This window comes from Pseudofrankia coriaricola (assembly GCF_001854805.1).
Lineage (GTDB): Bacteria > Actinomycetota > Actinomycetes > Frankiales > Frankiaceae > Pseudofrankia.
The window spans coordinates 1-86,725 of sequence record NZ_MBLO01000191.1 but is presented as its reverse complement, the minus strand read 5'-3'; the positions used below and the strand labels follow the sequence as shown (position 1 = coordinate 86,725).

At 72.8% G+C, this 86,725-nt stretch carries 74 protein-coding genes; 38 read left to right on the top strand and 36 right to left on the bottom strand.

The annotated features are described in order from the left end of the window. Positions 1-107: 107 nt before the first annotated feature. Together BCD48_RS21960 and BCD48_RS21955 are read left to right on the top strand one after the other, a co-directional pair. A complete protein-coding gene (locus BCD48_RS21960) occupies positions 108-254 on the top strand; it encodes a DUF1059 domain-containing protein (protein ID WP_071050268.1) in 147 nt (48 codons plus the stop codon). Between the two features lie 6 nt (positions 255-260). After that, positions 261-1,217, top strand: a complete 957-nt coding sequence (locus BCD48_RS21955; RefSeq protein ID WP_071050267.1) for an alpha/beta hydrolase fold domain-containing protein — start codon at positions 261-263, stop codon at positions 1,215-1,217. Between the two features lie 43 nt (positions 1,218-1,260). Here BCD48_RS21955 and BCD48_RS21950 read toward each other — a convergent pair whose 3' ends face one another. Then, on the bottom strand, positions 1,261-3,477 hold the full coding sequence (locus BCD48_RS21950) for a sensor histidine kinase (RefSeq protein WP_071050266.1): 2,217 nt from the start codon (positions 3,475-3,477) through the stop codon (positions 1,261-1,263). Between the two features lie 7 nt (positions 3,478-3,484). After that, a complete protein-coding gene (locus tag BCD48_RS21945) occupies positions 3,485-4,141 on the bottom strand; it encodes a response regulator (protein WP_071050265.1) in 657 nt (218 codons plus the stop codon). Here BCD48_RS21945 and BCD48_RS21940 point away from each other — a divergent pair. Both BCD48_RS21940 and BCD48_RS21935 read left to right on the top strand, forming a co-directional pair. Next, a complete protein-coding gene (locus BCD48_RS21940) occupies positions 4,140-4,706 on the top strand; it encodes a hypothetical protein (protein ID WP_131804082.1) in 567 nt (188 codons plus the stop codon). The genes BCD48_RS21945 and BCD48_RS21940 overlap by 2 nt on opposite strands. 10 nt (positions 4,707-4,716) lie before the next feature. Continuing rightward, positions 4,717-5,169 carry a hypothetical protein gene (locus tag BCD48_RS21935; protein WP_131804081.1) on the top strand — a complete coding sequence of 151 codons (453 nt, stop codon included), beginning with the start codon at positions 4,717-4,719 and terminating at the stop codon, positions 5,167-5,169. 330 nt (positions 5,170-5,499) lie between these two features. Here BCD48_RS21935 and BCD48_RS21930 read toward each other — a convergent pair whose 3' ends face one another. The 8 genes from BCD48_RS21930 to BCD48_RS54970 all read right to left on the bottom strand — a co-directional run bounded on the left by BCD48_RS21930 (position 5,500) and on the right by BCD48_RS54970 (position 15,435). Then, positions 5,500-6,783 (bottom strand): FAD-dependent oxidoreductase, encoded by a 1,284-nt coding sequence (locus tag BCD48_RS21930; RefSeq protein WP_071050262.1) that lies wholly within the window; start codon positions 6,781-6,783, stop codon positions 5,500-5,502. 315 nt (positions 6,784-7,098) lie between these two features. Further along, complete coding sequence (locus tag BCD48_RS21925; protein ID WP_071050261.1) at positions 7,099-7,752, bottom strand: PadR family transcriptional regulator; 654 nt, start codon at positions 7,750-7,752, stop codon at positions 7,099-7,101. A 229-nt stretch (positions 7,753-7,981) separates the two neighbouring features. Next, positions 7,982-8,974 carry an ABC transporter ATP-binding protein gene (locus BCD48_RS21920; protein WP_198543343.1) on the bottom strand — a complete coding sequence of 331 codons (993 nt, stop codon included), beginning with the start codon at positions 8,972-8,974 and terminating at the stop codon, positions 7,982-7,984. Continuing rightward, positions 8,971-9,879, bottom strand: coding sequence for an ABC transporter permease (locus tag BCD48_RS21915; protein WP_083419014.1), 909 nt, complete (start codon positions 9,877-9,879; stop codon positions 8,971-8,973). Before BCD48_RS21915 ends, BCD48_RS21920 begins: the two co-directional genes overlap by 4 nt. Positions 9,880-10,126: 247 nt before the next feature. Further along, complete coding sequence (locus tag BCD48_RS21910) at positions 10,127-11,284, bottom strand: ABC transporter substrate-binding protein (RefSeq protein WP_116271616.1); 1,158 nt, start codon at positions 11,282-11,284, stop codon at positions 10,127-10,129. A gap of 117 nt (positions 11,285-11,401) precedes the next feature. After that, on the bottom strand, positions 11,402-12,595 hold the full coding sequence (locus tag BCD48_RS21905) for an agmatinase family protein (RefSeq protein ID WP_116271615.1): 1,194 nt from the start codon (positions 12,593-12,595) through the stop codon (positions 11,402-11,404). Between the two features lie 301 nt (positions 12,596-12,896). Then, positions 12,897-15,311, bottom strand: a complete 2,415-nt coding sequence (locus tag BCD48_RS21900; protein ID WP_312629529.1) for a sensor histidine kinase — start codon at positions 15,309-15,311, stop codon at positions 12,897-12,899. Further along, positions 15,304-15,435, bottom strand: a complete 132-nt coding sequence (locus tag BCD48_RS54970; protein ID WP_274536563.1) for a hypothetical protein — start codon at positions 15,433-15,435, stop codon at positions 15,304-15,306. Before BCD48_RS54970 ends, BCD48_RS21900 begins: the two co-directional genes overlap by 8 nt. A 667-nt stretch (positions 15,436-16,102) precedes the next feature. On the opposite strand from BCD48_RS54970, the gene BCD48_RS21895 reads away from it, so the two are divergent. Both BCD48_RS21895 and BCD48_RS21890 read left to right on the top strand, forming a co-directional pair. Beyond that, positions 16,103-16,975 carry a DUF5995 family protein gene (locus BCD48_RS21895; RefSeq protein WP_071050260.1) on the top strand — a complete coding sequence of 291 codons (873 nt, stop codon included), beginning with the start codon at positions 16,103-16,105 and terminating at the stop codon, positions 16,973-16,975. A gap of 131 nt (positions 16,976-17,106) precedes the next feature. After that, a complete protein-coding gene (locus tag BCD48_RS21890) occupies positions 17,107-18,132 on the top strand; it encodes a PaaI family thioesterase (protein ID WP_083419012.1) in 1,026 nt (341 codons plus the stop codon). 21 nt (positions 18,133-18,153) lie between these two features. Here the strand turns inward: BCD48_RS21890 and BCD48_RS21885 are convergent, their stop codons facing one another. Further along, on the bottom strand, positions 18,154-19,275 hold the full coding sequence (locus BCD48_RS21885) for a MarR family winged helix-turn-helix transcriptional regulator (RefSeq protein WP_071050259.1): 1,122 nt from the start codon (positions 19,273-19,275) through the stop codon (positions 18,154-18,156). A 237-nt stretch (positions 19,276-19,512) separates the two neighbouring features. Here BCD48_RS21885 and BCD48_RS21880 point away from each other — a divergent pair, with 237 nt between their 5' ends. From BCD48_RS21880 to BCD48_RS21855, 6 genes are all read left to right on the top strand, one after another. Next, a complete protein-coding gene (locus tag BCD48_RS21880) occupies positions 19,513-20,472 on the top strand; it encodes an ATP-binding cassette domain-containing protein (RefSeq protein ID WP_071050258.1) in 960 nt (319 codons plus the stop codon). Positions 20,473-20,505: 33 nt separating this feature from the next. Continuing rightward, positions 20,506-21,270: an ABC transporter permease gene (locus BCD48_RS21875; RefSeq protein ID WP_071050257.1), complete on the top strand. Its 765-nt coding sequence runs from the start codon at positions 20,506-20,508 to the stop codon at positions 21,268-21,270. 104 nt (positions 21,271-21,374) lie between these two features. Beyond that, positions 21,375-21,950, top strand: coding sequence for a redoxin domain-containing protein (locus BCD48_RS21870; RefSeq protein ID WP_198543342.1), 576 nt, complete (start codon positions 21,375-21,377; stop codon positions 21,948-21,950). Positions 21,951-21,996: 46 nt separating this feature from the next. Beyond that, positions 21,997-22,875, top strand: a complete 879-nt coding sequence (locus tag BCD48_RS21865; protein WP_071050256.1) for a cytochrome c biogenesis CcdA family protein — start codon at positions 21,997-21,999, stop codon at positions 22,873-22,875. 394 nt (positions 22,876-23,269) lie between these two features. Beyond that, on the top strand, positions 23,270-24,661 hold the full coding sequence (locus tag BCD48_RS21860; RefSeq protein ID WP_071050255.1) for an FAD-binding oxidoreductase: 1,392 nt from the start codon (positions 23,270-23,272) through the stop codon (positions 24,659-24,661). Between the two features lie 77 nt (positions 24,662-24,738). Next, positions 24,739-25,224, top strand: coding sequence for an SRPBCC family protein (locus tag BCD48_RS21855; RefSeq protein ID WP_071050254.1), 486 nt, complete (start codon positions 24,739-24,741; stop codon positions 25,222-25,224). A gap of 102 nt (positions 25,225-25,326) precedes the next feature. On the opposite strand, the gene BCD48_RS21850 is transcribed toward BCD48_RS21855, so the two are convergent. The 3 genes from BCD48_RS21850 to BCD48_RS21835 all read right to left on the bottom strand — a co-directional run bounded on the left by BCD48_RS21850 (position 25,327) and on the right by BCD48_RS21835 (position 29,287). After that, positions 25,327-26,427, bottom strand: a complete 1,101-nt coding sequence (locus tag BCD48_RS21850) for an aromatic ring-hydroxylating oxygenase subunit alpha (RefSeq protein WP_116271614.1) — start codon at positions 26,425-26,427, stop codon at positions 25,327-25,329. Between the two features lie 1,117 nt (positions 26,428-27,544). Next, positions 27,545-28,411: a PASTA domain-containing protein gene (locus BCD48_RS21840; RefSeq protein ID WP_131804080.1), complete on the bottom strand. Its 867-nt coding sequence runs from the start codon at positions 28,409-28,411 to the stop codon at positions 27,545-27,547. Between the two features lie 477 nt (positions 28,412-28,888). Then, on the bottom strand, positions 28,889-29,287 hold the full coding sequence (locus tag BCD48_RS21835; protein ID WP_071050277.1) for a VOC family protein: 399 nt from the start codon (positions 29,285-29,287) through the stop codon (positions 28,889-28,891). A gap of 231 nt (positions 29,288-29,518) precedes the next feature. Between BCD48_RS21835 and BCD48_RS21830 the strand changes: the two genes are divergently transcribed. The 3 genes from BCD48_RS21830 to BCD48_RS21820 all read left to right on the top strand — a co-directional run bounded on the left by BCD48_RS21830 (position 29,519) and on the right by BCD48_RS21820 (position 33,326). Further along, a complete protein-coding gene (locus BCD48_RS21830; protein ID WP_071050250.1) occupies positions 29,519-30,310 on the top strand; it encodes a CHAP domain-containing protein in 792 nt (263 codons plus the stop codon). A 139-nt stretch (positions 30,311-30,449) separates the two neighbouring features. After that, positions 30,450-32,354, top strand: a complete 1,905-nt coding sequence (locus tag BCD48_RS21825) for a serine/threonine-protein kinase (RefSeq protein ID WP_071050249.1) — start codon at positions 30,450-30,452, stop codon at positions 32,352-32,354. Between the two features lie 180 nt (positions 32,355-32,534). After that, positions 32,535-33,326: a PIG-L deacetylase family protein gene (locus BCD48_RS21820; RefSeq protein ID WP_241841907.1), complete on the top strand. Its 792-nt coding sequence runs from the start codon at positions 32,535-32,537 to the stop codon at positions 33,324-33,326. Between the two features lie 103 nt (positions 33,327-33,429). On the opposite strand, the gene BCD48_RS21815 is transcribed toward BCD48_RS21820, so the two are convergent. Next, positions 33,430-34,434: a helix-turn-helix domain-containing protein gene (locus BCD48_RS21815; protein WP_071050247.1), complete on the bottom strand. Its 1,005-nt coding sequence runs from the start codon at positions 34,432-34,434 to the stop codon at positions 33,430-33,432. Positions 34,435-35,015: 581 nt separating this feature from the next. On the opposite strand from BCD48_RS21815, the gene BCD48_RS21810 reads away from it, so the two are divergent. Together BCD48_RS21810 and BCD48_RS21805 are read left to right on the top strand one after the other, a co-directional pair. Continuing rightward, positions 35,016-35,195, top strand: a complete 180-nt coding sequence (locus tag BCD48_RS21810) for a hypothetical protein (RefSeq protein ID WP_071050246.1) — start codon at positions 35,016-35,018, stop codon at positions 35,193-35,195. Between the two features lie 103 nt (positions 35,196-35,298). Further along, positions 35,299-35,541, top strand: coding sequence for a hypothetical protein (locus tag BCD48_RS21805; RefSeq protein WP_071050245.1), 243 nt, complete (start codon positions 35,299-35,301; stop codon positions 35,539-35,541). A 55-nt stretch (positions 35,542-35,596) separates the two neighbouring features. Here BCD48_RS21805 and BCD48_RS21800 read toward each other — a convergent pair whose 3' ends face one another. Continuing rightward, on the bottom strand, positions 35,597-36,808 hold the full coding sequence (locus tag BCD48_RS21800) for a cytochrome P450 (protein WP_071050244.1): 1,212 nt from the start codon (positions 36,806-36,808) through the stop codon (positions 35,597-35,599). Positions 36,809-37,221: 413 nt separating this feature from the next. Here BCD48_RS21800 and rsgA point away from each other — a divergent pair, with 413 nt between their 5' ends. From rsgA to BCD48_RS21765, 7 genes are all read left to right on the top strand, one after another. Continuing rightward, positions 37,222-38,490: a ribosome small subunit-dependent GTPase A gene (gene rsgA, locus BCD48_RS21795; RefSeq protein WP_198543341.1), complete on the top strand. Its 1,269-nt coding sequence runs from the start codon at positions 37,222-37,224 to the stop codon at positions 38,488-38,490. 243 nt (positions 38,491-38,733) lie between these two features. Continuing rightward, a complete protein-coding gene (locus BCD48_RS21790; RefSeq protein WP_071050243.1) occupies positions 38,734-39,138 on the top strand; it encodes a VOC family protein in 405 nt (134 codons plus the stop codon). A 68-nt stretch (positions 39,139-39,206) separates the two neighbouring features. After that, complete coding sequence (locus BCD48_RS21785; protein WP_071050242.1) at positions 39,207-39,401, top strand: hypothetical protein; 195 nt, start codon at positions 39,207-39,209, stop codon at positions 39,399-39,401. Between the two features lie 168 nt (positions 39,402-39,569). After that, positions 39,570-39,989 carry a YciI family protein gene (locus BCD48_RS21780; protein WP_071050241.1) on the top strand — a complete coding sequence of 140 codons (420 nt, stop codon included), beginning with the start codon at positions 39,570-39,572 and terminating at the stop codon, positions 39,987-39,989. Continuing rightward, positions 39,989-41,290, top strand: coding sequence for an RNA polymerase sigma factor (locus BCD48_RS21775; protein ID WP_198543344.1), 1,302 nt, complete (start codon positions 39,989-39,991; stop codon positions 41,288-41,290). The genes BCD48_RS21780 and BCD48_RS21775 overlap by 1 nt, the downstream gene beginning before the upstream one ends. A gap of 101 nt (positions 41,291-41,391) precedes the next feature. Continuing rightward, on the top strand, positions 41,392-44,535 hold the full coding sequence (locus BCD48_RS21770; RefSeq protein WP_071050239.1) for an ATP-binding protein: 3,144 nt from the start codon (positions 41,392-41,394) through the stop codon (positions 44,533-44,535). A gap of 197 nt (positions 44,536-44,732) precedes the next feature. Beyond that, a complete protein-coding gene (locus BCD48_RS21765) occupies positions 44,733-46,112 on the top strand; it encodes an amidohydrolase family protein (RefSeq protein WP_071050275.1) in 1,380 nt (459 codons plus the stop codon). 42 nt (positions 46,113-46,154) lie between these two features. Here the strand turns inward: BCD48_RS21765 and BCD48_RS21760 are convergent, their stop codons facing one another. The 4 genes from BCD48_RS21760 to BCD48_RS21745 are packed head-to-tail and all read right to left on the bottom strand — an operon-like array spanning position 46,155 to position 49,937. Then, a complete protein-coding gene (locus tag BCD48_RS21760) occupies positions 46,155-47,492 on the bottom strand; it encodes an ABC transporter permease (protein ID WP_083419011.1) in 1,338 nt (445 codons plus the stop codon). Next, the gene (locus tag BCD48_RS21755; protein ID WP_083419010.1) at positions 47,489-48,199 is read right to left on the bottom strand and encodes an ABC transporter ATP-binding protein; all 711 of its coding nucleotides are present in this window, start codon (positions 48,197-48,199) and stop codon (positions 47,489-47,491) included. Before BCD48_RS21755 ends, BCD48_RS21760 begins: the two co-directional genes overlap by 4 nt. Next, entirely contained in the window at positions 48,196-49,446 is a 1,251-nt protein-coding gene (locus tag BCD48_RS21750) for a peptidoglycan-binding protein (protein ID WP_241841908.1), read from the bottom strand. Before BCD48_RS21750 ends, BCD48_RS21755 begins: the two co-directional genes overlap by 4 nt. Before the next feature lie 2 nt (positions 49,447-49,448). Further along, on the bottom strand, positions 49,449-49,937 hold the full coding sequence (locus tag BCD48_RS21745) for a hypothetical protein (RefSeq protein WP_071050237.1): 489 nt from the start codon (positions 49,935-49,937) through the stop codon (positions 49,449-49,451). 190 nt (positions 49,938-50,127) lie between these two features. Between BCD48_RS21745 and BCD48_RS21740 the strand changes: the two genes are divergently transcribed. After that, complete coding sequence (locus BCD48_RS21740) at positions 50,128-50,775, top strand: response regulator transcription factor (RefSeq protein ID WP_116271612.1); 648 nt, start codon at positions 50,128-50,130, stop codon at positions 50,773-50,775. Continuing rightward, positions 50,772-52,016, top strand: a complete 1,245-nt coding sequence (locus BCD48_RS21735; protein ID WP_071050235.1) for a sensor histidine kinase — start codon at positions 50,772-50,774, stop codon at positions 52,014-52,016. The genes BCD48_RS21740 and BCD48_RS21735 overlap by 4 nt, the downstream gene beginning before the upstream one ends. A 250-nt stretch (positions 52,017-52,266) precedes the next feature. Here the strand turns inward: BCD48_RS21735 and BCD48_RS21730 are convergent, their stop codons facing one another. After that, a complete protein-coding gene (locus tag BCD48_RS21730) occupies positions 52,267-53,361 on the bottom strand; it encodes an aldo/keto reductase (protein WP_071050234.1) in 1,095 nt (364 codons plus the stop codon). A 147-nt stretch (positions 53,362-53,508) separates the two neighbouring features. Here BCD48_RS21730 and BCD48_RS21725 point away from each other — a divergent pair, with 147 nt between their 5' ends. Continuing rightward, positions 53,509-54,414 (top strand): AraC family transcriptional regulator, encoded by a 906-nt coding sequence (locus BCD48_RS21725; protein ID WP_198543340.1) that lies wholly within the window; start codon positions 53,509-53,511, stop codon positions 54,412-54,414. A gap of 337 nt (positions 54,415-54,751) precedes the next feature. Here BCD48_RS21725 and BCD48_RS21720 read toward each other — a convergent pair whose 3' ends face one another. From BCD48_RS21720 to BCD48_RS21710, 3 genes are all read right to left on the bottom strand, one after another. After that, entirely contained in the window at positions 54,752-55,573 is an 822-nt protein-coding gene (locus BCD48_RS21720; RefSeq protein WP_131804079.1) for a hypothetical protein, read from the bottom strand. A gap of 288 nt (positions 55,574-55,861) precedes the next feature. Then, positions 55,862-56,143, bottom strand: a complete 282-nt coding sequence (locus tag BCD48_RS21715) for a hypothetical protein (protein WP_071050233.1) — start codon at positions 56,141-56,143, stop codon at positions 55,862-55,864. Continuing rightward, entirely contained in the window at positions 56,143-56,493 is a 351-nt protein-coding gene (locus BCD48_RS21710) for an ArsR/SmtB family transcription factor (protein WP_071050232.1), read from the bottom strand. The genes BCD48_RS21715 and BCD48_RS21710 overlap by 1 nt, the downstream gene beginning before the upstream one ends. A gap of 212 nt (positions 56,494-56,705) precedes the next feature. On the opposite strand from BCD48_RS21710, the gene BCD48_RS21705 reads away from it, so the two are divergent. Further along, positions 56,706-61,622, top strand: a complete 4,917-nt coding sequence (locus BCD48_RS21705; RefSeq protein WP_071050231.1) for a diguanylate cyclase — start codon at positions 56,706-56,708, stop codon at positions 61,620-61,622. A 62-nt stretch (positions 61,623-61,684) separates the two neighbouring features. Here the strand turns inward: BCD48_RS21705 and BCD48_RS47050 are convergent, their stop codons facing one another. The 7 genes from BCD48_RS47050 to BCD48_RS47040 form a co-directional block, all read right to left on the bottom strand. Further along, on the bottom strand, positions 61,685-62,110 hold the full coding sequence (locus BCD48_RS47050; protein WP_083419008.1) for a chaperone modulator CbpM: 426 nt from the start codon (positions 62,108-62,110) through the stop codon (positions 61,685-61,687). Next, the gene (locus tag BCD48_RS21695) at positions 62,107-63,075 is read right to left on the bottom strand and encodes a DnaJ C-terminal domain-containing protein (RefSeq protein WP_071050230.1); all 969 of its coding nucleotides are present in this window, start codon (positions 63,073-63,075) and stop codon (positions 62,107-62,109) included. The genes BCD48_RS47050 and BCD48_RS21695 overlap by 4 nt, the downstream gene beginning before the upstream one ends. A gap of 6 nt (positions 63,076-63,081) precedes the next feature. Further along, positions 63,082-63,693, bottom strand: a complete 612-nt coding sequence (locus tag BCD48_RS21690; RefSeq protein ID WP_083419007.1) for a nucleotide exchange factor GrpE — start codon at positions 63,691-63,693, stop codon at positions 63,082-63,084. Between the two features lie 4 nt (positions 63,694-63,697). Next, on the bottom strand, positions 63,698-65,638 hold the full coding sequence (dnaK, locus tag BCD48_RS21685) for a molecular chaperone DnaK (protein WP_071050229.1): 1,941 nt from the start codon (positions 65,636-65,638) through the stop codon (positions 63,698-63,700). After that, positions 65,638-66,150: a hypothetical protein gene (locus BCD48_RS21680; RefSeq protein WP_071050228.1), complete on the bottom strand. Its 513-nt coding sequence runs from the start codon at positions 66,148-66,150 to the stop codon at positions 65,638-65,640. Before BCD48_RS21680 ends, dnaK begins: the two co-directional genes overlap by 1 nt. A 90-nt stretch (positions 66,151-66,240) precedes the next feature. Further along, positions 66,241-66,801 carry an isochorismatase family protein gene (locus tag BCD48_RS21675; RefSeq protein WP_071050227.1) on the bottom strand — a complete coding sequence of 187 codons (561 nt, stop codon included), beginning with the start codon at positions 66,799-66,801 and terminating at the stop codon, positions 66,241-66,243. Positions 66,802-67,115: 314 nt separating this feature from the next. Then, a complete protein-coding gene (locus tag BCD48_RS47040; RefSeq protein ID WP_083419006.1) occupies positions 67,116-67,319 on the bottom strand; it encodes a thiamine pyrophosphate-binding protein in 204 nt (67 codons plus the stop codon). 154 nt (positions 67,320-67,473) lie between these two features. On the opposite strand from BCD48_RS47040, the gene BCD48_RS21670 reads away from it, so the two are divergent. From BCD48_RS21670 to BCD48_RS21645, 6 genes are all read left to right on the top strand, one after another. Further along, entirely contained in the window at positions 67,474-69,885 is a 2,412-nt protein-coding gene (locus BCD48_RS21670) for a diguanylate cyclase domain-containing protein (protein ID WP_131804078.1), read from the top strand. A 147-nt stretch (positions 69,886-70,032) separates the two neighbouring features. Continuing rightward, positions 70,033-70,557, top strand: coding sequence for a PadR family transcriptional regulator (locus BCD48_RS21665; RefSeq protein WP_071050225.1), 525 nt, complete (start codon positions 70,033-70,035; stop codon positions 70,555-70,557). Then, a complete protein-coding gene (locus BCD48_RS21660; protein ID WP_071050224.1) occupies positions 70,554-71,243 on the top strand; it encodes an ABC transporter ATP-binding protein in 690 nt (229 codons plus the stop codon). The genes BCD48_RS21665 and BCD48_RS21660 overlap by 4 nt, the downstream gene beginning before the upstream one ends. Next, a complete protein-coding gene (locus BCD48_RS21655; RefSeq protein WP_071050223.1) occupies positions 71,240-73,408 on the top strand; it encodes an FtsX-like permease family protein in 2,169 nt (722 codons plus the stop codon). Before BCD48_RS21660 ends, BCD48_RS21655 begins: the two co-directional genes overlap by 4 nt. Before the next feature lie 62 nt (positions 73,409-73,470). Next, entirely contained in the window at positions 73,471-74,601 is a 1,131-nt protein-coding gene (locus BCD48_RS52410; protein WP_198543339.1) for a class I SAM-dependent methyltransferase, read from the top strand. Further along, entirely contained in the window at positions 74,598-75,053 is a 456-nt protein-coding gene (locus BCD48_RS21645; protein ID WP_071050222.1) for a GNAT family N-acetyltransferase, read from the top strand. The genes BCD48_RS52410 and BCD48_RS21645 overlap by 4 nt, the downstream gene beginning before the upstream one ends. On the opposite strand, the gene BCD48_RS21640 is transcribed toward BCD48_RS21645, so the two are convergent. Beyond that, complete coding sequence (locus tag BCD48_RS21640) at positions 75,034-76,191, bottom strand: FtsX-like permease family protein (protein WP_071050221.1); 1,158 nt, start codon at positions 76,189-76,191, stop codon at positions 75,034-75,036. The two genes, BCD48_RS21645 and BCD48_RS21640, sit on opposite strands and share 20 nt — an antisense overlap. 570 nt (positions 76,192-76,761) lie before the next feature. On the opposite strand from BCD48_RS21640, the gene BCD48_RS21635 reads away from it, so the two are divergent. Next, positions 76,762-78,426, top strand: a complete 1,665-nt coding sequence (locus BCD48_RS21635) for a GGDEF domain-containing protein (RefSeq protein WP_071050220.1) — start codon at positions 76,762-76,764, stop codon at positions 78,424-78,426. A 581-nt stretch (positions 78,427-79,007) separates the two neighbouring features. Further along, the gene (locus tag BCD48_RS21630) at positions 79,008-80,552 is read left to right on the top strand and encodes a diguanylate cyclase domain-containing protein (protein ID WP_349308040.1); all 1,545 of its coding nucleotides are present in this window, start codon (positions 79,008-79,010) and stop codon (positions 80,550-80,552) included. Between the two features lie 98 nt (positions 80,553-80,650). Here the strand turns inward: BCD48_RS21630 and BCD48_RS21625 are convergent, their stop codons facing one another. Further along, entirely contained in the window at positions 80,651-81,625 is a 975-nt protein-coding gene (locus BCD48_RS21625) for an intradiol ring-cleavage dioxygenase (protein ID WP_071050218.1), read from the bottom strand. Positions 81,626-82,111: 486 nt separating this feature from the next. Between BCD48_RS21625 and BCD48_RS21620 the strand changes: the two genes are divergently transcribed. Next, positions 82,112-83,029, top strand: a complete 918-nt coding sequence (locus BCD48_RS21620; RefSeq protein ID WP_071050217.1) for an SHOCT domain-containing protein — start codon at positions 82,112-82,114, stop codon at positions 83,027-83,029. 313 nt (positions 83,030-83,342) lie between these two features. Here the strand turns inward: BCD48_RS21620 and BCD48_RS21615 are convergent, their stop codons facing one another. The 3 genes from BCD48_RS21615 to BCD48_RS21605 all read right to left on the bottom strand — a co-directional run bounded on the left by BCD48_RS21615 (position 83,343) and on the right by BCD48_RS21605 (position 85,718). Then, positions 83,343-84,329, bottom strand: coding sequence for an LLM class flavin-dependent oxidoreductase (locus tag BCD48_RS21615; RefSeq protein WP_083419015.1), 987 nt, complete (start codon positions 84,327-84,329; stop codon positions 83,343-83,345). 293 nt (positions 84,330-84,622) lie between these two features. Beyond that, positions 84,623-84,991 (bottom strand): EthD domain-containing protein, encoded by a 369-nt coding sequence (locus BCD48_RS21610; protein ID WP_071050216.1) that lies wholly within the window; start codon positions 84,989-84,991, stop codon positions 84,623-84,625. A gap of 58 nt (positions 84,992-85,049) precedes the next feature. Continuing rightward, complete coding sequence (locus tag BCD48_RS21605; RefSeq protein ID WP_071050215.1) at positions 85,050-85,718, bottom strand: TetR/AcrR family transcriptional regulator; 669 nt, start codon at positions 85,716-85,718, stop codon at positions 85,050-85,052. A gap of 494 nt (positions 85,719-86,212) precedes the next feature. Here BCD48_RS21605 and BCD48_RS55830 point away from each other — a divergent pair. Then, the coding region (locus BCD48_RS55830; RefSeq protein WP_116271617.1) for a DUF222 domain-containing protein at positions 86,213-86,725 on the top strand (513 nt) is incomplete at its 3' end.

Below are 86,725 nucleotides of genomic sequence, written 5' to 3'. Positions count from 1 at the left end.
GGCGGCCGTTGTCCCAAGGATCACTAGAGGGCCAAAGGGTGTGCGAAAATGATCTTCCTTCGCACACCCGGCGGCCGTTGTCCCAAGGATCACTAAAGGAGGCACCGGTGAAGACGACTCTTGACTGCCCCTGCGGCACGCGGATCGTGGGCGAGAACGAGGACGACCTCGTCGAGAAGGCCCAGGCCCACCTGGCCGAGAAGCACCCCCACCTGGAATACGACCGCGACGCCATTCTCTTCATGGCTTTCTGACCGGGCGTGCCGAGCCTCCGGGCGCGGCTCGCCGAGTCGGTCGCGCTGCCGGTCATGGGCGGGGACCGCGCCTGGACGGCCGAGGCCATCCGGGCGCGCATCGCCGCCCAGGCGGCGGCCCCGACCGCCGTCGACGCGCCGCGCTGGCTCGGCCGTCTCACCCGGCACACCGTGGCCGACCGCGCCGGCTGGCCCGTCCACGAGCTCACCTCGAAGGGCCTCCCGGCCCAGGCGGCGGGCGGCGGGCCGGGCGCCGGCGTCACGGTGCTCTACCTGCACGGTGGCGGCTACGTGAACGAGATGCTGTGCTGGCACTGGTACCTGCTCGCGCGGCTCACCCGCGCCGTCCCGGCGCGCTTCGTGATCCCGATGTACCCGGTGGCGCCGCGCGGGGTCGCCGCCGACGTCGTCCCCGCCGTCACCGGCCTGCTGGCCGAGCTGGTGACCGAGGCTCGGGCCGACAAGGCCGGCGCGGCGCGGGTCGTGCTGATGGGCGACTCCGCCGGTGGCGGCCTCGCGCTCGCCGCCGCGCAGGTGGCCCGCGACCGCGGCGCGCCCCAGCCGGACCGGATCGCGCTCGTCTCGCCCTGGCTCGACGTGACGATGACCGACCCCGACCAGCCGGCGCTCGCCGCGAAGGACCGGATGCTCGGTATTCCCGGCCTCGCCGAGGCCGGCCGGTGCTGGGCCGCCGCCCTCGACCCGGCCGACCCGCTCGCCAGCCCGCTACGCGGCGTCCTGACCGGCCTCGCGCCGCTCACCGTCCTGTGCGGCACCCATGACGTGCTGCTTCCCGACAGCCGCCACCTCGCCGCCCGGGCGGCCGCCGCCGGCCTGGAGATCGACTACCACGAGGCCCCTGGCCTCCCGCACTGCTACCCCCTGTTCCCCATCCCCGAGGCCCGGGCCGCCCGCGCGGCCCTCGCGACCACCCTGCGAGGCCCGGGCCGCGACGACCGGTGACCGACCAGGCCAACTCGGCCGCGTCGACGATGGCCGACGACGGTCAGGCGGGGGCGATTGGGAGCTCGGCGTGGATCTCTCCACCCGCGGGGCCGGGGCCCGCGGTCAGGCTGCCGCCGACCTGCTCAGCGCGCTCCCGCATCGACTGGAGCCCGACGCCGGGCCGCCAGTTCGCGGCGGTCACGCGGCCGCCGTCGCGCACGGCCAGCACCAGCCGGTCGGCCCGCGCCTCGACCCTCAGCCAGACATCCGCCGAGCCGGAGTGCCGCGCCGCGTTGGTCACGGCCTCCAGGACGATCCGGTACGCGGCGACCTCGACGGCGGCCGGCAGCGGCGGCAGCTCCCCTGGTGCCTCGACCGCGACGGCCAGCGCGCGGCCGTCCGCGGCGCGCAGCCGGTTGCAGCCCTGCCGGATGGCCGCGACGAGGCCCAGCTCGTCGAGCGCGGGCGGGCGCAGCCCGTAGACGATCCGGCGGATCTCGGTGATCGCCGCGGCGGTGTCGGCCCGCAGGTCCGCGAGCACGGCCTGCGCCCGGTCCGGGTCGACGGGGACGAGGTTGCGCGCGGCGTCGGCGCTGTAGGCGACGCCGGTCATGATCGGGCCGAGTCCGTCGTGCAGGTCACGGCGCAGCCGGCGGCGTTCCTCCTCCAGCGCCTCGACCAGCTGGCCACGCGAGACCCGCAGCTGCTCGGCCAGGGCCGCGGCGCGCAGCGCCTGGGCCAGGGGCGGGGCCACCAGTCGCAGCACGCTGCGGGTCGCGGGCGGCAGCGCGTGGACCTGCGGCGGGAGGCCGACGACCAGCGCGCCGACCCGCTCGTCGCCGACGACGAGCGGCACGGTGGTCGTGGTCATCGCCTCCGGCGGGTGAGCGGCCCCGGACCGGTCCGCCGCCGGAGCCGCGGGCGCCGGCACAGGTGCCGGAACCGGGCTCGGCGGCGCGCCGGCGGTGGCGACCCGCTTGTCCTCGCTCCACAGCTCCACGTAGGGCAACGCCAGCCCGGCGCGCAGCGCCGGCAGCCAGGACGCGGGGTCACCACCCGCGTCGAACCGCTCGCCGAGGCCCGCCAGCGCCTGCACCGGGTCGGCCCGGCCGCCGAACAGCACACTGTCGACGAGGTCCTCGATCGCGCGCATCGCCGGCCGGAACAGCACCGCGATCAGGACGCACAGCACGGTGACGGCGCTGCGCCCCGGCGGGTGGCCGGCGACGAGCTCGAGGGCGGCGTACGTGCCCGCGGTGGTCGCGAACGCGCACTCCAGCGTCACCGTCCACGCCGACGACTTCCTGATCAGCCAGCGGATGTCCAGCAGATCCGGGTCGATGATCCCGATCGCGGCACAGACCGGTGGCGGCAGCGCCGCGAGCGCGAACGTGATCACGTAGAAGGCACGCGGCAGGTCGACCGCGAACGCCTCGCCGATGAACATCGCGTGCAGCACGAGGAGCGTCGTCTCGGTGCAGCTCCAGGCCAGCCACTGCAGCGCCCGACGTTGCTGCCCGGTCGCCGTCATGAACCGTGCCCAGCCGCCGGCCACCAGCAGTACGACGGCGACGGCGCCGAGTGGAATGGTGGTGCGCTCGTCCACCCGCGCCAGGGCGGCGGCCAGGGCGGCGGCGACGATCCCGAACCCGGCGCACCACCGCGTGATCCATCCCGGCAGCCGGCCGTCCGGGTACAGCGCCGCCGCGATCGGGGCGATGACGCCGACGGCGACGAGGTACAGCACCTCGGATACCTGGTCCGCACCGGACAGGCCCCAGCCCGCCAGCGTCTGCGCCGCGGCGCTGGCCAGGATGAGGCCCGCGAGCACGGTCATCGCCAGCCCGCAGCGGTTACGGGGATCCGGGCCGAACGCCAGGACCGCCCACGCTGTAGCCGCGCACGCCGTTCCGAAGATCAGCGCGCCCACCCCGCGCCAGCCCACGCCGCCGGGAGCCCACAGGCCGAGGACGGCCAGCACGACGAGCACGGCCGCCACCCCGACGGGGCCCTTCGGTAACACCCGCCGCGCGCTCGGCCAGACCCACGCCCCGGTCCGACGCGGTGCGGCACCGGGAACGGTGCCGGTCGGCCCGGTACCCGCCACGACGGCGGGCGGCGGGCCGCCAGGACCCGGGAGCGGGGGCTGGGTGTCGGCGGGCGCGGCGTCCGGCGGAGCGGCATCCGGCGGAGCGGGTCCCGCCGGCGCGGTGTCCGCCGGCGCGGAACGGGCGGCGTCGGCACCGGCGGGCTCGGCGAGCGCCGGTTGGCCGGTCATGCTCGGGTCACCGGCCGAGGCCCGCTTCCCGAGCCCGCACGATCGCCTCCGCGCGGGTCGCGAGCCGCAGCTTGGCGAAGATCGCCGAGACGTGGTTGACCACCGTCTTCGTGGCCACGCCGAGCTCGGCGGCGATCACGCCGTTGCTGCGCCCGGCGGCGATCAGGTCGAGGATCTGGCGCTCCCGGGCGGTGAGCTCGGGGAACGGGTCCGGCGCCGGGCCGCGCGGCTCGGCGGCCTGGTCGAGCAGCCGGCGCGCGATTCCCGGGCCGAGCACGACGTGCCCGGCGGCGACCGAACGGATCGCGTGCAGGATGTCGTCCTGGGCCGCGCCCTTGAGCAGGTAGCCGCGAGCGCCGGCGCGCATCGCGGCGAACACGGTCTCGTCGTCGTCGAACATCGTCAGCATCAGCACCGCGCACTCCGGGAGCGCGGCCGCGAGCCCGCGGGTCGCCTCGACGCCGTCCATGTCCGGCATCCGCACGTCCATGACCACCACGTCGGGCCGGGTCAGCTGGGCCTCGCGGATCGCCTCCGCGCCCGTCGCCGCCTCGCCGGCCACCTCGATGCCGCCCACGGACGACAGCAGGGCGGCGATCCCGCGGCGGACCACGGCATGGTCGTCGGCGAGCAGCACCCGCAGCGGCGCGGCGGCAGAGGTCATGCCTGATGATGACGCCCGCGCGCTCCCGTTGTCCCTGGGAACCTTCCCACCCGCCTGGGAGCGTGCTCCCAGGCCGGCCGGGCGGATTCCGGGACCGGTGGGAGCGGACCGGGCTGACACTCGTGCCCGAGCGGTCGACCATGGACCGGTGCTGCCCGCCGAGACCGCGCCCCAGCCGAGAGGCGCGGCACTGTCGCGGCGCAACAGGACCGGTCTCGGCTTCGCGGCCGTGCTCGGCGCCGCCGAGCTCGCCGGCCCCGCGCTGCCCATCCCGAGTTTCTCCAGAAGCGGCCCGGTAGCGGCGACCCTCGCGTTCGGCATGCTGCTGGGTGCCATCACCGTGGTAAGCGTCGTCGTCCTGCTGACCACCAGGTCGCGGACCGCGCTGCGGGTCGTCGCGGCGAGCAGGCTGCTCTCGCTGCTCAGCGCGATCCCGGCGTTCTTCCGTGACGTCGTCCCCCCGGGGCTGGTCGTGGTCTCCTCGCTGTGGGTCCTGCTGAACCTGCTCGCGGTCGAGCTGATGGTGGAGCCACGCCGGGCGCCCGTCCGGCCCTGGCGCGGCTGACGGGCCGGCGATGACACCCGGTGGACCGTCTCGAGGAGGCCAGCCGCGGGCCGGCTCACGTCCCCCTTCCGAGGGAGCCTCGCCCGCGGGCGCCGGGCTCACCGGGAGGACCAGGGCCGGGCTGGTCCTCGCGGCCGTGCTCGGCGTCGGCGACCTGCTGGTCCTCGGCCTGCCAGGCTCGTCGGCGGACGGGGCCAAACCACCGACGAGCGTGCTGGTCTTCGGCGCGCTGATGGGCGTCGTGACACTCGCCTGCGTGGTCGTCGCGCGGGCATCGCGGTCGCCGGCCACCGCGCGGGTCGCCGCGGCCAGCCGGGCCCTGTCGGCGCTCGGTGCCCTTCCCGGCCTGTTCACGGCCGGTGTCCAGCCAATGCTGGTCGCGCTCGCGGCGGCCTGGGTCCTGCTGAACCTGTCGGCGGTCTGCCTGCTGATGGCGCCGCCGGGCCGGTCGCGTACCTCCTGAGCGACACCGGCCCCGTGCGCGCCGCGGCGGCCTTCCGCGGCGCCGGCATGGTCGGAGAGCGAGCCGGCGGTCGCCCGGAGTGTGGAGCCGGCCGCCGCTGGCGATGTCATTTAGGCGACGCCGCCGGCGCGGAACCGGCGGCAGCGGGCGTCCGTTGGGGCTGGTGCGGGCTCATCCTCGACCCTCTGCCCCCGGGTCGGCCGGGGTCCTCCCTCCCGGAGAGCGCGCTCGGCTCGCCGCCCGCGATTCCCCCCACCGCGACGGCGGGCCGAGCGCCCGGAGGGAGCCGGCGCCAGGGCGAGACACCCGAGACGCCGGCTGGTCAGGTGGTCAGGCCGATGAGGAGGCCACGGACACCAGCGGCGCCGCGCCCGGAGCGCCCGCGGGGGTGACCGGGGCGGACCAGTCGATGTGGTGGCGCATCGGCCAGGAGAACGACTCGGGGTTCATGAGCCTCATGGCGATGGGCATCATCAGGTCGCGCAGCACGCGGGCGACCGGGCCGGCCGCCTTGTCGCTGTTGGTGCGCTGGGCCATCTTGATGATCCGCTCCACGCGGTCACGGCGCATTCCCTCGTAGGTGGCGAACGCCTCCGGGTACGGCAGGTCTCGCAGGCAGCGGGCCAGCTGCACGGCGCTCTCGATCGCCAGCGACGCACCCTGGCCGGAGCTGGGAGATGTGGCGTGCGCGGCGTCGCCGATGAGGACCACCCGGCCGCGGTGCCAGGTCGGGACCGTGGGAATGTCCTCCATCCCGCCGACGGTGATGAACTCGGCCGGATCGGTCCGGTTGATGAGGTCGACGGTGCGCAGCCGGTCGTCGGCGAACGCCTCGCGCAGGACCCGCAGCCACTCGTCGGCGCCGACGGCGCGCGCCTCGGACGCCGTCATCGACGTCGCCCGCGGCAGGTTCGCGAACCAGCCACCGGAGCCGTCCGCCGCCAGGACATAGCCGAAGAAGGCGCGCTTGCCGAAGACGAAGTGCATCTCGCTGCCGGTCGGGTCGATCCGGCCCGGGTCCACGGACCCGGCCGACAGCCGGGCGCCGAAACCGAGCAGGCCGACGTAGCGCGGTGACGGCGCCGCCGGGTCGATCAGCGAGCGGACGGCCGAGCGGATCCCGTCCGCGCCGATGAGAATGTCGGCGCTGGCGCGGCTCCCGTCGGCGAACACCGCCGTCACGCCGCCGGCGGTGTCCGCGTCTGGGTCCGCGTCGCGCTGCTCGATGGCCACCAGTCGCTTGCCGTACTCGACCCGCGCGCCGTGGTGGGCCGCCGCGTCGTGCAGCGCGCGGTACAGCTCCGGGCGCCAGACCAGCAACTGGCTCGGCAGGCCAGCCGGTGAGCCGAGCGACGCGAGCCGGCGGCCCTTGCCGTTGCGCATCACCATGGTGGTGATCGGCGTGCCGACGGGTTCGACGATCCCGCCGAGGCCGGCGGCGGCGAGCGCGTCGAGCCCGTTGGGCGCGATGCCCAACGTCCCGCCAACACCGTCCGCCGTGGTCTGGTACGCCTCGTACACGGTCGCCTCGATGCCGGCCTTCCCGAGGGCGACGGCCGCGACCGGGCCCGCGATCCCACCGCCGATGACGATGGCGCTCCGGATTCTGGACATGACAAGTTCCGCCTTTCAGGGCGCAGACGTTTCCGAAGAGAGGTGTTGCGTGGCCGCGGCGGAGGCCGTCACGGCTGTGGGACGGATGTCCCGGAACGCCCAGAGGGCGTGGACGGGCCAGCTCTCTCGCCCGACGGGCGCTTCGCGGGTAGTCAGTCGGACCGGCGTAGGAGCCGGTTACTCATCGCGATCGAACATCCGCTGCTGAGCGCGTTGTGCCGCTGGGCGGCCGAGCCTGGCGGCGGCCAGGCTCGGCCGCGCCGTCCGCCGCCGCGCCGTCGGCGAGCAGGCGGCAGCAGTACCGCGAACGCGGGACTACCTCTGGCTGGACGCGTCCGCGGACGGCACGGGCGGCTCGGGTGCCTTGCCCGCGGCCAGGGCGTCGTGGAACTGGGCCCAGGCGGGAGCCCAGCCGGTTTCCGGGTCGGTGATGCGAGCGACCAGGCGTTCGACGAAGTCCGCCTCAGTGGCCGCCTGAGCGAGGCGGTACTCCTCCTCGATCAGGAACAGCTCCAGCACGCCGGCGGCCAGCGCGTCGTCGACCATCTTCTGGATCTCGGCCCGCCGTTCGGCGAGACGATCCAGCCGCGCCCGAAGCAGGCTCACCGCGTCGTCCGGGTGCAACGCGCCGATCAGCGACAGCGCGGAGACGAAGCTCGGGTACTCGTGCTCGGGCTCCGCTACGAGCTCGCGCAGCCAGTCCCGCAGCTCGGCGCGGCCGGCGTCGGTGAGGCCGTAGACGGTGCGCTCAGGGCGCTGGCCCGCGCGCGTCGTCTCCACCTCGGTGATGAAGCCGGCCTTCGCGAGCTGCTGGACGACCATGTACAGCGAGCCGTGGTTGAACTTGATGCTGCGCGCGTCGCCGTTGTCCCGCAGCGTGCGGGAGAGCTCGTAGGGGTGCATCGGGGCCTGCGTCAGGTAGGCCAGGACGGCCAGCCCCAGCAGATTGCCGACCTTGCGCCGCGCCACCCGGTTCTCCTCCCGCCACTTCCGCCACCTCCATCCTGCCCTGTCCACCGGCGCGCCCTCGGCTGTTCGACTCCGACTATCCAGTATTGACTAGTCGAGGTCAACTATTTGAGAGAGCTGCCGGATGCGACCAGGCAGACGTGGCTGGAGTCGAGGTGGTTGACGTGCACCCGCCGGGCCGCGTCACCCGGGCGCGCCGAGGCCGCGCCTCGGGACCGTCCGCGCGGGGTCAGCCGGCCGCTTCGGCGAGGCGGCGGGCGTGGGCGCGGTGGTGGAGCCGGACCAGGTCCTCGACCTCGGACCGAAGGGCGAGGAAGGCGGAGTCGCGGCGGGTCGCGAGGTCGCGGCCGTCCGGGAGCCGCACGGGTATGTCCGCGACGACCCTGCCCGGGTCGCTGGCCAGGACGACGACCCGCTGGCCGAGGAAGACGGCCTCCTCGACGTCGTGGGTGACCATGAGGACGGTCGTGCCGGTGTCGGCCCAGACGCGGCGCAGGAAAAGCTGCATGTCCTCCTTGGTCTGCACGTCGAGCGCGCCGAACGGCTCGTCGAGCAGCACGACCCGCGGCTCGCAGGCGAGCGCCCGCGCGATGGCGACCCGCTGGCGCTGGCCGCCGGACAGCTGCCCGGGCAGCCGGTCGGCGTAGGGCTCCAGGCCGACCTCCCGCAGGAGCCAGGCGACACGGCGGCTCCGGTCGGCGCGGGAGAGCGGCAGCAACTCCAGGCCGAACGCGACGTTGGCCGCCGCCGTGCGCCAGGGGAACAGCGCGCCGGTCTGGCAGACGAGGCCACGCTCCGGGCCGGGGCCCACAACCGGCCCGCCGTCCAGGGTGACCTCGCCGGCGGTCGGGCGCAGCAGGCCGGCGACCAGGCGCAGCAGCGTCGACTTGCCCGAGCCGCTGGCGCCGACGATGCAGACGAACTCGCCGGGCTCGACGACCAAGTCGATGTCGGCGAGCGTCGGGACCGACGCCTCGCCCGGCGCGCCGCCCCTCCCGCGGCGGGGGCGGCCGCGCCTGCCCGCGCGGAAGTCCATGCCGACGCCGCGCAGCCGCAGCGCGCCGCCCGCCGCGCCGGGGCCGGCCGCGGGCTCGGGCGGCCCCGCGGACTTGCGCATCCCGACGGGTTCGGTCGCCCCGGCGGGGCCGAACTGGACGAAGGGCCCGGGCTGGGTCGTGGGTCCCGCGAAGCCGCCGCCCGCTGGCTGGGATGTGTCGCTCACGGCGCCCACCTTCCGACCTGGTCACGCAGGACGCGCAGCAGGATGTCGATCACGAGGCCGATCACGCCGATGACGACGAGCACCGCGAAGATCTTGTCGGTCTGCAGGAAGCGCTGGGCTCGGGTGATCCGGTAGCCGAGGCCCGAGGTGGCCGCGACGAGCTCGGCGACGACGACGAAGTTCCAGGCGGCGGCGGCGTTCACCCGCATCGCGTCGATCATTCCGGGCAGCGCGTACGGCAGGATGACCTTGCGGGCGATCTCGTGCTGGCGCGCCCCGAGCGTCGCCGACACCTCCAGCAGGTCGCGCGGGATCCGGCGGACGACGTCCGCCGTCATCAGCGTGTTGAAGAAGACGACGCCGATCACCAGCAGCGCGATCTTCGATGACTCACCCAGCCCCAGCCAGATGATCAGCAGGGGGATGAAGGCGCTCGCCGGCATGTAACGCAACAGGCCGATGACCGGCTCCAGCAGCGCCTGCGCCCAGCTCATCGACCCCATCGCGAACCCCAGCGGCACCGAGATCGCCACCGCGATGAGGAACCCGAGGCCGACCCTGCGCACGCTCGAGGCCGTGTCGGAGAACAGCTCGCCTGAGCGGGCCATGTCTGCCCCGGCCCTCGCCACCGCCGCGGGCGATGGCAGGAACGTGTCGTCGACGGCGCCCGAGGCGGACAGCACCACCCACACCACCAGCGGCACGGCGACCGACAGCGCCCGCAGCGCCCACCGCGTCGACGGCGACACGTCGTCACCCAGCTTGGGCAGCCGGCTCGGCCGCGCCGGGCGCCGCCGCGGCGGCGGGCCCCAGTCCCGCCCGCCCGCCGCGGGCCGGGCTGGACCTTCGGCGGGGGCTGTGGCGGGCGCCGGCGCCATCGCCGGCGGCGCCTCGGCGCCGCTCACGAGGCTCGCCCCGGACGGCGGTTCACGTAGCTCACGTCGGACCTGACTTTCTCCCTGGTCGGCTGCCGCCATCCGCCCGCGGGGACAGCACTCGGTCGGGCGCCGAGCGTCGTCCCCGCGGGCTTCCGGCGGTCCCTGACGGGCCTTGAGTGCCCTAGAGGGCCAAAGCGTGCGAAAATGATCTTCCTTCGCACACCGGCGGCCGTTGTCCCCAGGATCACTAAAGGGCTTGAGAGGCCTTGCGGGCCTACTTCACGGCCTTGATGAAGGTGTCGTCGAGCACGCCGTCGAGCGACGGGGCCTCGTCGACCAGCTTGGTGCTGACCAGGAAGTCGGAGATCTTCTTGGCCTGGAAGTCGAGGTTCGCGTCCGTCGAGCCCGGGGTGAACGCCGCGATGTTCTGGTCCAAGGTGAAGATCGTGGTGCCCTTGTCGTACGACTCGTAGTCCGCGACGGAGACGCCCGCGCGCTTGGCCATGATCGCGTAGGCCTCGGTCTTGTTCGCCTTGATCCAGTCGATCGTCTGGAACCAGGTGTTGACGAGGCCCTGCACGCCCTGCGGGTTCTCGGACACGAGTTTCTTCGAGACCACGAGATGGTCGGGAATGGCGCCGGGGAAGTCCGCCGAGGTCGCGATCGCCTTGCTGCCGGCGAGGCCGAGCGCGGTCGTGGTGAACGGCGCGAACACGCCGACCGCGTCGACCTGGCCGGCGACGAACGCCGCGGCGGCGGCATCGGTCAGCAGCGGGCTGAAGGTGATGTCCTTCTCCGTGAGGCCCGCCTTCGCCAGCGCGAGCAGCAGCAGATAGTGGTCGACGGTGCCCTGCTCGGCCGCGACCGTCTTGCCCTTCAGGTCGGCGACGCTGTTGATCCCGGGCTTGGCGATGATCTGGTCGTTTCCGGTGGAGTTGTCGTTCGTGAGGACAATGGTCTCCTCGGCGCCGCCGGCGACCGAGGCGAGCGTGTCGTTGAGTGTCTGGCTGTTCGCGTCGACGTTGCCGGTCGCGAGCGCGTTCAGGCTGTCGGTGTAGCTGTCGAAGTACTTCAGGTCGACCTTGACGCCGTTCTTCTCGAAGAAGCCTTTCTCCTGGGCGACCTGCCAGGGGAACCAGCCGGGCCAGGCGCTGAACGCGAGGGTGATCGGCTTGGCCGAGGAACCGCCGGACGGGGTGTCGGAGCTTTCGTCGGAGCCGCCGCAGGCCGCGGCGACCAGCGCCACCGAAAGAGCCGCCGCGCCGACGCCGAGCGCCCGTCGGCGGCGGGCCCGGCCAGCGGAGAAGGCGGAGATCCCGGAAACGGGCGGAACAGCGGAGCTGGCAGAGTCGGCGGAGGCGGCCAGGCGGCCGGAAGCGGAATGGCTGCGCCTACCCTGACCCAGCAGGCCGCGCAGGACGGTGCGAAACACGGACCGGTGTCCTTTCGAAGCAAGCGGACGTGCGGATACGGATCTGTTGTCGGACCGCGCCGCACAGGGCCGCGCGGCGGTGTCGAGGTCGCGTGCGATCGGAGGTCCGGAGCGGGGTCAGGCGGCCGGGCGGCGCTTGGGCAGGTGGCCGGCGCGCACCAGGCAGCCGAGGGTGTCGCAGATGACGCGGGCCGAGATCAGCGCGGTGATCTCGGCGTTGTCGTAGGGCGGCGAGCACTCGACGACCTCGATGCCGGCGAGCGGCTTCGCGTCCGCGATGAGCTGGATGAACTTCAGGACCTCGCGGGGCAGGAAGCCACCGGGCTCGGGCCAGCCGGTGCCGGGCACGAACGCGGCGTCGAGGCAGTCGACGTCGAACGACAGCCAGACCGCGTCGGTGCCGTCCCACGCCACCTCGAGCGCCCGTTCGGCCGCGGCCTCGATGCCCATCTCCACGCAGTCGGTGACCGTCATGATCGTGGTGCCGCGTTCCCGGCCGACCTTCACGCCGGGCCGGGGCGCCTGCCAGCCGCCGATGCCGATCTGCACCAGGTTCTTCGCCGGCACGTTCGGCAGGTCGGTGGCGTGGAACCAGGGGGTGGTGTGCATCCGCTCGTCGAGGTCGGTCTCCTGGGTGTCGACGTGGCGGTCGAAGTGGATGATGCCTAGCTTGCCGCCGTCCAGGTTCTCGGCGACGCCCTTGGTCGTCGGGTAGCCGATGGAGTGGTCGCCGCCGAGGACGACCGGGAAGGCGCCGGAGGCGTAGACGTGCGAGACGGCCTTCGTGATCTGGTCGAAGGTCTTCTCGATGTTGGCCGGAATGGTGAACACGTCGCCGACGTCGGCGATCGTGATGGACTCGCGCAGGTCGACGCCGAGCTCGAAGCTGTACGGGCCGTAGAGCGCGGAGATCTTCCGGATGCCCTGCGGGCCGAACCGGGTGCCCGGTCGGTAGGTCGTGCCGCCGTCGAACGGCGCGCCGAGCACGACGACGTCGTACTCGCCACACCTGCGCACGTCCTCGACGTACGGCGCCTTCAGGAACGTGTTGATGCCCGCGAAGTGCGGCAGCTCTCCCCGGGAGAACGTCGGGATGCGCCGGTCGACGATCGAGTCGGCGCCAGGCAGGCCGAACTCCAGCCCGCGCGCGATCTCCTCGTCCCATTTCGTCGTCGGCAGCGCCTCCTCGGCGGCGACGGCGTAACGGGCCTCGGGGCCGTAGTTCTCGTGCAACGCGTCGGTGGAAAAGCCCTCCGGGAGGTGGCGGTGCGGATGGCCGTGCCCATGGGAGTGGGACTGTGGATGACCCACGGAGCTCCTTATGGCGGAGCCCGGCTGGAGGCAGCCAGGCCTGGCTGGCCTCCCGGGCTTTTGTCCCGCCGTGGAACGGAGCGACCGCGTCGGCGTACCTTCGTCCGCCCGGACGCCGACCGGTCGCCCCGCCTCGCCTCTCGGTCCAGGCCCGCTCCCGCGACGGAACCCTAGGCGCGCCTCACCTGTGGTGGTGAGTCGAGATCAGCAAAGCCCTCCGGTGTCACCGAATCCGAACACCACTGTTGCGACTACGTGAACATCCCGGCCGCGCGCGGCCTCACGGCGGCCGCGCTGCCCCCTAGGCGTAGGGCGGGCGCAGGTCGAAGATGGTGCGGCGGACCTCGTCGATGGTCTGGTCGAGGTCGGAGATCGCGGCGGACAGCCGGCCGACGCCCGGCTCGGCGACAAGGCGGGTCAGCGACTGCAGCCGCAGGCCCACCGAGAACAACCGCTGGATGACGAGGTCGTGCAGCTCGCAGGCGATCCGGTCACGGTCCTCGAAGACCGCGAGGCGAGCACGGTCCTCCTGCATCTGCGCGAGCTCGACGGCGGCGGCGATGATGTTGGCCACCGACTGGACGAAGTGCGCCTCGTCCTTGGTGAACCACCGGCGGGTGCCACTGTGCGCGGCCAGCACGCCGAATGCCCGGCTGCCGACACCAATCGGCGCGCCGACGCTGGCCACCGCGCCGTCGCCCTGCAGCCAGCGCTCCGTCGCGATGTCGGAGTGGCCGGACAGGTCGTCGATGACGAGCGGCTGGCGGGACGAGAGCACCGTCCAGACGAACGAGCCGGGCGCGGCGGAGACCAGCCCGGCGTTCCAGGAGCCGCCGTGGCGGCCGTAGCAGGCGCGCACATGCGCCTGGACATCACCCGTCGGCCGCGCGCCGCCGCCTCCGACGTCGGCGATCCTGGCGACGCCCACGGCACCGCCGGGGCCGCCAGGGCCATCGGAGGCGGCCGCGGCGTCGTCGTGGGCTTCGCCGAACCCGGCGCGGCTGGCCCGGCCACCGGCCGGGGTGGCGAACTCGATGCACTCGACGAGGTCGCAGCGCTCGACGGCGAGCGTGGAGGCGACCAGCTCGACAGCCTCGATCAGCAGGGCGGGCACGTCGAGCGTGGTCAGCGCACGCTGGCCGAGGTAGGCCAGCGCCGCCTGCTGGCGCTCGGCGCGGCGCAGGTCGGTGATGTCGGAGAACACGACGGCGACCTGGGTATCACCGTCGTCGTGCATCGGGATCACGGTGGCGCGCAGCGAGCGCACCGGGCCCAGGGAGGCCCCCTGGAGCTCCCCCGCGGCGGGCCGCCCGGCGGCGGCGTCCTGGGTGGCGGCCGCGCGGGCCGGCAGCACGTCGAGGTCGCCGATCTGGGCCTGCCGGGTGCGGCGGGCCGTGGCGACAAGGCCCCACTCGCCGCCGAGCGCCGGGCCGCCGAGCGCCGCCGGACGCAGTTGCAGGGACAGCACGTCGACCGTGTCGCCGGACCGGGTCTGGGTGCCGACCAGCCGGTCGACCACGCGGGACGCGCGGCGCACCGTCAGGCCGGGGTCGTAGATCACAACGCCGACCGGTAGATCGTCGATCTTGCCACCGGTAGGCACGAGCTCCAGCAGCGCGCTCTGCTCGCCGGCCATCTCCGCGCCGAAGCGGGCGTCGGTGACGTCGATGATCGTGCCCATGTTGCCGACGACCTCGCCGGCGTCATCGCGCAGCACCCTCGCGCGGATCTGCACCCGGCGGTAGGTCCCGTCGGCGATGCGGTAGCGGGTCTCGTGATGGCAGTGGTCCGCTCCACCGACGACCACCGCCATGAACAGGGCGATGGTGTGCTCGATCTCCTCGGGGTGGACATAGGAGATGAACCGGTTTCCGAGGCTCTCGGCGATGCTGAACCCGGTCAGCCGGGTCCAGGCCGGGTTCAGGTAGGTCCAGCACCCTTCGGCGTCAGTACGGAACACGACCTCGGCGAGGGTGTCGAGCAGGTTCAGGGCGTCGAGCCCGGCCGCCATCGACGTGCGGGCGGCCGGCATGGTCGGGCCGTCCAGGACCGGGTGCCTCGCCGTCGGCGCGGGCGGCCCGGCCGCGGCCGACGGCCTCGGTGGGGGGACCGGCGTCACCGACGCGCCCGGGGCGGCGGGCTCCCGCCCGCGGGCGGGAGCCGGCGGGTATGGCCCGGCCTCTGGCCGTATCTGGGCGGGCGCGGGGGTTGGCTGGCCCGGCCGCGCCGTTCCGGTGCCGGCCAGGCCCGAGGTCGCCTCGGGCGGCGCCGGGGGGCGGATCGGCGAGAGGTGCCTGAGCGGCGCGGGCGTCGTCGAGCCGAACCCGCCGGGCACGACACCCATGCGGCCAGCGCCACCGGGCCGGGCGTCATCGCCGCGCCGGTTGTCCAGGCCCAGCTGGTCGCCGACGTGGCCGGGCTGATAGCCGCGGTCGTACTCGCCACCGCCGGGCCGGGCGCCCTCGGCCTGGCCACGGTAGGGGTCCGCGTCGCCGCCGGGCGGGTCCGCGCCAGGCTGGCCGCTGCCCGGGAGGCCGCCGCCCGCGTCCGCCATGGTGGCCTGCCAAGCGCCGAAACCGACGGCGGCGTTCGGTCCAGTAGCGTCGAGGCCGGCGTCCGGAGCGTGGCCCGCGCCCTCGCCGTAGCCGCGGCTGTCCGAGGACGCGCTTTCGGCGCCCGCGTGGTGGTCGGTTCTCGCGCCGTGGTCGTCATTCATGGGCCGGCACCGAGCCGCGCGCACCCTGCCCGGCGGGTGTCTCCACAGCCGCGCCGACCGTGTCGTCCGGCCAGCCCACGGCCTCGTCCGCCCGTTCGGCCTCGGCGCGCGCCACATCCGTCATGCCCACGCCATCCCCAGACTCCCCCTGGCCCCCGGCAAGGTCTCGGTCAGCACCCAGCGGCTCGTCCCCAGCCAGACGCCCACCCGACAGTGCGCGTCTCGATACCGTTCGACACCGTACGCGCTGACCCCGTTCCCGTCACGACGCGGGTGTGGATCCGTGCGGCACCACACCCGTTTCACACCTTAGGGCCGACGCGGCGGGACTTATCCCGGACTGGCGCGGGCGACGCGCCACCGGAGGCCCCACGGCCGCCGCCGGCTAGCCCAAAAGGGCATGGTACAACCCGGACGATCCTCTCTGTCAGCCGATTTCGCACCCACCTCCCCTCGACAGAACGGTAAGTACCGGACACGCATTCTCTATACAGATTGTTCTTTCTTCCGACACCCACGGACGACCCTTGGACACATTGATGTCACGGACCTGGTGGACATCACCTAGCCAGGTCCGGGGGCAGCCACCCTGCCCCACAACAATGCGTCGAAGAATCGGCGGCGTGATCCGCGAGTGGTCGCGGCCGAGACGCATTCTGGTGAAGGGTTCTCGGCCCTAGGGTGACGCCATGCCGTTCTCGACCAGGCGCGAGCGCCACATTCCAAAACACCGGGCGCCCGCGCGCCGGCCTGGCGCGCGAGCGTCAGCGGCCCTCGCTCTCGGAGTCACCATGGCCGCGACGGCGGCCCTCGGCGGCGGCCCCGCGCGGGCGGACACACCCGTGGAGCTCACCGGTGTCCCCGCGTACCGGCCGTCGCTGTCGGCGTGGTACACCCCGGGCCAGATCGACCACTGCCTGGGCGGAAACCCCGACTGCGTCCCCGTCACGGTCGCGCGGATGGACGCGATACTCAGCCAGCTCGCGGCGAGCTGCGACCACCGGGCGCCGTTCACACTCGCCTACCTGCGCACGACCCAGCAATACCAACAAGCCACCGTCACGCCCGGATTCTTCCAGGACCCGGCGTTCGTCAACGTCGAGGACGTGTTCTTCGCTTCCTATTTCTTCAGCGCTTACGACGACTGGAACGCGGGCAACACGCCCGCCGTGCCGCGGGCCTGGCAGGTGGCATTCTCGGCGGCGCGGAACGGGAGCGTCTCCGGGCTCGGCGACATCCTGCTCGGCATGAACGGCCACATCAACCGGGACCTGCCCTACGTGTTGGCCGGGCTTGGCCTGGTCGCGCCGGACGGGACGAGCCGCCACGAGGACCACGAGCGCGTCAACATCTTCCTCAACCAGGTCGCCGAGTCGATGCTCGACGAGGCCGCCGCGCGGTTCGACCCGACCATCAACGACCTGAAAAGCCCTTACGGCATTACCTACGCGGTGTTCATGCAGATCATCGCCGGCTGGCGGGAGGCCGCCTGGATCAATGCTTGGCGGCTGGTCAGCGCGTCGACTCCGGGGCAGCGCGCCCTGGTCGAGGCGTCCATCGAGCAGACGGCGGCCGTCATCGCCGTCACTCTGCGCACAGCGTTCCTCTACCTGCCGCCACAGACCGCCTTCCGCGACAGCTACTGCGCCAGCCATCACGGCTGAGGTGAGTTGTTGGGCACACGCCCGTCCGGCGGGGCCGGGAGCGGGAGATGATCGCTGGTGGTGACGGATACGCCGTGTACGGCCCGATCTGGAGGTCGCCGGGTGGGCGTGAAGGTGGGAGGAGAGCCGCGGTGAGGGCAGCGGCCCGGGAGTACCCGGAGACCAGGTTGCGGGTCGGGCCGATGGACCGGGGCGACGGCATGCGGGTGCCGATGGCGGTCGGGCCGTGGATGACGGCCCCCGGCGGCGAGCAGACCGTCGCCGCGCTCGGGGTCATCATCGACGACGCCATCGGCATCGAGGTCCACAACCAGCGGCCGGCGGGCACCCACTCGGTCACCACGGAGCTGTCGGTGGACGTCGTGTTCCCGCCGCCGTGGCCGGGCCCGGAGCTCGTGGCCACGTCGCGGCTGGCCGGCGCCGGGCCGGCGGACGGGGTGTCGCGCGGCGAGGTCCGCGACGGCGACGGGCGGGTGGTGGCGATCGCGAGCGGCCGCAGCCGGTTCGTCCCCGCGACCGGGATCCACGCCGGCGTCGCCGAGGTGGAGCGTGAGCCACCGGAGCGGATCGAGCCGGCGGACCACCGCACCATCCTCCAGGTGCTCGACATCGCGGACCTGGGGCGCTCGCTGATCCTGGGCTTCGGCGGCGACGCCGACCCGGGCCTGCGCCGGCCGCCGTCGGTCGGCGGCCCGAGTGCCGAGGCCTTCGTCCCCGCCCCGCGCCCGACCGCCGACGACTGGCCCGCGCAGGTCGCCGCGGCCGTCGCCCACAACGGGAAGGCCGCGGGTGCCGTCCTGGCCGGCGGCCCGGCGCCGTCCGCGACGCCCGCCCCGCCGACGACCGCCCAGCTGATCGTGCCGCCGCTGGAGGCGTTCGGGAACGGGAGCGGGACGATGCACGGCGGCCTGTTGTTCGCCGGCACGGACCTGGCCGCGGCGGGGCTCGCCGGCGCGCTGGGCCCGCGGGCCGCGGCGGACTACACGACCTCGCTGCGGATCAACCTGCTGCGCCCGGCCCTGCTCAGCGAGCCGGTGATCTTCACCGCCAGCGTCGTCAACCGCGGCCGCTCGGTGAGCGTCTACCGGGTCGTCTCCCACGGCTCCGCCGGCCGCCCCTACACCGTCGCCACCGTCACTCGCTCCAGCAGGCCCTGAGCAAGGCCGCCACGGCTCCCGTCAGCTGAGCGGGGCGATCTCGAGGTGCTTGACGCCGCCGGTGACGGCCAGCTCATAGCGGTCCTTCCCGAGGGCACCGGGCTGCGACCAGGTCCCCTGAGGGCCCAGGCGCCTGCCGTCGACGACGACCTGGCTCGCGCCGCCGCGCAGCCGCAGGTCGACGGGCACACCAGCCGGCCGCTCGACGCGCAGCGCCTTGACCCCACCGGTGATCGAGATGCGGGCCGACGGCCGGGGAGAGCCCAGGCGCAGCCGTAGGTTGTTCGCGCCGCCGGTCAGCGAGGCCGAGACGAGGGCGAGCCCGGCGGCGTCGACGACGAGGTGGTCGGCGCCGCCGCCGATGTCGATGGTCCAGGGGACGCGTGGGCTGAGCGTGAGCGTCGACGCCCGCCCGCCGGCCCGCCACAGCGACCGGTTCCGGCCGAACTGGATGCGCACCTCCGTCTCGTCCGGGCGGACCAGGACCTTGCTCGTCGGCCCGCCGCCGGGGAAGGTGCCCTGGTAGAGGCTGTCGCCGGGGAGGTCGTCCCCGCCACCGACGATCACCAGATGGCTGACCCCGCCGGTCAGGCGCAGCCGCGCCCGGGAGGCCACGCCGAGCGGCGCCCCCTGGGTGACAGGCGAGGCCGTGGTGCCCGGGCCGTCGCGCAGGGACTGCGTCTGGTCGCGCAGCATCTCGGTGGTCGCGGCCAGGAAGCGGGCGATGGTGCGCTGGTCGGCGGGGCTGAACGTGGACTGGATCGTCGCGGCGGCGTCGGTCATGGGCCCGAGGAGCACGTCGAGCGCGGCGACCCGTTCGGCGACCGCCGTCACGATGACCCGTCGCCGGTCGCCAGGGTCGGGCGCGCGGGTAAGGAAGCCGCGCCGTTCCAGGCCGTCGAGCACCTTGGTGATCGCGCCGGTCGTGAGCCGGGTGGCCGCCGAGAGCTGCCCGGCCAGGCGCGGGCTGGACCGCAGGATCGTGAGCACGGCGAGCTCGGTCGGCGTGAGGCGGGCGCGCACGCCGGCCGCCGCCTGGAACAGCTGCGCCGCCGACACCAGCTCGCGCAGCAGTGCGTCCAGGTCGCCGTCGCCGTCGACGGCACCGTCGACGGCACGGTCCCGCGCGCGGCCGGCGGTCACCGCCGGCCCCGAAAAAACCTTGACACCTTGGCCGTCACTCTCTCAGTATCGCATTGTCTTACTCACTCAGACAAGTTCTCACGCAGAGGAAACCGTCACCAGCCCCACGGTTCCGTTGGCACGGTCCGGCCGCCTCGCCCCGCTCGTCACGGCCCCGAACCTGTCGGTGGTGGCGGTCACGATGGCGTCGAGATCCTGGAGGGCGGCTGGGTCCCCACCCCGACGAACGGACGTCACATGATCGCCACCCATGCGCTGCGCCGGGAGTTCCGCCGGTCGAAGCGCGCCGAACCCGTCGTCGCCGTCGACGGGATCGACCTGAAGGTCGACCCTGGCGAGGTCTTCGGGCTGCTCGGTCCGAACGGCGCCGGCAAGTCGACCACGATGCGCATGCTCACGACCCTGCTGCCGCCGACCTCCGGTACCGCGATCGTCGCCGGCCACGACGTGGCGCGTGAACGGGCCGCGGTGCGGCGGCGGATCGGGTTCGTCGCCCAGGGCGGCGGCACCGACTCGGCCGAGACCGCGCGCGCCGAGCTCGTCATGCAGGGACGCGTGTTCGGCCTGTCGAAGGCCGACGCGCTCGCCCGGGCGGACGAGCTGCTGGGCCGGTTCAGCCTGACCGACGCGGCCGAGCGGCGCCTCGGCACCTGGTCGGGCGGCATGCGCCGCCGGCTCGACATCGCCATCGGGCTCGTCAACTCCCCCGAGCTGCTGCTGCTCGACGAGCCGACCACCGGGCTGGACCCGGCGAGCCGCGCCGAGGTGTGGGCCGAGATCCGCGCGGTCCGGGACGCGGGCACGACGATCCTGATCACCACCCACTACCTGGAGGAGGCCGACGAGCTCTGCGACCGGGTGGCGATCATCCACAAGGGCAAGGTCGCGCGGACCGGCCGCCCGGACGAGCTGAAGAGCCAGGTCGCCGGGGACGGCATCGTCGTCACCCTCCCCGCGGGCAGGCCCGAGGCGGTCGCCCCGGTGGTCCGCGAGCAGCCGTGGTGCCGCGGCGTAGACGAGGTCGACGCGAAGACGCTGCGCGTCTACGTCGACGACGGCTCCCGCGCCGTCACCGACCTGCTGCGCCTGCTCGACAGCCTGTCGACCCCGGTCATCACGCTGACGCTGACCCGCCCGAGCCTCGACGACGTCTTCCTCACCGCCACCGGCCACCCGCTGGCCACCGCCGGCATTTAGTCGCCGCCCTCGCCCCCGAAAGGGAAGCCGTCCATGCGCTTCTTCTCCGACGTCCAGCTCACCTATGCCCGCGCATGCCGCGCGGTGCTGCGGGAGCCGAGCTGGATCATCATCGGGCTCGCCCAGCCCCTGTTCTACCTCTACCTGTTCGGCCCGATGCTCGACAACAGCGGGGTCACCCGCGGCTGGCCGGCGGGAACCAGCAGCTGGGACGTGTTCATCCCCGGCCTGCTGGTGCAGCTCGTCCTCTTCAACTGCGCGTTCAACGGGTTCGCGCTGCTGTCCGAGATGCGCCAGGGCGTGCTGGAACGGCTCTCGGTGACGCCGATCAGCCGGCTCGCGCTGCTGCTCGGCCGCGCCGGCCGGGATGCGACGCTCGTCATCATCCAGGGCGGGATCCTCGTCGGCCTCGCCATCCCACTCGGGCTGCACATCCACGCCGGAATGATCATCGCCGCCCTGGTGCTGCTGGCGCTCGGCGTCGGCCTGTCCTGCCTCGGCTACGGCCTCGCGCTCATCCTGCGCAGCGAGGACGCCCTCGCCCCGGTGGTCCAGGGCGTGTCGCTGCCGGTACTGCTGCTGTCCGGGGTGCTCCTGCCGCTCACGCTCGCGCCGGGCTGGCTGGACGACACCGCCGAGGCCAACCCGCTGCGGCACACAGTCGATGCCGTCCGCGCCCTGATGCTCGGCTCCGGCAGCGCCTGGCTCGGCATCGTCGTCACCCTCGCCCTCAGCGTCCTGCTCGTGGTCTTCGGCACCCGCCGCTTCAGCAACACCGAGGACATGCGCATCACCTGACCCCGCGGCGGCTGGCACCGGCGCCCGCCACCGCGCCCGCGCCGAGCGTCGGCTGGGCGACAGTCCGGCCCGGAGGCAGGGCGGGGGCGAGCGACGATGGGCGGGTGGACATCTTGGCGCGTGCGCGGGTCACCCGGCGGCCCCGGCTCACGCGGGTGAGGCTCGCGGGGGCGAGGCTGGTGGCTGTCGGGCTGGTGGTAGCCGGGCTGGTGGGAATCGCGGGGTGCGGTGGCGGCTCACCGGCGGCCGTCGGTACCGGCGGGGGCTCGGTGCCCGCGCAGCTGCGGTTCGACGCCGCGACGGTCGATGGAGGGCGGCTCTCGGGGGCGTCGCTCGCCGGGCGGCCGGCGGTGCTGTGGTTCTGGGCGCCGTGGTGCCCGATCTGCCGGGGCGAGGCGCCGGAGATCGCCAGGGCGCAGAAGAAGTTCGGCGACAAGGTCCAGTTCGTCGGCATCGCCGGGCTCGGGACCGTCGCGGAGATGCGGAAGTTCGTCGCCGACACGGGGCTCGGCACATTCCCACACGCGGTCGACGACCACGGCGCGCTGTGGGCCTCGTTCGGCGTCGACGAGCAGCCCGCGCTGTCGTTCATCACCGCCGACGGACAGGTCAAGACTCTTCAGGGCCTGCTGTCGGAGGCCGAGCTGAACATGTACACGGAGCGGCTGGTGACGAGCTGACCGACGCCAGCCGACGACCGTCCGCCAGGCTGACGGGCACGAGCTGATGGCCGGGACGCCGTACGCGCTCGCGTTGACGGCCGGCATGGTCGCCGCGGTGAACCCCTGCGGCTTCGCGCTGCTGCCCGGCTATGTCTCGCTGGTCGTCGTCGACCACACCCGGCCGGCCCGCCTCGGGGCGCTGCGGCGGGCCGCCGGGATGACGATGGCGATGACCGGCGGGTTCGTCCTGGTGTTCGGCCTGTTCGGACTGGTAGTGACGCCGCTGGCGCTGTCGGTCGGACGGTGGCTGCCGTGGGTGACCATCGTCGTCGGGATCGGGCTGGTCGCGCTCGGCGTCGCCATGGCCGCCGGGCGCGAGACGTGGGTGCGGCTACCGAAGCCGCGTTCGGCGCGGGTCGACGGGACCGTCTGGTCGACCGCGCTGTACGGGGTGTCGTACGCGCTGGCCTCGCTGTCCTGCACCGTAGGGCCGTTTCTCGCCGTGACGACGTCGACCTTCTCGTCGGCGAGCCTGGCCGCGGGCGTGGCCGTTTTCGTCGTGTACGCCGCCGGGATGGGCCTGGTCGTCGGCGTCGTCACCGTCGCCGCCGCGCTCGCCCGCGACAGCGTCACCCGCCGGCTGCGCCGCGCCCAGGCCTACGCCGGCCGGGCCGGCGGCGCGCTGCTCGTCGCCGCCGGCTGCTACGTCATCTACTACGGCGTCTACGAGCTGCGGGTGTTCGGCGGCGCCGACGCCGCCGACCCCGTGGTCCGCGCCGCGACCCGCCTGCAGGGCACGCTCGCCGACTGGGTCCGCGCAGCGGGCGCAACCGCCCTGCTCGCCATCCTGATCGCCCTGCTCGCGCTTGCCGTCGGGCTGGCCGTCGCGGCGCGGCGACCATGGGCCCGCGACCGCCGCTCCGGGCCTCCGCCGGCCACCTGAGCCTGGATGCTCCGATCCGATTGTCAGGCCGTTTCGGCGGATCTGTAACGACAGTCGACCGGCGGTAGTCGTCGGTGGGCGGACTGGTCGCCCGCCGACGGTTCGGCGGTGTCGTGGGTGGCGGCGACGAGGCAGTCGATATTCGAGTGGAATCGGCGTCCTCGACCCCAATATTGCCTGCCTCGTCGCCGCTTCCCGCAGGCAGATGCCGACGCCGCGGGGAGTCCCAGATCGCGTTCGTGTCGTTCACACCGTCTGACATGACACCACCCGGCCACCTAACGTCTAGAGGGCCAAAGGGCGTGCGAAAATGATCTTCCTTCGCACGCCCGGCGGCCGTTGTCCCCAGGATCACTGACGGGACACAGCGGGGGCGGGAACTGGGAGGCGGACCGTGGGTGTGACGCTCGCCGAGCTCGCCGAGCTCGTGGACGCGCTGCCGGCGGGTGTCGTGGCGACGGATCCCGACCTGCTGGACAAGTACCGGCGGGACCGGGCGGCGGATCCCGACGCCGGGATTCCGCTCGCCGCGGTGCGGGCGGAGTCGACCGAACAGGTGCAGGTGGCGGTCCGCTGGGCGGCGCGGCACCGGGTGCCGGTGGTGCCACGCGGCACCGGCACCGGCCTGTCCGGCGGGTCGACGGCCGTGACCGGCGGCATCGTGCTCTCGACGGAGCGGATGCGGGCGGTCCACGTCGACCCGGTGACGAGGATCGCGGTCGCCCAGCCCGGGGCGCTGAACGCCGAGGTGAAGGGGGCGGCCGCCGAGCACGGGCTGTGGTACCCGCCGGACCCGTCGTCGTTCGAGATCTGCTCGATCGGCGGCAACGTGGCGACCAACGCGGGCGGCCTGTGCTGCGTGAAGTACGGGGTGACGACCGACTACGTGCTCGGCCTGCGGGTGGTGCTCGCCGATGGCACGGCGGTCCGGCTCGGCGGGCCGCGGCTCAAGGACGTCGCCGGCCTGTCGCTGACCAAGCTGTTCGTCGGCAGCGAGGGCACGCTCGGGATCATCACCGAGGCGACCCTGCGGCTGATGCCCGCTCAGCCGCCGGCGAGCACGCTGGTCGCGAGCTTCCCGACCATGGCGGCGGCCACGGCCGCGGTCCTGTCGATCACCTCGGCGCTGCGCCCGGCGATGCTCGAGCTCATGGACCGGACGTCGATCAACGCGGTCGAGGACATGCTGACCATGGGCCTGGACCGCGGCGCCGCGGCGCTGCTGCTCGCCCGCACGGACGCCCCCCACCGGGCCGGCGAGGAGGAGCTGCGGGCCATGGTCGCCGCGTGCGAGGCCGCCGGGGCGAGTGAGGTGCTCGCCACCGACGACCCGGACGAGGGCGAGGCGTTCGTCGTCGCCCGCCGCTGCGCGATCACGGCAATCGAGCGGCTCGGCCCGGTGCTGCTGGAGGACGTGGGTGTCCCGCTGCCCCGGCTGCCGGAGCTGGTGACGGGCGTCGAGGCGATCGCGGCAGCCCGCGACGTCACGATCGCGGTCGTCGCGCACGCCGGCGACGGCAACACCCACCCGCTGATCGTCGTCGACCCCGCCGACGCCGCCGCGGCCGAGCGGGCCTGGCTCGCGTTCGGCGAGGTGATGGACCTGGCGATCAGCCTCGACGGCACCATCACCGGCGAGCACGGCGTCGGCCGGCTCAAGCGGTCGTGGCTGCTCCCCCAGGTCGGCCAGGACGTCCTCGACCTGTCGCTGCGCATCAAGCAGGCCCTCGACCCGCTCGGCATCCTCAACCCCGGCGCCGTCTTCGCGCCCAGCGGGCTTCCATAGCGGGCAGACTCCGCCGAAGGCAAAGCCTCCGGGTCAAACGGTTTCCTGGCGAGCACGGAGCTGGGAGAATCGCGGAAGTGATCTCCGAGCTGCCGTTCGTCGACGAGCACGCGACGGTCGTCGACGCCGCCGCCGAGGACGTCTGGCTGGCGCTCGCCGAACGGCTGGACCGGTCGTTCGGCGGCGCGGGCGCGCAACGTTATGCCCGCGCGGTCGGCTGCGCCGAGTGCGCGCCGTCCGGGCCGCGGCCGCTCGCCACCGGGTCGACGATCGTCGGCTTCCGGGTTGTCGCGGCCGAGCCGGGCTCCCGGCTGATGCTCGCCGGGCGCCACCGCTTCTCCGACTACACCCTCATCTTCCGGCTCGACGACGCCGGCGGGGGCCGCACCCGGTTGCGCGCCGAGACCAGGGCCGCCTTCCCTGGCATACTCGGCCGCACCTACCGGCTGCTCGTCATCGGTAGTGGCGGCCACGTCGCCGGCCTGCGCCGCCTGCTCGCGGCCACCCGTCGCCAGGCCGAACACACCGGCCTGTCCGACGGGCCCACCGCGCAGATCGACTAGCGCCGGTGGTCCGCAGAACCCCGTTGGTCCGCACACCAACGCGCTCCAGGTCAGCCGGGGCTGGCCTGGAGCGGGTCGGGCGGAGCCGGATGCCGCGAGCGCTCAGGCGTCGAGGCTGATACCCAGGGCCGTCTCCATGCTGGCGTGGCGGTGGTGCAGGCCGGGCTCGTTGCGGCCGAAGACGAGCTGAGGACGCCCGCCGGACGCCATGTTGGCCTGGGCCTTCGCGGCCAGCGGGTAGTCCTCGTCGCGGACGCTGGCGTGGGCGTACTCGAAGATGTCGTCCGCGCCCGCGCGGCCCGCCTCGTCGGAGACGTCGAGGGTGGTGGCGTTCTGGTGAACGGTCACCGAGTTGCCGGCCCCGCTGCCCGGGTAGACGCGGAAGATCTCACCGTTGATGAACGTCACCGACATGACGATGTTCGGGAAGATCGCATAGATAACCACGAAGTAGTGCAGTGGCTCCCATTCGCTCTCCGGTTTGTCTGCGAGCTCGGTGATGTTCTGCATCGGGAAGATCAACCGGTGGTGCGGACCATAGGTGTCGAACAGCGCGCAGTTGCCGCGGACCAGCAGCGCGAACGTGTTCTTGTGCACCGTCGGGAAGTGGTAGTTCTCGCCGAACGTGTCCAGCGCGAGCTTCCAGTTCACCGGCGCGTCGAGGACCTTCTCGCCGACCGAGTTCCAGTCTCCGATTCCCCAGGACGCAAGCTCCGGGCCGAGCTCGCCGAGGTGGCCCTCGATGTCCAGCGGGCCGCCGTCCGGGTCGAGGCCGACCCACAGGAAGCCGGCGTGGTCGGCGGCCGGCAGCTCGGTGAGGCCGGGCTTGTTCGCCATCACCGCCGGGAAGCCGTCCCGGCCGGGGCAGGTGACCAGCGCGCCCTTGTTGTTGTAGCTCCACGCGTGGTACGGGCAGGTGAACCGCTCGGCCTCGCCGCAGTCCTCGGCGACCTTGGCCTGCCGGTGCGCGCAGATGTTCTGGAACGCGCGGACGGTGCCTTCGTCGTCGCGGGTGAGCAGCACCGGGACGTCCATCACCGTCTTGGTGGTGTACGTACCCGGACCGGGCAGTTCGGAGCGGTAGCCGACCAGCTGCGGGGAGCTGCGCACGAATTCGCGCTCGCGCTCGAAAAGCTCCTGGCTGGTGTAGATCGCGGCCGGAAGGATGCGCTCGCCGGGCATCATGTCCGTCGTTTTGTCCATTGCGATCTTCAGGGCTCGCCGCGTGATGTCGATGAGCTCGTTGCGGTCGATCGGAAGCCTCCCTGGCGCGGCGATGATGAATTCGTGATCAGCGAGCGATCATGACCGCCGACGCCGTCGGCGAGCCTGCCGGCGTTTCGCGGCGGCACCTTTGCCCCCCTACGCCCTACCTTAACGCCAGGTCATACGCCCAGCTTGACCGGCATCGGACACATCGTCCCCGGCCCATCGGCCGTCCCCGCCGGGCCGACCGGCCCACCAGCGCTCCCCGCCGGCGGCCCGGTCACCTCACCAGGGCACCTGCGCCCGAAGCGGACCCGCCCGCGGCCCGGCTCCGGGCCCGATCCGGGCGCCCTGTCGCTCACCCGACATGGCCCCCGAGCTACCCCAGGTTCCCCTCCCGACCGCGAGAAAAGTCACCACGCCGACCGGCCGGGGCCTGGACCCGACGATCTCCACCGCCGACCTGACGCACCCGACCCAGATGATCACGGGCAGTCGATAGGCGAACTGCGCGGGCACCCAGCAGGCGCCCATCCGACCGGGCGGGGAACTCGCTCGCCGCCGCCGGCGTCGCCAGGGCGGTGCCGGTCGACGGCCGGCACCGGTCCCGCCGCCGTCACGCTCACGGCCGGAGACCTCACGAAGGCCGATTACCCCCACCGGGCGAGGTCATCCCCCGGCCACGCGCACCAAGCCCGCGGACTGGCGTGCGGGGAACGACAAAACCGACCATGCCGGCGCGGTACGGGGGGGTCCGCGCCGGCACAGCCGGCAATGCACTTCATCATGCCCGAAGTTCCGCCGAATGTCGACACCTTCAACATTCCCTCTGGCAGGCAGGCGCGAGGGCGGCCCAGCCGGCGCCCCAGCACGCCTCGCCGTCAGCGTGGGACGGCGCCGCGCTAGAGGGCCAAAGGGCGTGCGAAAATGATCTTCCTTCGCACGCCCGGCGGCCGTTGTCCCCAGGATCACTAGAGGGCCAAAGGGCGTGCAAAAATGATCTTCCTTCGCACGCCCGGCGGCCGTTGTCCCCAGGATCACCGACGGGACGGCGGCCAGGTACCAGACACCAGGCGGCCGGGCGCCGGGCCGCGTCCCGCGGCGCCGGGCACGGTCAGCCGACCGCCTCGGTGACGGACTCGGGGAGCATCTCGAGGGCCGGCGGGGAGGACGGGAACGGGCGCCGGGGTTCGCGGACACCCGCGGAGCCGTCGCCGCGGCCACCGATCCACAGCCGCACCGGGGTGCCGGACGCGACCTTGGCGCCGGCCTCCGGCGCCTGGCCGGTGACGAGCGAGCCGGTGTCCGGCTCGACCTCGACCAGCCCGGCACCAGGCTCTGTCGACAGACCGACGGCGACGGCGGGAAAGCCCCAGCCCGCCAGCACCGACCGGGCGTCCTCCCACGTCCGGCCGACCACGTTCGGCACCACGACCGTCTTGCCCGACCGGCGCCGCGCCCGCCGGCCGGAGCCGCCCGCCTCGTCCCCTCGACCGCCGGCCGCGACCGCCGCACCGGCGCCGGCAGCCGAGGCCGGCTCGGCTCCCACCTCGGGTGGGGCGTCGGTCGCGTTGGAGTCCTTCATGACTTCCTCGGCGAGAGCACGCGCCCGCCTGACCTGCTCGGCGGCGGCGTCGTCGATGGGCACCTGGAGCCTGACGGGGCCCGCGGCCGGCCCGGAGGTGAGCGGCGGGAGGTTCTCGTCGAGGTCACGCCAGCGCTCCCAGGCCGACTGGCGGGAGACACCGAGCCGGGTGGCGATCTCCGCCCACGACTTGCGGTGGAAGCGGGCCGCGCGAACCGCCTCGAGCTCGGTCTGGTCGAGCAGCCGACGCAGGGTGCCGATGTCGGTCAGCGCGCCGAGCGCCGCCTCGCCATGGTCGATGCTCTCTGGGCGGCCGAACACGCGGTCCCGCCAGTTGTCCAGCCGCTCCCACGCTCGGCGGCCCTCCTGCCACGGACCGCTCCTACCCTTAGCCATGCATGTCAGGATAACCTGACAAACGTGGGCTGGGTAGGGGCCTCTCGGCCCGGGCGTCACGGCGGCGTCAGGGCACTGCGGCGCGCCGAGCGCGCGCCCCAGCTTGCGATCACTGTAGATCAGGGACTAGGACCGCCTCCGGCAACGTTCCCCTCATTTCGGAACGATCTTTCCAGAATCAGTCAGGCGTTACGCGCCGCCGATGACACACAACGTCTGACTGATCTTGATTCCGATGGTGCCAGCGACGGGGTGAACATTTGCTGGGGCGGGACTAGCTCTCCTGGATCTTCTTCGGCACCTCGAGGTTCTCTGCCACCGCTCGCTTGATGCGGTCGCAAATGTGACCCCGACCGCTACGCACGAGCGACGGCGCGCACACCCGGCCGGCGCAGCGAAGATCGCTTTCGGCCGCCACAACCAGCGGGCCCAAGGCGTAGCCCGTCGCCTGGTTGCGACGGCGGCCGCGGTTCTGTCCTAAGAGGCGAGCGCGGGGCCGCCGCCGTAGGGGCGCGTGAGAATCTCCATGCCGTGGCCGGAGGGGTCCAGGAAGTAGACGCCGCGGCCGCCGTCGTTGTGGTTGATCTGGCCTGGCAGCCGTCCGTGCGGGTCGGCGTAGTAGACGACCCCGGCACACTGGATTCGCGCGAAGGCGGCGTCGAACTCCGGCTCCGACACCAGGAACGCGTAGTGCTGGGTGGCGATCTTGTCCGCCGGGGCTGTCGCGAAGTCCAGCGTGACACCGTTTCCGGTGGCGACGGGGATGAACGGGCCCCATTCCTGGCCGACCTCGAGGCCGAGGATGCCGGCGAGGAACTCGGCGGACTCCCGGTTGTCCTGAGCATGCACGATCGTGTGGTTCAGGTGGACGGGCATGAACATGTCTCCGAGGGCGTTCTGGCGCCTCCATGCCTCACCGGGCCGGTGACCGGCACGCGGCGCCAGAGCCCAGCCTATGCCGCCGGAAGCCACGCCCTCGGCGTGGAGCAGCGCCCGGGCCGAACGGACGCATCGATCGGCGGGGTGCACTCTCCATTATGGTAATGCCGCCGCCATCGCGCTGAGCGACTGGCCGGCAGCCACGCACAGAACCGGGGGACGGCGGGCATGGCGACTGTGGACGAGTTCGTGAAGCACTGCAAGGACCAGGTCGGCTTCAAGCCGGCGCAGGAGAACCACACACTCTGGAATGACCGCTTCCAGGCGCCGGGAAGCCCATGGTGCGCGATGTTCGCCTACTGCATGTACGAGGACGTCGGGGTTCAGCCGGGAATCCGCTCGGCCTGGGTGCCTTCGATCTGGTCGTGGGCGCAGGCGCACGGCCTGGCCATTCCGTCGACCAGCAGCAAGCCCGGGGACCAGATCGTCTTCGACTGGACCGGCGTGGAGAAGGCCCTCACCGCCGAGACGCATACCGGCATCGTGGTCGGACGGTCCGGCGGCCAGATCCAGACGGTCGAGGGCAACATCGGCGACGACCAGGTTCTCGCGAAGACCTGGACCGCCGGCGGCCAGCTCATCGCCGGCTGCGTCAGCTGGCAGCACCTGTTCAGCGGCGTGCCCGCCGGGCTACGGCCACAGGTGGCGCAGGCGGGCAACCGCTTCGGCCATTTCCCTGACCTGCGGCTGGGCGCGCGCGACCGAGGCCCTACCGGGGTGTTCCCCGACCTCGCGCATCCGGTCGTCACCGTGCAGAACGCGCTGAACATCGCGTCCCAACGCGAGGGCGCGAACCGGCTGCTCGACCCGAACGGTGTCTTCGACGCGGCGACCGAGAAGGCCGTGCGCGATTTCCAGGAGTTCTGCCGCGCGAAGAACCCGTCGCTGCGGGCTGACGGCGTCGTCACCCAGCCGACGTGGACCGGCCTCGACTTCTTTCTCGACCTCGCGGGGCGTTAGCGGCCGTTCGGCGGACCCGGGCCGGTGCGCCGTGAGCGGGCGGCCCGGGTGGGGTAATCTGCGGCCCGGGATGAGTCGTCCGCGCTCGGGTGGCTTGCCCTGAGCTGGTCGGACCCGGTGCTGGTCGGAATGGTGGCCCGTGACGTCTTCCGCTGGGCGCCTGGGCGCCCCGGGGCCGCGAGATCCCACGACGATCGGCCCATACCTGGTCCGCGCGCTGATCGGCGAGGGCGGGATGGGCCGGGTCTACCTCGCGAGCTCACCGGCCGGACGGCTCGCCGCGGTCAAGGTGGTCAGCCCCACCGTCGCCGGCGACCCCGTCTTCCGGGAGCGGTTCCGCCGGGAGGTCGCGGCGGCTCGCCGGATCGCAGGCGCTTTCACCGCGCCGGTGGCGGACGCGGACCCGGACGGCCCTCGGCCCTGGCTCGCCACCCAGTACGTGCCGGGCCCTTCGCTGCGCGACGCCGTCGAGGTGCTCGGCCCGCTGCAGCTGGAAGCCTGCTTCATGCTGGGCGCCCGCATGCTTGAGGCGCTCATGGCCGTCCACCGTGACGGCATCGCCCACCGGGACCTGAAGCCCAACAATGTCCTGCTCGCCGCCGACGGCCCGCGGCTCATCGACTTCGGGATCGCCCGGGCCGCCGACCAGACGGCACTGACCCGCGCCGGCGAGGTGTTCGGCACCGCCGCCTACATGTCGCCCGAACAGGCGATGGGCGGCGAGGTCGGCCCTGCCTGCGACGTGTTCGCGTTCGCGCTGGTCCTGATCTTCGCGTCCACCGGCCGCGACCCGTTCGGGTCCGGCGACCCGGCGGCGCTGTTGTTCCGGATAGTGCACGACCTGCCCGACCTGCGCGGGGTGCCCGCGGCGCTGCGGGACCGCCTGCGGCCCTGCCTGGCCAAGGACCCGTCGGACCGCCCGGCCCCGGCCACGCTGCTCAAGCTGTTCGCCGCCGATCTCGGCCCGTCGCCGGCCTGGCCGCCGGAGGTGGCTCGGCTGGTCCGCGAGCGGGAGGCCGAGATCGCGGCCTGGCTGCCGGCCACCCCCAGCCCGCCCGCGCTCGCCGTCGCGCCGCCACGCGCCCTCCCGCTGGCACCTGCCGCCCGGCCCGGCGGGACACCGGCGCCGCCGCCAGCACCAGCATCCCCCCAACGACAGGCACCGCAACCGGCACCGGCATTGCAGCAACCTGCGCTGGCGCCGCGGTCTCCGGATTCGCCCGGCCTGGCGCCGCTGAAGCCGACACGACGAGAGCTGCCACCGCCAGGCGCCGCGGCGCACCAGGCCGTGGTCCGCGCGGCGCCGCCACGGCCGCCGGCACCCGTCGAGCGGGCGGCGCGACCACCTGGACTGCCGACTCGGGCGGCGCCGGGAGTGGTGGTGCCGGGTGTCCAGCGCCTGCCGGTACCGGCGCCGGGCTACCCGCCGCTCGCGCCCACGAGGGTCGCGCTGGCGGAGAACGGCTCCGACGAATCCTGCGTCTTCACCGGCAGACGGTGGCCCAACGTCGTCGCCGGAGTCCTGACGCTCCTCGCGGCCCTGCTCGCGCTGCTCGCGGTCCTGATCTGCCTCACGACCCTGGGCGGCAACGACCCGACCGTCGGAGCCGGAACAAGACTGTTCAGCGTGCTCGTCGGCGCCGGCGCCCTGTTCCTCGCCATCGCGGGCCTGCGACGCGCGGTGTGGCGGCTCCACCTGGCATCCAGCCCGCCCTGGCTCTCGATCACGCCCGGCGGCATCCAGGCGCGGGCGGGCGGGCGTCACTACGACATCCCGTGGTCGCAGGCACGCGGCGCCCGGGTCATCCGCCTGGGCCAGCGCGAGGTCGTCGCGGTCTGGCCGACGCCGGAGTGGGCGCTGCGGACGCCCGACCTCGACCGACCCGCCCGGTGGATCCCGAGAAACCGCACCCTGTGCATCTGGCGGAACCCAGCCATGCGCTGCGACGTGCTCCTGGACGTCCGCATGCTCTATCCGGCCACCTCCCACCGCCTGACCACCGCCATCGCCGTCCTGGCCAGCCGCCACGCCTACCACCGCTAGGGCGCCGCTGGGCGGGAAGGTCGCTTGCGCGACCCGCACCGCCGGCTGGGTATGCGGACGGGGCTCCGGATCCGGCCCCTGAGGCCGCCTGACCTGGCCCGGCGGTCCGATCGGTCGCTGTCCGGTACGCGACCCGCGCCGAGAAGGCCGGGGGAAGGGGCGCGGGCGATGGTGGATGGCATGGATCGACTGCGTATTGCTGACCTTGGGACCGTGCTGTCGGTGTGGGCGCATCCCGATGACGAGACCTATCTGGCGGGCGGGCTGATGGCCGCGGCCGCGGCGAATGGCCAGCGGGTGGCGTGTGTGGCGCTGACCGCCGGCGAGCGCGGCACCGACGACCCCGCGGCGTGGCCGCCGGAGCGGCTCGGCGCGGTGCGCCGGCTCGAGGCGGGCGCCGCGATGGCCGTGCTCGGAGTCCGGGAGCACCGGATCATCGGGATGCCCGACGGCGGTCTGGATGCCTGGGGCCCCGTCGGCGCCCGGCTGGTCGGTCAGGTGGTCGACGAGGTGCGGCCCGACACCGTTGTGACCTTCGGGCCGGACGGGACGACCTTCCACCCCGACCATGTCGCCGTGCACCGCTGGGTGCGCCACGCCTGGGAGGAGCGGGGCCGTGGCTTCCGCCTGCTGGAGGCGGCGTGGACGGCGGAGGCGCTCGAACGCTTCGCGGACCTGCACGACGAGTTCCAGGTGTTCATGACCGACGCCCACCCTGCCGGCGTGCCCGCGGACGTCCTGTCCCTGCGCGTCGCGCTCGACGGGCCCGAGCTCGACCGCAAGGTGGTGGCGCTGCGGGCGATGGCGACCCAGATCGGACCGACTGTCGACGCGTTCGGCCTGGCCCGGTTCACCGACTGGGTCGCCGAGGAACGCTTCGTCGACGTCGGCGCACCGGCCATGGCCACGGCGGGCAGCGAGGCGCCCACGACACCGGAACCAGCGCCGACACCGGCACCGGCACCGGTATAGACAGCGGTTGGGCGAGACGGCGGTCAGGAGAGCGGCGGCGTACGAGAACCGGGCGCTCTCCGGGGAGCAGACGTTTGCGGGGGCGGCACCAGCGGCGGGGTGCCTAGCGGCGGGGCGGCGGCAGGAGGCCGAGGCGGGCGGTGATGGCGCCCAACTGGAAGCGGCTCGTGACGCCGTGCTGGACATAGAGGTCGGCGACGTCCCGGCGGACGGTACGCGGGGTGATCCCCAGGCGGTCGGCGACGGCCTGGTCGGTGTGGCCTTGGGCCAGCAGTGCCAGCACCGCGCCGCGGCGTGCCTGCTCGGAGCCGTCGGCGGCTGGCCGCGGGCCGTTCAGCGGCTGCGCGTCCCGGTGCACCCGCTCGACCAGGTCACTGATCACGGACAGGGGGCCGGGGGCACGCACCAGCAGCGCGCCCTGGCCGAGGTCGTCCGGGTCGACCGGCAGGACCGCCTCCCGCCCGTCGACGATCATCACCCGCATGGGCACGAGGGGGCTCTGGCGCACCCAGCCGACCGCCGGCAGCCGGCCGCCGCCCAGCGCCCTGGCCGCCGCCACCTGGTCGGGCGTCCACACCGAGGCGACGCGCACCCCCCGCCCAGCCGCCCGCGCCAGCCCCTGCAACATGTCCACCGCGGCCGGGCGCGGCGGGGTCGGCCCGGACAGCAGGAAGCCGATCTGGCTGGCCGCGTTCTCGACCAGCTCGGCTATCTGCACCCACACCTGGTGCGGGTCCAGGAGCGCGGCCACCCCGTCGACGTTGTCGGGGCGGTGCCGGCCGGCGACGTAGTCCGACAGCAGCCGGCTGCGGTACAGGGCGGTCCGCTGCGCGGACAGCGCCGCCTCCCGCAGCTCCAGAGCGCGCTCCCGCATCGCGTGCTCGACGTACAGCGCGATGGAGGGGTCCTGCGCCTCCCAGCCCTCGTCGATCTTGCGCAGCAGGCCCCGCCCCACGAGCCGGTCGACCTCGGCCGTCACCTTCTCCACGGGCAGCCCTGCCCGGTCCGCGAGCATCTCGATGGTGGCCCGGTGGTGGCCGGCCGCGGCCCGGAAAACTGCCAGGCCCGTCTCGTCCAGCCCGAACAGCTCCTGCTCGTCGCCCGGCACCGAGATCCCCCACTTCCAAGCGGTCAGGGCCGGGAACCACCGTTCCCACCCGCCGCACCACAGCCGACAGTGGGCGTAGCGAACTGACGACGCCTAGTCGCACGATGGCGTGGCGGGCAGGTTAACGCAGGAAACGTGGGCGAACTATCCAAATCGGCAGCGGTATGCGCTCACCGCGACTGGATGACCGTTTTGTCAAAAGTATCCGCTATGTCCAGGCGGGAAGGGCGGGTGGCCGCCCGCGTGGCGGTGGCACCGTCTGCCCGGCTCCGGCCGCCCGCGGCGCCCGCCACGGCCCAGCTCGACGGGCCTCATCCGGCCCCGGCCGAAGGGCTCCAACTGGACCCGGATCACTGCTGAGTCCCGGCGCAGCCTAGCGGCTCACGTGCTGAACGCCACCCCGCGGGCAGAGCCACGCGGGACGTCAGGGTCGAACATCGCCGCCAGGCGCGACCGCCGGCGGCCCGGTGTTGGCCGACGCGGCCGCCGAGGTGCCGCCCAGGTGGATGTAGTCCTGCTCACAGGACGGGTCGCGATGTCGAGCCGAAACGGCACCCAAACAACCAGAGTGGGCCTTCGGCATGTGGGCCGCGGCCAGCCCGCGCCTGCGCGCCGAGCTGCCCGCGCTCGCCGGGCTGGCGCGGGCGGACTCGTGGGCCACCGACGCGCACAAGTGGCTCAACGTGCCGCACGACTGCGGCGTGGTGCTGTGCGCCCACCCGGATGCGCACCGGGCCGCCATGCGCGCCCGGGCCGACTAGCGGACGCGCTGTTCAATGCGTACGGCGAGGGCGGCGAGCGGGCGGCGGTCATCATGCAGGCGCTGGACGCCGCCCACCCGGCCGACCTGCCACCGCACTCCACGTGCTGTTCGCCGGGGTCCGTCCCGGGCATCAGGCACGCGGCCACGCCGCCGCCGTCAGCAGGACTCTTGCCGCGGTCGCGAACGCGGCCGGAGCCGGGGTCTACGCGGAGGCCTCCAACCAGCGCAGCCTCGCCCTGTGGCTGCGGCTGGGGCTACGCCGGATCGGCCCGGAGATCGCCCTGCCCGACGGCGGCCCGTCGCTCTACCCGATCTGGGGCGATGCCGGCGGCTGGTGGCAGTAGGCCGGGGGCCGCCGGCGGGACCTCGCCAGGGAAACACGGTGTCAGGCGGACGGAGTTAGAGGGACACGGTCAGCCGAGAGAAGCCGCGCAGGGTGAGGTTGGGGCGGAACTCGGGCTCCTCGTCGGTCAGCGCCAGGTTCGGGAAGCGCTCGAAGAGCCGCAGGACGGCCGTCTGGGCCTCCATCCGCGCCAGCGCCGCACCGACGCAGAAATGGTGCCCCAGCCCGAAGCTGAGATTGCGGTTCACCCTGCGCCGCACGTCGAACGTCTCGGCGTCCTCGAACTCCGCCGGGTCGCGGTTGGCGGCCGCGATCAGTGGTACGACACCCTCCCCCGATCGCAGCACCACGTCGCCGAGCCGCATCTCGCTGATGATCGGACGCGCCCGCATCATGTGCACCGGCGGGTCGAACCGCAGCACCTCCTCGATCGTCGTGCGGATGATCGACGGGTCCGCGCGCAGCAGGGCGAGCTGGTCCGGATGGCGCAGGAGCTGGTAGACCGCGTTGGTGATCAGGTTGGTGGTCGTCTCGAAGCCGGCGATGAGGAGCACGCCGGTGTTCGTCAGCAGCTCGTCCTCGCTGGCGAGCCGGCCGTCCTCGCCGGCCTCGATGAGCCTGGTGATCAGGTCGTCTCCAGGGTCCCGGCGGCGCCGTTCCAGGAGGCCCGCAATGTACCCGCGCATCCGGTGGACGGCCGCGAGGCGCTCGTCGGCGGGAACGCCCGGGTCGACGGAACGGGCGATCTCGTTGCCGATGTCAATGAACTGCTCCCGGTCCTCCGGCGGGGCGCCGAGCATGTCGCAGATGACGAGGATCGGCAGCAGGGAGGCGTACTGGGACACGACGTCCACGGTCGGGCCGTCGAATTCGTCCATCAGCTGCTCGACGAGGTCGTTGATCGCCTGGCGGCTACGCTCGACGCTCGGAGCGGTGAAGGCATAACTGATCAGCCCACGCAGGCGGGTGTGCTCCGGCGGGTCGGTGTCGAGCAGCGACCTGGTGCGCCGGATCGCCTTGAGCTGCTCGGCGCGCTTGTCCGGGTCGGGCGAGAGGCTCCGCTGGACGCTCGGCGACGCCGTGACGTCGTAGCTCAGCGCCGCGCTGCGGAACATCGTGAAGCAGTCGGCGTAGCGCGAGAGGTACCAGACCCCGTCGGGCGAGCGCCACGCGGGCGCCTGCTCCCGCATCCTTCGGTAGACCGGGTACGGGTCCCGGCGTAACTCCGGGCTCGACGGGTCGAACAGGATCTCTGCGCTGGTGGTCATCGCGGCGACTCCTCGATGTGGCCGAACGCCAGACCGGCAGGTACCGGGGGCGGACCAAGACCGCAGCAACGTAACAGAGTGAGTGGTCACTCTGCCGAGAGTTGAGGAGCGTGCCCGACTCCGCCGCACGCGGACGGGTCGGAGATCTGGCGCCGGAAATTCAGCGGCGGTGTTCGGTGGTGAGTGGTAACTTGCCGCCCGGACGATGTAGTGGTCGGGCAGGTCGCAGCTGGCGATCATTCCGGCCCGGATGGCGAAGAGGTGGGGCATGGCCGCCGCGGTGACTGTCGCGTTCGCGCGCCCCCGATCCTTCCGACCATCCACCGCCACCGGCTGACCACCACGCCGCGGCCGGACCTGGCTACCGCCTGTCCGCCGCCGGTCGCCGGAGCAATCCCGAGGGGTTTCCTCCGTTGCTCGCGTTTCCCACTGGCGATCACACGTCTCCACCCGGCCGTCCGCACCCGGACCATGCCCACCCAGATCGCCGCCCGTCCGGCTCCGACCTCGACCTCGGAGCCGTTCACTCCCCCACGTCCGTTCACCCACCCGTTCCCCCTGCCCTGCCCGCCTCCAGCTCCGACCCTGGCGTCGGCGTCGGCGAGGACCTCTCCGCCTATGGCTGGGATGCCGGCTGGGACGACGCGTTCGCTCCCTACCGCGTCGCCGGCCTCGTCCCGGGCCGGATCACCCGCGTCGACCGGGGAGGCTGCGAGGTGGTCACCGCGGGCGGCCGCTCGTGGCCGGCGACGGCGCCGACCGGGCCGGCCGACACCGTGCCCTGCACCGGTGACTGGGCGGCGCTGCGTCCCGGCCCCGTCGCCGGTCCGGCCACGCGCGAGAGGTTGGCCGTCGCCGCGCTGCTCCCCCGGCGGACCGCGCTGGTCCGCGCGTCCTCGTCCCGGCGGTCCGACCCGCAGCCGCTGGCCGCGAACGTCGACATCGTCGCCGTGGCCGTGGCGCTGACCGCCCCGATCAACCTCGGCCGCCTCGAACGGCTCGTCACCCTGGCCTGGGAGAGCGGCGCCCGCCCGCTGGTGGTGCTGACCAAGGCCGATCAGGCCGGCGGCGCCGGGTCCGAGACCGTCCGGACCGCCGAGGCCGAGGCCGAGGCGGCGGCACCCGGCGTCGACGTCGTCACCACCAGCGCGGCCGACGGGTCCGGGCTGGACGCCCTGGCCGTCCTTCTCGCCGGTACCTCGGTGCTGATCGGCACGTCCGGGACCGGCAAGTCGACGCTGACCAACGCGCTGCTGGGCACCGAGACCCAGCAGGTCCGCGCGGTGCGGTCGGCCGACGGCAAGGGCCGCCACACCACGGTCCGCCGCGAGTTGCTGCCGCTGCCCGGCGGCGGGGTGCTGATCGACACCCCCGGGCTGCGCGGGGTCGGGCTGTGGGCCGCCGACGACGGGCTGAGCCAGGCCTTCGCGGACGTCGAGGAGCTCGCCGCCGGCTGCCGGTTCGGCGACTGCGAGCACCGGACGGAACCCGGCTGCGCGGTGCTCGCCGCGGTCGACGCCGGGACGCTGCCGGCCCGGCGGCTGGCGAGCTACCGCCGGCTGCTGCGGGAGAACGCCTACACGGCGGCTCGTGGCGACGCCCGGCTGCGCGCCGAGCAGGAGCGCCAGTGGAGATCGATCAGCAAGGAGCAGCGGCGCATGTACCGGGAACGCGGCCGCTAGGAAGATCGCCAGGACTGTATCCGGATCCGAACTCCGAGCCGCCGCCAGTTCGGATCCGGATACAGAACTGCTGATCAAGCTCGCGAGTCATAACGTGGGAGGCGCCGGGGTGTACTCGGCCCGGCGGGAGCCCACGGGAGCCCGTGAGCGCCGGCGCACCGTCGGCGGATCAGCGGGAGCGGTCGCCTGACGGGGCGGATCTCAGGGCGAACGAGTGACGACGTCGAGAAAACGGAGCGTGCCGTGGCCTTACAGCGGGTCGAGATCGGGCTGGTCAGTATGGACGAGGCGTTGGTCGACTTCTTCGCGGACGTGTTCGAGCTGGAACGGCTGCCGCCCATCGGGTCAGGCGCCGGCATCGTGCACCGGGTCCAGGCGCCGGGTGTGGCGATAAAAGTGATGGTGCCGTCCGTGCCACCCAGCCCCGCCGAACCGATCGGCTCTTTCCTCGGCGCGACGGGTCTGCGCTACCTGACGATGTATGTCACCGATCTCGACGGAACCCTCGAACGCGTCGCGGCCCGCAAGGGCCAGGTCCTGCACGGCCCCATGGACATCGGTCCTGGCGTGCGCATCGCCGTCGTCCACGATCCCGACGGCAACACCATCGAAGTGGTCGAAGGCGCCCCACAGCCCGACAGCGACTAGCGCCGGCTCCCAGCGCAATGGCCCACGGGCGATTCACGCCCGGGGCCCCAAGCCCTGGTGACCAGCGGATGGTGCCAGGCACAGGCGAGCTGCCGCTGCTCGACATGCTCACGGCGCTGCCGCCCGGCCTCGTCATCGGTCTGGAGGTCCCGCTGCGCTCCCAGGCCGAGGCGGGCATCGGGCCACGCGACCGCCTCGGCCGGTGCGTCGACGCGGCTCGTGGACTTCTGGACCAGTTGACGGACGAGCACCGCCAGCTGTGAGATCCGACGTTCGGGCGAACTCCCGCCTTCCAGGCGGAAAATCTGGAGACAGCTCGACGTGACCTGCCGCCGAAATGACGTCGGACGGCTGGTGTCGATCCGGGGCTGTCCCGTTCGACCTGTGAGTGTGAGGGTCGAAGGGCGGCCCCCGGATCAGGGAGATCGAAGATGGCGAAGTACATGTTGATCATGCGAGGCACGGACGAGTCCGTCGCGAAGATGATGGACACGCCGTTCGAGCAGATGCTCGAGCTGATGGGCCGCTTCAACGAGGAGCTGATCCGCGCGGGCGTGCTCGTCGCGGCCGAGGGCCTGGACGACCCGAGCCAGGGCGTCGTGGTCGACTTCGGCGGCGAGACACCGGTGGTCACCGACGGTCCCTACGGCGAGACGAAGGAGCTGTTCGGCGGCTACTACATCATCGACGTCGCCTCGAAGGAGGAAGCGGTCGAGTGGGCGAAGCGGATCCCCGCGATGGCCGGCTCGAAGTGCGAGATCCGCCGTGTGCCGGGCATCGACGAGTTCCCACAGGACAACGAGTGGGTCGTCATGGAGCGGGCGTGGCGCGAGCGGACCGGCCAGCTCTGATGGTCGAGGCTTCGGACGGCCCGCCGAGTGCCGAGTCGGCGCGGCGGGCCGTCGAGGCCGTCTGGCGGATCGAGTCGGCGCGGATCGTCGGCGCGCTGGCCCGGCACACCGGAGACTTCGCGCTCGCCGAGGACGTCGCGCAGGAGGCGGTGGCCGAGGCTCTCGTCACCTGGTCGCGAGACGGTGCGCCGGCGAATCCGGTGGGCTGGCTGCTCACGACCGCGCGACGGCGCGCCATCGACAGCTTCCGCCGCCGGTCGGCGCTGGACGAGCGGTACGCGGCGCTCGCCGGCCAGCTCGGCGAGGGCGAGGCGAGCTCGGGCGCGGCCTCGCGGAGCGGGGCGGACGACCTGCTGTGGGATCCCGACCGGGTCGACGACGACATCCTCGCGCTGATGTTCGTGGCCTGCCATCCGGTGCTCTCGCCGGAGGCCAGGGTGGCCCTGACGCTGCGCGTGGTCGGGGGGCTCGGGAGCGAGGAGATCGCCCGCGCGTTCCTGGTGCCTGTGCCGACCGTGCAGGCCCGGATCACCCGGGCGAAGAAGACGATCGCGGCCGCGGGTGTGCCGTTTGAGCTGCCACCGGCCGAGGACCGGCGCGAGCGGCTCGGCGGCGTCCTCAGCGTGCTCTATGTGATTTTCACCGAGGGCTCGACCGCGACGGCCGGCGACCGCCTTCTGCGCCCCGACGTCGCGTACGAGGCGATCAGGCTGGCCCGGATGCTGACCGCTCTGCTGCCCGACCAGCCGGAGGTGCACGGGCTGCTCGCGCTGTTCGAGCTCACCGCCGCACGCTTTCCCGCGCGCACCGGGCCCGACGGCGAGGCGGTGCTCCTGGAGGACCAGGACCGGCGGCTGTGGGACCGGTCCGCGATCCGCCGCGGCCAGGCCGCTCTGGGCCGGGCCTCGATGCTGGGGCGCGGGCTCGGGCCGTACGGGCTGCAGGCGTCGATCGCCGCCTGCCACGCGTCGGCCCCGTCGGTCCCGGCGACCGACTGGGAGCGTGTCGTGCTCCTCTACGAGGCGCTCGGCCGGGTGGCCCCGTCACCGGTCGTCGAGCTCAACCGGGCCGTCGCCGTCGCGATGGCGCAGGGACCGCTGGAGGCGCTGTCCCTCGTAGACGAGCTGGTCGCCTCCGACCGCCTGTCGGGGTCGTACCTGCTCCCCAGCGTGCGCGGCGAGCTGCTCATCCGGCTCGGCCGGCCCGCCGAGGCACGCGCCGAGCTGGAGCTCGCCGCCCGGCTGTGCCGCAACGCCCGGGAGAGATCGGTGCTGCTGCGCAAGGCGGCCGGGCTGGAGTGACCACCTCCATCCGCCTCGCTCGCGGCCGTCCCCTGGCGGCTGCCTCACAATGTCCGTGTGGATGGGTCCGCGGCCCCGGATGACGCCGGTCAGGAGCCGCGATGACGACGACCAGGCCGTTCGCATCGCGCGCCGGGTTCGTCGGCCGCGAGCGTGAGCTCGCGTCGCTCGCGGACCGGCTGCGGGCCGCGGCCGGCGGCGCTGGGCAGGTGGTCCTGCTCGCTGGCGAGCCCGGCGCGGGCAAGAGCCGGCTGGCCGAGGAGATCCGCGACCAGGCCAGTGCGCTGGGCCTGCGTACCTGCTGGGCCCGGTCGCCCGAGGAGGACGGCAGCCCGCCGTACTGGCCGTTCCGCCAGCTGATCCGCGCGCTTTCCCGCTCAGATCCGTGGTGGCGCGCGCAGCCGCTCGCACAGCCCGCGGCCCCGTCGCCAGCACGGACCTCCCTCGGCGTCGCGCGCGCGGACCTGGCTCTCATCGTCCCGGAACTCGACCACCTCGAGGCACCGAGCCCGGGCGGCCCGACCCAGCCGCACGCCACCGCGGCCGCCGCGCCGACCGCCGGCAGCGCGGATGCCGGCGGTACCGGCACAGGCGACGCGGGCACAGGCGACGAACAGCGTCTGCGCGCCTTCGAGGCGGTGGCCGAGTTCCTCGCCGCCGCCGCCGATCCGAGCGGGATGTTGGTGGTGTTCGACGACCTGCAGTGGGCCGATCCGGCGTCGCTGCGGCTGTTGACGTACCTGGCTCAGGACGTCGCCCTGTCCCGGCTGATGGTGTTGGCGACCTACCGGGACACCGAGGTGGGTGGGGGGACGCCGCTGCGGCGGACGCTGGCGGCCCTCGCCCGCGAGCCGTCGGTCACCCGGCTGCGGCTGGTCGGCCTGACCGAGTCCGAGGTCGGCCGGCTGCTGTCCGGCGTCGCCGGCTGGGAAGCGCCCGCATCGGTGGCCGCCGCGGTCAGCCGGCGGACTCAGGGCAACCCCTTCTTCGTGACCGAGATCGGCCGAGTGCTGGCGGCCGAGCCGCCCGGAGAGGCCCGTGCGGCCGTCGGCGCGGGCGCGGGTGGGGGGGCGCGCGACGGCTCGTGGGACGGCCCGCTGCCCGACGGTGTGCGCGACGCCATCCGGGGGCGGCTCGCCCGGCTGCCGGCCTCGTGCCAGCGGGTGGTCGCGGCGGCCGCGGTCCTCGGTACCGAGGTCGAGCCGGCCTCACTCGCCGTGGCGACCGGATGGGCGCTCGAACGGGTGCTGGCCGCGCTGGACGAGGCGGAAGCCGCCGGGATCGTGACCGGCACGACGCTCGGGCCGGAGCAACGGGCACGTCTCGGCGATGGCGCCGTCGGTCCAGGCACGTGGCGGTTCGGCCATGACCTCATCCGCGAGGCCGCCCGCCTCGAGATGCCCACGGCCGACCGGCTCGCCCTGCACGGGCGGATGGCCGAGTACCTCGCGGGCCGTGTCGACGCGGCCGAGCGGGTCAGCGAGGTCGCCGTCCACTGGCTCGAGTCGCTGCCCGCAGGGGATCCCGCGCAGGCCGTCTCCTGGGCGCGGCGGGCCGCCGAGCGGGCCGAGAGGCAGCTGGCCTGGGAGGAGACTGCTTCCTTCTACGGCCGTGCCCTGGCGGTCGCCGCCGACGCCGCCCTGGGCGAGCGGGATCGGTGCCATCTCCTGCTGGCCAGCGCGCGCGCCCAGATGCGGTCGGCCGACATGGCGGGTGCTCGGCGGTCGTTGCTGGCGGCCGCCGAGATCGCGCGTCGCGCGGGGGACGCGCGAACCATCGCCGAGGCCGTGCTCACCCTGGAAGGCGTCGGCGACTTCATCTGGTGGGAGGCGACGGGACGGGCGCTCTACCAGGAGGCACTCACCGCCATCCCCGAACAGGACAGCCCACTGCGGGCGCGGCTGCTCGCCCAGTTCGCCGTGAACGACGCCGGCGGCTCCTTCGCGGCGACCGAGCGGATGTCGGTCGCCGCGCTGGCGATGGCCGAGCGCGTCGGCGACCGGCGCGCCGTCCTCGACGCGTTGCGGGCCCGCCAGATCGCGCTCAGCGGCCCGGGCGGCACGGAGCAGCGGCTCGCCCTCGGTGATCGGATGCTCGCCATCGGGGTGGCCGACCGCGACGACGAGGCGGTGCTGTGGGGACGGCTGTGGCGCTTCGACGCGTTCGCGCAGCTCGGAGAGATCGACCGGGCCGAGGCGGAGGTCGACCTCGTCGCGGCGGCGGCCGAACGGACGGGCTCGTCGCTCGCCCGCTGGCACCTGCTGCGCTGCCAGGCGGCGATCGCGCTGGCCCGCGGCCGCTTCGACGACGCCCAGGCCCTCGGCGAGCAGTCGTTCGGGCTCGCCCGGCGGGCCGGCCACGACAGCGCGGTCCTGCCGACCCTCGGCTTCCTGCTGGTCGTGCGCGCCCAGACCGGCCAGGCCGACCGTCAACTGGACGAGCTGCTCGGCTGGAGCCCGGCGGCGATGCCGGGGCTCAGACCGATCCGCGCGTTGCTGTTGCTCATGCAGGGCGAGCGCAAGCAGGCCCGCCAGATCTATCGGACGATGGCGCCTCCCACGTCACTGCCCGGCTTCATGCTGCTGCCGGCGCTGGCCGGCACGGCCGAGCTCGCCGCCGAGTTCGACGACCGGGAGACGGCGGGCGAGATGTACCGCCTGCTGTCCCCGTTCGCCGACCGGTTCGTCTGCGGCGGCGCGGGCATCGTCGCCGTCCTCGGCTCAGCGCGGCTGCCCCTCGGCCTGGCCGCGGCGTGCCTCGGCCGGCTGGACGACGCCGTGCGCCACCTCCGCGCCGCGGTGGAGATCCACGAGCGTGCGGGCGTGCCACCGCAGGTCGCCACGGCCCGCTACCAGCTCGCGCGTGTGCTGGGCCGGCGGCGCCGCCCGGGTGACCGGGACGAGGGCGCAGCGCTGGCCCGGTCCGCCGAGGCCCTCGCCGCCAGGCTGGGCATGCGACCGCTGCGGCGCTGGTGCCAGGAGCTGGTGGAATCCCTTGCCCAGGGCGGGTCCGGGCGCGGGAAGGGACTCGCCGCCGGGAGCCCGCTGACCCCGCGGGAACGCGAGATCGCGGTCCTCGTCTCGCAGGGGCTGACCAGCCGGCAGATCGCGGCCGCCACGCACATCAGCGAACGGACCGCGGAGAACCACGTCCAGCACATCCTCGGCAAGCTCGGGTTCACCAGCCGTTCCCAGATCGCCGCCTGGGTGGCGGGACAGGGCCACCCGCGCCCTCCAGTGGCCTGAACACGCCGACGCCCACATGCGCGCGTCCCCGACGACCACATCCGCCCGCGGACGTCGGCGCCGACGTCCGCGGCGACGGCGGCGGTCACGACGGAGGTCGTACGGAAGGGCGGCGGGGCAGCTCGCCGGATCTGAGTACCCGGGATGAGTACTTTCCGCGACGCGGCCGGTCAGGGCTCGACCGCATGCTGCGGCGCATGACCTCAGCCACCCCTGCCGTCACGGCGGCGCGAGCGCGCCCTCGACGGGTCGTCCTGCGGGCCGCCCGGCTGTTCGACGGCGTCAGCCTGACGCTGGTCGCGAACCCGACCGTCGTCCTCGACGGCTCCACCATCGTCGCCGTCGACACGAACGCACCGATCGGTGCGGCCCTACCGGGTGGGCTCGAAGACGAGGAGGCCGCCCGGGCCGACGGCGTGACGGTCATCGACCTCGGTAACGCGACGCTGCTGCCCGGCCTGGTCGACCCCCACGTCCATCTCGCGTTCGACGCGAGTGACGACCCCGTCGGCAACCTGGCCCGCCGCGACGACGACGCCGCGATGGCCGCGATGGCGGCCGCCGCCCGGCACGCCGCGCGCGGCGGCGTGACCACCGTGCGCGACCTCGGCGACCGCGGTTACCTCAGCCTCACGCTGCGGACGGCCGCCACGGCCGGCCGGGCTGGCCCGGCCGGCCCGGCGCCAGGGGCCGGATCCGGCGCCGGACCCGAGTCTGGATCCGGCGCCACACTCCCGACGATCGTCGCGGCGGGGCCGCCCCTCACCACGCCGGACGGGCACTGCCACTACCTCGGTGGCGCGGTGCGGGGCGTCGAGGCCGTCAGGGCGGCCGTGCGGGCGCGCGCCGAGCGCGGGGTCGACCTCGTCAAGATCATGGCGAGCGGCGGGAACCTCACGCCGGGCACGCGCCCGGACCTGCCCCAGTTCGGGCCCGACGAGCTGCGCGCCGCCGTCGAGGAGGCCCACCGGCACAGCCTGCCAGTCACCGCCCATGCCCATGGCACGGCGGCGATCGCGGCCGCGGTCGCCGCCGGCGTCGACGGGCTCGAACACGTCTCCTTCATGACCCGCGACGGCGTCGACCCGGCCCCGGAGCGGCTGGTGGCGACGATCGCCGACCGCCGGATCGTCCTCGGCCTCACGCTCGGCACCGCCCCGGTTCCCGGCGCCGCCGTACCCGCCCAGATCGCCGCCCGCCTGCCGGCGCTCGTCGCGAATGGCCGCCGCCTGTTCGAGTCCGGGGCGCCGGTCGTGCTGGGGACGGACGCCGGCATCGGCCGCGTCAAGCCGCCCGACGTGCTGCGCTGGGCCGTGGGCCAGTTCACCCGGATCGGCCCGACGCCGGCCGAGGCGCTGCGCGCCGCGACGTCCGAGGCCGCGGCCGTCTGCGGCCTCGCCCACCGCAAGGGCCGGCTCGCCCCCGGCTACGACGCCGACATCCTCGCCGTCGACGGCGACCCGCTCACCGATCCCGACGCGCTGCACCGCATCCGCGCGGTCTTCGTCCGCGGCCACCGCCTGGCCGACGTCGCCGGCGAGCCGGCCAACGCCGCGGCGGCGCACGCCGGCCCCTGAACCGCCCCCCGCTCACCCGCCCAAGATGATCGCCAGCGCCGGTCAGGGCGCGGTGAGGGCTTCGGTGGGCTGGAGGTGAGAGGCGCGGGTCGCGGGGTACAGCCCGGCGACGGCGCCGATGGCGAGGGTAGCTCCAAGGGCCAGAAGCATCGTCCAGGGCGGGACGACGGTGGGCCAGCCCTGCAGCGTGGCGTAGCCGGTGGTGACGCCGACGCCGAGGACGAGTCCCGCGATCCCCCCGAGTGTGGACAGCAGCAGCGCCTCGGTCAGGAACTGGTTGCGGATGTCGCCGCGGGTGGCCCCGAGCGCGCGGCGAAGCCCCACCTCGCCGCGCCGTTCGAGAACGGAGATGACCATCGTGTTCGCGACGCCGATGCCGCCGACGAGGAGCGCGACCGACCCGAGGCCGAGCAGGAGCGCGCCCAGGGTGGAGTCGGCGGCGTGCTGCGCGGCGAGTGCGTCGGAGGGGCGTGAGACGTCGACCTCGTTGGGGGCCGACGGGTTGGCGGTGCGTGCGAGCAGCATCTGGGTGTCCTCGACGTGGTCGGGGTTCGCGCGGGTGTAGACGGTCGTCGGGAAGGTGTCGAAGCCGAGCAGGTCGGCGGCGGCGGGCCAGCCGACGAGGGCGGCGCGGTCGAGCTCGGGCGCGAGGCCGACGGGGGCGAGGATGCCGACGACGGTGAACCACTGCCCACCGAGGTAGACCTGCTGCGCCGGTCCGGTCGAGTCGACGCCCAGATGGGCGGCCGCCGCCGATCCGAGCACCACGGCGGGATAGTTCTGGGTTGCCTCGTTGAGGTAGGTACCGGTGCGGATGTCGGCGCCGACGGTGCCGGGGAGGTCGAGTCTGGTCGCCAGCACGGCGATGCTGCCGGATTCCGCGGCCGGGATGTGGTCGTTGCGGTAGACCCTCGCGTCCGGGACCAGTCCGATGGCGCTGACCGACTTGACGTCGCCGATGGCGTCGATCATCGTGACGGCCTCGGCCGGCAGGTGTGCCTGCTCGCCGAAGAGATTCTGGCCGGGGCCGACGGTGAGCAGATTGGTGCCGAGCGCGGCGATCTGGCGGTGGAAGTCCTCCCGGCTGGAGGAGGAGACGCCCATGACCGAGATCATGGCCGCGATGCCGATCGCGATGCCGAGGGCGGACAGCGCCACGCGGGTCGGTCGCGAGCGCAGGCCGGCGGCGGCGACCCGGACGAGGTCACGTGCCGTGAGATGGGTCGGGCCGGGCGCGAGGCCGGCGTCGGTCGCGGATCCGGTCGCGCGCCTCGGTGCGGAGCCGGTCCGCGGCGAGGCGCCCTCTGACGGCAAGGCGCCCGTCGTCGGCAAGGCGCTGGCTGTCGGTGACGGGTCGGTCGCGGGTCGGGCGGCGGTCATGCGGGAGCTCCCTGAGACGTCCGAACGTCGGCGCTGTCGCCGACCTTGCGGCCGTCTCGCATCTCGATGCGTCTCGGCAGGGCGGCGGCGATGTCACGGTCATGCGTAATGATCACGACGGTGGTACCGGTGGAGCGGAGTTGCCGTAGCAGGGCCATCACCTCGGCCCCGGCCGAGGAGTCGAGGTTGCCGGTGGGTTCGTCGGCCAGCAGCAGCGAGGGCTCGCCGACGACGGCGCGAGCGATCGCGACGCGCTGGCGTTCGCCGCCGGACAGCTCGTGCGGCCGGTGGTGGACTCGGTGATCGAGGCCGACTCGGGCAAGGGCGGCGCGGGCGCGTTCGAGCCGTTCCTGGCGGCGAACGCCGGCGTACAGCAGCCCGTCGGCCACGTTCTCCAACGCCGCTACGCCGGGGGCCAGATGGAACTGCTGGAAGATGAACCCGATGCGGTATGCGCGCAGCGCCGACCGTTGGTTGTCGCTCAGCGCGTGGACCGGATGGCCCTCGACGGTCACCGTTCCCGTGGTCGGCCCGTCGAGGGTGCCGAGCAGGTTGAGCATCGTCGACTTGCCCGACCCGGACGGCCCGACGATGCCGACGAGCTCGCCGCGGTCGATCCGCAGGCTGACGTCCACCAGGGCGCTGACCGTGCCAAAGCACCTGGATGCCCGGTCGAGGACGACGATGGCGGTCGCGGCGGCGCTCACTGGGCGACTCGCACGGTGGCGCCCTCGGCGATGTCCGCACCGCTGATCTCGACCTTGCCGTTCGCGAACATGCCGGTGGTGACGGGTACGAACGTCGACCGCCCGTCCCGGACCGTCTGGACCGCGTATCCGCCGTCCGGGTTCGCCATCAGCGCGGTGATCGGAACCGTCAGCACGTTCATCCGCTGACCCGTGACGATCGTCAGCGTGACCGGCGACGAGTCGAACCCGCCGGCGAGCGCGGAGGGATCGTCGAAGGAGACGATCACGGTGACGAAGGTCTTCTTCTGCTCCTCGATGGTCTGGGCGACGGTGCCGACGCTGCTGACCGTGCCGGCGAGACGTTGACCGGTGGGAAGGGTTACGGTCGCCGGGTCGCCGGTGTGGACGAGATGCTGCAGGGACACGTCCAGTGGGATCGACGCGACCTGCCTGGTGCCGCTGTACGTGATGACCTGCTGGTTGGGTTGCAGGCCCAGATGGCTCCCGACCGGGATGGCCTGCAGCGCGACCCGGATGTCACCTTCGTGGACGAAGATCTCGTCGGGCGGGACGGTCCCCGTGACGGGTAGGCCGCTCTTCGCCTGCCACGCCCGCACGGCCGACCCGGTGGCGGCGTCAAAGGTGTCGTCAACGGTGAGGCCGGTGTAGCCGAGGTCGTCGAGGCTGGCTTCGAGTTCCTTCACGTCGGGCCCGACCGTGCCGGCGGCGAGTGTCCGAAACGGCGTCGCGGTGCCGTGCAGGAGAATGACCGGCCTGCCGTCGACCGCGTAGACGGGCTGGCCGATCTTGACCGTCGCCCCCGGCGCGGCGATCCAGGTGACGACGCCGGACTGCTGCTGGGCGACGAGGCCGACCGGCTCTCCGTAGGAGATGAGGCCGCCGACCTGCTGTGTCTGGGTGAGGGTGCCCCGTTCGACCTTCGCGGTCGCCACGGCGACCGGACCGGCCGGAGGCGTCGCCGGGCCGCCGCCGAATCCCACCGCGGCGACGATGAGCAACGCGACGATTCCCGCCCCCACGGCGATGAGGAGGTGCCGGCCGGACAGGTGCCGTGACGCGGTCACCAGCCGGGCGACCAGCGCCCGCGCTCCGGTCCTGCCCGGCACCCGCCGGCCACCCGCCGCCTGCTCGGCCACCGTCTGCTCGGCTGCTGTCCGCTCGGCCACCGCCGGCGGGGCTGCCATCGGCGGGGCGGTCGTGGGCGGCTCTCCCGCCCGGGTCTCGTTCGTCCCGGTCCCGGCCATGGTCACGCACCGGCCTTGTCGAGGATGCCCTGGCAGTGCTGGGACGCCTGCTGGAACGCCGGGTCGTCACGGTCCACGGTGGAACCGGCGAACAGGCCGCCGGACGAGCCGGGCTGCGGGTCGGGGAAGTCTGGCAGGCCGTTGTCGCGCATGCACTGCGCGAAGGCCACATAGACGTCGAGATCCGCCGCGCCCGGCTCCCCCCGGCCCGCGGGAAGAAGATCCTGGCAGGCGGACGACGCCTGCTTGACGGCCGGGTCGGCCGGGTCGACACCCTCCCCGAGCTGCGGAACCCCGGTGGACGGGTCCGGGTCAGCCATGTCGACACCGTGGTCGCGCATACACTCGGCGTAGGTCTGCGCTGCCGGCGTCGCCGAGCCGCCACCATCAGGTGCCGCACTCGCGCCGTCCCCGGAGCCGCACCCGGCCAGCACCACGGCGGCCAGGCTCAGCCCGGCGGTCGTGGCCGCCCATCGTCGTGTAGTTCGCATCGTCCGCTTCCTCCATCAGCCGGTCGGGCGGTGCCCGAGTACATGGCCAGTGGACGGCGCCGCGGATAACCAGCCCGTAACGACCGGCGGCACGGGTTATCCCCTGGTTATGCCGGCGGCGCCACGCTGAACAGGGCTGAACAGGTCAGCGCCGGCCAGGAGAGGGGTAGGCAGCGCCGTGGTTCGGGTGATGATCGTGGAAGACGAGCCGCAGCTCGCCGACGCGCTGCGCGAGGCGTTGAGGCGGGAGTCGTTCGCGGTCGACGTGGCCTACGACGGCGGCGAGGCCCTGGAGAAGTGCGCCACCCACGACTACGACGTCGTGGTCCTGGACCGCGACCTGCCGGTCGTGCACGGCGACGACGTGTGCCGCGCGATCGTGGCCGCCCGGCGCCCGACACGGGTTCTGATGCTCACTGCCGCCTCGGCGATCCGCGCCCGGGTCGAAGGGCTCGCGATCGGCGCGGACGACTACCTCGTCAAGCCCTTCGCGCTGGCCGAGCTGTCCGCCCGGGTGCACGCCCTCGCCCGCCGCACCCTGCCGGCCGCCGCACCGGTTCTCGAACGCTCCGGCCTGCGCGTGGACCAGACCAGCCGGGCCGTCACCCGCGACGGCCAGCCCATCACCCTCACGAACAAGGAGTACGCGCTCCTTGTCGAACTCCTCCGCGCCGACGGCGGCGTCCTGTCCGCCGAACATCTGCTGGAAAAGGTCTGGGACGAGAACATCGACCCGTTCACCAACACCGTCCGCGTGACGGTGATGAAGCTGCGGCGCAAACTCGGCGCACCCCAGCTGATCGAGACGCTCCCGGCGGCGGGATACCGCATCCCGTGAACCGCCTGAGCCTGCGCGCCCGCCTCACCGTGCTCTACGGAGTGCTGTCCCTTCTGACCGGGGCGGTCATCCTGACGGTCCTCTACCTGGTCGTCCAGGCCCGCCTCGACGCCGAGCTCGCCGGAGACTCCGACTCCCGTATAGCCGCCCTTCGGCAGAAGGCCGGTCAGACAGGAGACGCGACGATCACCACGCCCGACGGGCGCCGGATCAGCCTCGAGGAGCTCGTCGGGCAGATCAGGGACAACGAGGAGAAGATCAGGAACGCTGCGCTGGACACACTGCTCGTGCCGGGCAGCGGCATCGTCCTCGTCATCAGCCTGGCCACCGCGGGCACCGGCTGGATCGTCGCGGGACGCGGTCTACGGCCACTCCATGCCATCACCACCACCGCCGAACAGATCGCCCGGTCGACCGGCCCCCACCGCGATCTGGGCCGGCGCATCGCGCTGACCGGACACAGCGACGACGTCAAACGGCTCGCCGACGCCTTCGACGCCATGCTCGAAACCCTCGACCGGGCCTTCGACGGCCAGCGCCGCTTCGTCGCGAGCGCCTCGCATGAGCTTCGCACCCCGCTCGCGCTGGAACGAGCCGTGATCGAGCTCGAGGCCACCAGGCCAGACGCTCACCCCGACACCATTCACCTCGCTGACCGCCTGCTGGCCGTCAACGCCAGGAACGCCGAGCTCGTCGACCGGCTCCTGACTCTCGCCGACGGCGCCAACGAACTCACCGAGCCCGTACCCGTCGACCTCGCCGACCTCGCGGCCGACATCCTGGCCAACACCGGCACGGACAGCCCGAGCAGCCCCCGGATCGACGCCAATCTAACGGCGGCCCCGGTACTCGGAGACCCCATCCTGCTCCACCAGCTCGTCCGCAACCTCGTCGAGAACGCCATCGACCACAACGTGCCGGACGGCTGGGTCACCATCACCACTGGCACCACTGGCACCACCGGCACCACCGGTATCACCGGTATCACCGGCGCCTGGGCTCACCTCACCATTGCCAACAGCGGCCCGCGGCTCCTCCCCCACGACATCGACGGGCTGTTCGAACCCTTCCGGCGCGGCCGGCCCAACCAGACACGCGGCACCGGCAGCCGCGGGTTCGGCCTCGGCCTCGCGATCGTCAAGGCCATTTCCGACAGCCACCACGCGCGCATCGCCGCCCTTCCCGGCAAAGACGGCGGACTAGACCTGCGGATCACATTCCCAACCGAATTTGACGCCTGAGCGCGTTTCCATGAGCTGCCGAAGACGGGTCCGGCAGGCTGGGCGGCCAGGTGCCGGCGTGCGGCAGTGGGCCGGGGACCCCCCAGACCCACATGCCCTCACCCATGTCCTCGCCACCGGCGGCGCCGACGTCGGGCGTGACCAGACCGGCCACCCCCGGGGACTGATGTCGATGCCTCGGCCCTCTGGGAGATGGGCGGTCCGTTGTCTGGGGAGCAAGGCGTTCGTTGTCATGGGTGGTGGTGCCTGGTCAGTAGCGGGCGGCGCTGGCGGCGAGAAGCGGTGAGAGCGGTGTCGGTACGCCGTCGACGGTCGTGCCGCCGTTGCGGGCCAGCCGGGAGAGGGCCGCGTTGTTGTCGGCTGGGAAGTTCAGCCGTGGCCGGGAGACCTCGTCGAGCCGGGCGCGGTGCTGGTCGCCCATGGTGAGGTCGAGCGCGGCGAGGTTGGTCTCCAGCTGGTCGACGCGGCGGGCGCCGATGAGGGTCGAGGTGATGCCGGGGCGGCCTTGCGCCCATGACAGCGCGACGGCAGCGGGAGAGACGCGGAGCTCGGCGGCGATCTCGTTGACCGTGTCGATCACCGCGTAGTCCTCGGCACGCGGGGCGCCCACCATCGCCGCGCGTGTCGTGTCGACGCCGGACGCGTCGGCTCCGGTGGTGGCGCTGGAGTACTTCCCGGACAGGAAGCCGCTGCGCAGCGGGCTCCATGGCAGTACGCCCATCCCGAGCGCCTGGGCCATGGGGATCAGCTCTCCTTCGGAGGTCCGCTCCAGCAGCGAGTACTCCAGTTGCAGCGCCACGACCGGCGCCCAGCCGCGGAACCGGGCGACGGTCGCCGCCTCGGCGGTCGCCCACGCGGGCACGTCGGAGAAGCCGACGTAGCGGATCTTCCCCGCGGTCACCAGGTCGTCGAGCGTCCGCAGGGTCTCCTCGACCGGGGTGACCGGGTCGAAGTTGTGCAGCCAGTACAGGTCGACGTAGTCGGTGCGCAGACGGCGCAGCGAGTCCTCGAGCTGGCGCACTGTCGCCTTGCGGCCCGGGCCGCCACCGTTGGGGTCGCCGGAGTGGAGGTTCCAGAAGAATTTGGTACCTAGCACGATCCGGTCACGCAGGCCCGGGCTGGCCGAGAGGTACTCCCCGATGATCGCTTCCGAGTGGCCGTTGGTGTAGATGTTCGCGGTGTCGATCGAGTTGCCGCCGGCCCCGAGGTAGGCGGCGAGGATGTCCTTGGACTCCGCCGGGCCGGAGCCCCAGCCGTGGTCGTTTCCGAAGGTCATGGTGCCCAGCGTGAACGGGCTGACGCGCAGGCCGGACCGACCGAGCGTGACATAGGACGTCAGGGACATGGTGCTCCTGAAGAGAGGGTTCGTGGTGATGGATTCAGTCCACCGCCGGGGCGGGCCGGCTCCTAGGACGATCGGTGCGAAGGTCTGCACGATCCGCTCGCGCCGGCGGTCCGATCCGCCCGCGGACGGCGCCGTCGACGTGGTGTAGTGGGGGACGTGGAGGACCGCCTGCCCGAGCTTCGCGAGCGAATCGCCGCGCTGGCGGTGGGTTCGGCCGCGCCGCGCTGGTATGACGACGACCTGAGCGTCTTCGCCACCGCGGCGGCCACGGCGCCGATGGGGACCGTGGGGCGCCCTTCGGTGGCGCTGGTCGCGCAGGGCGTGAAGCGCTCGGCACTGGGCGAGGAGGTCTTCGAGTACCGCGCGGGCCAGTTCCTGGTGGTCACTCTGGATCTCCCGCTGACCTCGCACATCGCGGCGGCCTCACCGGCCGAGCCGTTCCTCGCGTTCAGCATGCCGCTGGAGGCGGGCATGATCGCCCAGCTGCTGCTGGAGACCGAGGCCGCGCCGGGCGCGCGTTACGACGGACCGCCGCTCGCGGTCAGCACCGCCAGTGAGGACCTGCTGGACGCGGTCGTGCGCCTGCTGCGGCTGGTGGGCTCTCCCGCTGACCGCCCGGTTCTGGCCCGCGCGGTACGCCGTGAGATCCACTGGCGGCTTCTCTCGGGGCCCCAGGGCGGCCTGGTCCGCCAGATCGGGCTCGCGGAGAGCCGCATCGCGCTGGTCGCCCGCGCGATCGCCTGGATCAGGGATCATTACGACGAGACGCTGCACGTCCCGGACCTCGCCGCCGGCGTCGGGCTCAGCGTCTCGACGCTCAACCGCCATTTCCGCGCAGCCACGTCGATGAGCCCGCTGCAATATCAGAAGCAGCTCCGCCTGCAGCGTGCCCGGCTCAGGCTGCTGGCCAGCCCTGGCACCATCGCCGCCGTCGGCCACGAGGTCGGCTACGACAGCGCTTCCCAGTTCAGCCGCGAATACCGTCGCCTGTTCGGGCTCCCGCCCGCCCTCGACGCCCAACGCCTCCAAGGCATGGCGGTCGTTCCCGACTGACAGTCAGCGTTTCCAGCGCTTCCTCGTTTCCACACCTGCCGCGCACTGCGCATTCGTGCACGTCATGCCCAAGAATGCCGAGTTGCCAGCTTGCTGGGCCGGATGTCGGCGAGGGCTGGGACCATGGGCCGCATGTTGACGGTCAGCCTGAACGACGCGGCGGTGGAGTTGCTGGGTCTGGTCGGGGCATGCTCATCGTGGACATCGAGCCGGACAGCACCGAGACCAGCCGGTGAAACTGAAGCTCTCGTACCCCAGCTCCTCGGCCAGCACCGCGGCCTTGACGATGACCTCCGCCGGGTCTCCACGGGCGTGAGCCCCACAGCGCGCCGCACCGTCATGACGCCGCTTCCGCGCCCACGGTCATCCTCGGGACCGGGCGCTGCACGGTGAGCCACACCGTCCTGGCCACCGCGAGCACCTCGCCACCCTGCACCAGCAGGGCCGAGCCGGCGATCAGCTTGCGGCCCTCACGTCTGATCGACCAGGCGACCACCTGGTACTCGTGTCCGACCGCCGGCAGTGAGGCCACGTTGACGGTCATCTGGCCGAGCAGGATGGCGGCATCCTCGCTGATGTCATGGGCTTCGATGGCGGCGATCCCACTGGGACAGTCCAGTGCCGCCCAGGCGATCTCCGGGCGCACGCTCGGGCCGCCGGCCGCCAACGAGGCATCCGGTGTCCATGGCGCCGCCCACAGGGGCCGGCCGCGTACGAGCCCAGGGAAGATACGCAGGCCGTCGCCTCGCCCACGGCGAGTGCCGCAGACGAAGCAGGTCGGAAACTCCGGACGTTGGAAGTATCGCGAGTGGCCCTCTGCCGCACGTGCTTCGGCCATCGAGACGGTGTCGGGTACGCGCAGCGCCGGGCGGTCCTGGGCGGGCGCGGCCTCGGCTATGAACGTGCCAGCGTGACGGATGCGTACCGAACCCTCGGCGCCGGCCTCGACGGTCATGGGTGTGGCCAGCGGCGGCGGTCGGCGCAGGGTGACCGTAGCCGGGCCGTCGAGGTACCCGGCGAGGCGACCGCCCACGTAGCCACCGTTGGCGCTGTCGGGCGGCCCGCAGAAGCGGGACGGGACGGTCAGGGTACGCAGCACCGCGCGCGGCGGCTGTTCGCCCGCCGCGGGCAGGGGCGCAAGCCTCGAAGCGCGTGACATGGGGTGGACGCTAGGACTGCCGCACGGGGCCGGCCATCGGTCAAACTACCGGCACGCCGCCGGCTCGATCTCCCTGCTAGCACGGATAACGGGCGCGGGCATCGGGCAATTGACCGAGCCTTCACAAGCGTTGGCGCAGCCGCTGCTCGGTGACCCAGGCCGCGACCTGGACGAGGTGGACGGGTAGCTGGGGGTGCGGTGCGGAGTGTGCCCGGATGTCCTGGGCGAGCTCCGGGCTTGGCCAGGCGAGAGGGCGAGAGCCACGAGGTGCCCGTGGCCGTGTACCAGCTAATCGACGGACCTGAGGATCTTCTCGATCGAGGCCGTACGGCCCCGGAGCTCGGCGACGTCGGTGGCCACCCGCTGCTGGGCATCCATCGAGCTCTCGGCGAGCTGCTCGAACCGCTGGACGAGCTGCCGCAGGTCCTCCGTCTGCGCGGTCCGGAGCTTGGTCTTGCGGTAGTCGAAGGTGAACCACAGGATGGCGATGATCACGGCGGCGGCGGCGATCATGAACGCGGCGGCGGCAATCCCCGTGCCGGCGCCGAAGTCATCCTCGGCGAGATACATCAGGAGCTCTCCTTGGGTGCGTGACCCTTGTCCGGGTCATGGCTGGTCAGGCTGCGTGCCGCGACGGCCAGCGCGGACGCCGTCAGGCGCAGGTCGAAATCGGTGACCTCGTAGTACTTCATGGCTTTGCCGTCTTCCGAGAGCTCCAGGCTGCCGACGATCAGGCCGGCAGCCTCCAAACGCTGCAGGTGCATGTGCATGAGCGGCCTGCTCACGCCGATCACCCGAGCCAGGTGGCTCACATAGTCACGACCGGTGGCCAACGTGGCGACGATGCGCAGCCGCAACGGGTTGGCCAGGGCCGCCAGCATCTCGACCAGCTCGTCACCGGTCGGCCGGGCCTCCGTCATGTCCCTCCTTCACCTGTAAGAGGATTCTTACATATAAAACGATAGCGTGTCACATGCCGGACGCCACTGATCGTCCAGGGCGAGTCCCTGTTGGGGATCATTGCTGCCGCATCCGGCTCGCCTCGACCTGAGTCCGGCTGCCCTGTTGCGTCACCGTGGTCGCGGGAAGGCTGGAAGGGTGAGCCGTTTGTGACACGGCGTGAGGTTGGCAGATGGGGCTCCAGCGAACGGGACCGAGTCGGGATCCGCCGCTTGCGGCGGCGCGAGTGGAGCTGCTTCATGAGACGGCGCGGACCCGGGTCTCGCGGCTGGTGCCGCCATCCGGAAGTGTGATCCGGAAGGAACCGCTGGGTCCTGACGCGCCGCGACGGCTGCGGCATGAGGTCGAGATCCTCGAGCAGCTGTCCGGTGTCGAGGGGGTCGCGCAGTTGGCGGCCGGGGTGCCGCCGTCGGGTGGGTCGGTCCTGTTGGTCGATGTCGGCGGCACAGCTCTGTCCGAGCGGGCCATGCCACTCGCGGCGGCCGAGCTGGTCGATCTGGCCGGATCGCTCGCGCGCGCCGTGGCCGGGGTGCATCACCGGGGTTTGGTGCATCAGGACATCAATCCCGCGAACATCGTGGTGAGCGGCGACCGGGGCACGCCCTGCCTCATCGACTTCGCGCTGGCTACGACCTTCGCGGCAGTCCAGCCGGAGTTCGTCCACCACAGCGAGATCGTCGGGACGTTGCCGTACCTGGCGCCGGAGCAGACCGGCCGAACCGGTCGCCAGGTCGACCAGCGGGCCGACCTGTACGCCGTTGGGGCAACCCTGTACGAGCTGGCGACCGGTTCGCCGCCGTTCGGCACGGGCGAACCGCTGCGGATCATCCATGACCATCTCGCGCGCGCACCGGCACCGCCGTCGGCCGTGAACCCGGCGGTGCCGGCCGGCCTGTCGGCGATCATCATGCATCTGTTGGAGAAGGAGCCAGACGATCGCTATCAGAGCGCCGACGGGCTGGTGCATGATCTCGCACTGCTGGGCCGCGGCGTGGCGGTACATCCCGGCGACCACGATCTTCCGGCGTGGCCGCTGACGCCGTCCCGGCTGGCCGGGCGTGGGGAGGAGATCGGCGAACTGGGCGTGGCCTTCGTCGAGGCGATGGCGGGCCGCTGCCGTGGGCTCCTGGTCGGTGGCGCACCGGGGGTGGGCAAGACGTCCCTGGTCAACGAGCTGCGGCCCGTCGTGGCCGGTGGCGATGGCTGGTTCGTGGCCGGCAAGTTCGACCAGTATCGCCGGGACCAGGAGTACGACGCGGTTCGGCAGGCGTTCCGGGCACTGGGCCGGTTGTTGCTGGCCGAGCCGGAGGACTATGTCGTCGAGCTACGGGAGCGGATGCTTCGGGCGTTGGGAGCCAACGCCGGACTGATCAGCGCCGTTGTGCCGGAGATGGCGGCGCTGCTCAAGGTCCCCCCAGCGCAGGGCGATCCGATGACCGCGCAGGTACGAGCTCAACGCGCCGGATTCGAGATGCTGCGCGCCATCGCTTCCCGGAAACGGCCGGTGGTGTTCTTCGTCGACGACCTGCAGTGGGCCGGGCGAACGCCACTGGGCTTCGTCGACCTGCTCCTCGGCGGCGAGGAGCAGGTCGAGGGGCTGCTGATGGTCGGCGCGTACCGGGAGAGCGAGGTGGATACCGCTCATCCGCTGGCCCCGATGCTCGCCCGGTGGCGCCGGCAGCCGGTCGGTCCGTACCACCTGCGGTTGGGCAACCTGACGCCGGAAGGTCAGGCGGGGATGGTGGCCGACCTGCTGCGCCTGGCCCCGCGGCCCGCCGCCGAGCTGGCGCGGCTGATCGCGCCAGCCACCGGAGGCAATCCGAACGACACGGTGGAGCTGCTCAACTCGCTTCGCCACGAGGGCGTACTGGTCTGTGATGATCGTGGCTGGCGATGGGATCAGTCCACGCTGCGCGGCCGGCTGGAGCACGTGGACGTGACCGAACTGCTGGCCGCGCACGTGGCCGCGTTGCCGCCGAACACCAGGGATGTGCTGGCGGTGATGGCCTGCCTGGCCGGCCGGGTGGACCTGGACCTCCTCGAGGCCGCGGCCGGTCTGCCGGTGGACGAGGTCGAGCGGCGGCTCGGTCCCGCGTTCACCAACGGCCTGCTGGTGCGGGAGTCCGACGGCCGGCCCGGCGTGCGGTTTCACCACGACCGGACGCGGGAGTCCGTCCTGCGCGGCCTCGGCGCACAGGCGCTACGCGCCGAGCGGTTGCGACTGGCCCGACGCCTGGCCGGCCGAGGTGAGTTGTTCGCCGTCGCGGCGGAGCAGTACCTGCCCGTGGCCGACGCCGTGCACGACCCCGCGGAGCGGCAGCGGATGACAAAGCTCTTCCGGCGCGCCGCCGACGAGGCGAAACTGCTGAGCAACGACCCACTGGTGGAGCGGTTCCTGACCGCGGCGGCGACGTTCATCGACCCGACCGACACCGACCAGTTGATCGCGGTCCACACCGGCCGGCACGCCGCCCTGTATGGCCTCGGAAGGTTGGACGACGCCGACGAGGTCTACCAGACCATCACCCGGCTGTGCATCCACCCGGCGCAGCGCACGGACGCCACCGTGGTGCAGGTCAGGAGCATCACCAACCGGGGCCGGACCGGCGAGGCGATGCGGCTCGGCCTCGACCAGCTGCGCCAGCTCGGCCTCGCCGTCCCGGACCGCGACCATCTCGACGCCGAGATCGACCGCGGACTTGACGCGGTCTATCAATGGATAGACCAGACCAGCGAATCCGACGATCTGCGCCGGCCGAGAGTCACCGATCGCTCGCGGCTCGACGCCTTCAGGGTCGTCGACTCCGTCATGCCCGCGGCGCACTTCTGCGACCAGGCGATGATGGCCTGGCTGACCGTGCAGGCGCTGCGGATGTGGGCACGGCACGGCCCGGATCCCGCCCTGCTCGGCCCGGCCGGCCATGCCATGTTCGTGACTAGCGCCCGCAGGCAGGACTACCGCACCGGGTATCGCATCCTGCGGCGGATCCTCGCGGTCGGTCGGGAACGCGGCTTCGAGCCGGACATGTCGCGGGCGCGGTTCCTGTACGTGCTCAGTACCGGTCACTGGTTCGACCCGCTCGAGGACAACGTGTCCGAGGCGCGCCACGCGCTGGAAGAACTTGTCCAGAATGGCAATCTGCAGAGCGCGTGCTGGGCCCATATCGTACTGGTAATCGACCTGCTGGACTGCGCGCCGTCGCTGGACGCCCTGGTCGCTCAGGTCGACGCCGCGCTGGCGTTCGCCACACGCACCGGCAATGGCCACGCCGAGGAGTCATTGCGGACCTGGAGCCAGCTGGCCCTGGTACTGCGCGGCGAGGCCATCGACTCGGCGGCCGACGAGGCGGCAAAGCTGAGCAGGCTGGCCGCCAACCCGATCGCCACCGCCTACCTGCATCTCAACCGGGCCTTCGCCGCGGCCATCCTCGATCGCCCGGCTGAGCTTGCCCAGTGCACGGAAGCCGTCATGCCATTGCTGCCTTTCCTCGGGCCGACCTATGTGGTGGCGAGGGCGCACCTGCTGCGGGCCATGGCACTGGCCTGGCATGCCCGCACAACTACAGAGATGGGCCGGCGCGAGGCGATATTGGCCGAGCTGGACGAGTCGGTCGAGTGGCTGGCCGGGCGTGCGGCCGACGCGCCGGTCAACTTCCTGCACCTGCTGCGCCTGGCGGAGGCGGAGCGGGCCTGGGCCGCTGGCGACTTCCGCGCGGCGGCGTACGCGTTCGACGTGGCACAGTGCGAGGCCCCGGTACGGGCGCGCCCGTGGCATCGGGCGCTGATCCTGGAACGCGCCGCCCGGTTCCACCTCGCCCACGGCATGGCGGCAGGCGGGAGTGCCTTGCTCGACGCCGCCCGTCGCCAGTACCTGGACTGGGGCGCGACCGCGAAGGTCAGCCAGCTCGACTGGGCCCACCCGACGCTACGCGCCGAGCCCGCTGGCGCCCAGCCGGCCACGCGACCACCGGCGCGGCCCGCCGCGCGCCGCGCCACCATCACCACCGGCACCATCGACCTGCTCGGCGTCGTCGCCGCCTCCCAGGCACTCAGCTCCGAGACCAGCGTCGAGGGGCTACGAGCCAGAGTCGTGAACATCCTGTCGACGATGACCGGCGCCACCGGCGTCCACCTGCTGCTGCGCGATCAGGAGCTGCGGGACTGGTCGGTGCCGGCTGGCGACGCCAGCACCGTCTCGCTGCGGGAGGCCGGCCGGCGGCGACTACTTCCACTCTCGGTCGTCTGGTACGCCGAACGCACCCACGAACCCGTCATCATCGCGGACGCCACCCGCGACGACCGGTTCCGCCGCGACGCCTACCTCACCGACCTGGACCGTTGCTCCCTGCTGGCAATTCCCATCATGATCCGCGGTGAGCTACGGGCGATGCTGCTGCTGGAGAACCGGATGATCCGCGGCGCCTTCACCACCGAACGCCTCGAAGGAATCATGCTCATCGCCGGACAACTGGCCGTCTCCCTCGACAACGCAACGGTCTACGCATCCCTTGAGCGAAAGGTCGCCGAACGCACCCGACAACTCGCGGCCGCCAACCAGCGCCTCGAACAGCTCACAATCACCGACCCACTGACCGGGCTCGCCAACCGTCGGCGCCTCGACGAGGTCCTCGACGCCGAATGGCCCCGAGCCACGCACCAGGCAGCACCCATCGGGCTCGCCATGATCGACATCGATCATTTCAAGGCCTACAACGACCACTACGGCCACACCGCCGGCGACCGCTGCCTCCAACACGTCGCCGCCTGCCTCGGCGACAACACCCGCGACACCGACCTGACCGCCCGCTACGGCGGCGAGGAATTCGCCATCGTGATGCCCGACACCGACCTTCGCGTCGCCACCCGAATCGCCCACCGGCTCCGCTCCGCCGTCGCCGAGCTCGCCGAACCACACCCGCCGGTCGCCGACCACATCGTCACCGTGAGCATCGGCGTCACCGCGATCACCCCCACCCCCGACGACGACCCGACAGCCTTCGTCGAACTCGCCGACACGGCGCTATACCGGGCAAAACACGGCGGACGCAACAGAGTGGAGGCGACACTCCCACGCCCCGCACCGCGATAGCGGAGCTCCTGCCCGTCCGCGGTCCCTCCCGATGGGCGGCTGTTCAGAACCGTCAGCGGCTGCTAGCGGACCGTCGGTGGCCGGTCGCGGGGCGCCGGCCCACCTGGCGGCGCCGCCATGGCCGACGCGCCCGCGCGCGCCGCGGCCTCCAGTTCCTCGATCCGGTCGAGCAGGTCGAGGACGAGGCCCATCGCGGCATAGTTCAGGCAGAGACTGGCGCGCAGTCGTTGGATCCGCGCGATCGTGGCCAGCGTCCTCGGCGGGAACCAGAGATCGCCGCGGTCGTCCCGGGTCGCCTCCAGCAGGCTCAGTGCCACGAACCGGCGGACCAGGTCGGGATGCAGCCCGCTACGGCTCGCGACGGTCTCCAGCGTGAGCCGTGACCCCACGGCCAGGGCGGGCCGCGGGCGAGCCGGTGCCAGCGGGTAGCGGCGCCCCTCGGCCGCGCCGTACGGCACCTGTGGCGCCCCCTGTGATCGGGTGCTCATCGTGCTCGGCCCTCCCTCGGGTCGAAGTCCGACACGGTCGCGAGCTCCTGGAACAGCGCCCCTTCCCGCTCGGTCAGCGTCGCCGGCACCGCGATGCTGACCTCCGCGTACAGGTCACCGGGCGCTCCGGCACGGTTCGGCATCCCTTCGCCGCGCAGCCGCAGCCGGCGGCCCGTCGACGAGCCGGCCGGAACGTGTACCTTCACCTCCCCGCCCGGCGTCGTGACCGGGGCTGTCGCGCCCAGAGCCGCCTCCCAGGGGGCGACCGGCAGGGTGACGGAGATGTCGCGGCCGCGCAGCCGATAGCGGGGGTGCGGCGCGAGGCGCACCCGCAGGTACAGGTCGCCGGCCGCGCCACCGGAGCTGCCGCGGCCGCCCTCGCCGGCCAGCCGGATGCGCTGCCCGTCCACCACCCCGGGCGGGATGGTCACCTGGTAGCTACGCGGGCCGTCCGGGCCGGCCAGTGCCACCCGCCGCCGGCCGCCCCGGTACGCCTCCTCGACCGTCACCGCCAGCTCGGCTTCCTGGTCCGCGCCGGGGATCGGCCCCGTGGCACCTCGCGCGCCGCGGCCAGCCCCGAAGAAGTCGCCGAACAGGTCCTCGAACCCGCCCGCTCCAAAGCCCCCCGGACCACCCGTGCCGCCTGGGCCGACCCGGACGCCGCGGACCCGGCCGCCGCCGCCGCGGGCCCAGCCCGTGTCCGCGCCGACTCCGGCGGCCACCCGCTCGTCGAAGTCCTCTGGGAGCCGCCGGAAGTCCTCGCCGAACCGGTCGTAACGCGCCCTCGTCTTCGGGTCGGACAGCACGTGGTACGCCTCGCCGACCTCCTTGAACCGTTCCTCGGCCGCCGGGTCCGCGTTGACGTCCGGGTGGTAGCGGCGGGCGAGCCGCCGGTAGGCCTGCTGGATCTCCTCGGCGCTGGCGCCCCGCCCGACGCCGAGAACCTCGTAGTAGTCACGGGCCACCGCGGGTCACTCCGCGGGACGGGCGGCGCCACGGCCGCCCGCCTGCCCCGGTTGCCCGCCGGCCGGTCGCGGTGGGCGCGCGCGGTCCCGGCCGCCGTCGGGCGCCGCGTCCTCGGCGGCGGTGGCCTTCGGCGGCTGCTGAGCGACAGCGACGGCGACGGGGCGTAGCTGCCGCTCGGCGTCGCCGTAGCCGGGGCGGACCACTGCCACCACCGTGCCCGGCGGCACGTCCGGCTGGTCGACGAGGGCCACCGCGCTGTGCCGGGCCGGGTCGAAGGGCATCCCGACCTCCTCGTGGCGGCGGTAGCCGAGCCGGTCCAGTACGCCGAGCGCCTCGTTGCGGATGGCCCGGACGCCGGCCACGACCGAGCGCGGGTCGGCGTCGGCATGGGTGAGCGCGAGATCCAGGTGGTCGACGACGGGCAGCCAGGCGGCGGCCGCGCCGTCCCTGGCGGCGTCCCGTTCCCGGTCGAGGTCGCGGCTGAACCGTTTGCGAAGGTTGTCGAGGTCGGCGGCGGCCTGCCGCCACCGCCGGGCCAGTTCCGCCGGCTCCGCGGCGGCGGGCTCCTCCTGGAACCGGCCCGGATCTTCTCCCCGCCCCTGCTCGGTGGTCATCATCGGATCAGCCCCGGTCGAAGTCGGCGTCGATGACGTCGTCGGCTCCGGGCGCCCCGCCAGCCGGCGGCGGCTGCGCGCCGCGCTGCCCCGGGCCGCCGGCCGGGCCGCCCGTCCCGGCGTCCCCCGTGGGACCGCCTGGGCCGGCCGCTCCGGATCTGGGGGCGGCGAGGCCGTGGTAGACCTGCTGGAGATCGGACGTCAGCGACCGGACCCGGTCGAGCGGCGCCTCCTCCTTGACCGCCTGGCGGGCCTCGGCGACCAGCAGGTCGGCGCGCGCCTTCTCGTGCGGCGGCGCGCCGTCGCCGAGCTCAGCCAGCAGGCGCTCCACCTGGTAGGCGACGGAGTCCAGCTCATTGCGCGCGTCGATGCCCGCGCGGGCCTCGTGGTCCTCGGCCCGGTGCCGCTCGGCTTCCGCGATCATGCGCTCGACCTCGTCCTTCGGGAGGTTCGAGGTCTCGCTGATCGTGATGCCCTGCTGCGCGTCGGTGTCCTTGTCGCGGGCGGTGACGTTCAGGATGCCGTTGGCGTCGATGTCGTAGGTGACCTCGATCTGCGGTTCGCCGCGCGGCGCGGGCCGGATGTTCTCCAGCCGGAACCGGCCGAGCGCCCGGTTGTCCGAGGCCCGGTCCCGCTCGCCCTGCAGCACCACGATGTCGACGGCCGGCTGGTCGTCCTGCGCGGTCGAGAACACCTCCGAGCGGCGGACCGGGATCGTCGTGTTGCGTTCGACGATCTTCGTCATCAGGCCGCCACGCGTCTCCACCCCGAGCGAGAGCGGGGTGACGTCGAGCAGCAGCACATCCGAGACCTCGCCCTTGAGCACCCCGGCCTGGATCGCCGCCCCGAGCGCGACCACCTCGTCGGGGTTGACGCTCATGTTCGGTTCCTTGCCGCCGGTGAGCCGGCGCACCAGGATCTGCACCGCGGGCATCCGGGTGGCGCCGCCGACCAGGATCACCTCGTCCAGGTCCTCGGCGGCGACCTTGGAGTCCTCCATCGCCTGCCGCACCGGGCCCAGCGTGCGCTCCACCAGGTCGGCGGTGATCTGCTCGAACGTGGACCGCATGACGGTGGTGGTCAGGTGCCGCGGCCCGGCGGCGTCGGCGGTGATGAACGGCAGGTTGACCTGCGTCTGGGTCACCGAGCTCAGTTCCACCTTCGCCTTCTCGGCGGCCTCGAACAGCCGTTGCAGCGCCTGCGGGTCCGCGCGCAGGTTGATGCCCTGCTCCTGGTGGAACCCGTCAGCGAGGTGGTCGACAAGCCGGCGGTCGAAGTCGTCGCCGCCGAGGTGGCTGTCCCCGGCCGTCGCGCGGACCTCCACGACCCCGTCGCCGACGTCGAGGACGCTGACGTCGAAGGTGCCGCCGCCCAGGTCGAAAACCAGGACGGTCTCGTGGCCGTGCTTGTCGAGCCCGTAGGCGAGCGCGGCGGCGGTCGGCTCGTTGATGATCCGCAGCACCTCGAGCCCGGCGATCCGGCCCGCGTCCCTGGTCGCGGTGCGCTGCGCGTCGTTGAAGTAGGCGGGCACGGTGATGACCGCCTCGGTGACCTTCTCCCCGAGGTTCTTCGCGGCGTCCTCGGCGAGCTTGCGCAGCACGAGCGCGCTGATCTCCTCCGGCGAGTACGGCTTGTCCCGCACGTTGAACCGGACGGCGCCCCCGGGGCCGGGGACGACGTCGAAGGTCACGGCCTTGGCCTCTTCGCTGATCTCGTCGTAGTGCCGGCCGACGAACCGCTTGGCGGAGTAGATCGTGGCTTTCGGGTTGAGGATCGCCTGCCGTCGGGCCAGCTGGCCGACCAGCCGCTCGCCGCCCTCGGTGAACGCGACCACCGAGGGCGTGGTCCGCGAGCCCTCGGCATTCGGGATGACTCGTGGTTCGCCGCCCTCCCACGCGGCGATCACCGAGTTGGTCGTGCCCAGATCGATGCCAACTGCCTTCGCCATCAGCTGCTCCTCAGCGACTCCTCGAGATGCGACGGGAACGACCAGCAGCCGAAGTACCAGTAGGGTCTCGGCCTGCCTGCCAGGTCGTGAGGCGGGCGGCAATGACCCTCGGCGGCCGGCCGCACTGTCGACGAGCCATGCCACCCGCGAGGAGACGACCCCTGCGGCGGGCTCCCAGCGCCTCGCCACGACAGGCCCTGCCCGGTCGAGACGCAGGTAAGCGACCCGGTCCGGGAGAGCCGGTGGAGCTTCCATCCGACGACGAGATGGAAGGCGGTGAGCGCGAAGAGGCCGAGCGCGACGGCCAGCGAGCCTCGGTCTACCAACGTGACCGCGCTCGCCGCGTGCCCGGCGGTCCCGAGCAGCATGCTCACCTGGCCGATGCCCCCGCCGAAGTGGGCGTGGCTGCCATGGCCGGCCTGACCGGAGGCCGGACCGGAGGCGCGGCCGGCGCCGTGCCAGGCCCCGTGCTCGACCTGAACAACCGCGCCCAGATCGCGGTGCTGGTCCACGACGCCGGCCCGGCCGGCACAGACCGGGCCGACAGCTGGCGGAGGGATGCCGGCGTGCCCGCCGCGGCGGGTCTCAGCTCGAAGCGGTGCTCAGGACGCGCCGGCGAAGTCGACGTTCTTGGTCTCGACGGTGCCGGCCGTGCGGCCCGGGGCTGTCTGGTAGGTCCAGTACAGGTTGGTGTGGGCGATGACCGCCTCCGGCGGCGGGGCGCCCCACGCCGTGGTGTCCTCGGTGGTGTGGGCGTCGCTGACCAGCGTCGCGTCGTAGCCCCGGGCGAGCGCGCCGTGCAGCGTCGAGCGGATGCACTGGTCGGTCTGCGCACCGACCACGACGAGCCGCCCGACACGCAGCCCGGCCAGCACGCCCGCCAGGCCCGTGTCCTCGAAGGAGTCGCCGTAGCGCTTCTCGATGCGCCGCTCCTCGTCGCCCGGGAGCAGCTCGGGGACGATCCGCCAGCCGTCGCTCTCCGGCACGAGGTGCTCGTCGGTCTGCTGCACCCAGATGACCGGCACCTGGTCCCGCCGCGCCTTCTCGACCAGGTAGGCCACGTTCGCGATGACCGCGTCCCGTTGGTACGCGCTGTTGACGACCGCGTTCTGCACGTCCACCACGAGCAGCGCGGTGTTCGGCCGGTCCGGAAGTGTGGTCACTGCCCGCCTCCTCGCGTGGATCTCCAGCAGTGGCCACCGTAGACCGAGCCACCGACAGGTTCGACCGATTTGTCATGGATCGGACCAATGTCGGAAGGGCCCCGCGCCTGCCAGCGAGCTGCATCGAGGGCGTGCCGACGTCGGCGGTGAAGACCGCGGCGGCGGCGGCGAGCCGGTCGATCGTGGCGGCGATGTACTGCGGGTGCAGCGGGGCGCCGTCGCGGCCGGGGCGGGCCAAACTGTCCGGCCGGGCCCGGCCCGGCGGTAGTGCGCGGTCATCCGGTCGAGACGCCCGGAGTCGCTCTTGGGGGTGATCAGCGGCAGCAGGGCGTCGATCGTGTCCTTGACTGTGCCGACCAGCGGCACCCGCGCCGGTACCCGGCGGCCAATCTGCTCGCGCCGTCGCGGCGCAACGCGTCGGTGAACCCGTTCAGCGAGTCGCCCGGGATTCCGTAGACCCGTCGCACCCCGGACGCCTTCAGCGTCGCCACCATCACGTCGGCCACCGTGCCAGCCATCGGCCGCTTCAATCATCATCACTCTATGCGTCCGATGGCGTACAACTGGTTATGTCAGGGTACGACATCCGTGGCGGCCGGTCCCGCGGTGCCCCTTGCCCGCACAGGCTCAGGGCCGGCGGGAGGGACTGGACGGGGTATGGGCGACGGTGGGATGACAACAGCCAGTCCGCGGGCGGGTCAGGCGGCTCGCCGGTTCGCCGTCGGACTCGCCGGCTTCACGGTCGCCGTGGTGATCTGCGCACTGGTGCTGCCCTCCCACGAGGCGCTGACCGCCATCCGCGCGGCCAACGCCGCGGCCACGATGGTCGGCACCGTCATCTGCGCGTGGACGGCGAGCCGGCATCACGGGGTCGAGCGATGGTGGCGCGCCCTGGTGGGCGTGATGCTCCTGTTCGGCGCGGTGATAGCCGTCCCGTTCCTGCTCCGCGTGGCGGAACAGGGAAACGCGATTCCCGAGTTCGACGCCACCGTCCTGGTGTTCCTCGTGCCCTTTGCGTGCGGGCTGGCCGGGCTGATGCTCTATCCGTCCCAGCCGTACGACGTCACCATCCGAGGCCCGACCGGACACCATGACCGCCGCTGGCTCCTGGTGATCGTCCTGGACAGCCTCATCGTGACCGGAGCGCTCGCCCTCCTGGCCTGGATCATCATCCTCGACAGTCTCGTGCGCCCCGGGACCAGGTCCTCGGAGGAGCTGTATTCCTTCGGGCTCACGACGGTCGGGGTGGTGCAGATAGTCGCCGTGGTCCTCGTCCTCGCCTTCCGCCGGCTCCGGCGCCCGGGCGGCCTCATCCTGCTCGGCCTCGGGCAGTTCGCGTGCATCTTCCCGTTGTTCGTGCAGATCTTCACCGAGGTCCGCGGGCTGACGGACTACCTGCGCCTGTTCGATCTCGGCTATGTGGTGGGGCCGCCGCTGATCGCGCTGGCCACCCTGCTGCCGACGGCATCAGCCTCCGCACCGGCATCGGCGCCGTCCGTACTACCGGCGGACGCCGATCTGCCCGAGGCACCGCTCCGCCGCCCACGGCGCCGCTGGTGGCAGGCCGCGCTGCCCTACGTGCCGCTGGTGGCGGCCGGCGGAGCCGCCCTGGCCGCGGTCGCCGGGCAACGGGGGCTGACCGTGGAGATGTGCGGGCTGCTCGCGCTGCTGACCCTCACCCTTGCCCGCCAGATGGTCACCCTCGCGGACAACCTCCGGCTGGTGGACCGGGTCGAGGAGGACCAGGTCGCCCTGCGCCACCTGGCGTTCCACGACCCGCTGACCGGGCTGGCCAACCGTGCGCTGTTCACTGACCGGCTCGCGCACGCCCTGAGCCGGCAGGCCCGGGCCCCTGGCCGGCTGGCCGTGCTCTTCTGCGATCTCGACGGTTTCAAGCGCGTCAACGACACCCTCGGGCACGCCGCGGGCGACGAGCTGCTGCGGCTGACGGCCCGCCGGCTGCGGGCCGCCGTGCGCGCCTCCGACACCGTCGCCCGGCTCGGCGGCGACGAGTTCGCGGTGCTGCTGGAGGCCGCCGACCCGGCGGAGGTGGCGCGGCGGCTCACGGACGCCGTCAGGGAGCCGTTCCTGCTCGCCGGCGCCTACTACGTCGTCCGGGCCAGCACCGGGCTGGCCGTGGTCGAACCCGCCGCCGGGCCGGTCAACGCCGAGACGCTCCTCCATCACGCCGACCTGGCGATGTACACGGCCAAGGCCCAGGGTGACGGTGGGCTTGTCCTGTACAGCCCGCGGCTCGCCGGGCCGGACACCCTGGCCGCGCTGCACGCGGCGCTGGGGGCGGCGATCCGCGGCGATCCGGCCGGCGGACGCCTCGTGGTCGACTACCGGCCCGTCGTCGAGCTCGTCGGCAGGACCTCGGTCGCACACGAGGCCCGGCTGACCTGGCACCATCCCACCCTCGGCACGGTGCCCGTCGACCGGATGCTGACCGCCGCGACCGCCGCCGGCCTCGCGCCCGCCCTCGACGAGCTGCTGTTCCAGGCGGCCTGCGCGCACGCCGCCAGCCACCCCGACGCGGCGGGCGGGCCGCTGCCGGTCCACATCCCCCTCTCCGCGGCCCGGCTGGCCGGCCAGGACATCACCCGGCAGATCCTTGCCGCCGTCGACGCCACCGGAGTACGGCCGCAGACGCTGGTGCTCAAGCTCGCGGGCACCTCCCGAGCACCCGACCTGCACACCACGGCGCGCGCGCTCAGGCGCCTGCACGACCTCGGGGTGCGGATCTCGCTGGCGGAGGTGGGCACGACCGACACCATCCCCGACGCGCTGCGCATCCTCCCCATCGACATGGTCGTCCTGCACGAGTCGCTCATCGCGGCACTCAGCGGGACGCTGTACGACCCGGCCACGGCCGCGCTCTCCCACGCCTACCTGACCGCCGCGCTCCGGCTCGGGCTGACCACCATCGCCGACGGTGTCGCCGACGAGTGCACCGCCGCCTGCGCCCACGACATCGGCTGCCGCCAGGCGTCCGGCCGGCTCTTCGGGGACTGGCATCCCGAACGGCCCGGCGTCCCGGCCGAGACCCGCCCCCGCGGTCAGCCACAGCCCGAGGGGCCGTAGCACCGCGAGCCGGCCGCCTGCCCGACCTCCTGGCGGGCACTGGCGCGCATCCGCCGCCCGAATGCCTGACCTTGACAGCGGAATCACGACCCTCGCTGTACGCCCGAGGTATATACGCGAGGTATACGCTCAGAGTATGGTGCTCGCATGAGCGTTCCACTGACCCTCCTCGGCCTGCTCGAACGCGAGCCCAGCCACGGCTACGACCTCAAGCGCGACTACGACACCTTCTTCAACCGCGGCAAGCCCCTGCCGTTCGGGCAGGTCTACGCCACGCTCGGCCGGCTCGCGCGGGACGGCAAGATCATGATCGGCGACGTGGAACCGGGCGTCGGGCCGGACCGGAAGCGCTACGTCATCACCGAGCTCGGCGTGACCGAGGTCGACGCGTGGCTGACCGAACCGGTGGAGCCGGAGCCCAACCTGCAGACGGTGCTTTTCAGCAAGGTCGTGCTGGCGCTGATGCTGGGCCGCCCCGCCGAGGAGTACCTCGACACGCAGCGCGCCGCGCACCTGCGGCGGATGAAGGAGCTCACCGCGGTCAAGCGCGGCGGCAACCTCGTCGACGTCCTGCTGGCCGACCACGGGCTGTTCCACCTGGAGGCCGACCTGCACTGGATCGACACGACGGTCGTCCGGCTGGACGCGCTGCGTACCGTGGTGACGGCATGACGGCCAGTGGGGGCGTGACGGCGATCGAGGCGCGCGACGTCGTCCTGTCGTTCGGCGAGACCCCGGCGCTGCGCGGCGCGAGCCTCGCCGTGGACGAGGGCGAGATCGTCGCCATCATGGGCCCGAGCGGCTCCGGCAAGTCCACGCTGCTGCACTGCCTGGCCGGGATCCTCATCCCTAGCGCCGGCGAGGTCCACTTCGAGGGCGGCCGCGTCGACCGGCTGGGTGAGATCGAGCGCAGCGTCCTTCGCCGGGACCGGTTCGGGTTCGTCTTCCAGTTCGGGCAGCTCGTGCCGGAGCTGACCGCCCAGGAGAACGTCGCGCTGCCTCTGCTGCTCGGCGGTGTCCGACGGGGGGCCGCCATGTCCGCGGCCCTGCCCTGGTTCGAGCGGCTGGGCCTTGCCGGGCTGGAACGGCGCCGGTCGGGTGAGCTGTCCGGCGGCCAGGCGCAGCGGGTGGCGCTCGCCCGCGGCCTCGTCGCCCGGCCGAGCGTCCTGTTCGCCGACGAGCCGACCGGAGCGCTCGACTCCATCACCGGCGAGCAGGTGATGAACCTCCTCGTCGACTCCGCCCAGGAGCAGCGCACGACCGTCGTCCTCGTCACCCACGAGGCCCGCGTCGCGGCGTACGCCGACCGGCAGGTCATCGTGCGCGACGGCAAGGTGAACGCGCTGGTGCACTCATGATCCGGTTCGCGGTGCGGCTGTCCCTGGCCGGCGGCCGGGAGGCCGTCACCCGGCTCGTCATCATCGCCGGCGCGGTGGCGCTCGGCGTCGCGCTGCTGCTCGCCCCCGTGGCGGGCGTGAACGCGGTGGGCGCGCAGAACCAGCGGTACGCCTGGCTCAACACCGCCGTCGCCCCGGCCGCCCCGGGCCAGGACGCGATGCTGTGGCTGGTCCGCGGCGACTACTACCACGGCCGGTCGATCGGCCGGGTCGAGGTCGCCGCGCTGGGAGCGGACGCGCCGGTACCGCCGGGCATCCCGCGCCTGCCCGGTCCCGGCGAGTACTACGTCTCCCCCGCGCTCGGCGAGCTGCTGCGCACCACACCCGCCGCGCAGCTCGGCGACCGCTTCCCCGGCCACGAGATCGGCACCATCGGCGGCTCGGCACTGCCCTCGCCCGACTCGCTGCTCATCGTCCTCGGCCGCGCCCGCGCCGACCTGGAGAGGCTGGGCGCCACGCGGGTCACGCAGATCATGACCACCACGCCGAGCGCCTGCCACGACTGCTACGTGGGGTTCAACGCCAACGCCATGGCGGTCACCCTCTCCGTCGTGGCCGCGTCGCTGCTCTTCCCTGTCCTCATCTTCATCGGCACCGCGACCCGGCTGGCCGCCACCCGCCGCGAGCAGCGGTTCGCGGCGATGCGGCTGGTCGGCGCCACGCCGCGGCAGATCTCGCTGCTGTCCGCGGTGGAGTCGACGCTCGCGGCCGCGGCCGGCACCGCCGTCGGGTTCGCCCTGTTCTTCGCGGCCCGGCCGGGACTGGCCGGGATAGCGTTCACCGGCGAGCGGTTCTTCCGCGCCGACCTGTCACTCACGGCGCTGGACGTGCTGGTGGTCGCGCTCGGCGTCCCGGCCGGCGCCGTCGTGGCGGCCGGGCTGGCGCTGCGCCGGGTGCGGATCTCGCCGCTGGGCGTGAGCCGGCGGGTCACGCCCCGCCCGCCGCGGGCCTGGCGGGTGCTCCCGCTCGCCACCGGGCTCGCGGAGCTGGCCTACTTCATCGGCCGCCGGCCCGACACGACCAGCGGCCAGCTCGCCGCGTACTTCACCGGCTTCGTGCTGATCCTGAGCGGGCTGGTGCTGGCCGGGCCATGGCTCACCATGCTGGCCGCCCGTGTGCTGGCCGGGCGGGCGAGCCGACCGGCCGCCCTCATCGCCGGGCGGCGCCTCGCCGACGACCCGCGGGCCGGCTTCCGGTCGGTCAGCGGGCTGATCGTGGCCCTGTTCGTGACCAGCGTGGCGACCGGGGCCATCACGACGTTCGTCGCCAACCGGGGCGCGCCCCGCACCGACTCCGTGGCGGCGACGACCCTGCACAAGATCTTCTGGCCCGAGGACGGCCCGGTGCCGACGGCGGGCCAGATCCCGGCAGGGCTCGGGGCGATCCCCGGCGTCCGCGCTGTCACGGTGGTCCACCGCGACACCGACCCGCTCAAGGGACGCCCAGTGATTACGTGCGCCGAGCTGGACCGCCTGGCCGTGTATGGCCACTGCCCGGCCGGCGCACAGGTCGCCACCGTCGCGCCCGGCCTCGTCGGCGTGGCCGGCACAGAGATCGAGGCGGCCGATGTCGTGCCCGCCGAGGTCGCGCGGATGCCCGTCATGTCCGTGGTGGTCGACACCACCGACCGGGCGGCCTTCGAGCGCGCCAGGACCATGCTGGAGAACGCGTTCCCCCAGGGGCAGCTGCCGGCGAGCGAGGGTGAGTGGGAGGCCGACAACGCCCGGCTGCTGGTCAGGTTCCAGCAGCTGGCCAACGTGGTCATCCTGTGCAGCCTGCCGATCGCGGGCTGCAGCCTGGCGGTCAGTGTGGCCGGCGGGCTCAGCGACCGGAGACGGCCGTTCAGCCTGCTGCGGCTGACCGGGGTACAGCTCGCGACGCTGCGCCGGGTGGTCGCGATCGAGAGCGTGGTACCACTGCTGGTCACCGCCGCCGTGGCGATCGGCATGGGGTTCGTCGCCGCGCAGCTGTTCCTGCGCGCGCAGCTCGACTACACGCTGGTCGCACCCGGCCCCGCGTACTACACGGTCGTCGCCGGTGGGCTGGCACTCTCGCTGGCGGTCATCGCGTCGACACTGCCGCTGCTGCGGCGGATCACCGGCCCGGAGACCGCGCGCAACGACTAACCGAACGAGGCGCGGCCCGGTTGTCCGGTCCGATGGCCACCCGGTCTGGTCGGGTGGCCATCATGGTGCCCGTGGCGGACGGTGGAGCGGCGGCGGCCGTGGAGTTGGAGATGACGAGCGAGCAGGTCGGCCGCTGGAAGACGGTCGTCGGCACGGTCGCCGGGATGGTCCCGCCGGGCGCCGTTCGGGTCCTCGTCCACGGAGCCGACGGCGAAGGCCTGCCCGCCGTGTTCGCGGACCGGCTGGCGGCCCACCTGCGCGCGGACGGGCATCCCTGCCGCCGGCTGGCGGACGCGTCGGCGACGGACGCGGGCGCGTCGGAGGCGGACGGCGACGCGACGCTCGACGAGGGTGCCGCCGACCTGGCGGTGCTGGCGGACGGCCCTCGCTGGCGCGCCGCGCCGCCAGGCGGCGAGTGGGATGTCGTCGTCTGGTTGCGAACCCGCTCAGCGGGCCGCGACGACCGCGACGACGAGCGCGGCCCGGACGTCGTCGTCGACGTGGACGACCCGGCGTGGCCGGTGATCAGGCACGTCGCGTCCCGGCTGGCCGGCGACGGGAGCTGGCATGTCAGCGAGAGCCAGGCGTTTTTCGCCGTGCGCGCGGCCACCTGGGACACGAAGTTCGGCGACGACCTGCCGGCCTACGCCGCCGCCGTCCGCGAGATCGGGCTGCGCGCCGGCGCGGTGGTGCTCGACGCGGGCTGCGGGACCGGGCGGGCCCTGCCCGCGCTGCGTGACGCGGTCGGGCCGGCCGGCACAGTGATCGGCCTGGACGTGACCTCGCAGATGCTCGTCACCACCCGCCAGCGTGGTCGCGCCACCCACGCGGCGCTGGTCCTCGCCGACGCCCGCCGGCTGCCCATCGCGGCCGGCGCCGTCGACGCGGTCTTCGCCGCCGGCCTCGTGCACCATCTGCCGGACATGTCCGCGGGGCTCGCCGAGCTCGCTCGGGTCAGCCGCCCCGGCGGAACGCTGGCGATCTTCCACCCCTCCGGCCGCACCGCACTGGCGGCCCGCCACGGCCGAGCGCTGCGCCCGGACGAGCCGCTGGCCGCCAGCCGCCTCGAGCCGCTGCTCGCCGCCACCGGCTGGCGCCTGGACAGCTACGACGACCCAGCACACCGGTTCCTCGCCCTCGCCACCCGTCAGGAACGCTGGCATGGGGCTCAGGCACAGGTGACAGGTCGGTGAGCGCTGACGAGCCGGCGGGGGTCCGTCTCGAGCGGGTCGAGGCCGAGGTGACGCTGCCGTTGCGGCAGCGGGTGCTGCGGCCGCACCAGGCGGTTCATGACGTGGTGTTCCCGGGTGACGACGAGCCGGACAGCGCCCATGTGGTCGCAGTACTGGCGGACGGGACCGTCGTCGGGACCGTGTCGGTGATGCGGGAGGAGGCGCCGTGGGGGGCGGCCGGTTGGCGGCTGCGGGGCATGGCGACCGACGAGGCGATGCGCGGCCTCGGGATCGGGTCCCGGCTGCTCGCGGCCGCGGTCGACCACGTCCGCGGCCACGGCGGCGGGCTGCTGTGGTGCAACGCCCGCGTGCGCGCCGTCCCCTTCTACGAGCGGGGAGGGCTGCGCACGCGGGGTGAGCCGTGGGAGGAGCCACGGATCGGCCCGCACGTCGTCATGTGGCGGGACGTCTGACCTCCCCGAGGGCGGTCCGGATGCTAGCGCCGGCGGCGACGCGGGCGGCGGTCAGGGTGAGCAGGACGACGACGGTGGCGACCAGCGGCGCGATCCACAGCTGGCCGTCCGGGACGACACCCTCGTCACGGGCGACCGAGAAGGGGATCACGGTCGCGAGGGAGGCCAGGGCACCGAGCACCAGGCCGACGGCCGTGACGACGGCGCCCTCCGCGACCACGGAGCTCCTGACCTGTGTCGGGGTCGCGCCCATGAGCCAGAGGCGGCGCAGCTCGGCGCGGCGGTCGGCGACGCCCGCGGCGAACGCGTTCACGACCATGATGGCCGCGAACAGGGAGACCATGCCCACGACGACGTTGTTCAACAGGTTGATGGTGTCGGAGTCCTCGGTTCCGCCGGGCAGGGTGCGGGTGTCGATGCTGACCAGCATGAGCGTCCCGATCGCCGCCGACGTCAGCACGATCACCGGGGCGAGCACGGCCGCGAGCCGGTGCGCCCGCCGCCGGGCGTTGTACGCCGCGAGGTAGCCGGCGCCCCGGCCGCCGAGGCCCGTGACCAGCCCCGCGAGCGGGGCCGACAGCCAGCGCAGCAGCAGCGGCGCGAGCAGCGCCAGGCCGAGGCCGACCAGGATGGAGCAGCTCCCACTCGTCTGCATCGCCGCGTACGGGTCGTCGGAGTTCGCCGTCACGCTGATCGTCACGATGCCCCCGCCGATGCCGTAGGCGATCAGCAGCAGCGCCGCCACCACCCGGTACCAGCGCATCCGGCCCGTCTCCGCGTCGCTGTCGCGCAGCGTCACGCCGGCGGGCGCGCGGGTCGACCGCCGGGCCGCGACGGCCGCTGCCGCCACGCTGGTGAGCACGACCAGACCCGCGGCGGCGCCGAGGGACGCGGGCCCGGCCGCGTACCCCACGGAGGCGGAGACGAGGTGGCCGCGCAGCAGGTCCAGCAGCAGCCAGCCGGTGGCGGCGGCGAGCACGGCGCCGGCGAGCGCGCCGCAGACCGCGACGGCCAGCGCCTCCCGGCGGATCAGCCGGCGGGCCTGGCGCGGGGTCGCGCCGAGGGTGCGCAGCAACCCGATCTCGCCGGTTCGGCGCGCCGCGGTGAGACCGACCGTCGAGGCGACCGAGAAGAGCACGATCAGGGTGCCCCAGCACCCGGCCGCCGGTCGGCTGGTCGATCCCGGCGGCGCAGGACAGGAAGGTGGACTTGCCGGAGCCGGAGGGGCCCATCACGGCCGTGAAGGTGCCGCGGGGGAAGGCGAGGTCGACGCCGTCGAGGGCGTGCACGGTTCCCGCGCCCGCGCCGAAGATCCGGGTCAGGCCCTGTGCCTCCAGCGCGAAGGCGACTGGCGGGGCTGTCATGAGGTCGCTCCAGGTGAGTGGCCGTTCGTGGCAGGTAGCGACACTCACGCTAGGAACGGGTCCGCCCGCACACGAGGGGCCTGAACCGCCACTGTGGGTGGGCCTAGCCCCACCGTCCGCACGGGCAGCCAAGGCGCTGTCGACGTGCGGCCGCAGGTCCGCATCCGCACCTGGCGAAGGCCGCCGACGGCGACACGTCAGACAAGATCGGCTACGACGGTTTGACGCACGTGAGGGCGTCCGGCCCCGGTGGGCAGAGGCGGGTGCGGCCGGTCGGCCAGACCCGCCAGGTCGTCACTGAATGAATTCAGTTGATTGCGGTAGGCTACCACTGGGATGTAGTGATGTCCGGACTCCGCGGCGTCGTCGACGCCGCAGACAGGCTGTGGCGTCCGGCCAGTTTGGGCCGCGCGCCATGGTTGTTGCGGTATGCCCTCATCGCCTCCGTAGCGCTCCTCGGGCTCGATGTCGCCCTCGCGGCGCTGCTGGAGCTGCACCCCGCCCGCGCCGCCACGACCCTCGTCAACGCCACCATCCAGCTCGCCGCCGCGATCGCCTGCTTCTGGTCCGCCCGGCGGGTACACGGCGCGGAGCGCCGCTGGCGGGTGCTCATCGCCATCACCTCCACGGGCGCGATGTTGGCGAGCCTGTCGGTGACGCCGGCGCTCCTGGCCGGCCACATGCCCCACCAGGGCGGCATCTCCGCCGGGTACGCCGCCTTCCTCATCTTCTACGTCCTGGCTCTGGCCGGTCTGCTGTGCGTGCCCACCGACCGGGTCGGTGAGCACGGCGGCGGTCCGGGCCGGCGGCGGCACAGCGCCTACCGCTGGTACACGATCACCCTGCTGGACTGCCTGCTGATCGTCGGCTCGATCATCCTGCTGCAGTGGGGGATGACGCTCGCCTCGCTCGTCCAGGCAGGCCACCACACCGAGACGTTCGAGCTCGCCATGATCCACCAGGTAGCCGGCCTGGTCCTCGCCACCGCGGTTGTGCTGATCGCCACCTTCCGCCGGCCGCGCGCCCCGGCGGTACTGGCCCTGCTCGGCACCGGCCTGCTGGCCTACGCCGTGACCACCAATCTCATGCCCTACATAGCGGCGGTGCATGGGCTAGAGCTGCCGCCCTGGGGCATGATCGGGTTCGCCCTCGCCTATTTGCTGATCTTCATCGCCGCACTCGCCCCCGTTCCGCGCCCTACGCACCCGGACGACCCCGCTCCACCCGGCCCGCGGGCGATGTGGGCACACGCCGTGCTGCCCTACGCGGCGCTCGTGGCCGCGGGCCTCCTGGTCGTCGACAAGCGGGTAGCCGGCGTCCGGCTCGACCTGTTCGAGACCTACGGCATGATCGCGCTGGTGGTGGTGGCCCTGATCCGACAGATGGTCACCGTCGCCGAGAACACCCGGCTGCTCACCGAGACCCGGGAACAGCAGCAGCAACTGCGCCACCAGGCATTCCACGACCCCCTGACCGGCCTGGCGAACCGGGCGCTGTTCACCCGACGTCTACAGCGGGTCCTCGCCTGCGTCCCCGATGGCGACGTCTCCAGGATCACCGCCGACTACGCCCCCGACACACGAGTGTCCCTCCTGTTCCTGGACCTCGACGGCTTCAAGCGGGTGAACGACACGTTCGGCCATGCCGCCGGCGACGAGCTCCTCAAGATCATCGCCGACCGGCTGCTGACGGAGACCCGCGCGGTCGACACCGCCGCCCGCCTCGGCGGCGACGAGTTCGCCGTCATCCTCGACGGCGGCGGCCCCGACGACCCCCGCCACGTCGGCGAGCGGCTCGCCCTCGCCATCCAGGCGCCCTGCCTGCTGGTCGGACAGCGCTACACCCCTAGCGCCAGCCTGGGCATGGTCACCCTCGACAGCGCCGCCACCCGACCCGCCACCCCCGACATCCTGCTCCACCAAGCCGACCTCGCCATGTACACAGCCAAGCGGGAACGAGCCGGCAGACTCGTCGTCTACCACCCCGCCCTCGCCGCAAGCACTGGTTGAGACCCGTGGACAGGCTGGGGAGGGCACACCTTCCCAGTGATCGAGATCGAGGTCGCCGTCCGGCCAACGTTGGCGCACCGGTCGCGAAGGCAGGCCCGTGCTCATGGCGACCCCGGTCAGGGCACCCGCACCGCCAGCCAGACAGCCCCTCGCTGGGACGTCGACGTCCTTCAACAGCCAAAGATCATCCCGCCGGCCGGACCGCCATCCCGCCGAACGAGACCGTCGCCCGCGCCGCCGCGCTCGCCACCCTGGCCGCCGGCGACCCCGCCGGCGGGCAAGCGCACCCAGAGAAGCAACGCCCTAGAGGGCCAAAGGAGGTGCGAAAATGCTCCTCCTTCGCACCTCCGGAGGCTCCGTCCCCAGAAGCACTAATGAGTGTTCACATATCGCAACCGGCGCATATCTCCCAGATGACCACGACCTGCAATTAAAGGGCTGCGATATGCTACTTCGAGGGTGGAGAGATGTCGGGAGCACGCGGCGCCGCACCAAGTCCGCGGCGTCCAGCCGGTCAGGGTCGCGCGCCGCGGGTTCTTCGGTATGCGGTCGCGGCATCGGCGGCCATCACCGGTTTGCTCGTGACTTTCGCGGTACTCCTCGACCGGCAGGCAGCAGGGGCCGCCATCAACGCCACGTCGGGAGCCGTCCTGATCGCCACGGCCGCCGCGTGCTTCTGGACCGCCCGCCGTACCCGCGGCGCCGAGCGGCGTTGGCGGCTTCTCATCGGTCTCACCGCGGCCGGTGGGGTTGGCATCAGCGTCGGAACGACGCAGGCGATGGCGGCCGGCGGCTCCGCGATAGGCCGTTATTCTCCGGCGCAGGCGGTCTTTCTCGTCCTCTATGCGGTGGCGCTGGCGGGCCTGCTGTCACTGCCCACGGACCCCATGGAGAACAAGGCCGAAAGCACCCGGTCGGCGCGGAGTGGCGGCTATCGCTGGTACGTCGTAACTTTGCTGGACTGCGTGCTGATCGTCGGCTCGATCGCCCTGATCGAGTGGGCCACGGTGATCGGCGCGATCGTCAAGGCGGGGACGCCCGACCTCACGCAGCTACTGGTGGTCGCGGGCACCCCGGCTGGAAGTCTGATCCTGACCACGGCGGTCGCGCTCGTCGCATGCTTCCGCCGGCCCCACTCTCCGACGACGCTGGCGCTGCTCGGCACAGGACTGCTGATCTTCGCCGTCAGCGGCAACGTCTTCGTCTACCTCGCCGCCCGCGAAATCTACAACCCTCCGGCGGCGGCCTACATAGGATTCACCATCGCCGATCTGCTGCTGTTTCTCTCGGCGCTGGTACCAGTCCGGGAAGCAACGCCAGACCATGAGCTGACACCGCCGCCCGGCCCGCGGGCCATGTGGGCCCATGTCGTACTACCGTATGCGGCGCTCGCCATCGCGGGCCTACTGGTCGGTGTCAAACTGCTCGCTGGCGGGCCGCTGGACGGGTTCGAGGCCTACGGTACGGTAGGGCTGCTGCTAGTGGCACTGGTCCGGCAGATGCTCACGCTAGCCGAGAACACCGAGCTCCTCGCCGAGATCCAGAAACGCGAAAGACGGCTCCGTTACCAGGCGTACCACGATCCGCTGACAGGGTTGGCGAACCGGGCCCTGTTCGCGCGACGGCTACAGCGAGCACTCGGCCATAAGGTCAATGGCACCAGATCCCCCATCGCGCCGGTGTCCGTCATTTTCCTGGATCTTGACAGGTTCAAGCAGGTCAACGACGCCTTCGGGCACGCCGCCGGGGATGAGCTACTCAAGATCAGTGCGGATCGGCTGCGGGCGGGAACCCGCGCGGCGGACACGGTCGCTCGCCTCGGCGGCGACGAGTTCGGCGTCATCTTGGACGGCGACGAACCGGACGTCAGAAGTACGGGTGAACGACTGGCGGAAGCCGTCCGAGAGCCATGCCTGCTAGCGGGTCAGCCGTACCTCCCACGAGCCAGCGTCGGCCTGGTCATCCTCGACTCCTCCGCCCAGCCGACCACTCCCGACCTTCTCCTTCACCAAGCCGACGAGGCAATGTACGCGGCCAAACGGGAGGGCACGGGCGGGTTGGTCATCTACCGTCCCGAGTCGTCCACCATCACCGACAAGCACGACCGCGGCGCATCGAGCGAGTGACCACCTGAGGAGACGCCCGTCGACGCCACGTGACGGGCCAGTGTCGCGTGGCGTCGCGAGGCGACCGCCGCTGGTCGCCGGACACTCGCCCGCGCGGGTCAGCCTGACTGGCCGCCCGGCGGCTGGCCGCCCGGCTGACCGCCGGGTACGCCGGATGTCTGGCCGTTGCCCGCGGTGGTCGTGGTGTCGACGCCGACGGCGAGGGAGACCGTGTAGCCGCTGGTGACGCTTCCGGTCACGGTGGGGAGCTGGCGGACGGCGCCGTCGTCCCCGAAGACGTTGTCGCTGGCGAGGCTGACCTTGGAGAGGTTCGCTACGGACGCTTCATAGCCCGACTGCGCGTAGACCTTGTCGCAGATGTCCTTGGGCAGCGCGACCTGGGACGTGGCGATGGCCTTGGTGGCGTCGGTGATGCTGGCCTGGTCGGGGTAGACCTCGAAGTGGATGTGTGGCCATCGTCCGCTGTAGCACGCCGGGAAGATGCTGGTGAATCGCACTTTGCCGGCCGTGTCGGCGACCTGGACGCCGCGCAGGTAGTTCTGCTCGGTGACACCCTGCGAGTACATCGAGTAACGACCTTCCCGGTCGCAGTGCCACACATAGACGGCTACGCCGGTGAATGCGCCACCACCGCCGGCGAGATCGGTGATTGCCAGTTCCAACGTCATGGGAACACCGCCGGCGGTGCCGGTCGCCGTCCCGAAGCTGGACCGGATGTCGCTGCGCACGACGCCGCTCTGCTCGAGCACGTCAGGACCGTTGGAACCGTCGCCGGGGTACGGACCGGCCGTCTCCTGCGGGATCTCCCCGGACGCGCCGCTCGTTGACGTGGACGCGGTCGAAGCGGACGCCGTGGAGCCGGATGTCGCGCCCGCCGACGTGGCGGAGCCGGACCCACACGCCGCCAGGCCCGCCGTCGCCGCGCCCAGCCCCACCAGGGTCAGGATCCGCCGCCGGCTCAGCACGGTGCCGATGTCGAAGGCGAGTCCCTGATCGACGAGGTCCTCCGCCGGCCGGGCGAGTGGACGTCCCTCATAGGACGAGATCCTGCCGGGACGCTGGTGCTTCGCCACGTGCGTTCTCCTCTGACGATCGGATGGTTGCGCGCTTCACAGCATCAGGGGGACATCTTTGGCCCCGCTGTGCGCCTGCTGTGAGCAGCCTGTGGAACCTCCGACCCAGGCCGGCAGGGCCTGGGCGCCAGGGCGCCCCGCCCCGCTCGACGCCGAACCACAGCTCGTGCCTGCGCGAGACGAACCTCCAGGCGCCGGCCACGCGCCGGTACCTGTCCTGGTAGAGGATGGTCTGCTCGGCGGTACCTGCCCGACCAGACATATCTGGAATGTGACGCACATTCGTCCTTGCCGGGCGCAACGGCGAGGCGGAGGATCTCGTGCGTCGCGGACGTCGGCTCGGCCGAACCAGGCGAGGACCTTCAGGTGGCCGGGCCGCGAGCAGTGCGCGCCGGATCGGGCCCCACAGGACCCGGCTGGTTCGGAGGGGGCGGGTGACCGGCCGCGGTCCGACCGGCGATCGATTTTCGGGACAGGGGCAGTTCGATGCTCTGGCGCTACATCAAGGCACTGCTGATCGTCCTGATGTCGGGCGGCCTGGTGGGGCCGATCTTCCTGTTCGTGTACTTCCTGAACGACTCGGAGACTCGTTCTCTGCTCTCGTGGATGCTCGTCGTCGGCCTGCTGATCACCGTGGTCGACCTGGCGATCGCCGTGTTCATCACCCGCGCCGGCGGGGGCATGCAAGCCGCCATGCTGCTGGCTCGGGTGGACACCAGAGGCGGCGTACCGGTGGACGCCAGAGGCGCCGCGTCGACCGCCGCGCTCGAGCGTGACGGCGTGCTGGTGCTCGCCCAGATCACCGGCATGGCCGAGACTGGCATCAGTATCAACGACCATCCGACGGTCGCGATCCGCCTGCGGGTCGAGGGGCCGGGCTTCGCGTTCGACACCCAGGACCAGGTGATCGCCAAGGTGACCCGCATGGCCACCCTCAACGCGCGCAAGGTCGTCGTCCTCGTCGACCCGGCCACCCAGGCCATCGCCATCGACTGGGACCGTAGCGCGCTCGTCAACGGCCAGGTAGCTGCGCGGTTCACCCTCGCCGAGGACGACACGACCTACGACCTGACCGGGCAGGCCGGCCCGCTGCTGGAGATCCTCCGGATCCTCAAGGCCCACGGCGTCCCGTTCGACCGGATGGTCGACGCCCGCTCGAACCCGGCCCTGCGCGACCAGCTGCGCGCCGTCGTGCGCCAGGCCGCGGCGACCCAGGCCACGCAGCCCGAGGCCGCGGCGACCCAGGCCCGGCCGACCGCCGCCGATGCCGCGTCGACGCTGCTGACCAAACCCAAGCGGTCCGCGGTGGAGCGCATGGACGAACTCGACGCGCTACGCGCCGCGGGCGTCATCACCGATACCGAGTACGCGGCCAAGCGCGACCAGATCATCGCCGAGATCTGACGCCACTTCAGACCAGTCCGGCCGGCGCCGTCGCCACGCCGCGAGCCCGATCGACTGAACCGTACTCAGATCCGATTCGGTCGGTTGCGCGGCGAGTACGAGGGATAACCGGACGGCTGTCAGGCGAGGGCAGTCCGGCCGCGGCAATGGGCGGGAGTTTCTCGGGCGTCGCCGGTAAGGGCGGGTGGGATGGAGGACGACCGGTTCGAGTCGGTGGTTCCGTCGACCGCGTGGTCGCCGGCGTCACCGACCGCGAGGACGACCTGTGCCTCCTCGCCCTCGGGACCCGCTGACCCGCGGCTGCCACCCCCGCCTATGAGGAGTGGTGGGCGGCGCCGGCGAAGGTGGTCAGTTCGCGCGGTATGTCGGGGCCGGTCGGCGTGTAGACGATTTCGCGGAAGCCGAAGCCGGCGAGGCGCGCGAGCCCGCGTCGGATGCGCTCTGGGTCGCCGACGAAGGTGCGGGTGTCGATGTGTTCGAGCAGCGCACGGTCGCGCTCGGGCAGGTGGGTGACGTGCCCTTCGAAGGTCAGCAGGTGGCGTTCGCCGTCGGGGGCGAGTGCCTCGAGGGCCTCGCGCCAGGCCCGGCCGCCGGGTAGCGCGTCGACGGCCTCGGCGCCGCCCTGGGCGTAGGCGTTGTGCCAGTCGAGGACGCGCCACGGTCCGACCGCCTCCAGGACCCGGTCGGAGGCGGGGTCCTCGCCTGGGTCCAGCACCGTGCCCGACATGATCGTCGCGGTGGGGAGGGTGGGGTGCGGTGGGCCGACGACACCGTCGGCGACCTCGGTGGCGAGCGCGGCGCCCTTCGGGCCGAAGACGCTGAGCCAGATCGGTACGTCGAGCGGCCGGGTGCCGGTGAGGCCCGGCCCGTGCAGCATGCGGACCGGCTTGCCGTCCGCGGCCGCGGTCTTGCCGGCCAACAGCTGGCGAAGGGCGGTCACGTAGTCGGCGAGGGCGTCCAGCTTCATGGGGCGCTGGCCGGCGGCGATCCGGGAGGTGAAGCCGGTGCCGAAGCAGGCGCGGAACCGCCCGTCGGAGATGCGGGCGATCGCGGCGACGGCGGTGGCCATGGCCATCACCGACCGCTCGGCGGGGACGAGGACCGCGGTGCCCAGGCCGATGCGGGTGGTCCGCGCCGCGGCGAGCGCGAGGTGGACGAACGGGTCCTCCCACAGCGGCGCCGAGTCGTAGATCCACACTCTGCGGTAGCCGAGCTGTTCGGCCAGCACGGCCAGGTCGGCGAAGTCCGGCCCCGGCGGCAGCCCGCAGGACACCTCAAGGGACACCTCTGGATCAACCATGTCGATGCTCATCTCCAACGGATCCGGCGTACCCGGATTACTCGGCCGGCTCTGCCCTCGCCGGCATATGTCCGTCCTACGGCGCGGCCCGCCGAGACCATGTCCAGCATTCCGGCACCGCCCGGCGCCGCCTCCACCAGACGTTCGCCGCCGCCACGCAGCTGGTAGATCACCACCTACGTGTCGGCCGTAGCCGCACATCCGGCCGGACCGCGACCACGACCACGACCACGACGACCGTCCGCGGCGGTCATGAATGACCGTGGGCGGGGACGGGCTCGACTGCCGCGACGTCAGGCGATCGTGAGGTCCGAGACCCGGTCCTCGGCGAACGCGACGCGGGTCTTGGCGCGGTCGAACAGGACCTTCTCGTCCGCGATGACGGCGGCGACCAGGCCGGCATGCTGCCGCGCGTCGCGCTGCTCGTCGGTGAACGCCGCCATGTCGTCGTACCAGATCTCCGTGATGACGTCGTACTCCGGTTCCACGGGCTCCCCGCCAAGGACGACGTTCCCCGCGGGGTGGAGGAAGTGCCGCTCGTAGTGTTTGGCCCGGGTGGCGAGTTTCTCGACGAGCGGGACGTGGACGCTCTCGTAGTGCTCGATGAACTCGGCCAGGGAAAGCCCGGGCTTCCGTTTCAACAGCATGATCACCTTCAGCATGGAGCTCCTCCCTTCGGCTGGGCTGGGCCGCCGGTCGGCGAGCCCGGTGGCGAGGCGGTCAGCCACCGCGCGGAACGACGGCGGTGGTGACGGCGGGTGCGACGGCAACGGCGACGGCGACTGGGACTGGGACTGGGACAGTCGCCGCAACGGGCGGGACGGTGGCGGCAGGTGTGGCGAGGGCGTGTAGTCCGGCGCGGATCCGGTCGAGCGACATGCCGCGGGCGGTGTACAGGTAGTCGACGGCGTCGGCGCGCACCGCGGTGTACAGGATGTGGGCGAGGTAGTCGGCGTCCTCGCCGGGGCGGGCGGCGGCGAGCCGCCGGGTGAGCTCGGCGATCCAGTGCCGGCTGGCGGGGTTCGCGTAGAACACGTTCGGCCCGCTTTGTTCGAGCGCCCGGATGAGGGACCGGTTGGCCCAGACGAAGTCGAGCAGGCCGTCGAGGTAGGCGTGCAGCGCCTCGGCCGGCTCGCCGCCGGGCCCGAGTGGCGGCGGCCCCTGCTCTTGGCGCAGCAACGCGGCGGCACGGCGGGTCAGGACGGCCTCAATCAGGGAGCCCCGGTCGCTGAACCGGCGGAAGAGGGTGCCTTTCCCGACCCCGGCGGCCTCGGCGATCTCGTTCATCGACACCGTCTCGACGTCCGCGCGGTCGAACAGCTCGGCCGCCGCCGTCAGGATGGCCTCGCGGTTGCGGGCAGCGTCCGCGCGCTCCGGCCCGACCTTCACCAGCCTGCGCCTCCTGCCTCACCTCGGACCCTCGCACCAAGCGGACCGCCGGTCCACACCGTAGCACCGGAGCGGACCGTCCGTCCGGAGGCTGGCGGCGCCCACGGCCCCGGCGGGCCGGGGCGACGCCACGGCCCCGGAGAGCTGTCGCTGGTGCGGTGGCCGACTTGCGCACGGGGCCAGGCCTGGCCCCGTATGGGCGCTCTTCGTCTGGTGCCGACACAGAAGCCGACCGGGCAGCCACCATCGGTGGGCGCGGCCACGATGTCGGTTGCGGGTTCCATGGCTTCCGGTCCGAGCCAGGGCGGTGATGTGGTGCCGTACAGGGCCATGGCGGCTTGTGGAAGGTATCCGTCTTCATCGAGTGCCCGGTACCATGCCGGCCGGTTTCCATGCGCATAGAAGAATATCGAAGACAGTTTCTTGGTAAGCCTTCTTTCTAGGCCGCTCGGTGTTTATCTTCGGGGTGCGCCAGGGCTGAGACGGAAGGCCCAATGATTGGGCCATGCTGCCTGGCTGGCGGTTTGTGCCATTCCGCTTTCCTGGCTAGGATGAACGCATGTTCGAAATGCGTGGCGACGGTCCCGACGACGGCGCTGTGCCGTTGTCCCAGAACTCGTCAACCGCGGACACCACTGCGGCTGTCACGACCGTCACGGCACGGCCAGATCGGGTCTCGCGACGCACTGACGGCCGGCGAGCTGGACCAGACCCGGCTACGCGCGCTGCACGCGCTGACCGGTGTCCTGTCCGATGGGCAACGCGCGACAGTGGAGGCACAGATGCTCGCCGGCAGCCAGCTGAGCTCACCCACCCAGTGGCGACGCAAAATCCACCGCATGATCAGCCGGCTCGACCCCGACGCCGCCGCCCGGCGCCGCGACGAAGCGAAAGCGAAACGGGACGTGTCCCTCGAGCCGGCCGAGGACGGCATGGCGCTGCTGTCGGCGACCCTGCCCGCCGAGGACGCACGGGCAATCTTCGACCTGATCGACCGGATCGCCAGA

Excerpts from the sequence above, each read along its gene's own strand:
- BCD48_RS54970 (WP_274536563.1), bottom strand. The coding sequence starts at position 15,435 with ATGACGGATGTGGCGCGCGCCGAGGCCGAACGGGCGGACGAGGCCGTG.
- BCD48_RS21715 (WP_071050233.1), bottom strand. The coding sequence starts at position 56,143 with ATGTATCTCGCCGAGGATGACTTCGGCGCCGGCACGGGGATTGCCGCC.
- BCD48_RS21740 (WP_116271612.1), top strand. The coding sequence starts at position 50,128 with ATGATCGTGGAAGACGAGCCGCAGCTCGCCGACGCGCTGCGCGAGGCG.
- BCD48_RS21705 (WP_071050231.1), top strand. The coding sequence starts at position 56,706 with ATGGGGCTCCAGCGAACGGGACCGAGTCGGGATCCGCCGCTTGCGGCG.
- BCD48_RS21940 (WP_131804082.1), top strand. The coding sequence starts at position 4,140 with ATGCCTGATGATGACGCCCGCGCGCTCCCGTTGTCCCTGGGAACCTTC.
- BCD48_RS21930 (WP_071050262.1), bottom strand. The coding sequence starts at position 6,783 with ATGTCCAGAATCCGGAGCGCCATCGTCATCGGCGGTGGGATCGCGGGC.
- BCD48_RS21900 (WP_312629529.1), bottom strand. The coding sequence starts at position 15,311 with ATGAATGACGACCACGGCGCGAGAACCGACCACCACGCGGGCGCCGAA.
- BCD48_RS52410 (WP_198543339.1), top strand. The coding sequence starts at position 73,471 with ATGGTGCCCGTGGCGGACGGTGGAGCGGCGGCGGCCGTGGAGTTGGAG.
- BCD48_RS21610 (WP_071050216.1), bottom strand. The coding sequence starts at position 84,991 with ATGCTGAAGGTGATCATGCTGTTGAAACGGAAGCCCGGGCTTTCCCTG.
- BCD48_RS21820 (WP_241841907.1), top strand. The coding sequence starts at position 32,535 with ATGGATCGACTGCGTATTGCTGACCTTGGGACCGTGCTGTCGGTGTGG.
- BCD48_RS21620 (WP_071050217.1), top strand. The coding sequence starts at position 82,112 with ATGCTCTGGCGCTACATCAAGGCACTGCTGATCGTCCTGATGTCGGGC.
- BCD48_RS21775 (WP_198543344.1), top strand. The coding sequence starts at position 39,989 with ATGGTCGAGGCTTCGGACGGCCCGCCGAGTGCCGAGTCGGCGCGGCGG.
- BCD48_RS21780 (WP_071050241.1), top strand. The coding sequence starts at position 39,570 with ATGGCGAAGTACATGTTGATCATGCGAGGCACGGACGAGTCCGTCGCG.
- BCD48_RS21945 (WP_071050265.1), bottom strand. The coding sequence starts at position 4,141 with ATGACCTCTGCCGCCGCGCCGCTGCGGGTGCTGCTCGCCGACGACCAT.
- BCD48_RS21850 (WP_116271614.1), bottom strand. The coding sequence starts at position 26,427 with ATGGACAAAACGACGGACATGATGCCCGGCGAGCGCATCCTTCCGGCC.
- BCD48_RS21895 (WP_071050260.1), top strand. The coding sequence starts at position 16,103 with ATGGCCGCGACGGCGGCCCTCGGCGGCGGCCCCGCGCGGGCGGACACA.
- BCD48_RS21745 (WP_071050237.1), bottom strand. The coding sequence starts at position 49,937 with ATGCGAACTACACGACGATGGGCGGCCACGACCGCCGGGCTGAGCCTG.
- BCD48_RS21615 (WP_083419015.1), bottom strand. The coding sequence starts at position 84,329 with ATGGTTGATCCAGAGGTGTCCCTTGAGGTGTCCTGCGGGCTGCCGCCG.
- BCD48_RS21830 (WP_071050250.1), top strand. The coding sequence starts at position 29,519 with ATGGCGACTGTGGACGAGTTCGTGAAGCACTGCAAGGACCAGGTCGGC.
- BCD48_RS21800 (WP_071050244.1), bottom strand. The coding sequence starts at position 36,808 with ATGACCACCAGCGCAGAGATCCTGTTCGACCCGTCGAGCCCGGAGTTA.
- BCD48_RS21840 (WP_131804080.1), bottom strand. The coding sequence starts at position 28,411 with ATGGCTAAGGGTAGGAGCGGTCCGTGGCAGGAGGGCCGCCGAGCGTGG.
- BCD48_RS21950 (WP_071050266.1), bottom strand. The coding sequence starts at position 3,477 with ATGACCGGCCAACCGGCGCTCGCCGAGCCCGCCGGTGCCGACGCCGCC.
- BCD48_RS21670 (WP_131804078.1), top strand. The coding sequence starts at position 67,474 with ATGACAACAGCCAGTCCGCGGGCGGGTCAGGCGGCTCGCCGGTTCGCC.
- BCD48_RS21750 (WP_241841908.1), bottom strand. The coding sequence starts at position 49,446 with ATGGCCGGGACCGGGACGAACGAGACCCGGGCGGGAGAGCCGCCCACG.
- BCD48_RS21835 (WP_071050277.1), bottom strand. The coding sequence starts at position 29,287 with ATGCCCGTCCACCTGAACCACACGATCGTGCATGCTCAGGACAACCGG.
- BCD48_RS21810 (WP_071050246.1), top strand. The coding sequence starts at position 35,016 with ATGTGGGCCGCGGCCAGCCCGCGCCTGCGCGCCGAGCTGCCCGCGCTC.
- BCD48_RS21635 (WP_071050220.1), top strand. The coding sequence starts at position 76,762 with ATGTCCGGACTCCGCGGCGTCGTCGACGCCGCAGACAGGCTGTGGCGT.
- BCD48_RS47040 (WP_083419006.1), bottom strand. The coding sequence starts at position 67,319 with ATGGCTGGCACGGTGGCCGACGTGATGGTGGCGACGCTGAAGGCGTCC.
- BCD48_RS21760 (WP_083419011.1), bottom strand. The coding sequence starts at position 47,492 with ATGACCGCCGCCCGACCCGCGACCGACCCGTCACCGACAGCCAGCGCC.
- dnaK (WP_071050229.1), bottom strand. The coding sequence starts at position 65,638 with ATGGCGAAGGCAGTTGGCATCGATCTGGGCACGACCAACTCGGTGATC.
- BCD48_RS21875 (WP_071050257.1), top strand. The coding sequence starts at position 20,506 with ATGCGCTTCTTCTCCGACGTCCAGCTCACCTATGCCCGCGCATGCCGC.
- BCD48_RS21730 (WP_071050234.1), bottom strand. The coding sequence starts at position 53,361 with ATGTCCCTGACGTCCTATGTCACGCTCGGTCGGTCCGGCCTGCGCGTC.
- BCD48_RS21785 (WP_071050242.1), top strand. The coding sequence starts at position 39,207 with ATGGTGCCAGGCACAGGCGAGCTGCCGCTGCTCGACATGCTCACGGCG.
- BCD48_RS21710 (WP_071050232.1), bottom strand. The coding sequence starts at position 56,493 with ATGACGGAGGCCCGGCCGACCGGTGACGAGCTGGTCGAGATGCTGGCG.
- BCD48_RS47050 (WP_083419008.1), bottom strand. The coding sequence starts at position 62,110 with ATGAGCACCCGATCACAGGGGGCGCCACAGGTGCCGTACGGCGCGGCC.
- BCD48_RS21690 (WP_083419007.1), bottom strand. The coding sequence starts at position 63,693 with ATGATGACCACCGAGCAGGGGCGGGGAGAAGATCCGGGCCGGTTCCAG.
- BCD48_RS21770 (WP_071050239.1), top strand. The coding sequence starts at position 41,392 with ATGACGACGACCAGGCCGTTCGCATCGCGCGCCGGGTTCGTCGGCCGC.
- BCD48_RS21880 (WP_071050258.1), top strand. The coding sequence starts at position 19,513 with ATGATCGCCACCCATGCGCTGCGCCGGGAGTTCCGCCGGTCGAAGCGC.
- BCD48_RS21655 (WP_071050223.1), top strand. The coding sequence starts at position 71,240 with ATGATCCGGTTCGCGGTGCGGCTGTCCCTGGCCGGCGGCCGGGAGGCC.
- BCD48_RS21665 (WP_071050225.1), top strand. The coding sequence starts at position 70,033 with ATGAGCGTTCCACTGACCCTCCTCGGCCTGCTCGAACGCGAGCCCAGC.
- BCD48_RS21865 (WP_071050256.1), top strand. The coding sequence starts at position 21,997 with ATGGCCGGGACGCCGTACGCGCTCGCGTTGACGGCCGGCATGGTCGCC.
- BCD48_RS21765 (WP_071050275.1), top strand. The coding sequence starts at position 44,733 with ATGACCTCAGCCACCCCTGCCGTCACGGCGGCGCGAGCGCGCCCTCGA.
- BCD48_RS21660 (WP_071050224.1), top strand. The coding sequence starts at position 70,554 with ATGACGGCCAGTGGGGGCGTGACGGCGATCGAGGCGCGCGACGTCGTC.
- BCD48_RS21720 (WP_131804079.1), bottom strand. The coding sequence starts at position 55,573 with ATGTCACGCGCTTCGAGGCTTGCGCCCCTGCCCGCGGCGGGCGAACAG.
- BCD48_RS21935 (WP_131804081.1), top strand. The coding sequence starts at position 4,717 with ATGACACCCGGTGGACCGTCTCGAGGAGGCCAGCCGCGGGCCGGCTCA.